This window comes from Arthrobacter sp. N199823 (assembly GCF_002929705.1).
In the GTDB taxonomy this organism is placed as follows: Bacteria; Actinomycetota; Actinomycetes; order Actinomycetales; family Micrococcaceae; genus Specibacter.
The window spans coordinates 55,765-168,749 of the sequence record NZ_PJIN01000003.1 but is presented as its reverse complement, the minus strand read 5'-3'; the positions used below and the strand labels follow the sequence as shown (position 1 = coordinate 168,749).

Annotated in this window: 106 protein-coding genes, 4 tRNA genes and 1 pseudogene (2 of these 111 only partly in view); 43 read left to right on the top strand and 68 right to left on the bottom strand. The window is 61.1% G+C overall.

Going from position 1 to position 112,985, the window contains the following annotated elements:
• The 9 genes and pseudogenes from CXQ93_RS07975 to CXQ93_RS07935 form a co-directional block, all read right to left on the bottom strand.
• Window positions 1-552: the 5' portion of a hypothetical protein gene (locus CXQ93_RS07975; RefSeq protein WP_104109923.1), read on the bottom strand. It extends 69 nt beyond the left edge of the window; 552 of the gene's 621 nt are visible here — the first part of the coding sequence; its start codon is at window positions 550-552; its stop codon lies off the left edge, out of view.
• Entirely contained in the window at window positions 549-1,148 is a 600-nt protein-coding gene (locus CXQ93_RS07970) for a DUF6286 domain-containing protein (protein WP_146073189.1), read from the bottom strand. The genes CXQ93_RS07975 and CXQ93_RS07970 overlap by 4 nt, the downstream gene beginning before the upstream one ends.
• Window positions 1,145-1,519: a hypothetical protein gene (locus CXQ93_RS07965; RefSeq protein ID WP_104109921.1), complete on the bottom strand. Its 375-nt coding sequence runs from the start codon at window positions 1,517-1,519 to the stop codon at window positions 1,145-1,147. Before CXQ93_RS07965 ends, CXQ93_RS07970 begins: the two co-directional genes overlap by 4 nt.
• Window positions 1,516-1,707, bottom strand: a complete 192-nt coding sequence (locus CXQ93_RS07960) for a hypothetical protein (protein ID WP_104109920.1) — start codon at window positions 1,705-1,707, stop codon at window positions 1,516-1,518. Before CXQ93_RS07960 ends, CXQ93_RS07965 begins: the two co-directional genes overlap by 4 nt.
• A 146-nt stretch (window positions 1,708-1,853) precedes the next feature.
• Window positions 1,854-2,243, bottom strand: a pseudogene (locus tag CXQ93_RS07955) (Asp23/Gls24 family envelope stress response protein); the annotation flags it as partial.
• A gap of 108 nt (window positions 2,244-2,351) precedes the next feature.
• Window positions 2,352-2,819: a hypothetical protein gene (locus CXQ93_RS07950; RefSeq protein WP_181036090.1), complete on the bottom strand. Its 468-nt coding sequence runs from the start codon at window positions 2,817-2,819 to the stop codon at window positions 2,352-2,354.
• Between the two features lie 282 nt (window positions 2,820-3,101).
• Window positions 3,102-3,177, bottom strand: a tRNA-Phe gene (locus CXQ93_RS07945).
• Window positions 3,178-3,234: 57 nt separating this feature from the next.
• Window positions 3,235-3,308: transfer RNA gene (locus CXQ93_RS07940), tRNA-Asp, on the bottom strand.
• Between the two features lie 98 nt (window positions 3,309-3,406).
• Window positions 3,407-3,479: transfer RNA gene (locus tag CXQ93_RS07935), tRNA-Glu, on the bottom strand.
• Between the two features lie 208 nt (window positions 3,480-3,687).
• Between CXQ93_RS07935 and CXQ93_RS07930 the strand changes: the two genes are divergently transcribed.
• Window positions 3,688-4,095 carry a metallopeptidase family protein gene (locus CXQ93_RS07930; RefSeq protein ID WP_258068745.1) on the top strand — a complete coding sequence of 136 codons (408 nt, stop codon included), beginning with the start codon at window positions 3,688-3,690 and terminating at the stop codon, window positions 4,093-4,095.
• A gap of 169 nt (window positions 4,096-4,264) precedes the next feature.
• Complete coding sequence (locus CXQ93_RS07925) at window positions 4,265-5,785, top strand: NlpC/P60 family protein (RefSeq protein WP_258068744.1); 1,521 nt, start codon at window positions 4,265-4,267, stop codon at window positions 5,783-5,785.
• 90 nt (window positions 5,786-5,875) lie between these two features.
• Here the strand turns inward: CXQ93_RS07925 and CXQ93_RS07920 are convergent, their stop codons facing one another.
• Complete coding sequence (locus CXQ93_RS07920) at window positions 5,876-6,886, bottom strand: universal stress protein (RefSeq protein WP_104109916.1); 1,011 nt, start codon at window positions 6,884-6,886, stop codon at window positions 5,876-5,878.
• Between the two features lie 211 nt (window positions 6,887-7,097).
• Here CXQ93_RS07920 and CXQ93_RS07915 point away from each other — a divergent pair, with 211 nt between their 5' ends.
• The 3 genes from CXQ93_RS07915 (at window position 7,098) to CXQ93_RS07905 (ending at window position 10,487) form a co-directional block, all read left to right on the top strand.
• Window positions 7,098-8,411, top strand: a complete 1,314-nt coding sequence (locus CXQ93_RS07915; RefSeq protein WP_146073187.1) for an amino acid deaminase/aldolase — start codon at window positions 7,098-7,100, stop codon at window positions 8,409-8,411.
• A complete protein-coding gene (locus tag CXQ93_RS07910; protein WP_104109915.1) occupies window positions 8,408-9,715 on the top strand; it encodes a D-arabinono-1,4-lactone oxidase in 1,308 nt (435 codons plus the stop codon). Before CXQ93_RS07915 ends, CXQ93_RS07910 begins: the two co-directional genes overlap by 4 nt.
• Window positions 9,716-9,815: 100 nt before the next feature.
• Entirely contained in the window at window positions 9,816-10,487 is a 672-nt protein-coding gene (locus CXQ93_RS07905; protein WP_104109914.1) for an FAD/NAD(P)-binding protein, read from the top strand.
• A gap of 80 nt (window positions 10,488-10,567) precedes the next feature.
• Here CXQ93_RS07905 and CXQ93_RS07900 read toward each other — a convergent pair whose 3' ends face one another.
• Window positions 10,568-11,110 carry a copper resistance CopC family protein gene (locus CXQ93_RS07900; protein WP_256939789.1) on the bottom strand — a complete coding sequence of 181 codons (543 nt, stop codon included), beginning with the start codon at window positions 11,108-11,110 and terminating at the stop codon, window positions 10,568-10,570.
• Between the two features lie 317 nt (window positions 11,111-11,427).
• Between CXQ93_RS07900 and CXQ93_RS07895 the strand changes: the two genes are divergently transcribed.
• Complete coding sequence (locus tag CXQ93_RS07895) at window positions 11,428-12,882, top strand: NCS2 family permease (RefSeq protein WP_104109913.1); 1,455 nt, start codon at window positions 11,428-11,430, stop codon at window positions 12,880-12,882.
• A gap of 120 nt (window positions 12,883-13,002) precedes the next feature.
• Here CXQ93_RS07895 and CXQ93_RS07890 read toward each other — a convergent pair whose 3' ends face one another.
• Genes CXQ93_RS07890 through CXQ93_RS07880 form a run of 3 tightly spaced genes read right to left on the bottom strand, consistent with a single transcriptional unit; the run spans window position 13,003 to window position 15,671 of the window.
• The gene (locus CXQ93_RS07890) at window positions 13,003-13,770 is read right to left on the bottom strand and encodes an amino acid ABC transporter ATP-binding protein (protein ID WP_104109912.1); all 768 of its coding nucleotides are present in this window, start codon (window positions 13,768-13,770) and stop codon (window positions 13,003-13,005) included.
• On the bottom strand, window positions 13,767-14,762 hold the full coding sequence (locus tag CXQ93_RS07885) for an amino acid ABC transporter permease (protein ID WP_373418325.1): 996 nt from the start codon (window positions 14,760-14,762) through the stop codon (window positions 13,767-13,769). Before CXQ93_RS07885 ends, CXQ93_RS07890 begins: the two co-directional genes overlap by 4 nt.
• Window positions 14,763-14,765: 3 nt before the next feature.
• Window positions 14,766-15,671: an ABC transporter substrate-binding protein gene (locus CXQ93_RS07880; RefSeq protein ID WP_104109910.1), complete on the bottom strand. Its 906-nt coding sequence runs from the start codon at window positions 15,669-15,671 to the stop codon at window positions 14,766-14,768.
• Between the two features lie 322 nt (window positions 15,672-15,993).
• On the opposite strand from CXQ93_RS07880, the gene hutG reads away from it, so the two are divergent.
• A complete protein-coding gene (gene hutG, locus CXQ93_RS07875; RefSeq protein WP_104110286.1) occupies window positions 15,994-16,947 on the top strand; it encodes a formimidoylglutamase in 954 nt (317 codons plus the stop codon).
• A gap of 214 nt (window positions 16,948-17,161) precedes the next feature.
• Here hutG and CXQ93_RS07870 read toward each other — a convergent pair whose 3' ends face one another.
• From CXQ93_RS07870 to hutH, 3 genes are all read right to left on the bottom strand, one after another.
• Window positions 17,162-19,192, bottom strand: a complete 2,031-nt coding sequence (locus tag CXQ93_RS07870; RefSeq protein ID WP_104109909.1) for an ABC transporter ATP-binding protein — start codon at window positions 19,190-19,192, stop codon at window positions 17,162-17,164.
• Window positions 19,192-20,922 (bottom strand): ABC transporter ATP-binding protein, encoded by a 1,731-nt coding sequence (locus tag CXQ93_RS07865; RefSeq protein ID WP_104109908.1) that lies wholly within the window; start codon window positions 20,920-20,922, stop codon window positions 19,192-19,194. The genes CXQ93_RS07870 and CXQ93_RS07865 overlap by 1 nt, the downstream gene beginning before the upstream one ends.
• A 139-nt stretch (window positions 20,923-21,061) precedes the next feature.
• A complete protein-coding gene (gene hutH / locus CXQ93_RS07860) occupies window positions 21,062-22,630 on the bottom strand; it encodes a histidine ammonia-lyase (protein ID WP_104109907.1) in 1,569 nt (522 codons plus the stop codon).
• Between the two features lie 444 nt (window positions 22,631-23,074).
• Between hutH and CXQ93_RS07855 the strand changes: the two genes are divergently transcribed.
• A complete protein-coding gene (locus CXQ93_RS07855) occupies window positions 23,075-24,034 on the top strand; it encodes a hypothetical protein (protein WP_104109906.1) in 960 nt (319 codons plus the stop codon).
• Between the two features lie 133 nt (window positions 24,035-24,167).
• On the opposite strand, the gene CXQ93_RS07850 is transcribed toward CXQ93_RS07855, so the two are convergent.
• Window positions 24,168-24,962 (bottom strand): IclR family transcriptional regulator, encoded by a 795-nt coding sequence (locus CXQ93_RS07850; RefSeq protein ID WP_104110285.1) that lies wholly within the window; start codon window positions 24,960-24,962, stop codon window positions 24,168-24,170.
• A gap of 191 nt (window positions 24,963-25,153) precedes the next feature.
• Here CXQ93_RS07850 and CXQ93_RS07845 point away from each other — a divergent pair, with 191 nt between their 5' ends.
• Window positions 25,154-26,602: an amino acid permease gene (locus CXQ93_RS07845; protein WP_104109905.1), complete on the top strand. Its 1,449-nt coding sequence runs from the start codon at window positions 25,154-25,156 to the stop codon at window positions 26,600-26,602.
• Between the two features lie 120 nt (window positions 26,603-26,722).
• On the opposite strand, the gene CXQ93_RS07840 is transcribed toward CXQ93_RS07845, so the two are convergent.
• From CXQ93_RS07840 to CXQ93_RS07830, 3 genes are all read right to left on the bottom strand, one after another.
• A complete protein-coding gene (locus CXQ93_RS07840) occupies window positions 26,723-27,592 on the bottom strand; it encodes a spermidine synthase (RefSeq protein WP_181036089.1) in 870 nt (289 codons plus the stop codon).
• A gap of 94 nt (window positions 27,593-27,686) precedes the next feature.
• Window positions 27,687-28,187 (bottom strand): GNAT family N-acetyltransferase, encoded by a 501-nt coding sequence (locus tag CXQ93_RS07835; protein WP_104109904.1) that lies wholly within the window; start codon window positions 28,185-28,187, stop codon window positions 27,687-27,689.
• Between the two features lie 93 nt (window positions 28,188-28,280).
• Window positions 28,281-28,613 (bottom strand): thiamine-binding protein, encoded by a 333-nt coding sequence (locus CXQ93_RS07830; RefSeq protein WP_104109903.1) that lies wholly within the window; start codon window positions 28,611-28,613, stop codon window positions 28,281-28,283.
• Between the two features lie 109 nt (window positions 28,614-28,722).
• On the opposite strand from CXQ93_RS07830, the gene CXQ93_RS07825 reads away from it, so the two are divergent.
• Window positions 28,723-29,481, top strand: a complete 759-nt coding sequence (locus CXQ93_RS07825) for a DUF5684 domain-containing protein (protein ID WP_104109902.1) — start codon at window positions 28,723-28,725, stop codon at window positions 29,479-29,481.
• Here CXQ93_RS07825 and CXQ93_RS07820 read toward each other — a convergent pair.
• From CXQ93_RS07820 to CXQ93_RS07805, 4 genes are all read right to left on the bottom strand, one after another.
• Window positions 29,464-29,775: an AzlD domain-containing protein gene (locus CXQ93_RS07820; protein WP_104109901.1), complete on the bottom strand. Its 312-nt coding sequence runs from the start codon at window positions 29,773-29,775 to the stop codon at window positions 29,464-29,466. The genes CXQ93_RS07825 and CXQ93_RS07820 overlap by 18 nt on opposite strands.
• Window positions 29,772-30,551 (bottom strand): AzlC family ABC transporter permease, encoded by a 780-nt coding sequence (locus CXQ93_RS07815; protein ID WP_104109900.1) that lies wholly within the window; start codon window positions 30,549-30,551, stop codon window positions 29,772-29,774. The genes CXQ93_RS07820 and CXQ93_RS07815 overlap by 4 nt, the downstream gene beginning before the upstream one ends.
• Before the next feature lie 87 nt (window positions 30,552-30,638).
• Entirely contained in the window at window positions 30,639-32,483 is a 1,845-nt protein-coding gene (locus CXQ93_RS07810; RefSeq protein ID WP_104109899.1) for a glycoside hydrolase family 15 protein, read from the bottom strand.
• Between the two features lie 12 nt (window positions 32,484-32,495).
• Window positions 32,496-33,380: a glycerophosphodiester phosphodiesterase family protein gene (locus CXQ93_RS07805; protein ID WP_104109898.1), complete on the bottom strand. Its 885-nt coding sequence runs from the start codon at window positions 33,378-33,380 to the stop codon at window positions 32,496-32,498.
• 22 nt (window positions 33,381-33,402) lie between these two features.
• Here CXQ93_RS07805 and CXQ93_RS07800 point away from each other — a divergent pair, with 22 nt between their 5' ends.
• Window positions 33,403-34,686, top strand: a complete 1,284-nt coding sequence (locus tag CXQ93_RS07800; RefSeq protein WP_256939790.1) for a DUF445 domain-containing protein — start codon at window positions 33,403-33,405, stop codon at window positions 34,684-34,686.
• An 82-nt stretch (window positions 34,687-34,768) separates the two neighbouring features.
• Here CXQ93_RS07800 and CXQ93_RS07795 read toward each other — a convergent pair whose 3' ends face one another.
• From CXQ93_RS07795 to CXQ93_RS07785, 3 genes are all read right to left on the bottom strand, one after another.
• Window positions 34,769-35,671, bottom strand: a complete 903-nt coding sequence (locus CXQ93_RS07795) for a hypothetical protein (protein ID WP_258068738.1) — start codon at window positions 35,669-35,671, stop codon at window positions 34,769-34,771.
• 326 nt (window positions 35,672-35,997) lie between these two features.
• Entirely contained in the window at window positions 35,998-36,231 is a 234-nt protein-coding gene (locus CXQ93_RS07790; protein WP_104109896.1) for a hypothetical protein, read from the bottom strand.
• A gap of 10 nt (window positions 36,232-36,241) precedes the next feature.
• Window positions 36,242-36,883: an alpha/beta hydrolase gene (locus tag CXQ93_RS07785; protein ID WP_104109895.1), complete on the bottom strand. Its 642-nt coding sequence runs from the start codon at window positions 36,881-36,883 to the stop codon at window positions 36,242-36,244.
• Window positions 36,884-37,170: 287 nt separating this feature from the next.
• On the opposite strand from CXQ93_RS07785, the gene CXQ93_RS07780 reads away from it, so the two are divergent.
• The 6 genes from CXQ93_RS07780 (at window position 37,171) to CXQ93_RS07755 (ending at window position 45,194) form a co-directional block, all read left to right on the top strand.
• On the top strand, window positions 37,171-37,959 hold the full coding sequence (locus tag CXQ93_RS07780) for a DeoR/GlpR family DNA-binding transcription regulator (RefSeq protein WP_104109894.1): 789 nt from the start codon (window positions 37,171-37,173) through the stop codon (window positions 37,957-37,959).
• Window positions 37,956-38,918 (top strand): 1-phosphofructokinase family hexose kinase, encoded by a 963-nt coding sequence (locus CXQ93_RS07775; RefSeq protein WP_104109893.1) that lies wholly within the window; start codon window positions 37,956-37,958, stop codon window positions 38,916-38,918. The genes CXQ93_RS07780 and CXQ93_RS07775 overlap by 4 nt, the downstream gene beginning before the upstream one ends.
• Window position 38,919: 1 nt before the next feature.
• Window positions 38,920-41,034 carry a fructose-specific PTS transporter subunit EIIC gene (locus tag CXQ93_RS07770; protein WP_104109892.1) on the top strand — a complete coding sequence of 705 codons (2,115 nt, stop codon included), beginning with the start codon at window positions 38,920-38,922 and terminating at the stop codon, window positions 41,032-41,034.
• A gap of 26 nt (window positions 41,035-41,060) precedes the next feature.
• Complete coding sequence (locus CXQ93_RS07765) at window positions 41,061-42,773, top strand: phosphoenolpyruvate--protein phosphotransferase (RefSeq protein ID WP_104109891.1); 1,713 nt, start codon at window positions 41,061-41,063, stop codon at window positions 42,771-42,773.
• 33 nt (window positions 42,774-42,806) lie between these two features.
• Window positions 42,807-43,082, top strand: coding sequence for an HPr family phosphocarrier protein (locus CXQ93_RS07760; RefSeq protein WP_104109890.1), 276 nt, complete (start codon window positions 42,807-42,809; stop codon window positions 43,080-43,082).
• A gap of 504 nt (window positions 43,083-43,586) precedes the next feature.
• Entirely contained in the window at window positions 43,587-45,194 is a 1,608-nt protein-coding gene (locus CXQ93_RS07755; protein ID WP_104109889.1) for an MFS transporter, read from the top strand.
• 113 nt (window positions 45,195-45,307) lie between these two features.
• Here CXQ93_RS07755 and CXQ93_RS07750 read toward each other — a convergent pair whose 3' ends face one another.
• The 4 genes from CXQ93_RS07750 to CXQ93_RS07735 all read right to left on the bottom strand — a co-directional run bounded on the left by CXQ93_RS07750 (window position 45,308) and on the right by CXQ93_RS07735 (window position 47,540).
• Complete coding sequence (locus tag CXQ93_RS07750; RefSeq protein ID WP_104109888.1) at window positions 45,308-46,069, bottom strand: SDR family oxidoreductase; 762 nt, start codon at window positions 46,067-46,069, stop codon at window positions 45,308-45,310.
• A complete protein-coding gene (locus CXQ93_RS07745; protein ID WP_104109887.1) occupies window positions 46,070-46,405 on the bottom strand; it encodes a GNAT family N-acetyltransferase in 336 nt (111 codons plus the stop codon).
• A gap of 63 nt (window positions 46,406-46,468) precedes the next feature.
• Window positions 46,469-47,302 (bottom strand): hydroxymethylpyrimidine/phosphomethylpyrimidine kinase, encoded by an 834-nt coding sequence (locus CXQ93_RS07740; protein ID WP_104110283.1) that lies wholly within the window; start codon window positions 47,300-47,302, stop codon window positions 46,469-46,471.
• 165 nt (window positions 47,303-47,467) lie between these two features.
• A tRNA-Lys gene (locus tag CXQ93_RS07735) sits at window positions 47,468-47,540 on the bottom strand.
• Between the two features lie 204 nt (window positions 47,541-47,744).
• Here CXQ93_RS07735 and CXQ93_RS07730 point away from each other — a divergent pair.
• The 3 genes from CXQ93_RS07730 (at window position 47,745) to CXQ93_RS07720 (ending at window position 50,228) form a co-directional block, all read left to right on the top strand.
• Complete coding sequence (locus CXQ93_RS07730; RefSeq protein WP_104109886.1) at window positions 47,745-48,392, top strand: hypothetical protein; 648 nt, start codon at window positions 47,745-47,747, stop codon at window positions 48,390-48,392.
• A 203-nt stretch (window positions 48,393-48,595) separates the two neighbouring features.
• Entirely contained in the window at window positions 48,596-49,213 is a 618-nt protein-coding gene (locus tag CXQ93_RS07725; RefSeq protein WP_104109885.1) for a DUF47 domain-containing protein, read from the top strand.
• Window position 49,214: 1 nt separating this feature from the next.
• Window positions 49,215-50,228, top strand: coding sequence for an inorganic phosphate transporter (locus tag CXQ93_RS07720; RefSeq protein WP_104109884.1), 1,014 nt, complete (start codon window positions 49,215-49,217; stop codon window positions 50,226-50,228).
• Window positions 50,229-50,621: 393 nt separating this feature from the next.
• On the opposite strand, the gene pstB is transcribed toward CXQ93_RS07720, so the two are convergent.
• From pstB to pstS, 4 genes are read right to left on the bottom strand one after another with little or no spacing between them, the layout of a single operon-like run.
• Window positions 50,622-51,401, bottom strand: coding sequence for a phosphate ABC transporter ATP-binding protein PstB (pstB, locus tag CXQ93_RS07715; RefSeq protein WP_104109883.1), 780 nt, complete (start codon window positions 51,399-51,401; stop codon window positions 50,622-50,624).
• 25 nt (window positions 51,402-51,426) lie between these two features.
• Window positions 51,427-52,533 (bottom strand): phosphate ABC transporter permease PstA, encoded by a 1,107-nt coding sequence (gene pstA, locus CXQ93_RS07710; protein WP_374953394.1) that lies wholly within the window; start codon window positions 52,531-52,533, stop codon window positions 51,427-51,429.
• Entirely contained in the window at window positions 52,533-53,480 is a 948-nt protein-coding gene (gene pstC / locus CXQ93_RS07705) for a phosphate ABC transporter permease subunit PstC (RefSeq protein WP_104109881.1), read from the bottom strand. The genes pstA and pstC overlap by 1 nt, the downstream gene beginning before the upstream one ends.
• Window positions 53,481-53,511: 31 nt before the next feature.
• Entirely contained in the window at window positions 53,512-54,630 is a 1,119-nt protein-coding gene (pstS, locus tag CXQ93_RS07700; RefSeq protein ID WP_104109880.1) for a phosphate ABC transporter substrate-binding protein PstS, read from the bottom strand.
• Between the two features lie 341 nt (window positions 54,631-54,971).
• Between pstS and CXQ93_RS07695 the strand changes: the two genes are divergently transcribed.
• From CXQ93_RS07695 to disA, 5 genes are all read left to right on the top strand, one after another.
• Complete coding sequence (locus tag CXQ93_RS07695) at window positions 54,972-56,627, top strand: MDR family MFS transporter (protein ID WP_308470616.1); 1,656 nt, start codon at window positions 54,972-54,974, stop codon at window positions 56,625-56,627.
• On the top strand, window positions 56,624-57,157 hold the full coding sequence (locus CXQ93_RS20380) for a MarR family winged helix-turn-helix transcriptional regulator (RefSeq protein WP_146073186.1): 534 nt from the start codon (window positions 56,624-56,626) through the stop codon (window positions 57,155-57,157). The genes CXQ93_RS07695 and CXQ93_RS20380 overlap by 4 nt, the downstream gene beginning before the upstream one ends.
• Window positions 57,158-57,276: 119 nt before the next feature.
• Complete coding sequence (locus CXQ93_RS07685) at window positions 57,277-58,410, top strand: aromatic acid exporter family protein (RefSeq protein ID WP_104109877.1); 1,134 nt, start codon at window positions 57,277-57,279, stop codon at window positions 58,408-58,410.
• Between the two features lie 129 nt (window positions 58,411-58,539).
• Window positions 58,540-59,931 (top strand): DNA repair protein RadA, encoded by a 1,392-nt coding sequence (radA, locus tag CXQ93_RS07680; RefSeq protein ID WP_104109876.1) that lies wholly within the window; start codon window positions 58,540-58,542, stop codon window positions 59,929-59,931.
• A gap of 142 nt (window positions 59,932-60,073) precedes the next feature.
• Window positions 60,074-61,144, top strand: a complete 1,071-nt coding sequence (disA, locus tag CXQ93_RS07675) for a DNA integrity scanning diadenylate cyclase DisA (protein WP_104109875.1) — start codon at window positions 60,074-60,076, stop codon at window positions 61,142-61,144.
• Between the two features lie 37 nt (window positions 61,145-61,181).
• Here the strand turns inward: disA and CXQ93_RS07670 are convergent, their stop codons facing one another.
• Window positions 61,182-61,853 (bottom strand): hypothetical protein, encoded by a 672-nt coding sequence (locus tag CXQ93_RS07670; protein WP_104109874.1) that lies wholly within the window; start codon window positions 61,851-61,853, stop codon window positions 61,182-61,184.
• Between the two features lie 431 nt (window positions 61,854-62,284).
• Between CXQ93_RS07670 and CXQ93_RS07665 the strand changes: the two genes are divergently transcribed.
• Window positions 62,285-63,232 carry an A/G-specific adenine glycosylase gene (locus CXQ93_RS07665; RefSeq protein WP_258068728.1) on the top strand — a complete coding sequence of 316 codons (948 nt, stop codon included), beginning with the start codon at window positions 62,285-62,287 and terminating at the stop codon, window positions 63,230-63,232.
• 197 nt (window positions 63,233-63,429) lie between these two features.
• Here the strand turns inward: CXQ93_RS07665 and dhaM are convergent, their stop codons facing one another.
• The 9 genes from dhaM to CXQ93_RS07625 all read right to left on the bottom strand — a co-directional run bounded on the left by dhaM (window position 63,430) and on the right by CXQ93_RS07625 (window position 72,736).
• Window positions 63,430-64,173, bottom strand: a complete 744-nt coding sequence (dhaM, locus tag CXQ93_RS07660; protein WP_104109872.1) for a dihydroxyacetone kinase phosphoryl donor subunit DhaM — start codon at window positions 64,171-64,173, stop codon at window positions 63,430-63,432.
• Window positions 64,170-64,814: a dihydroxyacetone kinase subunit DhaL gene (dhaL, locus tag CXQ93_RS07655; RefSeq protein WP_104109871.1), complete on the bottom strand. Its 645-nt coding sequence runs from the start codon at window positions 64,812-64,814 to the stop codon at window positions 64,170-64,172. The genes dhaM and dhaL overlap by 4 nt, the downstream gene beginning before the upstream one ends.
• Window positions 64,815-65,816: a dihydroxyacetone kinase subunit DhaK gene (gene dhaK / locus CXQ93_RS07650; protein WP_104109870.1), complete on the bottom strand. Its 1,002-nt coding sequence runs from the start codon at window positions 65,814-65,816 to the stop codon at window positions 64,815-64,817.
• A gap of 157 nt (window positions 65,817-65,973) precedes the next feature.
• Window positions 65,974-66,495, bottom strand: a complete 522-nt coding sequence (locus CXQ93_RS07645; protein ID WP_258068726.1) for an amino-acid N-acetyltransferase — start codon at window positions 66,493-66,495, stop codon at window positions 65,974-65,976.
• A 247-nt stretch (window positions 66,496-66,742) separates the two neighbouring features.
• Entirely contained in the window at window positions 66,743-69,235 is a 2,493-nt protein-coding gene (locus tag CXQ93_RS07640; protein ID WP_104109869.1) for an ATP-dependent Clp protease ATP-binding subunit, read from the bottom strand.
• Between the two features lie 194 nt (window positions 69,236-69,429).
• Window positions 69,430-69,765, bottom strand: coding sequence for an Lsr2 family protein (locus CXQ93_RS07635; protein ID WP_104109868.1), 336 nt, complete (start codon window positions 69,763-69,765; stop codon window positions 69,430-69,432).
• A 96-nt stretch (window positions 69,766-69,861) separates the two neighbouring features.
• Window positions 69,862-70,014, bottom strand: a complete 153-nt coding sequence (locus CXQ93_RS20625) for a hypothetical protein (RefSeq protein WP_181036088.1) — start codon at window positions 70,012-70,014, stop codon at window positions 69,862-69,864.
• Between the two features lie 14 nt (window positions 70,015-70,028).
• Window positions 70,029-71,477, bottom strand: coding sequence for a lysine--tRNA ligase (gene lysS, locus CXQ93_RS07630; RefSeq protein WP_104109867.1), 1,449 nt, complete (start codon window positions 71,475-71,477; stop codon window positions 70,029-70,031).
• A 218-nt stretch (window positions 71,478-71,695) separates the two neighbouring features.
• A complete protein-coding gene (locus CXQ93_RS07625; RefSeq protein WP_104109866.1) occupies window positions 71,696-72,736 on the bottom strand; it encodes a LacI family DNA-binding transcriptional regulator in 1,041 nt (346 codons plus the stop codon).
• Window positions 72,737-72,905: 169 nt separating this feature from the next.
• Here CXQ93_RS07625 and CXQ93_RS07620 point away from each other — a divergent pair, with 169 nt between their 5' ends.
• Genes CXQ93_RS07620 through CXQ93_RS07610 form a run of 3 tightly spaced genes read left to right on the top strand, consistent with a single transcriptional unit; the run spans window position 72,906 to window position 76,254 of the window.
• Window positions 72,906-73,880, top strand: a complete 975-nt coding sequence (locus CXQ93_RS07620) for a nucleoside hydrolase (protein ID WP_104109865.1) — start codon at window positions 72,906-72,908, stop codon at window positions 73,878-73,880.
• Window positions 73,881-73,939: 59 nt separating this feature from the next.
• Window positions 73,940-75,310: an MFS transporter gene (locus CXQ93_RS07615; protein WP_104110281.1), complete on the top strand. Its 1,371-nt coding sequence runs from the start codon at window positions 73,940-73,942 to the stop codon at window positions 75,308-75,310.
• Window positions 75,307-76,254 carry a ribokinase gene (locus CXQ93_RS07610; RefSeq protein WP_104109864.1) on the top strand — a complete coding sequence of 316 codons (948 nt, stop codon included), beginning with the start codon at window positions 75,307-75,309 and terminating at the stop codon, window positions 76,252-76,254. The genes CXQ93_RS07615 and CXQ93_RS07610 overlap by 4 nt, the downstream gene beginning before the upstream one ends.
• 149 nt (window positions 76,255-76,403) lie before the next feature.
• Here CXQ93_RS07610 and CXQ93_RS07605 read toward each other — a convergent pair whose 3' ends face one another.
• From CXQ93_RS07605 to CXQ93_RS07545, 13 genes are all read right to left on the bottom strand, one after another.
• The gene (locus tag CXQ93_RS07605) at window positions 76,404-77,378 is read right to left on the bottom strand and encodes a pantoate--beta-alanine ligase (protein WP_104110280.1); all 975 of its coding nucleotides are present in this window, start codon (window positions 77,376-77,378) and stop codon (window positions 76,404-76,406) included.
• Between the two features lie 67 nt (window positions 77,379-77,445).
• Window positions 77,446-78,372, bottom strand: coding sequence for a Rossmann-like and DUF2520 domain-containing protein (locus tag CXQ93_RS07600; RefSeq protein WP_104109863.1), 927 nt, complete (start codon window positions 78,370-78,372; stop codon window positions 77,446-77,448).
• Window positions 78,362-79,939: a PH domain-containing protein gene (locus CXQ93_RS07595; protein WP_104109862.1), complete on the bottom strand. Its 1,578-nt coding sequence runs from the start codon at window positions 79,937-79,939 to the stop codon at window positions 78,362-78,364. Before CXQ93_RS07595 ends, CXQ93_RS07600 begins: the two co-directional genes overlap by 11 nt.
• Window positions 79,936-80,478, bottom strand: a complete 543-nt coding sequence (locus CXQ93_RS07590) for a PH domain-containing protein (protein ID WP_104109861.1) — start codon at window positions 80,476-80,478, stop codon at window positions 79,936-79,938. The genes CXQ93_RS07595 and CXQ93_RS07590 overlap by 4 nt, the downstream gene beginning before the upstream one ends.
• A complete protein-coding gene (locus CXQ93_RS07585; protein ID WP_256939810.1) occupies window positions 80,450-80,968 on the bottom strand; it encodes a DUF3180 domain-containing protein in 519 nt (172 codons plus the stop codon). Before CXQ93_RS07585 ends, CXQ93_RS07590 begins: the two co-directional genes overlap by 29 nt.
• 94 nt (window positions 80,969-81,062) lie before the next feature.
• Window positions 81,063-81,587, bottom strand: a complete 525-nt coding sequence (gene folK, locus CXQ93_RS07580) for a 2-amino-4-hydroxy-6-hydroxymethyldihydropteridine diphosphokinase (protein ID WP_104109859.1) — start codon at window positions 81,585-81,587, stop codon at window positions 81,063-81,065.
• Window positions 81,584-82,027: a dihydroneopterin aldolase gene (gene folB / locus CXQ93_RS07575; protein WP_104109858.1), complete on the bottom strand. Its 444-nt coding sequence runs from the start codon at window positions 82,025-82,027 to the stop codon at window positions 81,584-81,586. The genes folK and folB overlap by 4 nt, the downstream gene beginning before the upstream one ends.
• Window positions 82,024-82,977, bottom strand: coding sequence for a dihydropteroate synthase (folP, locus tag CXQ93_RS07570; protein ID WP_104109857.1), 954 nt, complete (start codon window positions 82,975-82,977; stop codon window positions 82,024-82,026). The genes folB and folP overlap by 4 nt, the downstream gene beginning before the upstream one ends.
• A gap of 9 nt (window positions 82,978-82,986) precedes the next feature.
• A complete protein-coding gene (folE, locus tag CXQ93_RS07565) occupies window positions 82,987-83,574 on the bottom strand; it encodes a GTP cyclohydrolase I FolE (RefSeq protein WP_237759957.1) in 588 nt (195 codons plus the stop codon).
• 19 nt (window positions 83,575-83,593) lie between these two features.
• Window positions 83,594-85,669, bottom strand: a complete 2,076-nt coding sequence (ftsH, locus tag CXQ93_RS07560) for an ATP-dependent zinc metalloprotease FtsH (protein ID WP_104109855.1) — start codon at window positions 85,667-85,669, stop codon at window positions 83,594-83,596.
• A 240-nt stretch (window positions 85,670-85,909) separates the two neighbouring features.
• Window positions 85,910-86,461 (bottom strand): hypoxanthine phosphoribosyltransferase, encoded by a 552-nt coding sequence (gene hpt / locus CXQ93_RS07555; RefSeq protein ID WP_062286298.1) that lies wholly within the window; start codon window positions 86,459-86,461, stop codon window positions 85,910-85,912.
• 64 nt (window positions 86,462-86,525) lie between these two features.
• Entirely contained in the window at window positions 86,526-87,605 is a 1,080-nt protein-coding gene (gene tilS / locus CXQ93_RS07550) for a tRNA lysidine(34) synthetase TilS (RefSeq protein ID WP_181036087.1), read from the bottom strand.
• Window positions 87,606-88,793 carry a zinc-dependent metalloprotease gene (locus CXQ93_RS07545; RefSeq protein ID WP_104110278.1) on the bottom strand — a complete coding sequence of 396 codons (1,188 nt, stop codon included), beginning with the start codon at window positions 88,791-88,793 and terminating at the stop codon, window positions 87,606-87,608.
• 389 nt (window positions 88,794-89,182) lie between these two features.
• On the opposite strand from CXQ93_RS07545, the gene CXQ93_RS07540 reads away from it, so the two are divergent.
• The 8 genes from CXQ93_RS07540 to CXQ93_RS07505 all read left to right on the top strand — a co-directional run bounded on the left by CXQ93_RS07540 (window position 89,183) and on the right by CXQ93_RS07505 (window position 98,430).
• Window positions 89,183-89,929, top strand: coding sequence for a response regulator transcription factor (locus tag CXQ93_RS07540; protein WP_104109854.1), 747 nt, complete (start codon window positions 89,183-89,185; stop codon window positions 89,927-89,929).
• A gap of 32 nt (window positions 89,930-89,961) precedes the next feature.
• The gene (locus CXQ93_RS07535; RefSeq protein WP_256939809.1) at window positions 89,962-91,422 is read left to right on the top strand and encodes a cell wall metabolism sensor histidine kinase WalK; all 1,461 of its coding nucleotides are present in this window, start codon (window positions 89,962-89,964) and stop codon (window positions 91,420-91,422) included.
• Between the two features lie 65 nt (window positions 91,423-91,487).
• Window positions 91,488-92,513: a phosphodiester glycosidase family protein gene (locus CXQ93_RS07530; RefSeq protein WP_104109853.1), complete on the top strand. Its 1,026-nt coding sequence runs from the start codon at window positions 91,488-91,490 to the stop codon at window positions 92,511-92,513.
• A gap of 7 nt (window positions 92,514-92,520) precedes the next feature.
• Window positions 92,521-93,639, top strand: coding sequence for a bifunctional glycosyltransferase family 2/GtrA family protein (locus CXQ93_RS07525; protein ID WP_104109852.1), 1,119 nt, complete (start codon window positions 92,521-92,523; stop codon window positions 93,637-93,639).
• A 37-nt stretch (window positions 93,640-93,676) separates the two neighbouring features.
• A complete protein-coding gene (locus CXQ93_RS07520; protein WP_104109851.1) occupies window positions 93,677-94,318 on the top strand; it encodes a DUF4956 domain-containing protein in 642 nt (213 codons plus the stop codon).
• A gap of 5 nt (window positions 94,319-94,323) precedes the next feature.
• Window positions 94,324-95,103, top strand: a complete 780-nt coding sequence (locus CXQ93_RS07515) for a polyphosphate polymerase domain-containing protein (RefSeq protein ID WP_104110276.1) — start codon at window positions 94,324-94,326, stop codon at window positions 95,101-95,103.
• Between the two features lie 11 nt (window positions 95,104-95,114).
• A complete protein-coding gene (locus CXQ93_RS07510; protein WP_104109850.1) occupies window positions 95,115-96,779 on the top strand; it encodes a carbohydrate-binding domain-containing protein in 1,665 nt (554 codons plus the stop codon).
• An 82-nt stretch (window positions 96,780-96,861) separates the two neighbouring features.
• On the top strand, window positions 96,862-98,430 hold the full coding sequence (locus CXQ93_RS07505) for a CotH kinase family protein (protein WP_258068720.1): 1,569 nt from the start codon (window positions 96,862-96,864) through the stop codon (window positions 98,428-98,430).
• Here the strand turns inward: CXQ93_RS07505 and dacB are convergent.
• Window positions 98,427-99,824, bottom strand: coding sequence for a D-alanyl-D-alanine carboxypeptidase/D-alanyl-D-alanine-endopeptidase (gene dacB / locus CXQ93_RS07500; RefSeq protein WP_104109849.1), 1,398 nt, complete (start codon window positions 99,822-99,824; stop codon window positions 98,427-98,429). The genes CXQ93_RS07505 and dacB overlap by 4 nt on opposite strands.
• Before the next feature lie 186 nt (window positions 99,825-100,010).
• Between dacB and CXQ93_RS07495 the strand changes: the two genes are divergently transcribed.
• A complete protein-coding gene (locus tag CXQ93_RS07495) occupies window positions 100,011-100,499 on the top strand; it encodes an inorganic diphosphatase (RefSeq protein ID WP_104109848.1) in 489 nt (162 codons plus the stop codon).
• Window positions 100,500-100,620: 121 nt separating this feature from the next.
• On the opposite strand, the gene CXQ93_RS07490 is transcribed toward CXQ93_RS07495, so the two are convergent.
• Together CXQ93_RS07490 and serS are read right to left on the bottom strand one after the other, a co-directional pair.
• Window positions 100,621-101,466, bottom strand: a complete 846-nt coding sequence (locus CXQ93_RS07490) for an HAD family hydrolase (protein WP_104109847.1) — start codon at window positions 101,464-101,466, stop codon at window positions 100,621-100,623.
• A gap of 239 nt (window positions 101,467-101,705) precedes the next feature.
• Entirely contained in the window at window positions 101,706-102,983 is a 1,278-nt protein-coding gene (serS, locus tag CXQ93_RS07485) for a serine--tRNA ligase (RefSeq protein ID WP_104109846.1), read from the bottom strand.
• A 51-nt stretch (window positions 102,984-103,034) separates the two neighbouring features.
• Here serS and CXQ93_RS07480 point away from each other — a divergent pair, with 51 nt between their 5' ends.
• Entirely contained in the window at window positions 103,035-104,102 is a 1,068-nt protein-coding gene (locus tag CXQ93_RS07480) for a diacylglycerol kinase family protein (protein ID WP_104109845.1), read from the top strand.
• 58 nt (window positions 104,103-104,160) lie between these two features.
• On the opposite strand, the gene CXQ93_RS20620 is transcribed toward CXQ93_RS07480, so the two are convergent.
• The 3 genes from CXQ93_RS20620 to CXQ93_RS07470 all read right to left on the bottom strand — a co-directional run bounded on the left by CXQ93_RS20620 (window position 104,161) and on the right by CXQ93_RS07470 (window position 105,762).
• Window positions 104,161-104,334, bottom strand: a complete 174-nt coding sequence (locus CXQ93_RS20620; protein WP_160320792.1) for a hypothetical protein — start codon at window positions 104,332-104,334, stop codon at window positions 104,161-104,163.
• A gap of 116 nt (window positions 104,335-104,450) precedes the next feature.
• Window positions 104,451-105,389, bottom strand: coding sequence for a prephenate dehydratase (pheA, locus tag CXQ93_RS07475; protein WP_104109844.1), 939 nt, complete (start codon window positions 105,387-105,389; stop codon window positions 104,451-104,453).
• A 46-nt stretch (window positions 105,390-105,435) separates the two neighbouring features.
• On the bottom strand, window positions 105,436-105,762 hold the full coding sequence (locus CXQ93_RS07470) for a rhodanese-like domain-containing protein (protein ID WP_104109843.1): 327 nt from the start codon (window positions 105,760-105,762) through the stop codon (window positions 105,436-105,438).
• Window positions 105,763-105,942: 180 nt separating this feature from the next.
• Here CXQ93_RS07470 and CXQ93_RS07465 point away from each other — a divergent pair, with 180 nt between their 5' ends.
• Window positions 105,943-107,421: a peptide MFS transporter gene (locus tag CXQ93_RS07465; protein ID WP_258068715.1), complete on the top strand. Its 1,479-nt coding sequence runs from the start codon at window positions 105,943-105,945 to the stop codon at window positions 107,419-107,421.
• A 121-nt stretch (window positions 107,422-107,542) separates the two neighbouring features.
• Here the strand turns inward: CXQ93_RS07465 and CXQ93_RS07460 are convergent, their stop codons facing one another.
• Entirely contained in the window at window positions 107,543-108,106 is a 564-nt protein-coding gene (locus CXQ93_RS07460) for a DUF4190 domain-containing protein (protein WP_104109842.1), read from the bottom strand.
• Window positions 108,107-108,273: 167 nt separating this feature from the next.
• Here CXQ93_RS07460 and pgm point away from each other — a divergent pair, with 167 nt between their 5' ends.
• Window positions 108,274-109,917, top strand: a complete 1,644-nt coding sequence (gene pgm / locus CXQ93_RS07455) for a phosphoglucomutase (alpha-D-glucose-1,6-bisphosphate-dependent) (protein ID WP_104109841.1) — start codon at window positions 108,274-108,276, stop codon at window positions 109,915-109,917.
• Window positions 109,918-110,059: 142 nt separating this feature from the next.
• Here the strand turns inward: pgm and CXQ93_RS07450 are convergent, their stop codons facing one another.
• A complete protein-coding gene (locus CXQ93_RS07450; RefSeq protein WP_104109840.1) occupies window positions 110,060-110,989 on the bottom strand; it encodes a cation diffusion facilitator family transporter in 930 nt (309 codons plus the stop codon).
• 53 nt (window positions 110,990-111,042) lie between these two features.
• Between CXQ93_RS07450 and CXQ93_RS07445 the strand changes: the two genes are divergently transcribed.
• Both CXQ93_RS07445 and CXQ93_RS07440 read left to right on the top strand, forming a co-directional pair.
• On the top strand, window positions 111,043-111,354 hold the full coding sequence (locus CXQ93_RS07445; protein WP_104109839.1) for a helix-turn-helix transcriptional regulator: 312 nt from the start codon (window positions 111,043-111,045) through the stop codon (window positions 111,352-111,354).
• Window positions 111,355-111,423: 69 nt separating this feature from the next.
• Window positions 111,424-112,743 carry a uracil-xanthine permease family protein gene (locus CXQ93_RS07440; protein ID WP_104109838.1) on the top strand — a complete coding sequence of 440 codons (1,320 nt, stop codon included), beginning with the start codon at window positions 111,424-111,426 and terminating at the stop codon, window positions 112,741-112,743.
• A 184-nt stretch (window positions 112,744-112,927) separates the two neighbouring features.
• On the opposite strand, the gene CXQ93_RS07435 is transcribed toward CXQ93_RS07440, so the two are convergent.
• Window positions 112,928-112,985 carry the end of a glycerate kinase gene (locus CXQ93_RS07435; protein WP_104109837.1) on the bottom strand. Its footprint extends 1,058 nt past the window's final position, so only the last 58 of its 1,116 coding nucleotides appear in the window; the start codon falls outside the window, past its right edge; its stop codon occupies window positions 112,928-112,930.

The following is a 112,985-nucleotide window of genomic DNA, read 5'->3' as shown; positions in this document are numbered from 1 at the left end:
TTCAAAGCCCAGCAGCTCATCCAACGCCGCCACCAGATCCGCGATCTCACCGGCCACCTTGTGGGGTGAGACTCCTTGGCGGGGTAGAACCCGCACCTTAATAGCGGTCTGTCGGCGGAAGTCATAACTTGTCACAGTGACGCCCACAAGGTCGGTGCGCTCCATCAGCGCACTCTTGAGAGCATGCTCGGCCACAGCGCAACTGAGCTTAACCGCTCCGGCGGCTCCGTCGTCGTCCGCGTTTCCTTGATAGTCCAGCAACGTGCTAGCCCGTCCCTTGCCCTGATTGCCGATCCAGGAAATCATCACGATCGCCACCAGCAGGAAGAACACAGCAACGGCCAGCCAAATCCAGCTCTGGGAGGTCAGCAAAAGCCGTGTGCGAGCCTCCACGTCCAGCAACCAGTCCAGCTGCGCCTGCGCGTAACCCTGCCACCAGCGGGCCGCAGCGGGGCTCACGGCCAGAACACCCGCTCCCGCCCCTGCAACGAGCAGGACCAGCCCAATCACTGACAGTAAGAACCTATTGAGGGCTCTCGGTGTGCCGTTCATACGCCAATCACCCCACTGTCAGTTAGTTTTACACTCACGGAAGGCACGGGATTCAATCCCATGTCAGCCACCCGCGCCTCCACAGCCCCTTGGATCTGCGATTCAGACAAAAGAATGCCGGACGTTGGCCGCACATTGACCTGCACCTGGCGGGCCGAAACTACCACCATGACCTGTTCTCGAGTCACCCCGGCGGCCACTCGGGCGGTTTTGGCGAGAGCAGAGGCAATCACTTCATCGTCCACCACAATGGCAACGCGGGGATGACTGATAACGTGCCGAGCCCGCCGACCCGGCAGGATCCCGTGGCATAAAAAGATCAGGCCAAAAAGGGCCAGTAGCATCCCGGCTGCACCCAGAAGTGCCCGCGGGGTATCGCCGGGGAGATCGGCAATCCATTGCAACATCATTCCGGGACTTGCCAGCCACGTGGGCTGACCCAAGGCAGCCAGCATCGATTCCAGCATGAAGTACAGGGCTGTCGCGGCCACCAGACAGGCGGCAATGACGGCGGCACCGGACCGGGGCGAATGGGTCTCCCGGCGCAGAATGTGCCGGTCCAAGTCCCTCTGACGTTCTTGAGACGGGCCGCTCACAAAACCCTCCCCTCTTCGCGCACCAGCAGCCCGGAAATCCGGATGTCAACACGGCTCAGGCGCGAGCCGCTCAGATGTTCAACCTGCGTCAGGATACTGGCTTTGGCCGCCGTTGCACGGGCGAGAATACTGCCCCCGCCCTGTGTGAGCCGATCGGGATCCCGACTCACCGCACTCAAGGGTGGCGCGCCCATGGGCGAGGAGATAGACAAAGCCAAGAGTCCGTCGTCGTCATTCCAGCTGACCCGCACGTGAGCGGGAGGGACAGCCAGCACCTGCCCCGCCGTAGCCTTCGCAAGGGAGCTCAGCGCCTGCGTGCTGATGCGGTTGTGGCCGGCAAGATCGCGCGCTGGCACCAGTTCCTCACTCACGACGACGAGCGGCGGCCCGTGAGCGCATCAAGGGCACCGCGCCAATCAAGTTTTCCGCTGGCAGCCCGGCCTACAAAGGCGCCCACAGCGATGAAGATCGCGCTGATAATAAAGCCCCAGAATCCAAAGGCGAAGGCCATGAATGCCAGGAACGCACCAAATGCTGCACAAACAACGCTGAGATTCACAGTTGTTCCTCTGTTTCTGTTGACGCGATGCCATGAGCCGGCGCAGTGGCAGCTGTTGGGGTTGCCGCAGGTGTTACCGCAGACTTTGCACTACTCAAACGGTCCGAAAGCCGGGACTTGGAGGCAGGCTTTTCCGTGTCAGTGGATGGGATGAACACATCCGTAATTTCAATATTGACCTCAATGACGTCGCGGCCCACCAGTTCCTCCACGGCCCCGTAGACGGCTGCCCGAACCGTGTTGGCCAGCGTTTGGAGCGGGTAACCGTACTCGGCCATCAGCACCAGATCGACGGCCACTTGGGACTCGCCAACTTCAACCCTGACTCCCTGGGTGAGATCGGTAGCGCCCACCACTTCTCGGATGGCTCCGATGGAACGTGAAGCACCCGAACCGAGCGCGTGCACGCCCGGTACGCTGCGAGCTGCAATGCCAACCACCTTGGCCACAGCCGTTTCGGCAATGACTGTTCGCCCAACGCCTGCGGTGAGGGTAGTGGGAGCGGGATTACCTGTTGCTAAGTCGTGCGAGTCCATCAACGCGCCCTTTCTGTTTCCTTTACGGTAAGCCTATTCACCGAAAAGTTGGGGGGCAACGCCGCAGGCCCCCACCGCTGCTAATTGCAGTACAGAAAAACTCTGCCGTTACTGGCCGCCGCAATTATTCTCAACCCATGCACCAATAGGCTCCATGGCCGTTTTGAACTTATTTTCATCGAACGCCTTGCCGTCCACAGCAGTCTCATTGACAACCGTCAAAAGGTTTTCCAGATCTCCCTTGAGCTCAGCTGGGACCTTCTTCATGGACTCTTTCACCTGATCGGCCAGCTTCCGGGTGTTTTCACCGCTCGAGTCGAACTTGGACAGGAGCGCCAAGCTGCTGCCTGCCAAAACCACCGCCGTCACACTCAGACATGCCTCGGCATTAGCTGCCAGTGCGCCCAGATCGGGAACTGAGCCACTAGCGGTTCCTTCGGGCGCAACTGGATCTCGCTGCTGATCCTGCGCGTCACTGGTTTTGTTGGACGCGGAACCCCCTCCTGCGCTGCCAGCGTCCGGGATCAAGGAGCACCCGGTGCTCACCATGGAAACCAGGAGCAAAACTGCCAACAAGCGAAACAATCTCCGCATAGTTCTTGTCATCTGCACGAGGACCCCTAAGTTTCTTCCGCCATTGGCGGAGCGCTTCCGAACTTCTCATGGCCATTGTGACACAGGGCATCACGCTGCTCTGTTGGCACTGACGTTGGTGTTGCTCTGCTGGCGCTGCGACGTTAGTTGCGAAGTTGCGCTGCACCCCGCTAACCCTGGACCGGCGCTGCTAACCCTGGACCGGGGCTGGAATGAGCAGAACGCTTAAAACAAGAAAGACCCCTTATTTCTAAGGGGTCTTGCTGGTGGCTCCGACCGGCGTCGATCCGGTGACCTTTCGATTTTCAGTCGAACGCTCTACCAACTGAGCTACAGAGCCTTGGTGATCTGAAAATATCGTCACCAGATCTTCTTGAGCTAGCCAAGAAAACCATAGCGACCCTGACGGGACTCGAACCCGCGACCTCCGCCGTGACAGGGCGGCGCGCTAACCAACTGCGCTACAGGGCCATACATTTACTGCTTTTGTTTCTCTCACACGTTTGCGTGATTTTCACGAGTAATAGCGTACCAGCATTTTTTCATCCGGTTTACCACTCACTCGCAAGTACCCCCAACGGGATTCGAACCCGTGCCGCCGCCGTGAAAGGGCGGTGTCCTAGGCCGCTAGACGATGGGGGCCTAGTCATCCTTTTTGCCTCGGCGTCGTTTCCAGCGCCTCGGTTCCAAGTGGACTCCAAAAACTATAGGGCCTATTTGCCCAGAACACAAAACGAGGATCCACCAAGCGGCCCGGACTGGCCAAAAACAGCCCTCCTCAACCCCTCAGGACGCCTCCCCGAAACCCAAAAAACCCGTGTTTTAGCGAGATTTCAACTAGGATTGAGTCATGCATCACAACCCCCTGGCTGGCATCCCATCCTTCACCCCATTCAGCATGGGCGAGGCGGAATTCGATGCTGCCGTACACGCGGCACTAACGCAGATTCCTGCACGCGTCCGCGCTGAAATGGATAATATGGCCATCTTTATCGCCGACGATTACGAGCCGGCCCCTGGCGAACATCCGGATACCGTGCTGCTGGGCCTTTATGAGGGGACACCGCTCACCGAGCGTGATTCCTGGTGGGACGCAGGCTCGCTGCCTGACCGCATCACCATTTTTCGCCAGCCTATTCTGGATATCTGCCGCAGCCGCGATGAGGTCATTCATGAGGTCACCGTGACAGTGGTTCACGAGATTGCCCACCACTTCGGCATCAGCGACGAGCGGCTCCACGAGCTCGGCTGGGGCTAAATGACACTGTTGTTGTTTATGTGACTGGTGTTTTTCGTGTTGCCAAAGCATTCTGCGGGGCCGTAGGGTCTGGATAGCTGGGTAAATGCGCCGTGAGTCCCCAGCCTCAGGCTTGCGCTCTTATAAGGAGCTACGGCATTCACCAACCGACCTGCAGTGAGGCTTCTGGATGAGTATGCGCTTTTTGGTTCGTGGCACCGCCACCTTGGCTTGTGTCACTTTGGCTTCTGCCGCCCTACTCTCCCCCGCCGCAGCCTCCCCACAGGTTTTTGGCACAAGTGCATTAAGTTCGACGGCGTTCCAAAAGTTCGCCCCTCTTCCCCACCTTCCTGCCATCCCGAGTGAAGACGAGATCGCTAAGGCCAAGACCTCCGAAGCAGCCACAGCCGCCGCTGCTTCCGAACTTGAAGCCATTCTCAGCTCTGCCAATGACCGCCTGCAGGCCACCAGCATGGCCGCATTGGGCGCCAGCGACGCTTACACAGAAGCTTTGGTGGTCTTGGCTCAGCGCCAAGCCGAAGCGGAAACAACAAGGGCAAAATCGGACGCTGCCCGTACCGCAAATTCAGAGGCCAAGACGGCGCTGGGGCAGTTGGCCGGCGATCTATACAAGTCCGGTGGGATGGGGCTGAGCGTTCAGACACTCGTCACTAGCGACGACAGCGATGATGCCCTGTACAAGGCGTCCACCCTCATGGCTCTGAGTTCCAACCGGGCCAATACATTTGCCTCGGCCGAGGCCGCTGCCTCCACCTCGGCCGCATTAGATGCTCAAGCATTGGCCGCAAGCACCGCCGCCAAGGAAGCTACGGCAACGGCTGAGTCCTCCCGAGCTTTGGCCCAAAGCGCGGCTGACGCCCAGGCCGCCGTCGTGGTTGATAATCAAGCCCAACGCGATGTCTTGCTGCAACGGCTTGCGAGTTTGCACAACACCACCGTGGCCCTAGAAGGCGCCAGGGTTGACGCCCTGGCCCAGAAAGCCCGCGACGAGGCGCTCAAGGAGCAGATTGCAGCGTCCAAGGATGCGCCTGCACCGGTGCGGCCCCCGGTAACCGGCACCACGCCAGCCGTGATTCCTGCGGTTCCTCAGGCTCCAGCAGCACCAGCACCGAAGCCGGTGAGCCCCGCTCCGAAGCCCGCGCCGAAGCCGGCAAACCCCGCACCCCAGCAGCCAAAACCTCCTGTCGCTCAAGCGCCAAAACCGCCTGTCACTCAGACTCCCAAGCCTCCTGTCGCTCCGGCACCAGCACCTGCGCCGAAACCGGTGGCACCTCCCAAGCCGCCAGTGATCAAGCCACCCGTTGCACCGTCGGGCAGCTACACCAAGGTCATGGTCAATTACGCCATGTCCAAGATTGGCAGCCCCTACCAATGGGGCGGCAATGGGCCTAACGCCTTTGACTGTTCCGGGCTGGTTCAGCAGGCCTTCGCGGCAGCCGGCAAGTCCGTACCGCGCCAAGGTTCGGACCAGTTCTGGGCCGCTCCTGTCCGGGTACCGTTGTCACAGATGCAATACGGTGACCTGCTGGTCTTCAACGAAGACGGCAATGGCCGTTTCAGCCACGTCGCCATTTACATTGGAAACGGCCAAGTCGTCCAGGCACTGAACTACAGCGAACCCGTGGCTGTCACCTCATTGGCGTACATGACTCCCTACATGACGCTGTACCCCTACGCGGCCCGGTACTAGCGCACTCAGCCCGGTAACGCCGTGAGCCGTGGTCCTCTCCTGAATCGGAGAGGACCACGGCTCACGGCGTTACCAAGATCTAGCTGCGGCTCAGGCTTGCAGCAACGGGCCAAAGGCAGATCGGTCATCCTGACGAGGATCTTCCCTGTCCCGCACTACCATGATGGGACCCTTGGCATGGTGCCGCACGCCGTCGGTGGTGGAGCCGAGCATCATGCCCGCGAAACCGCCCCGGCCACGAGTTCCCATGACAACGAGCTCAGTGGTTTCGGTAGCCTTCACGAGTTCTTCGACGGCGGACCCTTCCAGTAGCTTCACCTCAATGGGCAGTTTCGGGAAGTGATTGCGCAGCCATTTCTCACCGGCATCAAGCTGGAGCTGGATCTCAGCAAACAACGCCTCGCGATCCACCGGCGCAGGCAACCAGGCCAGCGATCCTGTGTAGGGCTGCACAGCGCAGATGATCCGCAGGGTGCAGCCAGCGCGCTGCGCCTGTTCGGCTGCCACAAGGACTGCATAGCGGGCCTGATCTGAACCATCCACGCCCACAGTGACGACTTTTTCAATGGCAACGCCGGATTTACCAGTGCCCGCCTCCAAGTCAGCCTCCAGCCGTGGAGCGCAGCTCAGTGGCACGGTTACGGTGGGGCATTTCGCGTGGGCTGGCAGTGCTGAGCTGACGCTACCCAAAAGCCTCCCTATGAAGCCACCCCTGCCGCGTGAGCCAAAGACTAGTAGTTCGGCAGTTTCACTCAGTTCCAGAAGGACGCCCGCGGCGTCGCCGTTCTCAACCCGCGCGTCCATCTCAATATCGAGGTGAGCCACGGTGGCGGCAGATTCGCGAAGGACAGCCTCGGCACCTTGTCGGATGACGTCGTCGTCCACGGTTGCGTAACCGCCGTCGAGGCCTGAGGCGGCAAAAATGGGCACGGTGTAAGCGGTGACTAGGTGCAGCGGAACTTTGCGCAATTTGGCTTGCCGAGCCGCCCAAATCAAGGCGCAATTGCTCTGCTTGGATCCATCGATTCCTACCACAATCCCTGTTGGTGCTGGGATGGGTTGCTGCGCTGCGCCTTGGGGTGATTGCTCTTGACTGGACATGATGCGCCTCCTAGTTCATACATACCGGAGAGACTAAAAATCAGCGAATGCCTCACCGTCGCGGCCTGTACTTGTGACTATTGCGGGTTCAGTGATGCACGTCAAGTTACCGTGCGGCGAGCGCCGAACATGACTTCATCTGCCTTCTATTCAGCTACGCCCCCACATGTGACACAGTTGGCATTACTCGCAAGTAGGAAAGTAGGCCTCCATGTTGAAACTCCTTGATACGGCCGTGGCGCGCGGCCTCAGCGGTGAGCTGGCCGCAGCCTCCGGTTCTCAGGATGCCATCTGGGCCGGGGCGGATTCAGCCTGTGCAGAATTGTCCGCTCCGTTGGCCGTTGTGGATGTGCAGGCGCTGTCCACCAATGCCGGATCTTTGCTGCGGCGGGCCGCGGGAAAGCCCATTCGGGTGGCCAGCAAGTCCATCCGAAACAAAGAGGTTCTGCGTGCCGTGCTGGCTCAGCCTGGATTTTCCGGCGTGTTGGGGTTCACCCTCCCGGAGGCGCTGTGGCTTGCCGCGGATCCCTCGGATGCTTTCACTGACATTGTGGTGGGCTACCCCACCGCCGATCCCTTTGCCCTGCGAGCGCTAGCCGCCGATCCTGTGGCCTGCGCCCGTGTGACGCTGATGGTTGACTCCTCGGAACAACTGGATTGGATGGCTGCAACCCTTGCGTCTCTCAGTCCGGCTGCACCTATTCGGCTATGTCTGGATCTGGACGCATCCTGGCGGCCTACCGCCGCCGGGCGCGCTCTGGGACACATTGGCGTGTACCGCTCCCCCGTGCGCACCGGAGCCGATGCCATCGCGCTGGCGCTGGCGATCAACGGCTACCGGCAAGGTAACACTGCTCTTTTCCGACTCACGGGCATCATGGCGTACGAGGCCCAAATCGCTGGCCTGCAGGACACCCCTCACACGGGAAACAAGGTGGCCGATCTAGCCAAATCGCAGCTACTGAAGCAGATCCAGCGCCAGTCCATGGCCGAGATCATGCGCCGTCGCGCCAACGTTGTGGCCGCCGTACGGAATGTGTGCGATCTCGAATTCGTCAACGGCGGCGGCACGGGCAGCTTGGAACTCACCTCTGGCGATCCTGCCGTGACGGAGCTGGCGGCCGGTTCGGGGCTGTTCGGCCCCACACTGTTTGACGGCTATTCGCGCTTCACCCCAGCCCACGCCGTCGGATTTGCCGCTCCCGTGGTGAGACGCCCGGCATCTGACATTGTCACGGTTCTGGGCGGTGGCTGGATTGCCTCCGGCCCCGCAGGAAACGACCGCTCCCCCGTGGCCGTCCACCCGGCCGGGCTGTCCTTCATTGGCACCGAGGGCGCCGGTGAGGTCCAGACACCCCTGCGCGGGACAGCGGCCGCCACTTTGGCCATCGGTGACAAAGTCTGGTTCCGCCATGCCAAGTCCGGAGAAGTCTGTGAGCATGTTGACGCCTTGGAAATGATCGACGGCGGACAATGGGTGGGCAGAGCGCTCACCTATCGAGGGGAAGGTAAAGCGTTCGTATGAGTGAATGGCGGAATTGGGCCGGTGACCAGCACTGCAGGCCCAGCGCCGTGAAGCTGCCCAGCACGGTAGGCGAAGTCTCGGCGCTGGTCGCAGCCGTTGCCGACGGCGGTGGCACCATCAAGGCTGTGGGAGCTGGGCACAGCTTTACCGATATTGCCCTGACCCGTGGCGTGCAGTTACGCCTCGATGGCATCAGCGGGCTACTCAACGTGGACCGAGAAGCAAAACTCGTCACGATCGCTGGCGGCACTCGCTTGTATGAAATTCCCGCGTTGCTGGCACCGTACGGGCTGGCCATGGAAAATTTGGGCGACATTGACCAGCAGTCCATTTCCGGCGCCATCTCCACCGGTACTCATGGCACCGGCTTGAAATTTGGCGGCATTGCCACTCAGGTACGCGCTCTATTGCTCGTCACGGGAACTGGCGAGGTGAAGCGCTGTTCCGCTACCGAGAACCCAGAGGTGTTCGCGGTGGCCCGGGTAGGACTTGGCGCCTTGGGCATCATTGTCGAGGTCACCTTGGCGTGTGTGGATGCCTTCATGCTCCATGCGGTGGAACGGCCGGAGCCGCTGGCAGCAGTGGTGGAGTCGCTCGCCGAACGCAACGCCGCCCACGATCACTTTGAGTTCTACTGGTTTCCACATACCCAGACGGCCCTGACTAAAACCAACACCCGGTATGGGCCGGGCGGGCTGCCGCGGGGCGTGAAGCCCTTGTCTTTGGCCTCTCATCTGGTGGATGACACATTGCTTTCCAACACTCTCTTTTCTGCCCTGTGCAACATTTCTGCCACGGCGCCCTCCGTGATCCCCAAGATCAACACCATGGCCGCGAAGCTCACGGGCAACAGGGAGTTTGGCGATGCCTCCCACAAGGTCTTTGCCACACAGCGGACAGTGCGATTCAGGGAAATGGAGTACGCCGTACCGCTGACCCACATCCCCACAGTGCTGGCCGAGCTGGACACCATGATCACCCGGCGTGGACTACAGATCTCCTTCCCTGTAGAGGTCCGCAGCGCAGCGGCGGATGACATTGCCTTGTCAACGGCAAGCCAGCGCGACACCGGCTATATCGCCATCCATCAGCATGTGAAAACATCGCCGTTGGAGTACTTCCGGGCCGCCGAAGAAATCTTCCAGGCACACGCTGGGCGGCCGCACTGGGGCAAGTGGCACTTCCTCCAATCGAAAGACTTTTCAGAGCTCTACCCAGACCTGGAAAAGTTCTGTAGTGTTCGGGATGTTCTCGATCCCAAAAGAGTGTTTCGCAACGCCTATCTGGATCGGGTGCTGCTCTGATTTCTTGGGCATCCCCACCTGTTTGATCCGCCCTACGGCGCAGTCCTTCCTGGTCTGTGCCGACCGTGAATTCTCCTACCGTTCGAGGAGGCATTTGCCCATGATGGCTGCGACAAAAATTGCCCTACCCCGGGCCAGCACAGTGCCGCTGCATACCCCCAGCGCGCCAGCATTGCAGGGAAAAACCACTGAAAGCACCACCACCATGGTGATTGGCTCCGGATTCTCCGCTCTAGCCATTGCGGCAGAACTCAACCGACAAGGTATCAAGACCATCGTGGTGGATAGTTCTTGTCCTTTGAAGCAGCCCACGGCGCCGCCCACCACGGGCGGCATCAGCCTGGCCGCCTTGAGTGAACGGAGCGAGATTGTCCGGCTGCTGGAGCACTACGCCCGGCGCAATGAGCTGGATATCCGCCCGGCAACCCAGGCCTTGGACTTCACACACCACGACGGCGACCACCACGACGCAGACATGGCCGCCTCGCACCAATGGCGAGTGCTCACAACAACCGGCACCGTTACCGCCCACAGCATTGTCTTTACCCGAGGTGCCCTCAGCCAATTACGCAAGGTGCTCCATAGCGTTGGCGTGTCCACCGCCAGCGACGTACGCACGGGTATGCATGTCCTGGGCCTCTACCTGGTGGGCGTGGGCGATCTAGCCGTTCCCACCACCCAAGAAATCCTGCACCAGGCTAAGCGAGCCAGTCATTCCATTTCCTCCCGCATTGCGGCCATGGAAATGGGCCAGGTCGCAGCGATCGCCTGAGGCCCCGGCAGCACCGCCCTAAACGGCAAAAGCCCGCTGCCTACCCTTGGAGGATAGGCAGCGGGCTTTTGGTGGAAAGACTAATCTTCGCGAGCAAGCCGGCGTCGGGCAACAACCACCATGGCAACCACAATGCCCACCAGGACAACGGCCAAGCCAATGATGCTCCACGGCACCGCTGAATCATCGGCAACAGGCTCTGACTGGGGTTCCGGCTGGGCTTGGACGGAAACTACGGGCCCCGCGGCTGCGCCAGCTGCTGGACTCACAGCAGTGGCCGAACTGGCAGAGCTGGCAGTGAAACTAAATGTGCCTTCAATGGGGTGGGAATCGGAGGACACCAGGCGCCACTGAACCGTGTACTTGCCGGCAGGAGCTCCGGGGCGCAGCTCCTGGGTGGCTGCCTTGTCGAGGACCTGAACTTCACCGGAGGCCCAATTGGTGCCCGCCTCGTCAACTACCAACACCTGCGAGCCGATAACAGCGGGTGTGTTGCTCAACGTGATCTGAATCTGCTCCGGGACGGTGGCCACCGTTGAGCCATCAGCCGGGGAAGTTTCGGTCACCGCATCGTGGGCAAAGGCGGCCGTCGACGGAGCAAAGAACACCAGCAAAAGTGCCATTACACCCACCAAAGATCGGCGCACTAGTGTTTTTGATGTCATGTTCGTCTCACCAGAGTGGCGACTGACGGGAGGAATCACGGCGGAACGTCCTTCGATCGTTGGGGCAATGCCACCTCACGTTACCCCAGCAATATGGGAGTTTACCCAACAGGGGCGGCACATAGGGCAGACCAACCCATGAGCCAAGGGACGCCGTCGTGCTTCACAGTGCAGGTAAATTCCAGCGGCCACCACTATCTCCCGCCCCTGCATTACCAGCTAGTATTTCCTCGAATAACTTAATTTCTTTTCACTTTGCCCGGAGGGCTCTTTACATGGCTACCAAAACGGATGTCAGGCTGTCAGCGGTCGACAAATACTTCAAGATCACCGAACGCGGCTCCAACTACTCGCGGGAAATCCGAGGTGGTTTCGCCACGTTCTTCGCGATGAGCTACATCGTGGTGCTGAACCCGCTGATCCTCGGCGGCGCCGACTCCACCGGTGAAGTGCTGGGCCTGGAGCGCGTTGCGGCTGTGACGGCATTCGTGGCCGGTGTCCTGACGATCCTGATGGGCGCTTGGGCTAAACACCCCTTCGCCCTCGCGGCAGGTTTGGGCGTCAACGCGTTCATCGCCGTCACTGTGGCCACCAACCCTGGCCTGACCTGGCCCGATGTCATGGGCCTAGTGGTCCTGTCCGGTATCACCATGTTCATTCTGGTGCTGACCGGCTTCCGTACAGCGGTTTTCCGGGCTGTTCCTGAGGGCCTAAAGACAGCCATTGTGGTGGGCATTGGTATGTTCATTGCGCTGATCGGCCTGGTCAACGCCGGCTTTGTGCGCCGCATCCCCGACGTCGCCGGCACCACGGTTCCGGTTGGTCTGGGCTTTGACGGCAAGCTCATGGGCTGGCCCACGCTGGTGTTCTTGGTCGGCCTGATCCTGACCATTGGTTTGGTGGTCCGTAAGGTCAAGGGCGCCATCCTGATCGGTATCTTGGTCTCCACCTTGCTCGCGAACATCCTTGAGATGACGCTGCATATTGGCCCGTCCTTCGACGGCACCACAAGCAACCCGCAGGGCTGGTCCTTGGTGTCGCCGCAGCTTTCGGCGTGGTCCTGGCCTGATCTGTCCCTGATTGGTCAGGTCAACCTCTTCGGTGCGTTCTCCAAGCTGGGCGCCCTGGCCGCGATCCTGCTGGCCTTTGTGATCCTGCTGAGCATCTTCTTTGATGCCATGGGCACCATGGTGGGTCTTGCCGCAGAGGCTGGCACCATGGACAAGGATGGCAACATCCCGGACGTTGACAAGGTCCTGCTCGTTGACGCTTTCGGCGCCATCGCCGGTGGTGGCGCGTCAGCATCATCCAACCAAATCTATGTTGAGTCCGGTGCCGGCATTGGCGAAGGTGCCCGCACGGGTCTGGCATCGATTGTCACTGGTCTGCTCCTGCTGGTGGCCATGTTCGCCACCCCGCTGATCAAACTCGTTCCCTTCGAAGCCGTGGCCCCGGCCCTCGTGGTGGTTGGTTTCATGATGGTCTCCCAGGTGGGCAAGATCGACTGGTCCGACTGGGGCATCGGCATCCCGGCCTTCCTGACCTTCACGCTCATGCCGTTCACGTACTCGATCGCCAACGGCCTCGGCGCCGGCTTCATCGCGTTCGTCTTGATTCGCCTGTTCCAGGGCCGCGCGAAGGAAATTCACCCCTTGATGTGGGCCGTGGCCGCAGCGTTCACCCTATTCTTCGGCATCGGCGTCATTGAGGACATGTTCGGGGTCAAGTAACCCGGCTCCTCCGCACCTCCTCTCCCTCGAAAGGTGAGTAGTTGCTAATGTTTCTCGGAAACATTAGCAACTACTCACCTTTCGATTTTTTGTCTCTGCCATGCGAGACGCCGGGAAGTGTCAGAGCACCTTGGAGAGGAACGCCCGGGTCCGTTCGTGCTGCGGGTTGGCAAGCACCTCGCGAGGGTTCCCGGATTCAACGACGACGCCTCCGTCCATGAAGACGAGCGAATCAGCCACCTCCCGGGCGAAACCCATCTCGTGCGTCACCACGATCATGGTCATCCCGGTACTGGCCAGTTCCTTCATGACGTCTAGCACTTCCCCCACCAATTCTGGGTCGAGTGCGCTCGTCGGCTCGTCAAAAAGCATCAGTTTGGGATCCATCGCCAACGCTCGAGCGATAGCCACCCGCTGCTGCTGACCACCGGACAAGTGGGCGGGGTAGTGGTCTGCCTTGTCGCCGAGGCCCACGCGTTCCATCAGCTCGATGGCACGCTTGATCGCCTTCGCCTTTGGAATCCCCTTCACTCTCATGGGCGCCTGGATGATGTTCTCCAAGGCTGTCAGATGGGGAAAGAGATTGAAGCGCTGGAACACCATGCCAATTTCTCGGCGTTGGAAGGACGCTTCCTTTGGCCTGAGTTCATAGAGCTTTTCGCCCTTCTGGCGGTAACCAACAAGCTGCCCGTCGACGGAAAGCCGGCCCGCGTCCACACGTTCCAGGTGGTTGATGCAGCGCAGGAACGTCGACTTGCCCGAACCACTGGGCCCCACAAGGCACAGCACCTCACCGGGCTCGACGCTCAGACTGATGCTTCTGAGGACCTTGTTTGAGCCGAAACTCTTGGACACGCGGTCCGCGAGCACCATGGGTGTGCCGCTCATTGCTTGTCCTCCGATTTATTGTTCACTCTAATGTTCGTGATGTCCCCCGCAGCTGGCAGCGGCCCACGCGGTTGGAGCGACTTTTCCGCCTTCCGCCGGCCGGACCCGCGGGCAAACCGCTTTTCAATGAAGTGCTGACCAACCATCAATATCGAGGTGAACAGCAGGTACCAGAGCGAGGCCACAATCAACAGCGGCACCGGTGTAAACGTCACGGCTGAGATGCCGCGTGACACCCCGTACAAGTCGATGCTCAGCGGGATGGCCGCGACGAGCGATGTGGTCTTGAGCATGGAGATGACCTCGTTGCCGGTGGGCGGAATGATGATGCGCATCGCCTGCGGCACCACCACAACACGCATCGTCTGGCCCCACGACATCGCCAAGGCCCGCGATGCTTCCTCTTGACCCTCATCGACGGAAAGCAGGCCCGCCCGGACAATTTCAGACATGTAGGCGGCCTCGTTGAGCGCGAGGCCGATAACCGCCGTGACGAATAGGTTGGTCAAGATGTCGTTCTGAAAAGAGATCCACGGTGTCATGAACGGCACCCCGATGGTGAGCACCGGATAAATCAGTCCAACGATTCCCCAGAACACCAACTGAACATAGACCGGCGTCCCGCGAAAGATCCATATGTACAGCCACGCAACGCTTTTGACCACAGGGTTCGGTGAAAGCCGCATGATGGCCAGCAACAGGCCCAGAGCGATGGCAATGACCATGGCATAGACCGTCAGTTGCAGCGTGACCAACGCAGCCTGGCTGATCCTCTTGTCAAAAATGTATTTGCTGACATTGGCCCAGCCGAATTCCTCACGCTGGCCAGCATCGATGACAAATACGGCCAGCGTCAAGACTAAGAGCGCAGCAATGAGGACTCTCCACGGGTGGCGCAGCGGGATGGCCTTGATGGCCTCACCCTCCTGATCGGCAGCAAGCGGTTCATTCTCCGCAGGTGTCATGCCACCCTGCCCCTGAGGATTCTTCACGGGCTAACCCTTCGCAGCCACATTGATGGCGGCCGTCTCCACTCCGCCACTTTCCACGCCCCACTTCTCAAGGATCTTGGTGTAGGAACCGTCGTCGATGAGGGACTGTAGGGCCTTCTGCAGGACCGGCGTGAAGGCGGAGTCCTTGGCCACGGGGATGCCGTAAGGGGCAACTTCGAAGGCGTCACCGGCCGTTTGAAGCTTCTTCTCCGTCTTCGAGATCGCGTATAAGGTGACAGGCGAGTCGGCGCTCATGGCGTCAACCTGTCCCACGATTAGGGCATTAGTTGCTTGGTCCTGCGCGTCATACTTGAAGATTTCAATGGCGGGCTTTCCCGCGTCCGTGCACGCCTTGGACTTGGCGGGGACCTCGTGTGTGTCCTCGTAGGTGGTGGCCTGCACCGCTACCTTTAGGCCGCAGGCGTTGTTGGGATCCACGGCCTTGCCGGTCTGCGATGCCCACTGGATGCCGGCCGAGTAGTAGTTGACGAAGTCGACCTGCTTTTCACGCTCGATGGTGTCCGTGAAGGATGACATGCCCATGTCATCCTTGCCGCCGTTGATCGACGGCAGGATGTTGTCAAACGTGCCAATGTCGAAATTGACCTTCAGACCCAATACTTGGCCCAGCGCATTCGTCAAATCCACCGACCACCCTGCGGGTTCCCCGTTGGCGTCCTTGAACTCGTTGGGCGGGTAGTTGTTGGCCATTCCCACATTGAGGACACCGGAGCTCTTGATCTTTTCCGGCAGCTCCGCTGCGATTGCTTCGTTCTTCTTGATCGTGGCACCGTCAGTCGGGGACGATGAGCTACCGCCACCTGACGTGGAATCACTGTTGTCAACGCAGCCGGTCAGCATGAGTGCGGCTACGGCAACGATGGCGGGAAATGCGTAAGTGCGGCGCATGGGTAATCCTTAAGTTGTCATTGTGAGTCACTGAATCAACATTGATGTCAGCGAACTGGCACAACTTGGTTGGATGGCGATATTCAAAACGTCCACAACGGCCTAGGGACTTGCGACACATCAACCGTGACGCTAGTTACCTGGCTCACACCGCGCGACCCGCTGTCCCTAAACATACAGGTACGCCTGACCGACTTGACGGGCCGCCGCGATTGGCACCGGACAAGTCCCCCTCGCTCGGCGGTTTGGGGTGTCTGCCATGCGAGACCTTCCGTTGGCCCTGCGTATGGCTTTCAGCGGGCGGCTGCGGTTTGCTGGAACCATGAACATTTCTTCACTTGCCGTTGATGTACCGCCCACCCAGTGGACTGGAAGGAACGACGGCGACTCCCCCACCCACCGCCGCTGGTGGCAGACGGTGTCCGCAACAGCGGCCCCCGCAGTGGATGCCGCACTCCCCGGGCCGGCTGCGTTGATCGGCTTCCGCTCCGACGCCGGTGTAGCCCGCAACCTGGGTCGTACCGGCGCTGCCGGTGGCCCATCCGCCATCCGAGCCGCACTGGGCTCGTTGGCGTTCCATGGGAGCCGCTCAGTGGCCGATGCCGGGGACATAGTGGTCACCGGAGACGAGCTAGAGGCTGGCCAGGCCCGCTTGGGCACTGCCCTGACGTCCATGCTCGACGACGGATACCTCACCGTGGTCTTGGGCGGGGGCCACGAAACCGCGTTTGCCAGCTACCTGGGTGTGGCAGGAACTGCAGCGGTGGCCAACGGTGCGCGGCTGGGTGTGCTGAACCTGGACGCGCACTTTGACCTGCGTGACGCGCCGGCACCCAGCTCGGGCACGCCGTTTCGTCAGATGGCCCACGCGGAAGCAGCCGCCGACCGCGAACTGAATTACGCCGTCGTCGGCATCAGCGAGCCCAACAACACGGGCGCCCTCTTCGAGACGGCGCACGAGCTGGACGTGAAGTATCTGCTGGACGAGGACTGCTCGGCGGAACGCACACACGCGTTTGTGGACTCGTTCCTGGAGACCGTAGACATCGTGTACCTGACCATTGATCTGGACGTGCTGCCAGCCGAAACGGCGCCCGGTGTCAGCGCCCCCGCGGCCTACGGCGTGCCGCTACCGGTCATTGTGGCCGTGTGCCGCCAAGTGGCCGCGAGTGGGAAGCTCTTCCACTTCGACGTCGCGGAACTGAACCCGGAGTTCGACATCGACAACCGCACAGCCAAAGTAGCGGCCCGCCTCATCGACACCCTGCTGCGGTAAGCCCGCGAGAGGTCGGCGGTGCCTCCCAAACGGCTTGTGGCTTCGGGCGGTTGGGCCTCGGAGCGGGGATGGCGTGATTTCCTTCCCTCGCTTCGCAAGCTCAGCGGGGAACCCTCGGAAATCTCTTAGCAAGGCCGCCCGCGGCCGCAGAAATCTTACTGCCCTCGAGTGGCCCGGCCGTTCTGGGCCGAGCCACCGGTCCGCCGCTCTACCCTCAGTGGACCTCTGCGGCTACCTCGTCTTCTAGGCCGTGGCCGCCTTGGAACTGCGTCATGTAGAGGTCGTAGTACGCGCCGCGGCGCTTGAGCAGTTCCTCATGGTTGCCGTGTTCCACGATGTCGCCGTCTTCCATGACCAAGATGGTGTGGGCGTCGCGGATGGTGGAGAGGCGGTGGGCGATCACGAATGAGGTCCGGTCCGTGCGCAGTGCCGCCATGGCGTGCTGGACCAGAAGTTCGGTGCGGGTGTCCACGGAGGATGTGGCCTCGTCCAGGATCAGCAGCGACGGCTTCGCAATGAACGCGCGGGCAATGGTGAGCAGCTGGCGTTCGCCGGCCGAGACCGTTCCGCCGTCGGCATCAATGACGGTGTCGTAGCCGTCAGGCAGCTGGCGGACGAACCGGTCCACCATGGTGGCCTCGGCGGCGGCAACAATCTCCTCGTCGGTGGCGTCCAGACGCCCGTAGCGAATGTTCTCGCGAATGGTGCCCTCAAAGAGCCAGGCATCCTGGAGCACCATGCCAACTTGGGCACGCACCTGCTCCCGGGACAGCTCACGGGTGTCCACGCCGTCGAGCATGATACGCCCTCCCGTGAGCTCGTAAAAGCGCATCACGAGGTTCACCAAAGTAGTCTTGCCAGCTCCGGTGGGACCAACAATGGCCACGGTCTGACCCGGTTGCACCGTGAAGGAGACATCCCGGATCAGCGGGGTGTCAGGCGAATAGCTGAATGAGACGTTCTCAAACTTCACATGACCGTCGGTCTGGGCCGGCAACAGCGCCGAATCCTGTTCCTCGTCCTGCTCCTCGGCGTCAAGGATCTCGAACGTCCGCTCGGCGGAGGCTACGCCGGACTGGATCATGTTGGCAATGCCGGCCATCTCGCCAATGGGCTGGGAGAACTCACGCGAGTACTGGATGAACGCTGTGGCGTCACCGAGCGTCATGCCGCCTGTTGCCACGCGCAATCCGCCCACGACGGCGACCAGCACGTAAGAGAGGTAGGAGACAAACTGCATAGCCGGCATGATCATGCCGGAGACAAACTGTGCCCCGAAGGCTGCCTTGAAAAGGTGATCGTTGCGCTCGTCGAACTCGGCCAGCATTTCCTCGTCACGGCCATAGGCGCGGACCAGCTCCAGGCCGGAGAAGGTCTCCTCAATATGTCCGTTAAGTGAACCCGTGTGCTTCCACTGGGCGGCGAAAAGCTTCTGCGAGCGCGTGCCAATGACACCGGCAATAATGGCAGACAGCGGCAGGGCAATCAACGCAATCAGGGCCAGCTGCCACGAGACGATGAACATCATGACACCGATGCCGATGACAGTCAGTGCGGATTGCACCAGCTGCGAGAACGCCTGCTGCAGCGCTGCCTGGATATTGTCGACGTCGTTGGTCACCCGGGACATCAGGTCTCCGCGCTGCCTGGTGTCAAAGTAGCCCAGCGGCAGGCGGTTGAGCTTGCGTTCAATGTCCTCGCGCAGGCGGAACACCACACGCATCACGAGGGCATTGAGTAGGTAGCCCTGCAGCCACATGAGCGTTGAGGCCACCATATACAGGGCCAGCACAAAGATGATGTACCGGCTCAGTTGGGAAAAGTCGATCCCGGCACCGGGCACAAGGTTGGTTTTGGCGAGCATGTCCGCCATTTGGTTGTTACCCTCGGCACGCATGCCGGCAATGATCGTCTCGAGCGGGACACCCGCGGGCAGCTGCGAGCCGATGACGCCGTTGAAGATGACGTCCATGGCCTTGCCTAGGATCTTCGGGGCAATGACTGTCAGCACCACGGAGGCTGTGACCAGGGCGATGACCACGGAGAACATGAACCGTTCGGGGCGCAACAACCCCACGAGCCGCTTCACTGACGGCCAGAAGTGCTCGGCTTTTTTGGCGGGCGTGCCACCAAACATGTCCCCGTCAGCCTCGCTGGGCTTGTACTCGGGGATCAGGTCCTCTTCTAGCGCGTCCAGCTCCGGCGCCTGCTCCAAGGACTTCGCGTCCTTTGCTTTGCGCGCCATCAGGACACTCCTTCAATGCTGAGCTGAGATTCAACAATTTCGCGGTATGTTTCATTGCTTTCGAGCAGCTCGTCATGGTTGCCTGCGCCCACTATTTCGCCGCCGTCGAGCACAATGATGTGGTCGGCTTCCCGGATGGTGGAGATGCGCTGAGCCACAATGATCATGGTGGCCCCCGCCGTGGCGCCGTGCAGGGATTCGCGCAGCCGCTGATCGGTGGCTACATCGAGGGCCGAGAAGGAATCGTCGAAGAGATAAATGCGCGGGCGGGCCGCGAGCGCACGGGCGATACATAGCCGCTGCCGTTGCCCCCCGGAGACGTTGGTGCCGCCCTGGGCGATGGGTGTGGCCAGCTGCTTGGGCTTCTCTTCCACAAAGTCCTTGGCCTGGGCCACGCGAAGCGCCTCCCACAGCTCGGAATCGTCCGCGTCGGGGCGGCCAAACTTCAGGTTGCTCGCCACAGATCCGGAGAACAGGTACGGCTTCTGGGGCACCAGGCCCACGAGCTCCGCCAACTGCTTGCGACTGAGCTCGCTGACGTCCACGCCGCCAATGCGCACCGAACCGTCCTGCGGATCGAAAAGGCGGGGTATGAGGTTCAACAGCGTGGACTTGCCGGAACCAGTGGAGCCGACAATCGCCGTCGTTTTTCCCGCCTCAGCGGTAAACGAAATGTTATTCAACACGGGCCGCTCGGCACCGGGATACCCAAAGGACACCGATGAAAATTCGACGGCGTGAGTCACCGGGAGCTCTCGAGCCGACGGTACCTTCAGGCTCGGCTCGGCCGTGAGCACGTCATCGAGGCGTTCGGCGGAGATGGCGGCGCGGGGAATCATCATGACCATGAAGACGCCCATCATGACGGCCACCAGAATCTGCAGAAGGTACTGCAGGAATGCGGTGAGGGACCCAATCTGCATGGATCCGGCGTCGACCCGGTGCCCACCAAACCACAGCACGGCGGCGGTGGCCAGATGCAGGATCATCATGATGACGGGGAACATGAGCACAAACAAGTTGCCCACACGAACCGAAACACGAGTCAGGTCCATGTTGGCTTCGCGGTAGCGCTGCGCCTCAAACTTCTCGCGAACAAAGGCACGGATAACGCGGATGCCGGTGATCTGCTCGCGAAGCACGCCATTGACGGTATCGATCCGGTCTTGCATTTCGCGGAACAGCGGCAGCAGCTTAACCACCAGAAAGCCCACCACAATGAAAAGCAGCGGCACTGAAACCCACAGCAGCCATGACAGGCCCACGTCCTCGCGCAGGGCCATGATGATCCCGCCAATGCACATGATGGGAGTGGAAACCATGAAGTTCAACGCCATGAGCACCAGCATCTGGACCTGCTGGACGTCGTTGGTGTTGCGCGTGATCAGCGTGGCCGTGCCGAAGCGGCTCACATCCAGGGCGCCGAGGGCGTTGACCCGATGGTAGACCTCACGGCGCAGGTCCCGACCTATGGCCATGGCCGTGCGGGCGCCGAAGTAGATGCCACCAATGGCCGAAATTACCTGGACAAAGCACACCACGATCATGGTCACGCCGGTGGACCAAATGAAATCGGTATCACCCTTGGAAATGCCTTGGTCAATGATCTGGGCGTTGAGGCTGGGCAGGTACAGTGCCGCGATGGTGGAAATGAGTTGCAGCACCAGCACGGCCATAACCCAGGCCCAGTACGGTTTTGCGTGATGGACGGCCAGACGGAAGAGTTTCAAGAAAGGATTCCATTCGAATATACGTTTGAATCACAACGTACCAAATATTAAACACCTTTGGGCTTGCACTGTCGAAAGACATTCCAGAGGAATCTTTCAGATGCGCGAGGTGCCGCGCTCCGCCACATCGAGGTGCAGGCTAGTGGAGCGGACCCGTGGCCTGCTCAGCGGCGTCACGGATGGCTCCGGAGCCCACTAGGCGGTCAGCTTCTTCCAGTTCGGGCGAGAGGAAACGGTCGCTGCCCGGTCCGGGAACCGTCGCACGAAGTACCTCAATCACAGCGGCGCCAGCCGGGCCGGGGACCAGTACGCCGTCGGACATGGCGGTACGCATATCAATGGCACGGGTGGCCGTGACCAGCTCAATGGCAAGGACGCGGCGCAGATTCTCCACGGACTTACGCAGTTTGCGGGCAGCATGCCAGCCCATGGAGACGTGATCCTCCTGCATGGCGGAGCTGGGAATGGAGTCCACGGAGGCGGGCACGGCCAGACGCTTGGAGTCAGAGACCAGCCCGGCCTGCGTGTACTGGGCGATCATGAGGCCCGAATCAACGCCGGGATCGCCGGCCAGGAATGCAGGCAATCCGTGCGAGCGTGCCGGATCCAGCATGCGATCGGTGCGGCGCTCGGCAATGGAGGCAACGTCAGCGGACACAATCGCAAGGAAGTCCAGCACGTACGCCACCGGTGCCCCGTGGAAGTTGCCGTTGGAGGAGACCCGGCCATCCGGGAGCACCACGGGGTTGTCAATCGCAGCAGCGAGTTCGCGGGTGGCAACCATGAGGGCGTGGTCCACGGTGTCGCGGGCGGCTCCGGCCACCTGCGGGGCGCACCGCAGCGAGTAGGCATCCTGCACCCGGGAATCGCCCACCCTGTGCGAAGCCACGATCGGCGAGTTGGCCAGAACAGCCAGCATGTTCTCGGCACTCGCCGCCTGACCCGGATGCGGGCGCAGCTCCATGTGCAGCTCGGGCACGAATACCTGATCGGTACCGAGCAGCCCCTCGACGCTCAACGCGGCGGTGATGTCCGCCGTCGTGAGTAAAAGCCGCAGGTCCGCGATGGCCATCAGGAGCATTCCAAGCATGCCGTCAGTGCCGTTGACCAGCGCCAGGCCTTCCTTTTCTGCCAATTCCACCGGCGTAATGCCAGCCTCGGCGAGGAGTTCGGGGACTGGACGGATGACACCGTCCGGGCCAGCCGCCTCACCCTCACCCATGAGGACCAAGGCGCAATGCGAGAGCGGCGCCAGGTCACCGGAACAGCCCAGCGAACCGAATTCGCGGACCACAGGCGTGATCCCGGCGTTGAGGACATCCACCATGGTTTGCAGGACCACCGGGCGCACGCCGGTCCGGCCGCTGGCCAGAGTTTTGGCGCGCAGGAACATCAGCGCCCGCACCACCTCGCGCTCCACAGCCGGACCCATGCCTGCTGAGTGGGAGCGGATGAGCGATTTCTGCAGCTGCGTGCGCATGTCCCCCGGAATGTGGCGGTTGGCCAGCGCTCCGAAACCCGTGGAAATGCCGTAGGCGGGCGTCTCGGAATGCGCCAACTTTTCAATATGTTCCCTGACCCGTTCGACGCCGGCCAGCGCCTCCGCACTGATCATCACCTTGGCATTGTGGCGGGCCACGGCGATGACGTCCTCGGGGGTGACCCCGGCGGAGGAGAGAGTGACTTCGTGGGGCTGGGCGGCAGTCATGGCGGATCCTTTTGTTGTGACAGTCTTGATCCCCACTATTCCGCTTTATCGTGCGGAAATCTGCACCTTTCCGGCCCGACTGTCCGGCATCTCAGACATGCTGTTATGGCTTCGCAGAACGCCCGAACAGCCAGTCAGCCCTCGGGCCGGCGTAGACCCTCGCGGAACGCTCCCCTGCCTCCTTGACGACAGCACGTACGTGCATTCTCCGCGCAGCCAGGGGTAGTTATTGCCATTCACCACCGCCTCGGACATTCCCTGCACGTCCGGGGGTAGTTATTACCAATCGCACATGGCCCAACGGGCGCATTTGGTAACAACTACCCCCGTTGCTCCTACGCAGAAGACCCCTTCGATTACTCCACAGGCCAAGCAAGTACGGGCATATCCACATTTTGCAGCATTGGCCTGTCGCCCCACGAAGCTGAGCCGGAACCTTAGACGATGGCTACCTTCCAGCTCCCACCGTTCATCATTCCTTCAAGCAAGTTCGCGGATGAATACTCGGCCCGCAGACTTGCCAGGCAGGCCGCCTCGGGACAATTGTTTCGAATTCACCGCGGCCTCTACCTGCCAACTGAAGTGTGGGATTCGCTCTTACCGTGGGAAAAATACAGGATGCGCATTCAGGCCGTGCACGAATCGGCTCAGAACGCGCCCGTTTTCGCTAGGGAATCCGCAGCTCAGATCATGGGCTTGCCAGTCATCGGAGTGCCAAGCGAAGTTCAAACTGTTGTTTCTCCTGGACGAAGTGGCGGTCAAAGTAACCGTGGCGTGCGCCGTGTGAACGCCGTAGCTGGCGATCCGCCGCCGTGGGAAATGTTCGGCGTATTTCTCACACCGCCACCGCAAACAGCGAGGGATCTTGCCGTCCGTCTTCCACTGACAGGTTCGTTGCCGGCGATGGACAAACTGCTCCAGCGAATTCCATTGTCAGGATCGCCTGGCAACCCGCAACAATTCTTCAGCGAGGACGACGTCCGGGCCGCCACCGCATTGTTGCCCAATGCAACTCAACGTGGCCGCGTTGAGCGGGTCCTCACCGTGGCAGATCCATTGTCTGAGTCGGCCGGCGAATCGTTAAGCCGAGCCATCATGATTGAACACGGCTTTAAGTTACCTGCGCTTCAAACACTCATTTCTGACAATCGCGGCTTTATTGGGCGGCCAGATTTTGACTGGGAAGAGCAGAAAACATTCGGCGAATTCGATGGCTACGAAAAATACTCCTCCCAGAAATACTTGAGAGGTAGAACTCCTGCCCAAGTGGTGGTCGCGGAGAAGTTGCGGGAAGACCGGCTCCGGGCAAAGGGCTACAACGTCATCCGCTGGATTTGGGCGGACCTGAGAGACCCTCGCCGACTGATTCAGCTGCTACATGAGGCCGGAATACCGCTGAGATGAACCGATCGGGGGCGGGGGTAGTCGATACCATTCGCCACCGCCGCGGACGTTCCCAGCGCGTCCGGGGGTAGTTATTACAATTCGCGCACGGCGCACCGGGCGCATTTGGTAATAACTACCCCCGGGCAGCCAATCAGCCCTCGCGGCGGCCGTAAATCCTCGCAGAAAGCTCCCCCGCCACCTTGGCGACCCGCTCGGCCAACTTGATCCGCTGCTCAGCAGGCACCTTTTCTTCCAGGAATGTCACGGCCACGGCGGCCACGGGCCAGCCAAGATGATCGGTCACAGCAGCCGCAACCGAACCAAAGCCGTCACTCACTTCCCCGCTTTCGGTCGAGTAGCCGCGGATCCGCACCTGATCCAAATGGCCGGACAAGGTTGAGTATTTGATGATGGGGTTGGGCACCTCGGTCAGTGAGCTGAATGCCGCCGCATTGGGATAGAGCGCCCGGACCTGTGATTTCGGCAGCGCCGCCAAAATGGCCCGACCGCTGGCCGTGAGATGGCTGGGCAACCGGACCCCAACATCTGTCACCAGAGACGGCCGGTTCTTGGCCCGCTCCTCCACAATGTACAAAACATCGCGCCCATGCAGGACCGCAAGGTGGGCGCTTTCACCCACTCTGTCCACAAGGGATGCAAGCAGTGGCCGGCCCAACCGGGAGAGCGGTTCCTGCCGGGAATATGCACTGCTGAGCTCAAAGGCGGCAACCCCAAGGCCGTAACGCTGCTCTTCATGCAGGTGCATGACGAATCCGCTTTGCTCCATAACGCCGAGCAGGTGGTAGACGCTGGAGCGGGGCAAATCCAAGGTGGTAGCTATGGTGGAAGCCGCCAAGGGTCCCCGCTTGGCTGAAAGCAGTTTCAAAATGCGCAGGGTGTTCTCTGCGGCAGGCACCTTGGAGGGTTTGTGGTCGGTGATTGTCATGATCCCCTCATCATTGGCGCAGATCGCCATAGCTCTTTGCACAATATAGAATATTGGCGTCTGAAATCCCAGATTTTCAGGAAAAACAAGACACTTTTAGCCCCGAAATCGGCAGTATGGTGACACAGGCCACCCGATTTACATCAACAGTGCCGCAGCCCACTTGCTGAGCTGCGTGAGAAAGCCCACTCATGAAATCCCATGGATCCGTCCTGACCCGCGGCCTGACTGCCCGCCACATTCGCTTCATGGCGTTGGGCTCTGCCATCGGTACCGGCTTGTTCTACGGATCCTCAAGTGCCATCCAAAAGGCAGGCCCCGCAGTTCTGCTGGCCTACATCATCGCCGGCGCAGCCGTCTTCATGGTGATGCGCGCGCTCGGTGAACTCGCAGTCCGGCACCCAGTATCTGGCTCCTTTGGCCAATATGCCAGCCGATACTTGGGCCCGCTGGCTGGATTCATTACCGGCTGGACCTACGTCTTCGAAATGGCCATTGTTGCCATTGCCGACGTTACGGCCTTCAGTATCTACATGGGCTTCTGGTTCCATGACGTGCCGCGGTGGATCTGGATTCTGGCCATCATTTTCTTCTTGGCCGCCATCAATCTGCTCAGCGTCAAGGTCTTTGGTGAGCTGGAATTCTGGTTCTCACTCATCAAGGTTTCCGCCATCATCGCTATGATCGCCGGGGGCGTGGCGATCATCGTTTTCGGCTTCCACATGGAAGGCGCACAGGCCGCTGCTGGCCTCGGCAACCTTGTGAACAATGGCGGCTTCATGCCCAACGGATGGGTGGGGCTCCTAGCCGCGTTCGCCGTCGTCATGTTTGCCTTTGGCGGCATTGAAACCATTGGCGTGACGGCCGGCGAAGCCAAGGATCCCAGCAAGTCCATCCCGGCAGCCGTCAACACGGTTCCGGTACGGATCCTGCTGTTCTATGTGCTGACCTTGGGCGTGCTGATGTCCCTGATCCCGTGGAACGAGATCACCGGCGAAACCAGTCCCTTCGTGCAGATATTCGATTCTCTGGGCATCCCCCTGGCCGCACACATCCTCAACGCAGTGGTCATCACCGCGGCGCTCTCGGCGATCAACTCAGATATTTTTGGTGCCGGCCGTGTCCTCTTTGGCCTCTCTGCCCAGGGTCACGCACCCGCCGTCTTTGGCCGCATCTCCAAGCGCGGCGTGCCATGGATGACAGTGCTGCTCATGACCGCCGTGCTGCTGGCGGGCGTGGTTCTGAACGCGACCATCCCCGAGGACGTCTTCTTGCTCATCGCCTCGATCGCCACCTTCGCCACGGTGTGGGTCTGGATCATGATCCTGGCATCGCATGTGGCCATGAAGCGCGAGATCGCCCGCAACACCCTGGCCCCCTCGGCGTTCCCTGTCCCACTCTGGCCGCTCGCCTCAATCCTGACGGCCCTCTTCATGGCGGGCGTGATCGTGCTCCTGGGCGTTTACGCCGATACCCGCGTGGCACTCTATGTTGGAGCCCTCTGGCTGGTCTTGCTGACGCTCGCCTTCAAGCTCTGGGTTCGCGGAAAAGGCCAGGAACGGGCCGTCCTTGTGGATGAAAGCCCTTCACCGTCTAGCACCTTAAACCCAAGTACGACGGCGGCACCCACCTCGCGCTGATCGGCCCCCACCCCCGCTGAGTGTCCAGATAACGTACGCTTCACACCGTTTCAGCGGTCAAACCGTGCATTATCTGGACACTCGGCGACTCGCCAGCCAGGTCCAGAGTCAGAATTCGACCTACAGGATATCGTCGCTGAGCACCACGGAGCTGCGGCCGAACTGGCGGACCTTGGAATCGTCCCAGAGATGGGCGGGCATGGCTCCGCCAAGCAGAGTGCGCGGCAGACCGGCACCATCTCCTAGGGGGGCATCGCTGCCGGCAATGATGATGTTGCCTGACCTGCGCCCTTTCAACATGGCCGGATCGGCAATGATAACGGTGTGCTCGAACGCGGCGGCAATGGTGGCCGCTTCCCGCCGCGCAGTAGTCAACGATGGCGCGTCACCGCAATTCACAACATATACGCCGCCGGGAATAAGAACCTTGCGGGCTGCCTCTGTGAACTCTGCCGTGGTCAGCGCATAGGGAGTTTTGGAACCGGCAAAGACATCGCGGATGATCAGCTCACGGCTGGCTTCGGTCAGTGATTCGGTCACTTCACGGGCCTCGCCTACGCGAATTTTCAGCAACGGCGCCCGGGGCAGATCGAACCAGTCGCGAACGTAATTGGCCAATGCCCCGTCAATTTCCACCACCACATTGCGGGAGTTGGGGTAGCCGGCGACAAGGTAGCGTGGCATGGAACAAGCGGCACCGCCAAGGCTCAGCGTGCGCAGCTTCTCACTGCTAGCCCACCGGTCTTGCACCAGCGCCATAATCCAGCGCATGTATTCAAAGTCCAGACGCAAGGGGTCGGCCAGGTCGACGTGGGAGCTCTGGACGCCGTTGAGCATGAGCAACCAGCCATGGGGATTGTCGCCGTCGGGGATCAGCTCCGCCGTGCCGGTGTCCGTCTGAAACTTTCCGGCCACGGGGCCTTTCGGCGCCCCCTTGACTGGCAGCTCGGGTTCTTCAGCACCATTTTTGGGTACTCGCTTGCGGCCCATCAGGGCCTCTCGGCGGGCGGACGGGGCACGATGCGGGGCAAGATAGTCACCTTGCCAGCGTAGTCGCAGTCATGCGCACCCAAACTCACTGCGCTCACTCGTCCGCAGCCTCCCGGACCATGCGGACTATAGGGAGCCGATGCCAGGCCTCGTCCATGAAATCGGTGGCACCGTCCAGTGCAAAACCGTTTTTGACATAAAACGCATGAGCGCGCGGGTTGTCCGCCAACACCCAGAGGAAGGCAGCCTTCGAGCCGATGACAGCGTCAAGCAACAGCTGCCCGACGCCGCGTCCATAGACCCGCTCAAGGGTGTAAATCATCCGCAATTCTAGGGGCTTGGGTGCCCGAGGATCCTCGCTATGCCCAGCAGCTGCCACCCCAACCAGCCCCTGTTGATCGCATGCCACTGTAGGTATATGGCCGGCGACGATGGCCTTTTCGAGGTTTTCAATCCGGCCCGGTAGCGTTTGCCGCCGCAGGTCAAAAAATTCCGATGGCAGATGCTGGCCATACGCTTCTTCGTGGCAGCGCATGTGCAGGCGCATGACGGCTTCGGCATCCGCCACGGTGGCCTCGCGCAGAAAAATGGTCATAGCGCAGCCTACTCCACCCGTGTGCGGGCGGAATTAGACCGTCGTGCCGAATTTCGGCCCCCACTGTCTCGTTCTGTTAACGTCCGACGCCGGTCACTCGCCGAAGGCACCCAGCGCACCTTCCAGCCGGTCTACCTTGCCGGTGAGTTCACCAGTATGACCGGGTCGAATGTCGGCCTTGAGTACCAAGGAAACTCGGGTTCCATAGCGACCTACTGCCTCGGTGGCCCGCTTGACGACGTCCATGACCTCGTCCCACTCACCCTCAATCTCGGTGAACATGGAACTGGTGCGGTTGGGCAGGCCGGACTCGCGGACCACCTTGACCGCTGCCGCGACGGCTGTGTGAACGGAAGCGTCGTCGCCCGTTCCTGCCGGAACGTCGGTGGGTGTGCCGCTGGGTGCTACTGAAAAGGCCACAATCATGAGAGTCTCCTGTTTTTGAAGGTTTCCGGGCTTGTCCCCGTTACTTAGCTTCCATTATGGGTAGTTCACCCCATTGGCGCATTCTGCGCTGACCGATAAAGTGGCAGTCATGCTTTCCTCCCTTCTTGCGCTTCCGCTGGCCCCTGCCCCGGACCCCTACAGCTCCGACTATGACTACAACTACGAGAGCACCATAAGCTCCGCCGATGCCGCGGGCCTGGTCGTGCTCATCATGGGTATTTACCTGCTCATTTTTGCAGTCGCCTGGCTGATCAATGGATTCGCCTGGGCCGGAGCATTCAGCAAGGCCGGGCATCCGAAGTGGAAGGCCTTTGTGCCGTTCTACAACTCTTGGATGATGGTGAAGATGGTGGGCCGCCCGGAGTCGCACTTTTGGTTCCTTTTCATCCCTTACTTCAACATCTACATGATGATTGTCATCATGAACGACATGTCCAAGTCATTCGGTAAGGAAACCGGCTTCACCGTTGGATTGATCTTCCTGCCAGTAGTTTTCGCCGCCATCCTCTCCTACGGAGACGCGCAGTACCGCGGTCCCTCCTACCTGACGCCGGAGCAGAAGCAGTACGCCCAGTACTACGCACAGCAGCAGTACGCTCAGGCCCCGGCTCAGCAGTACGGTCAGCCACAGACGCAGCAGTACGGCCAGCAGGACCCTAACGCTGCGTACCCACAGCAGTACGGCCAGGCACAGGCGTCCAACCAGCAGTACGGCCAGGCACAAGCTCAGCCGCAGTACGGTCAGCCACAGGATCCCAACCAGCAGTACGGCCAGGCCCCGTCACAGCCTTACGGTCAGCCGCAGGATCCCAACCAGAACCCGTACGGTTCAGGGCCAACCCAGTAGTCGAAGCCCCGCAGCGGCAGCGGCACCGGCCAGGACCACCACCAAAAATGGGGCCTTGAGCCAGAGTGCCACTGCCGCCGCAAGCAACGCCCCTACCCGGGCGTCCAGAACCACAGATGTGCCGCTGGCAGCCGCATTCACTACTGTGAGCGAGGCGAGCAGTCCAATGGTCAGCGTCCCGGCCACGTGCGACATTCTGGGATTGTCCAGCACTTTCGCCGGGACCAGGTAGCCCAGCAGTTTGGTGGCGTAAGCCAGAGCGGCGGCAAGCAGCAGCCAAAACCACAGGCTCATAGTTCCTTCCCTTTGTGCCCACGCGGGCCAGATTCGCGCACGGGCATGTCGCCGACGTCGTGCTTATAGGGGTCAAGCTCAGGTTCCAGTCCGTCACCGTCGTGGCCCGCATCGGGCGTGGGGCGGAACCACCCAATGAGTCCGGCCACGACGGCCGCCACCAGAATGGGCACTCCGGCAGGCACCAGGGGAACCGCCAACAGGGTTACCAATGCACACACAATGGCTATGGCGGCCGGCTGGAACGACTTGATGCGAGGCCACAGTAGGCCAAGGAACGCAGCCACTGCGGCGCCGTCGAGCCCCCATTGTTTGGGATCTCCCAACGCGGCACCAACCAGGGCGCCCACACAGGTCATGATGTTCCACAGAATAAAAATGCCCAGCCCGGCCACCCAGAATCCGCGCTTTTGTTCGCCCGGATCGCTCTGCCCCGTGGCCGTCGCCGTGGATTCATCAATGGTGACGTGCGCGGCGGCAAAACGACGCCAGCCGGTGGGCCGTAAGAGTGCATTGATCTGCATGCCGTAAACGCCGTTGCGGATACCCAACAGCGCCGAGGCGCTCATGGCAGCCACCGCCGATCCGCCGCCAGCCACCACACCGATGAAGGCAAACTGTGAACCGCCGCTAAAAAGCAGCAGGCTCAGCGCCATGGTCTGCCAGAGTGTCAGCCCGGAGGCCACCGAAAGCGCCCCGAAGGAGATCCCGTACAGTCCCGTGGCAATCGAGATTGAGAGGCCAATTTTGGCTGCCGGTGACTCACTAAGCTTCATGGCCCTATAGTTTCACGCCACACGCCGCGGGCTCACGTCGGTCCGCATGGCAAGAACCACCCCAGGAATCCGTGTCGGAAAACCGCCTCAGGAAGGAACAATGATGGGCATCGTGTGGGTGTCAATCGGTTCATCGGACAGGCTCAGCTGCTCGGTACCGTGGAGGGCATCGGCCGCACGGACCAGGGCCAAGTGCGAGAAGGCCTGAGGGAAGTTGCCAGCCATGCGGCCCTGCTCCATGTCGTATTCCTCGCTGAGTAGGCCAACGTCATTGGCCAAGCCCACCAGCTTGTCCATGAGCGCCACGGCATCCTTGCGCCGGCCTGTGTGCGCGTACTGCTCAACCAGCCAGAACGAGCAGGCCAGGAACGGGTGCTCGCCGGGCTCCAGCCCGTCCAGGCCGGTCTCCGTGCGGTAGCGCAGGATCAGCCCGTGGCGGTCCACAAGTTCCCGCTCCATGGCGTCCACAGTGCCCAGCATCTCGGGGGAGGTGTACGGCACGAACCCAACCTGCGGGATGACCAGCAGCGACGCATCCGTGGCGGTCCCGCCGTAGGTCTGGGTGAAGGAGTTCAGATCCTTGTTGAAGCCGTATTCCATGATTTCGGCGTGCAGCCCGTCGCGAAGTTCCTCCCAGCGTTCCACTGGCCCGGACAAGCCGTGATCGCGCACGGCCCGGACGCCACAATCGAAGGCGGCCCACATCATGACGCGTGAATGGGTGAAGTGGAGCAGGTCCCCGCGCATCTCCCAGATGCCGTGATCCTTGGCGTTCAAGTGTTTTTCCACGAAACCCAGCATTGCCTGCTGCAGTGGCCAGGAGAAGTGGTCCTCGTGCCCGCCGCCCAGACGCAGCTTCTCCAGTGCCACGAGCACCTCGCCCACAACGTCGGCCTGGTACTGGCCCACAGCGCCGTTGCCGATCCGCACCGGCAGCGCGCCTTCGTAGCCGGGCAGGTGCCCCAGCTCCCCTTCGCTGAGATCCCGTTCGCCGGAAAGCCCGTACATGATTTGCAGATCCTCAGGGTCCCCCGCCACGGCGCGCAGCAGCCAGTCGCGCCATTTCAGCGCTTCGTCGGCGTAGCCGTGGGTCAGCATGGCCTCCAGTGTCAGGGCCGCATCCCGCAGCCAGCAGAACCTGTAGTCCCAATTCCGGGCGCCGCCGAAATCCTCGGGCAACGAGGTGGTGGGGGCCGCGACGATGCCGCCGGTGTCCTCGTGGGTCAGCGCACGCAGCACCAACAGTGAGCGTTCAACAATGCTCGAGTACTTGCCGTCTTGGTTATAGCGGGCCGCCCACTTGTTCCAGTAGTTACTGGTCTCTTCAAGTGCTTTTTCAATGTTGATGGGCGTTGGGACGGGACGGTGCGACGGGAACCAAATCAGTTCCTGCTCCACGCGCTGTCCGGCCTCGAGAACAAAACTGCCTGCGTGTTCACGCTCGACGGCGTGAGGTAGCTTATCCCCGCGCAGCACCATTGCGTCTGGTCCAGCGATTGCCACGATTGCTTCGTTTTCATCACCCTCATCGACGCGCCGCACCCATGGCAGGACCTTGCCATAGCCGGGGCGGACGGTAATCCGCTGCGTGAATTCAACGCTGCCACTGAGTCCGTCGATGCGGCGGACAATGGACGCACGGCGGTCACCCACCGGCATGAAATCCGTGATGCGCGCGGTGCCGTCGGGGGTTTCCCACAGCGTCTCCAACACGAAGGTCCGCCCACGGTAGCTGCGCTGCGTGACGGTTGCGTCAGGGTGCGCAGGCGCCATGAGCCAGCGGCCGTGGTCGCTGGTGCCGAGCAGGGCGGCAAAAACCGCCGGTGAGTCAAAGCGTGGAAAGCACAACCAGTCAATACTTCCGTCGCGGCCTATCAGGGCCCCGGTGTGCAGATCGGACAAAAGTGCATAGTCTTCAATTCGCGATGCCATGATTCCATGCAATCACATCGCGTCAAGATCCGCAGGAGATAGCGCGCCCACCAGCTCACGAATTTCCCGTGGCCTATTACTTGTCACTTGCGCAACACCGGCCGCCAGGCACAGTGCCAAGTCCGCTTCGGTGTCCACCGTCCACACGCGCAGCACCCGACCGGCGGCTACCCAGCGCGCACCGATGCCCGGGTGCGCCCGCAGATACTCGACGCCGGGCCCAGCAAGGTGCGCAACGCCGTCGTCAATCAACGCCTCTCCCTCTTTCATGGCCCGGCGCATCAAGAACGACACGGTGTGCCCGGCGATGGGGCCGACGTCCAGTTCTTCGCGGACATCGTTCGCCTGAACGTGTTCTAGCAGCTGGCACAGGTGCTCGGCGGGGATCTGCTCGGCTAGGTGCTTCACGGCATCAGGATGGAAGCTCATGAAGGAGATGTGCAGGTTCCCGGCGGAGGAGTTCTCAGGCTCCCAGCCGTGAGCGCGCAGGGCTTCGAGGGTGGCGTCCACCAGCTGCGGCTTAAACGTGGCCCCGTACTTAAACTCAATGGCTAGGCCAAGAGAGCGCCCGGCAGTGGACAGTATTTCTAGCAATTGCTCCAAGGTGAGGAGCTGGTTGGCAATGGTGCCGTATTCGGGCGGAATGACGGCGCCGTGCCAACTGCTGAAGTCCAGGGCGCGCAACTGGTCCAGCGTCAGCTCTGACACGAGCCCGGTCCCGTTTGAAGTCCGGGCAACGTCAGCGTCGTGCAACAGGATAAGCTCGCCGTCGGCGGTCAAGTGGAGATCGCATTCGACGCCGTCGGCTCCGTCGGCTAGCGCCTTCAAATAGGCGGCTCGAGTGTGCTCGGCAAACGCGGCGCTGGAACCGCGGTGGGCATAGATCTGAACTGTCATGGCTCCACGCTACGCTTACTCCATGGCGCAAACACTAAGGCTCGAGCAGTCAGTTCCACCTCAGCATCCGGATGTTTTGAAGGCCGCGGCGCTCAAACGCATGAAAAACATTGCGCTGGCGCTGCTGATTTTCATGGCAGTGGTGTTCTGTTTTGCCTTCGCCTTGCAGCCCCGATTTCCTTGGCTGGCGTATGTCCGTGCGGCGGCTGAGGGCGGCATGGTGGGCGCACTGGCCGACTGGTTCGCTGTCACGGCTCTGTTCAAGTACCCCATGGGCCTGAAGATTCCACACACTGCCATCATCCCGAACCGCAAGGATGAGATTGGCGCGTCCTTAGGGGACTTTGTGGAAACCAATTTCCTCTCGGAAGAGGTGGTGTCACAAAAGCTGGCCACCACCCATATTGCGCAGAAGGTGGGCGCGTGGCTCACCAAGCCCGGCAGCGCGGATCGTGTGACCACTGAGGGTGCCGCCGCCCTGCGTGGCGCCATTTCGGTCTTGAAGGACGACGACATTCAGGATGTCATCGAGTCATTGGTCCGCAAGCATGTGATGGATCCTCCGTGGGGCCCGCCCGTGGGCAAGCTGGCCGAGCGAATCTTTGCCGACGGCCACCACCATGCTCTAGTTGATCTGCTGGTTGATCGATCCACAACCTGGATCCAGGCCAACCATGCCACCATCTCCGGTTTGGTGACCGACCGCTCCCCCAGCTGGGTTCCGGTCTTTGTCGACGGGTTGGTCGGCGACAAGATCCACACGGAAATCTACAAGTTTGCCAGGGCCGTCCAGGACAATCCACACCACGAAGTCCGACTGCAACTGGACAAGTACTTGAAAGATCTGGCGCAGGAGCTCCAACATGATCCGGCCATGATCGCCAAAGCCGAAGACATAAAGGCTCAGGTTCTGGGTGACCCCGAAGTACGGGAATTGGCTGGCCGCACATGGGAGACCATCAAGACGGCGCTGACGGATGCCGTGGACGATCCCACCTCAGAGCTGCGCCTGAAGTTCACCTCGGCCGTGCATGATTTCGGCTCCCGGCTGGTGTCCGATCTCGAACTGGCGGACAAGGTCAACAAGTGGATCGCCGACGCCGCCGCCTACCTCGTAGGAACCTACAAGCACGAGATCACCTCGCTGATCACAGACACAGTGGAACGCTGGGACGCTGTGGAAACCAGCGAGAAGATCGAACTTCAAGTGGGTAAGGACCTGCAATTTATCCGCATCAACGGCACCGTGGTTGGCTCACTGGCCGGCCTGGCGATCTTCACCGTGGCAACGCTGGTGTTCGGCTAACGCTGCCTTTGCCTGGGCTGACTGTCAGGGTTTTCTAGGGTCTGCTGGGACCGCCGCATTCCGCGAACAGGCCGAGAACAGCTCAGCGCAGGCGCCGGGGCAGCTTCGGCGGCTTGGGCGCCTTGCTCTGCTTGACGGGCTTGGGCAGCTTGGGCGGCTTCGGGAGTTTAGCTGTCGATTCGAGTTCGGCCAGCAGTTCCTGCGGAATCATCATGGGCGCCGGACCAAATGCTCGGTTGGCTGAGCCGATCACGGCCTTGCCCATCATGTAATTGCCCACGCCGCCCACGGCCGCGCCAATACCAAAAGGTAGGGCCTTGCCCACCACCGAGGCGCTGCCCTTAACAGCCATCTTCTTGAGGAACATTTTCTGCATGGGCCCCACGAGCGTTTTGACGGTGCTCAATGGCAGACTCTTGCTGACGGTTTTGCCCCAAGCCTGCATGGGCGTTTTGCCTGTGCCCAAGGCATGACCGGTCAAACCCTGCAGCATGGCTTGGCCTTCTTCACCCAAAATAATGGCCATGACCGTGACTTGAGCGCTTTCCGGATCCGCCAGCCGCACGCCATGAAGTTCGGCAATGGATTGCGCGTAGAGCGCCGTGGCTTCAAGGAAGACCACGGTTGCCGCGGCAGAAATGGACAACGCCGCCACGGTGCCGATGCCCGGGATGATGGCGGTGGCACCAATAGCAGCCCCGCCACCGCTCACTCCGTTGAGGAAGTCGCGTTCCAATCGCTGGCTGAGTTCGTAGGCGGACGCATTGGGATGCCGTTTGCGCAGGCGACGCAGATTTGCCAGCACCAGAGGCCGCTGTACCTCAACGGCCTTCAACAGCATGCCGTGAACAGCGGGAGTGGGCTTGCCGTTGGGATCAAAAGCAGCACCTGCTGCCATTTGAACGGCCGGGTTCACCGGGCCATGTTGTTTGGCGAAGCCCGGTGCCTGCGGCATTCCCCCACGGTTGAGATCCTTGCTGGCCATGTTTTCCCCTGCCTGTTTTTGCCTCCAGCTCTTTGTCTCCAGCGTAGCCGCCCAATCCTGGTCCTGGCCGCCGTTCACTGACAGGAAAACTTGGGTTGCGTCGGCAGGACTAACTCAGAGCACCAAACCCAGCCGGCCCAAACTGAGCCCACCCAGTGCAGAGTCAGCCTGCGAGCGCTAAGGGAGTGCCGTCGTCGTGCGTCAGGGTGGGACCCTTCACGGCAGGGGCCAATACGCGGATGCGAAGTGCCAGGAACAACATCACCATCCCACAGAGAGCAGAATGTGCCCCTAGGCCGGCGATCCCCGGAATGGCGGCGAGCCGGTCAGTCCCGGGAGCGTGCGTTGCGCGGGTGATTCTTGGCCGTGCGCTCATTGCCTCGCCGGTAGTTGCCGGTCACCCTGGCCATGAGGGCTTGGGGCTCGGCGGTAGCCACGTCGGCAAGGAACTTTCGGGCAGCGTCGCCCCGCAGCGTGGTTGCCGGCTGCCCGTGATGGGTGATGGAGACGTTGCCGTCGCGCGCCGTGGTGAATTCGAAACCGTCTGGTTGGTTCGCCATGCTGTCCAGACTAGGCGCGCGGCACGAAGGATCCGGGCACGTTCGCAGTCAGGAACGATGCGACGTCGGCGAGCTCCTCGGCACTGGTGTTGTGGCCTAGTCCGTCGTAACGGGCGTGCTGCAGATCCGTGTTGGCGGCCAGCCATTCGGCCGTGAATTCGGTGGCATCCGGGTTGATAACGAGGTCTTGCGGGTCGCGGGCCCAGATAAACGGCACTTTGCGCGCCAGCGGTTCCATGGTGGCGAGAAGCTCGTTGTGCAGCACGAATCCGGAAAGCCCCACGCCTGCAGTGAACATCTCGGGACGCAGGCGGATCAGAGTGGTCGCCATGGCCATGCCCTGCGAAAAGCCCATCACCGAAACGGAGCTGAAGTGGTGCTTAGCCATCTCGGCGTCCAACCAAGCAAGGACTTTCGTGGCCGCACCCACCACTTCGGCGAAGTCATTGGCGAGGAAATAGTCCAGCAAAAACCAGCCCCAGTCGCCGGAGATGTCCATGGGTGCCCGCGGCGCGGCGCAGGTGAATCCAGCTGGTATGCCGGGAAACAGCGCACTCATGCGGCTTTCATCTGATCCGTACCCGTGCAGCATCAGCAACAGCGGAGTGCCGGCGCGTTCATTCTCGAGGCGGGACCAGATGACTGTTTCCATGGCGCCACACTATCGGTTCGCCGGACATCTCCATCGATCCGTGAGAAATGGCTGTTCTGAGTCCCCAATACAGCCATTTCTCACGGATCGATGAGGCAGGTGCTGGCCGAGCTCGCACAACAGGCTCGAACTTCTGCGTTTATGTGGGAATAGTGTTGACATTCGAAGATAAACACAGATAAAGTCATCTGAAACAACATCCTGTGATTCGCATCACGGGAATCGGTTCCGGCATCAACGCATCAGCACGGCGCTCGGCGCACGGACCGTCATCGGAAGGAAGCACAATGTTCGCGGAGGAACGGCACAGCAGGATCGCCGAACTCGTCAGCGCCCAAGGCAGGGTTGGCGTCAATGACTTGGCCGAGCTCTTTTCCATCACCCAAGAGACGGTGCGCCGCGACTTGGCGGCACTGGAGGAAGCCGGCCAACTCCGTCGGGTCCACGGCGGCGCAGTGAGCGTTGATCGACTGACCCGCTCGGAGCTCAGCCTGAGCGAACGTGCGTCTCAGCATTTGGATGAGAAGCAACGCATCGCCACGGCCGCCTTGGCTCTGATCCCTAACGTTCCGCGGGCTTCGATCCTGCTGGACTCGGGGACCACCACAGCCGCACTGGCCGAACGCCTGGCCAGCTGGACCCCTGTCAATACCGGAGACGAACTACTCGTCATCACCAATTCACTCCCCATGGCCGCCACCTTGAGCACCAACACACACCTGCTGTTGGACATCGTGGGTGGTCGCGTACGGGGCCTGACCAGCGCTGTCGTCGGAGCTCGCGCCACAGAACAGCTCGGCGCCCTCCGCCCCGACATCGCCTTCATCGGCACCAACGGCTTGCACACAGACTTTGGCCTGAGCACCCCCGATCCCGTCGAAGCCGCCACCAAGACCGCCATGGTCAGGGCCGCTCGGCAGGTCATCGTTCTGGCCGACGCCTCCAAGCTCGGCACCGAAACTCTTGTCCGCTTCGCAACCCTCGAGGAGATCGATACCTTGGTCACCACCGCAGAACCATCCGCCGAGCTTGCCGCCGCCTTGGCCGCCGCCGGCGTCGAGGTCGTGATCGCATGATCCTCACCTTGACACCCAACCCCAGCCTGGACCGCACCATTGAGTTGGCAGATCCACTCCAGCGCGGCGAAGTTCAGCGCGCAACGTCCTGCTCCGCGCATCCCGGCGGCAAGGGCGTAAACATTGTCCGCGCCCTCACCGCTTCCGGCATCGAGGCTCTGGCGCTGTTGCCCGGGGACGCAAGTGACGCCGTCGTCCTCGCCTTGGAACTGGAAAAAATCCCGCACCTGGCCATGCCGATTGGCGCACCCCTACGCAGCAATGTGGCCATCACCGAGCCCGACGGCACCACCACCAAGGTCAACGAGCCCGGCCCCGTCCTCACCTCGGCCCACCTGCGTGACCTCCTTGACCTGACCGTAAAGATGTCCGACGGCGCGGGCTGGCTCGTTCTGGCCGGTTCACTCCCCCCGGGCGCGCCGGACGACTTCTACGCCATGGTGATCGAGGCGGTTCGTGCCGCCTATGGCCCGCGAGCGCCGCGGATTGCCGTGGACGCTTCCGGTGCCCCGCTGCGCCAATGCTTGCGCGCGGCCCCTGATTTGCTCAAGCCCAATGGCGAAGAACTGGCCGAACTGACAGGTCTTTCCAACGGCTCCGAGCTTGAGGCGGATCCGGGTGCAGCAGCAGCCGCGTCCGCTACTCTGCTCCAAAGCGGTGTGGGGGCAGTTCTGGCAACGCTCGGTTCCAAGGGCGCTGTTCTGACCACCAACAACGGCACCTGGCACGGCCGTGGACCCGCCATCAAGGCAAAAAGCACTGTCGGCGCGGGCGATTCCGCACTGTCCGGATATCTTCTGGCAAATCTTCGCGGGGACTCCCCCGAAGCATGCCTGCAGCAAGCGGTGGCCCATGGCGCGGCCGCAGCTTCCCTCCCTGGAACCATGGTTCCTTCCCTTGCACAAACGTCTCCCGCAGCCATCACCGTGACGGCGCTGACCCCACCCGAAGAGAACTGACATGACAACCCTCATCAACGATGATTTGGTGCTTCTTGACGCCAATCTCGGCACTGACACCACCTCCGTCATCCGCAACTTGGCGGAGCTCATTGCAAAGACCGGCCGCGCGGCGGAGGTCGAAGGCCTGTTTGCCGACGCCCTCGCCCGTGAGCAAAAGACCGCAACCGGCGTTCCCGGCGGCATTGCCATCCCGCATTGCCGCTCCGAAGCCGTATTGGAACCCACCCTCGCCATGGCCCGCCTGAACCCGGCCGTGGACTTTGGTGCCAAGGACGGTCCGGCAGACATCGTCTTCTTCATCGCTGCCCCCGCCGGCGCCGATAACGAACACCTCAAGCTGCTCTCCAAGCTGGCCCGTTCCCTCATCAAGAAGGACTTCACGGCAGCCCTGCGCGCAGCGGCAACCCCGGCCGACATCGTCGCCCTCGTGGCGGATGCCCTTGCCGACAAGCCAAAGCCGGCCACGGCCCAGACCGACCCCGGCTCCACCGGCGATGGGGGCCCCGCCCGCTCCGCGGTGCCCGACCACACCCGGCCCCCCATCGCCGGTTCCGCCGTTCCCGGTGAAGCCGAGGCAGCAGCACCCCGCCGCAAGCGGATTGTTGCCGTGACGGCGTGCCCCACGGGCATTGCACACACCTACATGGCCGCCGACTCACTCGTCGCCGCCGCTCAGGAAGCCGGTGTTGATCTGCAGGTTGAGACGCAGGGTTCCGGCGCCGTGACGCCGCTGGACCCGGCGGTGATTGCTGCCGCTGACGCCGTAATTTTCGCTGTTGACGTGGATGTCCGTGGCAAGGAGCGTTTTGCTGGCAAGCCGCTGGTGAGCTCACCCGTCAAGCGCGGAATCGACGAGCCCGCCAAGATGATCCAGGAGGCCGTGGCCGCGTCCGACAACCCGAACGCCCACCGCGTGCCGCACTTTGGTGCCGAAGAAGCGGCCGATCAGAAGGCCGCAGCCTCGGGTGAAAGCCTGGGTTCCAAGATCAAGAAGGTCCTGCTGACAGGCGTCAGCTACATGATCCCGTTCGTGGCCGGAGGAGGTCTGCTGATCGCACTGGGCTTCCTGCTGGGCGGTTTCCAGATTCCCGACTTCGCGGACAAGATCCTCACCTCCAACAGCCTGGCCAATCTGCCCACGGACTACCCCGAGCAGGCTTTGGGCCCGTTCGGTGCCTACCTGGGTGCCGTTGCGTTCAAGATCGGAGCCCTCTCCATGGCGTTCCTGATCCCCGCGCTGGCAGGCTACATTGCCTTCGGGATCGCCGACCGCCCCGGCATCGCACCCGGCTTCACCGCCGGTGCCATCGCCGTCTTCATGGGAGCCGGCTTCCTCGGCGGCCTGGTAGGCGGCATCCTGGCCGGCCTGGCCGCGTACTGGATCGGCAGCTGGAAGGTCCCGCGCTGGCTGCGCGGCCTGATGCCCGTGGTCATCATCCCGCTCCTGGGATCCATCATCGCCTCCGGTGCCATGCTCTTGTTCCTTGGCGCCCCCATCGCCGCACTCACTGTTGGACTGAACAACTGGTTGACGGGAATGTCCGGGGCCTCCGCCGTCGTGCTGGGCATCATCCTTGGCCTCATGATGTGCTTCGACCTGGGCGGTCCGGTCAACAAGGTGGCCTACGCCTTCGCCGTGGCCGGTTTGGGTGCCGGCAGCATTGCCAACCAGGCACCATGGGAAATCATGGCCACCGTCATGGCGGCAGGCATGGTTCCACCGCTCGCCATGGCCCTAGCCACTGTGATCGATAAGAAGCGTTTCTCCCTGGCCGAGCGCGAGAATGGCAAAGCAGCCTGGCTGCTGGGGGCATCGTTCATCTCCGAGGGTGCCATCCCGTTCGCCGCGGCCGATCCCCTGCGCGTCATCCCGGCTTCCATGCTGGGCGGCGCCCTCACCGGCGCACTGACCATGGCCTTCCACGTCACCTCGCAGGCACCCCACGGCGGATTCTTCGTCTTCTTCGCCATCGGCAATCTGGGCATGTTCGCCCTGTCCATCGTGCTGGGCACCGTGGTGGCCGCATTCTCGGTGGTTGCGCTGAAGCGCTGGGCTGTCCGCAAGCCCGTTGATACCCTTGCAGCAACGCAGCCTGTAGGCCAGGCTAGCTAGGCGACATGACGTTCGAAGGAGCACCCGTGCAAAGCTTTGTTGGAGTTGGCGTCTTCCGGGGCCGCGTCATTGGCCCCGTCCATCACATGCCGCCTTCCTTGGCAGAGCCTCCCGCGGGTGCATCTTTGGAAAGTTCGACGACGCCCGAGACTGCCGCTGATGCCCTCAAGGCTGCCGGGGCAAGCGTGAAGGCAATGCTTTTGGAGCGCGCTGGCCGGGCTGAAGGCGCTGGTAAGGAGGTCCTTGAGGCCACGGCACTGATGGCCACCGACCCCATGCTGATTAAGGCAGCCATCAAGTTAGTCAAAGCGGGCACATCGCCGGAACGGGCCATCTGGGAAGCCGGCGATTCGGTGGCCCAGATGCTCACTGACTTGGGCGGTTACATGGCCGAACGCTCGCATGATGTGTTGGATGTGCGCTCACGCATTGTGGCCGTGCTGCGCGGGGTCCCCGCCCCGGAAATCCCTGACTCAGCCGAACCGTTCATCCTGGTTGCCGACGATCTTGCCCCTGCCGACACGGCCACCCTTGATCCCGCAAAGGTCATTGCGCTGGTCACGGCGGGCGGCGGACCCCAGTCACACACAGCCATCATTGCCCGCAGTTTGGGGCTTCCGGCTGTTGTTGCAGCGGCCGGTGTCTCCGAGATTGCGGAGGGCGCAATGGTGTTTGTGGACGGTTCCACTGGGGCAGTAAGCACCGAACCAGGCGATTCCGAGCATTCTGCCGTTGCGGTGTGGCAGGAAAAGGCTTCACTGCTCAGCGTCTTTGACGGTGAAGGTCAACTGTCCGACGGCACGCTGATCCCCCTCCTAGCCAATGTTGGCGGAGCCAAGGATGCTCAAGAGGCCGCCGCGGCCAAAGCCCAGGGAGTGGGACTGCTTCGCACCGAATTCTGTTTCTTGGGCAACAGCAGCGAGCCCAGCCATGAGGACCAGGTAGCCGCCTACAAGGGCGTTTTTGAGGCCTTCCCGGGTAAGAAAGTTGTTGTGCGGACACTAGATGCGGGGGCGGATAAGCCACTTCCGTTCCTGACCGACAGCAGCGAGCCGAACCCCGCCTTGGGCGTGCGGGGATACCGCACGGACATCACCAGCCCCGGCGTCCTTGCCCGCCAGCTGGCCGCTATTGCTGATGCAGCATCCCAAACCCGGGCCTTGGTCTGGGTTATGGCACCCATGATTTCAACGCCCGCAGAGGCCGCTGATTTTTCCGCCATGTGTAGCGCCGCCGGGCTCGCAACCTCCGGAGTCATGGTTGAGGTTCCGTCCGCGGCCTTGACCGCTCGGCACATCCTGGACCACGTTGATTTTGCCAGCTTGGGCACCAACGATCTCACCCAGTACGCCATGGCGGCCGACAGGCAGTTGGGGCCGCTTGCCGCCCTGAATGATCCCTGGCAGCCGGCTGTGCTGGCCTTGATCCAGGCAACTGTTGAAGGCGCTATTGCCCAAGCCAAACACAGCCCATCACTGGAAGTCGCCGCTCCCAAACCTGTTGGCGTGTGTGGCGAGTCAGCCGCGGACCCGGCCCTCGCCGTCGTGCTTGCCGGGTTGGGAGTCAGCTCACTATCCATGACGCCACGTGCCCTGCCGGCCGTGGCTGCCGTGCTGCGCACCGTCACCCGCGAGGCGGCCACAGCATTGGCCTACCGGGCGGTGTCGGCGTCCTCTGCCGCCGAGGCTCGCGAGCTGGTCCGGGCAGGGCTGCCAGACCTCGCTGAACTCGGCCTCTGATCCATCTTTTAACCATTATTTTCAGGAGAACCCATGATTGAACGCACCGCAACCATTGCCAGCACCGTTGGACTGCATGCTCGCCCGGCATCGATCTTTGCCGAAGCCGCCGGCGAGCTGGCCGCTGAGGTGACCATTGCGCGTGCGGGTGACCCCATTGAGGACGCGGTTGATGCTGACAGCATGCTGGCACTGATGAGCTTGGGCATGGAGTTCGGCGAAGCGGTTGTGCTGCGCAGCGATGACGACTCAGTGGGTGCTGCTTTGGACTCGCTGGTCAGCATTTTGGAGACCAACCACGACGCCTAGTCCCCATCCGCTCCCCCCACTCGCAAGCTCGCAGCGGGTCCCTCGCAAATGTGGGCCCAGCCACGCACACTGTAGCCTCGTCCCTCGGTTGGGGCCCCTCGGGCGCGTGGGCCCAGCCACGCGTTCCCACCACTCGTAGCGGGTCCCTCGCGAATGTGGGCCCAGCCACGCACACTGTAACCTCGTCCCTCTGTTGGGGCCCCTCGGGCGCGTGGGCCCATCCACGCGTTCCCACCACTCGCAAGCGGGTCCCTCGCGAATGTGGGCCCAGCCACGCATTCCCACCGCTCGCAAGCGGGGGTCCAAGTGACTCGGAGAGTGCGATTCCGCCCTTCCGCTAAACCCCGTATCGCACCCTCTGTGGGCCGTGATAACGGGGTTTTTGGCGCCTTGACAGCACCCCCTGTCATGGCTGAGAATGGGCCATCTGCTAGAATTTAAGGTCTGCCCGTAGCGATGCAGCAGAAAGTCGCAAGCAAATGCACTCCTTAAGGGGATCAACAAATGCCCATAGACCGAAGCATGACTCAACCGGAATCAGGTGTTAAGGACACCGCAGATCATCGGCAAACGAAGCTTAAGAAGCCGCGTTTGCCCAAACTAAAAAAACGTAGACTGGGCGTCGACGATGTAAATGTCGTTGATGGGCCCATGCTCAAGAAAGCCCTTAGCGGCACCGTCGTGGGAAACACCATGGAATGGTACGACGTCGGTGTCTTCGGATACTTGATCGGCACCATGGGCCCGGTGTTCCTGCCTGAGGCAGACCCAGATGTTCGGACCTTGTTCCTGCTGGGAACCTTCGCGGCTACCTTCTTGGCCCGCCCGCTCGGCGGCGTGGTGTTCGGCTGGCTTGGAGACAAAATTGGGCGCCAAAAGGTGCTCGCCACGACCTTGATGGTCATGGCGGCCTCGACGTTCGCCGTCGGGCTCCTTCCCGGATATGCACAAATCGGCATCTGGGCTGCAGTGCTTCTTGTTGTGGTCAAGCTTATTCAGGGCTTCTCCACCGGCGGTGAATACGCAGGTGCCACCACCTTCGTCAGTGAATATGCCCCGGACAAGCGCCGCGGTTACTTTGCCAGCATCCTTGATCTGGGCAGCTACATGGGCTTCGCCATCGGTGCCGCAACGGTCTCCGTGCTCCAGTTGACCCTGGGCCAGGAGGCCATGGAACAGTGGGGTTGGCGTGTGCCGTTCCTCATCGCGGGACCCTTGGGATTGATTGCCATTTACTTCCGCATGAAGATCGAAGAGTCCCCCCAGTTCCAGGCCACTCTGGACGCTAATGAGGAGGCGTCCAAGTCCGCTGCAGACAGCGACGTGAGCACCTCAAACGGCCCGATCCACTTGGTCAAGGTGTACTGGCGCCAAGTCCTGCTCGCCATGGTTCTTGTGGCAGCAGCCAACATCGCGGGCTACGCGCTCACGTCCTACATGCCAACTTATTTGACCGATTCCATGGGCTACGACGAGATACACGGAACCATCCTCACCATCCCCATTCTGGTTGCCATGGCCGTGTGTATCCCCTTGGCAGGCCGCCTCTCCGATAGAATCGGGCGACGTCCCGTACTGTGGGTCGGTGCGATCAGCACAGTAGTGCTGGCTATTCCCGCCTTTATGCTCATTGCCGTGGGTCCCGTCTGGACCACACTGCTGGGGCTGGCCTTGATCGCCTTCCCCGTTACGTTCTACGTATCAAACCTGGCCTCGGCGCTGCCGGCATTGTTCCCAACGTCCAGCCGTTACGGCGGCATGGGCATCTCCTACAACTTTGCCGTTGCGATCTTTGGCGGCACCGCCCCCTTCGTGATGAAGGGCCTGATCACCCTTACCGGCAATCAGATGATGCCTGCCTACTATCTGATGGTGACGTCCGCGATTGGCGCAGTGGGCATCTACTTCCTGCGTGAATCAGCCCAGAAGCCCCTGCCTGGCTCCATGCCAAGCGTGGCCACTGTGGAAGAAGCGCAGGAATTGGTGAAGTCGCAGGACGAGAATCCGTTGCTCGACATGGATTACCTGCCCTTCGACGAATCCTATGAGCCGCCAACCCCAGGCACCGGCATCCCGGTTACCGTGGGCCGGCCGGAATCCGTCGAGGACTAATCCCCAGCCGCTCCCACGGTAGATCCCAGGAGTTCATTGGCGACGGCGTGCCATAGTTGCGAGTGCCCCCGAAATTTCAGGGCCCTCGAGACCATGGCACGCCGTCGATTTAATCAGCGGCCGCGGTTGCCTGCTGCTGCTGACACACGGTCAGGGACCAGCCTGGCCAGCGCCATGAGCGTGGCGTAACGCCGGGACGGGATGGAAACTGCCTTGCCCACTGCGTTGTCGGCCAGTCCCTCGCGCACCACTTGTTCGGCGTTGAGCCACATCCACGGCTTCACGCCTCCCATATCTGCACCCATGCGCTGATGGAATTCGGTGTGCACAAAACCAGGGCACACGGCTGTCACCTTGACGCCACGTGGGCCAAAGCGCAGATTCGCGAATCGGCTGAAGCTGACGCCCCATGCCTTGGCCGCGCCGTACGTGCCGCGCGGGATAAAGGCTGACACGCTTGAGACGTTGATGATGCGCCCGGCACCACGGGCCAGCATTCCGGGCAGCACTGCGTGGGTGAGTTCCATGGGACTCTGAGCCAAGATGCGCAGGTGCGCCGTTTCCTCTTCCACGGAGTTCTTCTCGAATGCCTTCACCAGACTGAACCCGGCGTTGTTGACCAGCACCGCTACGGGGCGCTCCGGGTCGGCCAGCCGGGCGCTGACGGAAGCAACGCCGTCGTCCGTAATTAAGTCAGCGGGCAGGATCTGAACATCAATGCCAAAGTCATTGCGCAGGCGCACTGCCTTGGCCTCGAGGCGGGCGGCGTCACGGGAGACCAGCACCAAATCATGCTGGGCGCGGCCAAGTTGCTGGGCAAATTCAGCACCCAGCCCTGACGTTGCGCCGGTAATCAGCGCTACGGGGCGGGCCATCTAGGCGTCCTGCGGAAAATCGGTGTACTGCAGGTACGGTTCCGGATGTTTGGCCAGGAACCGCGCCACGTAGCTGCAGTGCGGGATGATCCGTTTACCGGAGGCCACCACGTCATCCAAGGCATAGCGCGCCAACACCTTGGCCAAGCCCTGCCCCTCAAATCCGGGCTGGCCAATAGTATGGATGAGGTCGATGTGGCCGGGCAGGTCCGCGAACGTGATGATCACGGCCAATTCATCGGCAACGAACAACTCGTAGCGGTGCCGGGCATCATTGCGGCCCATGCGCACAGCGGCGTCGAAAGGATCGGATTCCAAGGCTTCGTTCACACTCATAAAGTGAGCTTGGCACACCGGGCAGGCCGTGGCAACAGGTGACCGCTGCCCGTTTCAGGCAGCTTAGCCGCGCGCGCCACCCTGCCACAAAGCGGTGAACGGTGCGCCCGATGTCACGCGGTTCTTGATGCCCTCGGTAACAAAAGCCTTCGCCGTGCGCGCAGCTTCCAGAGGGGTCGCGCCCTTGGCCAGCTCGGCTGTCACGGCTGCGGCGAGCGAGCACCCGGCACCTGAGACTGCAACCTCGCCAACCTTTGGTGCGGAGAGCACTTCCAGTGTTTCGCCGTCAAAGAAAACGTCGACGGCGTCATCGCCTTCCAGCCGCACTCCACCCTTGGCGAGGACTGCTGCTCCGGAGATTTCATGGATCTTGCGGGCGGCAGCCTTGAGGTCTTCAACGTTGTTGATGACCATGCCAGAGAGGGACTCCGCCTCGAAGTGGTTGGGGGTGACGAAGGTGGCCAACGGCAGGATCTGGGCCTTCAGCGCCTGATCGGTGTCCAATGCATGGCCCGGTTCCTGGCCCTTGCAAATCAGTACGGGGTCCAGAACCACGTTCTTGAACGCTGCACCCTTGAGCGCCGTTTCAACAGTGGTGATGGTGGCAGGGCTGCCCATCATGCCGATCTTGACCGTGTCCAGCGTGGTGGGTGCGCCGGAAGCGGCACCATAGGCCGCCGTCGTGGCTTCCAACTGGTCGGCAATAACCTGCTGATCTACCGGCACAAAACGGTGGTTCCAGTTGTCCTTGGGATCAAAGGAAACGATGCAAGTGAGGTTCACAATGCCGAAGACGCCCAGTTCCTGGAATGTCTTGAGGTCGGCTTGGGCACCGGCACCGCCTGTCGCTTCGGATCCGGCGATGGTCAGTGCAAGGGCGGGGGCATTGATAGTCATGGAACTATCTTGCCACTTCAGGCGGCTCTGGACCCTGCTGGCGCACTGGAGGACGCTTCCCGGGGGTGCTTGCGGGCCTGAAAACAAAAAAATGCTGTTGTTTGACGGAAATGACATATTTCAAACCATGTCGAATCCGTCAAACAACAGCATTTTTCAAGTCGGTGGGCCCTGCGGGGCTCGAACCCGCGACCCACGGATTAAAAGTCCGATGCTCTACCAACTGAGCTAAAGGCCCGACCTGTGGACAACCTGGACAGCGATGAAACCACCTCTGCAAAAGTTGACGCATATCAGACTACCGCACCCCATGCGTCAGAATGCAATTGCGCCACAGCTTGGGTCCCTCACGTTGAGTGCGGCGATGACCGACAGCCACAGATTCCCCAGTGTCATGGCCTGCTTCTCGACCCGGCCCGGCGGGCAGGAGTAGTGTCGTGTCATGAATGATCGACCAGCCTCCCAAGCCCCTCGTCCGCACAAGCCGGTGCCGTTCTCCCCTGCAGACTTTGAGAACTACGCCGGTGGCATCGACCCAGCTCGCGTCTCCGAGGCCGCCCACCTTGCTGCCCGAGCCTTGGTCCATGGTGGCCGGGAGAGCAACGATCCAGACGTGACTAAACGGCTCGTGAAGCTGGCGGACAAGCAGGGGCTCGAAGCCATCGCGGAACTGTGGGCGGCGAGCCCTGCGCGTTCCCTCCCCGGCGCCCTCTGGCGCCTCTATGCCCTGCGTGCAGCAACGTTGCAGGATCCCGAAGGCATCAGCGTGTTCTTTCGGGCCGGGCAGCAACGGGCACAAGCGGCCAATGCCGTGGCCGGTGTTGCAGAGCCGCCAGGAGCCGAAGAAATCACCATCATGGCCAACGCCATTCTTTCTGGCGCCTTTGACGGCGACTTTGACATGGCGCTGGACCGTTCAGCCGCGTTTTGCCGCGTGGTGGCATTGGGGCAAGCCATCATCGCCACCGAACGTGAGGCTGCCCACGGCGAGCACGCTTCGGTCCTGACTAAAAAAGCCCACCAACTGGTGCGTACAGCAGAGGATCTCGAGGGCGCCGCTAAAGCGTGGCGCAACGGCGAGCTCGATTGAGAGCCCAACCAAATCCGTGTCCAGTTGACAGCCGGGGCCGGACGTAGAAGACTGAAAGCGGTGTCGAACCGTGGAACCCCCGGGCTCCATTTTATAGCCGCCTAGAGCGGCCCAGTGCCGAGAGGCGCTCCCGGTTCGACACCACTTTTCTGCCCTGAATATCCCCGGTTGTTCGAAGGAATCCGCTAAACAAAGGTCTCGCCGTGAAGTTGCGACTTTTCCCCCAAGAGACTGCAGGGCTGCAGGCATTGGCCCGCATGTCAGACCATATTTTGGCTGGCACACAAACATTGGCTGAGCTATTGGGTGCCGGCCGGACCGGGTTCACCCCTTTGACCCAATCGCTGCGCAAGCAAGAAGCGGAATCAACGGCAGACTTCGCCACACTCCTGACCAACATGCGCACCAGCTTCATCAATCCGCTCCCCCGTGAAGACCTGTACACACTGGGCCAGCTGCTGAATGAAACCAGTGAAATCCTCACAGGCGCTGGCGAACTGATTGAGCTCTACGTCCTTGACCGGACCCCCACCCGCATCAGCGATCAGCTGGAAATTCTCGCCCGCCAGGCCGAGCTGACCTCCACAGCCATGAAGTCGCTCAACGATCTAGACGGACTCGAGGACTATTGGCTGGAAGTGCTGCGTCTGGCCAAGCGGGCCCAACACACCCACAGGGTCGTTGTCGCAGAATTGCTGGAGTCCCACAGCGCCACAACGTTTACCAAGTACCGCAGCCTGTCAGACCAATTCGCAGCAGCCAGCCGTCAGATGCGCACGGTGGCCACACAGGTGGGCAGCATCATCGTCAAGGAATCGTGACTTGGTAGCGTTCCTGCTCGGTGCCGTGATCGTGACGGCCGCAGTTTTCGCGTTCCTGAACGGCTTCCGCGATGCCTCCGCCGCCGTCGCACTTTCTGTCCGGACCCGCGCCCTGACACCCAGCATTGCAGTCCTGCTGGCCAGCCTGTTCAACTGCCTCGGCGCGCTAGTGAGCGTGGCGTTTGTGGCGATTTTTGCGGACAAACTCTTCACGAACTTCCCTACCGGCCAGATGGGACTGATCCTGCTGCTGGCCGCCGTTATCTCCGCCTGTTTATGGGGTATTTACATGTGGTGGTGCGGCTTCCCCTCGTCGTCAACACAAGCGCTGATCAGCGGCCTCGTCGGCGCGTCCCTGGGTTCTGCCATCTTGGGCCACCAGACATTGCAAAGCATCAACTTCACCATGTGGTCGCTGGTCCTGCTACCCCTTCTCATCTCCCCGGTGGTGGCATTTGTGCTGGGTTTCCTTGCCGTCTACCCGGCGACGTGGGCAGCACGGAACACTGCCCCACATAGGGTCAATCGCAGGGCCCAGCAGATGCAGTCAGTAGCCGGCGCCGTGGTCGCTTTTGGCCACGGCCTCCAAGATGGTCAGCGCACGACGGCGGTTGTGCTGCTCGCCTTGTTGGCCGCCGGTTCCATTGGTGCTGACGAACTACCCATATGGGTCCCCATCTTCACCGCGGTGCTGCTGGCACTGGGCACCGCATTTGGTGGCTGGCGGATCTCCTACACCCTGGGCCACCGCCTGGTGCGAGTAGATCCCCTCCGCGGCTCCGTCGCCCAGATGCTCGGTGCGGCGCTGCTCTTCATAGGTGCGATTGTCCTACATATGCCGCTGTCCACCACGCACGCCATCACCGCTGCCGTTGTCGGGGCCGGCGCGAACCAACGCTTCGCCGCCATCAATGGCAAGGTGTTGGCCAAGATCGCGGGCACCTGGATCCTTACACCTATTGCCTGCGTGGCTCTGGGGGCGGTATTCTTCCTCGCACTCTCCCCGCTAGCCTAGCCGCCGGCAACCCTCTCCAAGCCGCGTCCCGTATGCGCTCAACTCCTGTTGTATCCAGCGCATAACGCACTCTGCGCCGAACTCATGGCGAGTCCAACGCATAAAAGAACAAGACTTTCAGTATGCGCGGAACCCACATTTGACTCCGGCGCATACGGGCAACTCGGCGGCAGCAGCGGCGACAGCCGCATGATTCTTCCTTAACAAAGTACGACGGCGACCGTCACCACTGAGGTGAGTGTCGCCGTCGTTCGTGGAAGAGCAAGAAATGCTGTCCTGCCAGACGTGGTGGACCCACGTTCGCCAGATTCCAGCAACATCGCCCCGGAGATTGGGTGGGCCCACAGTCTCGAGGGGCCCCAATCGAGGCACGAGAATGGGGAGAGGCTGGGGCTATCCGAAGCGGCCGGAGACGTAATCTTCGGTGGACTTCTGGGACGGGTTGTTGAAGATGGTGGCCGTCTCGGCGAACTCGATGAGCTTGCCGGGCTTGCCGGTTCCGGCAATGTTGAAGAACGCTGTCTTGTCGGAGACGCGGGCCGCCTGCTGCATGTTGTGCGTCACGATCACAACGGTGTATTCGTCCTTGAGCTCATTGATGAGATCCTCAATGGCGAGCGTGGAGATCGGGTCAAGGGCGGAGCAGGGCTCATCCATCAAGATCACCTCGGGTGAGACGGCAATGGCGCGCGCAATGCAAAGGCGCTGCTGCTGGCCACCGGAAAGGCCGGATCCGGGCTTCTCGAGGCGGTCCTTGACCTCGTTCCAGAGGTTGGCGCCGCGGAGCGACTTTTCCACGAGGGCCTCGGCGTCGGACTTGGGCATGCGGCGGCTGTTGAGTTTGACGCCGGCCAGCACATTGTCGCGGATGCTCATGGTGGGGAACGGGTTGGGGCGCTGAAAGACCATGCCGATCTGGCTGCGAACCGTCACTGGGTCCACGCCGTCGGCGTAGAGATTGTCGCCGTCGAGCAGCACCTTGCCCTCAACACGAGCTCCGGGGATGACCTCGTGCATGCGGTTCAGGGTCCGCAGGAAGGTGGACTTGCCACAGCCGGACGGGCCAATGAAGGCCGTGACGGACTTGGCTTCGATGGTGATGTTGACGTCCTCCACGGCACGGAAGTCGCCGTAGTAAACGTTCAGATCACTAACGTCAATGCGTTTTGACATGGTGGGGGTTTCCGTTCAGAAGAATTTAGCGGCCGGTCTTCGGCGCAAAGAGGCTGGCGACCAGGCGGGCACCAAGGTTGAGAAGCATGACGAGGATGATCAGCAGAAGGGCTGCGGCCCAGGCACGCTGAGTCGACGGATCAGCGTTCGACGGCGAGGTGGGCGTCATGATCTGCGTGTAAATGAACGTGGGCAGGGAGGACATCCACCCGGCAAAAACGTTCATGTTGATACTGCTGGCAAACCCTGCTGTAACCAGCAGTGGCGCCGTCTCGCCAATGACGCGGGCAATGGCCAAGGTGACCCCGGATGCAATGCCGGAGATCGCCGTCGGAATTACCACCTTGACGATGGTGCGCCATTTGCGGACACCCAATGCGTAGGCGGCTTCGCGCAGCTCGTTGGGAACAATCTTGAGCATTTCCTCGCTGGAGCGGACCACCACGGGAATCATGAGCACGGACAGCGCCACAGCGGCCACGAACCCGGTCTTGGTTCCTGGGCCCAGGATCATGGCGAAGAAGGCTGCGGCGAAGAGGCCGGCCACAATCGAGGGGATGCCAGTCATGACATCCACCAGGAAGGTGATGACCTTGGAGAATTTGTTGTCGGCGCTGTACTCCACCAGGTAAATGGCGGTAAGCAGACCCACCGGCACCGAGATGATGGTGGCCCAGAGGGTGATCAGAACTGAACCCACCAGTGCGTGGTAGACACCGCCCATGACGGGGGTTCCGTCTTTGACCGATGCATTGTCGACGGCGCCCGTCACACCGTTCATTGAGCTGCTGAGGAAGCCAGGGTTCAGCAGTCCGGGAACGCCGTTGACCAGCACCGTCCAGATGACCGAGACCAGAGGCAACAACGCGATGAGGAAAGCGCCAACAACCAGTGAGGTGGCGAACTTGTCGGTGGCCTTGCGGCGGCCTTCCACGACGGCGGCACTGATGACGTTTCCAGCGGCGAACAGCACTGCCGAGAGCACTGCCCAGCCGAAGACGTTGAAGCCGATCAGGGACATGAGCGCCGCGGCAATGACAATGGCCGCAGCAGCAATCACATAAGGGGTGTAGCGAGGCAAGCGGCCGCGGGTTAAGGCGGAGCGCTTCCGTTCGGTCATGAGCGTGGCCATCAGTTGGCTCCCGAGAATTCTTTGTGGCGGTTGATGATCCAGCGGGCCACCATATTGACCAGCAGCGTGATGAAGAACAGCACGAGGCCGGCAGCGATCAGTTCATGCATGCGCAATCCAAATGCTTCAGGGAAGTCGAGCGCAATTTCGGCGGCAATGGTTTGGTTGCCGGAGCGGATCAATGAAGCGATCAACGGTCCGGACGAGAGGACGAGTGCCACTGCCATGGTCTCACCGAGGGCACGGCCAAGGCCCAGCATGACGGCGCTGATAATGCCGCCACGGGCGAAGGGTAGAACGGCCATGCGGATCATTTCCCACCGGGTGGCGCCCAATGCCAACGCCGCTTCTTGGTGCAGCATGGGTGCCTGCAGGAAAATCTCCCGAGTCAATGAGGCAATGATGGGCAACACCATGACGGCCAGGACAATGCCGGCCGTCAGGATGGTTTTGCCGGTGCCGGATGCGGGTCCGGCAAAAATGGGAATCCAGCCGGCGTTCTCAGCCAGCCAGGCGTAGGGCCCCTTGAGTGAGGAAGCCAGGAAGCTAGCACCCCAGGCACCGTAAACGACTGAGGGGATAGCGGCAAGAAGGTCCACCACATAGCCCAAACCCTTGGCAAGTTTGCGAGGGGCGTAGTGCGAGATGAACAGAGCTACGGCCACACCGATGGGGGTGGCGATGAGCAGGGCGATCGTGGCGGCGATGAGCGTGCCAATCACGATCGGGAAGATGTAGGAGAAGAACCCCTCCCCGCCGGTGATATCTGCAGGTGCTGCGCCGAAGGTGGGCAGCGCCTGAACAATCAAGAACAGGGCCACCGCGAAGAGCACGGCAACAATGAGCGCGCCGGCGGTGAGGGCCGCACCGGAGAAAACTTTATCTCCGATGCGACCCTTCGCGGCCTGCCCAGCTCCCGCTTTAGGTACGAGCTTTGTGGTGGACAATCTAGTACTTTCTATTGACGCTTACGTGCGCTTATTTGGCGACGCTGATGGAGTCGATTGACTTCTTGGCCTTGGCGGCCAGTTCTGCGGACAGCGGCGCGCTCTTGGCTGCGTCTGCTGCCTGCTTCTGTCCGTCGTCGCTGAGCACGAAGGTGCCAAACGCCTTGACCAGATCAGTGGTTGCGGCATCCGGGTAGTGAGCGCAGAATACGCCGTAGGAGACCAACACGGCGGGGTAGGCGCCAGCCACGGTGGTGGTGCGGTCCAGCTTCAAGGAGAGATCGTTTGCCGAGCGGCCTTCAACAACCGTCGCTGCGTCAACAGCCTTAGCGGCAGCTTCTGCGGAGACCGGCACGTAAGCGTCGCCAACCTTCAGCTCTACCTTGCCCAGGGCGTCGGTAACTGCGGAGTCATCGGCGTACGTGATGGCGCCAGCGGTCTCGGTGACAGTCTTGACGACGCCGGAAGTACCCTTGGCGTTTTCGCCCGGCAGTGCTGTGGGCCAGTCGCCGGACTTCTTATCGGTCCAGACAGTGGACGCTGCTGCGGCCAAGTAGTCGGTGAAGTTTTCGGTGGTGCCCGAGTTATCGGAGCGGTGAACGGGCGTGATGGCCAGATCCGGGAGGGTGGCATCCGGGTTGGCTGCCTTGATGGCTGCGTCGTTCCAGTTCTTGATGTCGCCGCGGAAGATCTTGGCGATGGTATCGGCGTCAAGCTTGAGGTCCTTGACACCCTCTACGTTGAACGCCACAGCGATCGGGGAGATGTACCAGGGAATGTTGATGGCGCCGTCGGGGCCGCACTTCTCCTGGGCGGAGGCGAGTTCTTCGTCCTTCAGGTAAGCGTCAGAGCCTGCGAACTGCACGGCGCCGGCGATCAGAGCCTTACGTCCGGCACCCGAGCCTTCGGGTGAGTACTGGATCTTGGCATCGGTGTTGGCAGACTCGAAGCCAGCCTTCCAGGCGTCCATGGCCGCGGAGATGGAGCTGGCGCCCGTACCCGTGAGAGTTCCAGTGACGGATGCTCCCGTGTTTGCAGCGCTGGTGCCGCCATTGCCGGGGGTCACAACATTGTCTGTGCCGCAGGCTGAAAGTGCCAAAACGCCGACGGTGAGAACTGCTGCCACGCGGCCGATGTGAAGTGACTTCACGCTTTTACCTCTTCGATGGGTTGCATTGCCGATTCATTACTACTCAGACATTAGGAGGCCGAGGTGAAGCAGTGGCCCTGCTTAGGTGAACAGAAGGTTAACAGAGCGGGGATTCTTCTGGATCTTGTGCGATGCCGGTCACTTTTTCATCGTTTTTGGGGAATGATCACCTGCCGGACCACGTGGACTTGACGCAGATCACCACAAAAAGTAGTTGCTCTACAGCAACTACTTATATATAGTTGACATCAATCAACCATTTTCCTCACTTTTTTATGGAGCATTTTTTGTCTCAGAAAATATCCACCGCAAAGGCAGCCCCCGCGCTGTCCGAATCGGGGATGACACACCGTCAGGTAATGCAGTCCCTGACGGGCCTGCTCATGGGCATGTTCGTCTCGATCCTCGCCGGAACTGTTGTCTCGACTTCACTGCCAGTAATCCTTTCGGATCTTCATGGCAGCCAGACTGCCTACACCTGGGTAGTCACCGCCACCTTGCTGGCCACCACCATCTCCACCCCCATTTGGGGCAAGCTCGCTGACCTGACCAACCGCAAGTTGCTCCTGCAGCTTTCGTTGCTGATCTTCGTCATCGCATCAGCCATTGCTGGCTTCTCCCAAGACACCTCGATGCTGATCACCATGCGCGTCTTCCAAGGCCTCGGCGCCGGTGGTTTGACGGCCTTGACGCAGATTGTCATGGCCGACATCATCTCGCCGCGTGAGCGTGGCAAGTACATGGGCCTGTTCGGCGCTGTCATGGCACTCGGCACCGTGGGTGGCCCGCTGATCGGCGGTTTCATCACAGACGCCATCAACTGGCGCTGGAACTTCTTCGTAGCGCTGCCGTTCGCCGTCATCGCCATCATCTTGATCCAAAAGACTCTGCGTCTGCCGGTTCAGCCCAAGCGTAAGGTCTCCATTGACTACGCGGGCATCGTCCTCCTCACGGCCGGCGTATCGCTACTGCTGATCTGGGTAACACTGGCGGGAAGCCAGTTCGATTGGCTTAGCACACCCAGTATCTTGATGGTGGGCGGCGCCATCGTAGCCCTGCTCGCCTTCGTCTTCGTGGAGCTCAAGTCCGCCGAGCCGATCCTGCCGCTGACCATGTTCCAGAACCGGACCTTCACCTTGTCCGTCATCGCCTCCATTTCGGTGGGTGTGTCCATGTTCGGCACCTCGGTCTTCCTGGCCCAGTACATGCAGCTTGCCCGTGGCGCCAACGCCACACAGTCGGGCCTGATGACCATCCCCATGATGGCCGGTCTGCTGATCATCTCCACCATTGCCGGCGCCATGATCTCCAAGCGCGGCAAGTGGAAAGCCATCATGGTGACAGGTTCAATCCTGCAGCTCGTGGGCCTGTTTGCCCTGAGCACCATTCATTACGACACCAACTTCGTCCTGGTTTCCGTCTACATGTTTATCCTCGGTGCTGGCTTGGGCATGGTCATGCAGAACCTGGTCTTGATCGTCCAGAACGCCGTCACCCCGAAGGAAATCGGCGTGGCAAGCTCCGGCGTTGCCTTCTTCCGCTCCTTGGGCGGCACCATCGGCGTTTCGGTCCTGGGCGCCCTCATGGGCACCAAGGTTGCGGATCTGTTATCCAGCAAGTCTTCGGAGTTGCAGGCAGCCATCGCCGCGCTCGGCGAAAAGGGCAAGGACATTGGCGCGGCTCTGGCCAGCGGCAATATCCCGGCCGTCCACAGCTTGCCTGATTCAGTACGCGTCATCATTGAATCGGCCTACGGCGATGCTGTGGGCCACGTATTCCTGGTCGCCGCGCCGCTGAGTATTCTCACCATCTTGGCCATTGTCTTCCTGCCAAACCTTGAACTGAGCAACCAGACCCGTGACGAGCGCGCCAAGAGCGACGCCGAAGCGGCCAACTCGGTCTCACTGATTCAAGAAGCCGAACAAGTTCTTGTCGATGTCAGTGAAGCCTCCGTCGCAGTCGTCCCGGGCACCGAGAACCACTCGGTTCGCAAGTGACTAACCCAGTTCAAGCAGCCGGGCTGCCAGCGGCGAGTGCATCTGGTTCGGTGCATTCGACAGTCGTCGAGGGCGCGCCTGCGCTGCCGCCAGCGGAAGGCCTGGCGGAGGCCGTAAGAGACACCCAACAACAAATTGGCACCTTGCTGGTTCGGGCCAGAAAAAGCCTTGCTACCCCGGCAGCCACGATCCACCCGGATCTGAAGCCGATGAGTTTTTCGGTAATGATGCTGCTCGCTCGTTGCGGATCCATGCACCAGCTGGAGCTGGCCCAAAAGCTTGATACTGATAAGGCCGTGGTGAGCCGCTTGCTCAAGCAGTTGGAGAGCCTGGAACTCATCACCCGCACGGCAGACCCCGAAGATGGCAGGGCCATGATTGTGGCGCTGACTCCGCTAGCTCACGCACGGTATGAGTCAACACAGGACACCTCCCGCCAAGCTCTCTTTGACAAGCTCTCCCAGTGGGATGTTGCCGATGTGCGTCAATTCGCGAAGATATTGGCCCGCTTCAACGAGGATTTCAACTAGCCCCTTTTGAAGCGCGTGCTGCGCATTCCCTGGAGCGCCCCTCAATGCATTTGCGTGCGGGGAGGGGCGCTCTTGCGTGCCGGGAGGCTGAACTGCTCTTCGCGCATAGACTGGTTCCCATGCCAGAGCTTGCGCCGGCCGAGCCCACTAGGGTCGCCGCCACATTTTCGTTTTTGAAGAACCGCACCCAAGAAGGTGCACGTCGTAGCGCCAGCTCGGTTTTTCATGCCTTATTGATGTCAGTTTGCGCGGTGGGCGCGTATTACTTTGCCGAGTTGGTACTGGGTCACCAAGGTCCCCTGTTCGCAGCCACCAGCGCCATTGTTGCGTTGGGTTTTACGCGGGAACCACGGGTCCGCCGAGTTCTTGAAGTTGGCATTGGCTGCACCATTGGGATCGCCGTCGGAGACATGCTGTTGCACTGGCTGGGCTCCGGAATCTGGCAGGCAGCCCTGGTGGTTTTCCTGTCTATCCTGCTGGCCCGCTTTCTTGACAGCGGGGTCATCTTCACCACCCAACTGGCGCTTCAGTCCTTGCTCGTGGTGTTGCTGCCTATTCCCACAGGCGGCCCGTTTACACGGAGCCTGGATGCCGTCATTGGTGGTTGCTTCGCACTCGCCGCAATGTTCTTGATTCCCAAGGATCCTCGCCGGCAGCCCAAGGACGATCTCAAAGAGGTCCTGCTCCAGCTGTCCTTGGTATTACGTGAATGCGCCGCTTCCCTGTCCTACAACGATTCCACCACCGCATGGCACGCACTGGCTCGTGCCCGCGGCCAGCAACATCGCATCGATCAAATGCGCCAGGGCCTGCGCGGCTCGGTGGAAATTGCCAAGTTGGCGCCCATGTACCGCCGGCATTTGAATGAGGTTTCAGGCATGGCCCGGCTTATGCTCCGGGTAGATTACGCCATGCGTTCGAGCCGAATTCTGGCCCGCAGGCTCGCCTCGGCCATTAACAACACCGCACTCTCGGACGCTGGCATGGTCAACTTGGCCGAGGTCCTTTCTGGGACTGCTGCAGCTGTCGATGAGCTGGGCGCGGCCGTCACCGGGAGCAAGTCCCACGTCTCCCTCAGCCACGTCCGCGAATCACTGGCCGAGATTGCCGTCCGGCTGCATCCTGCCACGCTGGAAATCACGCGCATGGAGGGCGAAACGCTGGTGCTATTGTTCCGCACCCTCATGGTGGACCTGCTCGAGGCGGCTAATATGGAGCCGTCCGAGGCCCGAGCACTGCTCCCAGATCTGTAGCCCCGCGAAACTGCCGGACGCGTAACCCTTTTTCTCGTTTCCCCCTTTTTTAAGACGCACGACGCCGGACGTCTCACCCAGGCGCCCCGCCCACGCTCCGATGTCGGTACCCGGGGATAGGGTTGAACCATGGCAACAAAGAGCGCAAAGACAAACGCAGGGCAGAATTTCCGCTGCACGGAGTGTGGCTGGAAGGCCGTGAAGTGGGTGGGCCGCTGTGGCGAATGTCAGGCGTGGGGCACCCTTGAGGAAATCGGCACCGTGGTGGTGCGAACAACTGCTGCCACCACCGTGGTGCGCCCTGCCCAGCTAATCTCAGAGGTGGACGCCTCCAAAGCCGCTCATAATCTCACCGGCGTGCCAGAGCTTGACCGCGTTTTGGGTGGCGGCATGGTGCCAGGGGCCGTGATCTTGTTGGCGGGCGAGCCCGGCGTCGGAAAATCCACGCTGCTGCTGGACGTGGCCGCAAAGTTTGCCCGCAATGACCATGGTCAGGCCCCGCAAAAGGTGCTGTACCTGACGGGTGAGGAATCCGCCGCCCAGGTAAAGCTGCGCGCCGAACGCATTGGCGCCGTCGCAGACACCCTCTATCTAGGGGCTGAAACGGATCTCGGCACGGCGTTGGGGCAGGTTGAGGAAGTGCAGCCCGCCTTGCTGATAGTGGACTCGGTTCAGACGTTCAGCAGTGCCATGGTCGATGGAGCTGCCGGTGGCGTGTCGCAGGTTCGTGAGGTGGCAGCGTCGCTCATTGCTGCCGCGAAACGGTTGAACATGACAACACTTCTGGTGGGACACGTGACTAAGGACGGTTCCATTGCCGGGCCCCGCCTGCTGGAACATCTGGTGGATGTGGTCTGCCAGTTCGACGGCGAACGCCACTCCCGTCTGCGCCTGCTGCGAGCCGTGAAGAACAGGTACGGGCAAACCGATGAGGTGGGTTGTTTTGACCTAACGGACAACGGTATTGAAGGGCTGGCCGATCCCAGCGGGCTCTTCACCTCCCGCATCTCCTCCCCCGTCTCCGGCACCTGCATCACCGTCACCATGGAAGGGCGCCGCCCGCTGCTCGCCGAGGTGCAGGCCCTGCTGACCCCCTCCCTCGGTTCACAGCCCCGGCGCACCGTCAGCGGACTGGATTCCACCCGTGTTGGCATGCTGTTGGCTGTTCTGCAGCAGCGGGCCGGGTTGCGGCTGGATGCCGATGACAGCTTTGTGGCTACTGTGGGCGGTGCCAGGTTAAGTGAACCGGCCATGGACTTGGCGGTGGCATTGTCCATTGTGTCGGCCAAGACCAACAAGATTGTCCACAACAAGATGGTGGCCTTTGGCGAGGTGGGGCTGGCTGGTGAGGTGCGTCCAGTACCAGGCATTAACCAGCGCATCCAAGAGGCCAGCCGCTTGGGCTATACCCACGCTCTAGTGCCGGCAAGTGCGGCCGGTCCGGGACCGATTCCACCGGACTTCACGGTAAAGCAGATCGAACACATCGCCGAGGCCACGGAGCTTCTCCTGCACCTCTAGAGGGTATTGCGGGGCCAAAGGACACGGAACGGTCAAGATACACGCAACTAGTCACATGGAAGCGGGATAATGCCTACCGTGCGCACTATTATGGGCATTGTGACTCGTGCGGATTCCCGCGCCTGAAAAGAAGGAACCGCCCATGCTTCGCAGCCCCGAAGAGGCCTTGAAAGCCACTCTTGCCCGTGTCGCGCCGGGAACGCCGCTGCGTGATGGGCTGGAGCGTATTCTTCGTGGCCGCACGGGCGCTCTTATTGTGCTCGGTTCCGATAAAACCATTGAAAGCCTGTGCTCCGGCGGCTTTGAGATCGGCATCGATTTCGCCTCCACGAGCCTGCGGGAACTGGCCAAGATGGACGGTGCAATTGTCTGCGACAAGGACGCCACCAAGATTTTGCGGGCGGCTGTCCAGCTGGTCCCGGATCCCAGTATTGAAACTCAGGAATCGGGCACCCGGCATCGCACCGCTGAACGCGTAGCCATCCAGACTGGCGTACCCGTAGTTTCCGTCAGCCAGTCCATGCAGATCATTGCGCTCTATGTTGGCGGCCTGCGATACGTCCTTGAAGGTTCCGAAAAGGTTTTGGCGCGCGCCAACCAGGCCCTCGCCACCTTGGAACGGTACCGGGCGCGGCTGGACCAGGTAACAAGCTCCTTGTCGGCGCTTGAAATCGAAGCCATGGTTACTGTCCGCGATGTTGCCGTCACCTTGCAGCGTCACGAGATGGTACGCCGCATCTCCGAGGAAATTGCTCAGTACGTTCTGGAACTCGGCGTGGATGGGCGCTTGCTGTCCCTGCAGCTGGAGGAACTTTCAGCCACTCGAGGCTCCGGCGCAGACATGGTGATCCGCGACTACACGAATCCGGAAACCACAGATGTTGACGCGGCAGTGGCTGCACTGCAGGACATTGACCAGGCCGATCTCATTGACTTGAACCTGATTGCCGGTGTTGTAGGCCTGGTCTCGGGCAACGATTCTCTGGACGCCATCATCCAGCCGCGCGGCTACCGTCTGGTTTCGGGCCTCAAAGCAGTCCCGCGCGCCATTGCTGGACGTCTTGTTGACCACTTTGGTGGCTTGCAGAACCTGATGGCTGCCACGATTGATGAGCTCATGATGGTGGATGGAATTGGCGAGCTGCGAGCCCGCAATGTTCGTGAGGGCCTCTCCCGCATCGCCGAGGCCAGCCTGTTGGACCGTTTCCTCTAAAACTGCCGGCAGATACTGCCCACGGGCAGCTATGCCGCTACTGCAGGGTGAAGGAAACCTTCTCGCTGGACCATTTCCCTAACGTTGCCACGAGGGCATATGTGGCCCCGCCACGTCCCGGCACGGATACTACTTTGGCGCAATCCGGCGCCGTGCGGTTCAACTGCCACACCATATTGGCTTTTTCTGATGCACCCGGCGCCAGGTTCTTCACCAGATCCGTGGCGTCTGCTTGGCAGAACTTTGAGTTGAAAATAATGTCCTCACCACTGGTGATCACGAATTCCATTTGGCTTGTGCCTACGTTGATGTCGCAATTAGCCTTGCCGGAATTGGTGACTTGCAGGGTCAGAACAGGCTTTTCGTCTGCGGCGTAGCTTGGTTTATCGACGCTGGCATTGACCTTGATCCCGGCCTCGTCGCACACGGCCGACGGCGGAGTCCCCGCCTTAGCGGCCGACTTCGCCTTTTCGGTGCTGCTTTTAGCCACCGTTCCGCCTTGGGTGGCATCTTGAGATCCGGCTCCGAGCAGGCCTGCTACAAAGATTCCGCCGGCAACTAGGGCTCCAATGACCAGCAGTGCCAGGACTAGTGCCACGAGGCGGCGGCGCCGGTACACCTTGGCTGAGACTTTGGCTGTGCGCCCAGGACTGCCAGCGGGCGCAGCAGAAGAGCCCTTGCCACGACCGGTGTTCCCTGTAGTTCCCACAAACTCAAGCCTATCGAAGCAACTGCCCTGCCCGGACCAACCACGCCGTCAGGCATTGGGTGGCGCAAATTACCCAAATTACCGGGTTCCGGTCCCGGGTGCCACAGCTGAACATATTGCGCGTGGCAACGGTGCCGGACCGGGACCAATGCTAAGTCGCTGGTAGTATCACAGGGCAGCAAGAGCATGGACTAGAACCCACATAAATCGAGGGGCCCACCGTGCATATTCAACCCGCCTCTAGATACCATCGTCCGACTCGCTCACCGTCTGGGCGTCCACCCGGGGAGCTCCTCAATCCGCTACCGAAGGTACCGTTATTAAGCAACGGTGAACCGACAAGCTGAACGCCAGGCATGCCAGCTCCCACTCCATCTCAGCCGTCCAACCCTGCCCCTCATCTCAGCCATCCACCCGTTCCAAGGAAATCCATGCCCGTCACAGCTTCACCCAACGTGCCGCCCGCCGAACTGCACAAGGTCATCAACAGCTGGTTCCAGGAAAATGCCCGGGACCTGCCGTGGCGCCGCAGCTGTTCGGCGTGGGGAATTCTGGTCAGTGAGATCATGCTGCAGCAAACGCCGGTGGTCCGGGTACAACCGGTGTGGGAGCAATGGCTGGCGCGTTGGCCCGCCCCTGCTGACTTCGCTGCCGCCCCAGCCGCCGAGGTACTGCGTGCCTGGGGCAAGCTCGGCTATCCTCGGCGGGCCTTGCGCCTACACGCTGCCGCCGCGGAAATTGTTGAAAAGCACCGCGGTACCGTCCCGGACAACTATCCGGAACTTCTGGCACTTCCCGGCGTGGGGACGTACACGGCCGCCGCGGTTGCCGCCTTTGCTTTTGGCCGGCGCACCACCGTGGTGGACACCAATATTCGCCGCGTCCATGCCCGGCTGGTCATCGGCCAAGCCCTTCCAGCCCCGGCCCTCACGGCGGCCGAAACCACCTTGGCAACGGATTTACTGCCAGAGGATGACGCCGAGTCGGTCCTGTGGAACGCCGCGGTGATGGAACTGGGCGCCGTCATCTGCACCGCCCGCAGCCCTAAGTGCGGGCAATGCCCGGTCCTGGAGCAGTGCGCGTGGATTGCAGCCGGCCAGCCGGAACCCACCTACATCCCTAAGGGCCAGCCCTGGGCTGGCACGGACAGGCAGGTGCGCGGCGCAGTCATGGCAGTGCTGCGGGCGGCCAGTTCACCAATCCACGCCGACCTCTTGTGGGACGCGGAGGCCGCAAAACGTCACGCCGAGGTTGCTCCGGAGCTGGGCAAACTCCACAAGTTGAACACCCACGCACCCCAGCTGGAGCGCGCCCTCGCTGGCCTGGTGGTAGACGGCCTCGCCCAACTCACAGATGCCGGCTACCACCTGCCAAACTGACGGCGAAGGACCAAAAGCGACGGACCAAAGCGAAGGCTCGGGAAAGCGCACGAGCCGAGGCGCACGGGAGTGGCAGAGGACAGTTCCCGGAGCAGGGATGGATTTTCCCCGCACGGTCCGAGGAACGAGGAACGGGCGAGGAAATCTTACTGCCCGCGAGGGAACTGTCCCCTGCCGGATGCCGGATACCGGAGGCGTCAGAGCTCGCCGAAGCCGGCCTCCACTTGGCTCCGCACCAGGTCCACGGCGCGCTGCGCGTCGGGCCCCGTGGCACAAACATTCAGCTCGGTGCCCTGCGCGGCGCCGAGGGTCATCAACATCATGACCGACTGCCCATCCACGCCGTTGACCTCAATCTCCACATCCATGGCCCCGAGCTGACCGGCCAGAGCAGCGGCCGGGCGGGCGTGCAGACCCATGGGGTTGATCAGGGTGAGCAGCGCCGTCACGGCCCCGTCGTCCTGCGACTCGGCTTTCTGAGGCCCGCCGTCCTGTGCTGCGCCGTCCTGAGATTCGTTTCCTTGATGTTCGACGCCGTGCACCTCACCTACCGCTGTGGCCCGCACCGGGGCAAGTGCCGTCTCGGCGGCCTTGCACACACCATCGGCGGAGGCGCCCGACTGTGCTGACACTGCTGCGGCAATGGCACCCTCCACCAGGGGTGCATCGGCCAGCAGTACTGTTTCCGGGCTGCCCAGGAATTCAAGGGCAGACTCGGCCGTCATGACAGCCGAGCCAAGATCGGTCAGCACCACGGCACCCGCACCGGTATCTGCCAGCCCCATCGCGGTCATGACCTTTTCCAGCGAGGTCCCAATGCCGCCGTCGTCCATCCCTCCGGCGGCAACCAGGACCACGTCTGGGGCCATCTGGGCTGCCAGTTCAACCACGCCAGCCGCCAGCTTTTCGCTGTGCGAGACGATGACTAGCCCCACGCTCATGCTTCATCCTCAGCGGCGTGGACGGCGGCACGTAAAATGAGCGCCGACGAGGCGGCGCCGGGATCGCGATGCCCAATGGCCCGCTCCCCCAAATAGCTCGCCCTGCCCTTGCGCGCGATGAGCGGATCGGTGGAGATCGCCCCAGCCTCGGCGGCCGTTGCGGCAGCCTCCAGTGCGGCTGCCGGGTCCGCGCCAGCTGCTGCTGCAGCAGCCGCCGCCTCGACAGCGGGCGTCCACGCGTCAATCATGGTTTTCTCCCCCACCTCGGCCTTGCCGCGGGCAACAACACCGTCGCGCGCCGCTGCCAGTGCCGCCGCGAGCGTGCTGACATCCAACTCAGTGGCATCGCCAACAGCCGTTGCGGCACGCAAAAACGCCGTGCCATACAGTGGCCCCGCAGCCCCTCCCACCTTCGACATCAAGGTCATGGCCGCCAGTTTGAAGGCGGCACCAGGAGTGGCGGGTGGCTCGGCGTCGAGCTTTTCAAGGATGGCACTGAAGCCGCGGTCCATGTTCTCACCGTGATCGCCGTCGCCAATGGCTCGGTCCAGTTCGATCAGGGCCATTCGGTTTTCCGCGATAACCGCGGCGGAGAGTCGCAGCCAGCGTTGCGCCCAGGCAGCATCAAGTGTGTGGCTCATTTACATCCCCCATCGCAGCGCCGGAGTGTTCACCGGAGCGTCCCATAATTCGGTCATTTCATCATCTAGGCGAAGCACCGAGATGGAGCAACCCTGCATCTCCAGCGCCGTGATGTAGTTACCCACCAACGAACGCTCCACCACCAGTCCCGCTGCTTCGAGCACTTTGGCTGCGTGCCTGTAGACAATGTAGAGCTCGCTGGTGGGGGTGCCGCCCATGCCATTGACGAACAAGAGCACCTTTTCGCCAGCGTTGGGCTTGAGGTCAGCGAGGATCGGTTCCAGCAGGTGGTCCGTGATGGAATCGGCGTTTTCCATGGGGATGCGGCGCCGCCCGGGCTCGCCGTGAATGCCAATGCCAATCTCAATCTCGTTCTCGGCAAGGTCAAAACTGGGAACCCCGGCGTGCGGGACGGTGCAGGCGGACAGGGCCACGCCCATGCTGCGCACGTTGTCGTTGACGCGCTGCCCAATGGCTGTGACGGCGTCGAGGTTGTCCCCCCGCTCGGCAGCAGCGCCGGCGATCTTCTCCACCAGGACGGTTCCTGCGACGCCGCGGCGCCCTGCCGTGTACAGCGAATCCTCCACGGCGACGTCGTCGTTCACCAGAATGGTTCGGACACTGACGCCTTCAGCTTCTGCCATCTCGGCTGCCGTCTCAAAGTTCAGGACGTCACCGGTGTAATTCTTCACAATGTGCACCACGCCGGCACCCGCGTTTGCCGCGATGGTGGCCGGAATAATCGCGTCCGGTGTGGGCGAGGTGAACATGGCACCTGGCACCGCCGCATCGAGCATGCCGAAGCCAACGTAGCCTGCATGCAGCGGCTCATGCCCGCTGCCACCGCCGGATACCAGGCCTACTTTTCCTTCTCGGGGCGCATCCTTGCGCGTGACGAACAATGGATCAGGGTGGACGGTTACATGATCGGCATGCGCCTGACCGAACCCTTCCACCGATTCATTGACTACTGTCTTGGGATCATTGATGAGCTTTTTCATGATAGAAACTCTCCGAATCACAGTGATTGGTGGCGGGCCGGCCTCACTGCCGCCCACTGTGAACACTACCCGGGGAAAACGGCAGATGGTAGGGACGTCCGGGGCGATTCGTGGCCCGTTCAGCCCTCGGGCTGACAGGGGCCAGGGCCGGTTTGCATCAGAGTTGGCAGATCATCCTGGTGTTCCCCAACGTGTTGGGTTTTACACGTGCCAGATCCAGGAATTCTGCGATGCCTTCATCGGCGGAACGCAGCAGCTCCGAGTAGACTTCCGGGTCCACGGGGCTCTGATCGGCCATGACGGTGAACCCGTTGCGGGTAAAGAAGTCCACCTCAAAGGTCAGGCAGAAGACACGGTTGACGCCCAAGGTCCTGCCATTGGCCAACAGCTTCTCGACGATGGCGCGGCCTACTCCCTTGCCTCGCCAGGAATCTGCGGTGGCCAGTGTCCGGATCTCGGCCAAGTCTTCCCACATGACATGGAGTGCACCACAACCAACAATCTCGCCGTCCACCTCAGCCATCCAAAACTCCTGGATGGTTTCAAAGTACGTCACAGACTCTTTTGAGATCAAAATTCGGCGCTCGGCCAAAGGCGCTACGAGACTTTTGATCGCCAGGACATCTGAGGTGCGGGCGGGCCGGAGGACAATGACGGGGGCAGTAGATTCAGAACTCACCTTTTTAGTCTATGACTCCCGACCGGCGCCGGGTGACGCGACGCTTGCGGACGAGCCCCTGACCGTCGAGGTAGCCGGTTAACGCCGAGAATCGTGTTCCCTCTCCGTATTCTCGACGTTTACCGGCTACCTCGACGCGGAGGGCGAGTAGGCGAAGGGAAATCGGGTGAGACGGGTGAGGAAACACAAAACGGCACCCTCCCCGTGTGGGGAGGGTGCCGCCGTCGTGCTTTAGTGCGAAGGAACCTTAGGCTGAAGCCGTGATGGCTTCGGGGATGTTCGGCTTGGCCGTGCCCACAAACGTGAACTTGGCGTCGTCGCCCTCGCCTTCAACACCAACGGTGACAATGTCGCCGTCCTTGAGCTCACCGAACAGGATCTTCTCAGAGAGGTGATCCTCGATCTCGCGCTGGATGGTGCGGCGCAGCGGCCGGGCACCCATGGCGGGATCGTAGCCCTTGGTGGCGAGCAGGATCTTGGCTGCAGGCGTGAGCTCGATGCCCATGCCCTTATCAGCCAAGCGGCCTTCCAAGCGAGCAACCATCAGGTCGACGATCTCGATGATCTCGTCCTGGGTGAGCTGCGGGAACACCACAACGTCATCCACACGGTTCAAGAACTCGGGGCGGAAGTGCTGCTTGAGCTCTTGGGTGACCCGTGCCTTCATCCGGTTGTAACCGGTCTGAGTGTCGGGACCGGACTGGAAACCCGTGGCAATCGCCTTGGAGATGTCGCGCGTTCCCAGGTTCGTGGTCATGATGATGATGGTGTTCTTGAAGTCCACCACGCGGCCCTGGCTGTCGGTCAGACGACCGTCTTCCAAAATCTGCAGCAGTGAGTTGAACAGATCGGCGTGAGCCTTCTCGACCTCATCGAAAAGCACCACGGAGAACGGACGACGGCGGACCTTCTCGGTCAGCTGCCCACCCTCTTCGTAGCCCACGTATCCGGGAGGTGCACCGAAGAGACGCGAAACAGTGTGCTTCTCGGAGTACTCGGACATGTCCAAGGTGATGAGGGCGTCTTCGTCACCGAAGAGGAACTCGGCCAGTGCCTTGGCCAGCTCGGTCTTACCAACACCTGTGGGCCCGGCAAAGATGAACGAGCCACCGGGACGCTTGGGATCCTTCAGACCCGAACGGGTCCGGCGGATGGCCTGCGAGATGGACTTGATGGCCTCATTCTGACCAACCACACGCTTATGCAGCTCGTCTTCCATCTTCAGCAGACGCGTGGACTCGGCCTCGGTCAGCTTGAAGACCGGGATACCGGTGGAGTTCGCCAGAACTTCTGCAATGAGTTCCTCGTCAACCTCGGAGATCTCATCGAGGCCTCCGGACTTCCACAGGCGTTCCTTGTCGGCACGGGCGGTGATGAGCTTCTGCTCGTCATCGCGCAACGACGCGGCACCCTCAAAGTCCTGGGCGTCAATGGCGTCTTCCTTGCGCTTCTTGACGGCAGCAATTTCACCATCCATGGCCTTGAGCTCCGGCGGAGCAGTCATGCGACGGATGCGCAAACGCGCACCAGCCTCATCGATCAAGTCAATGGCCTTATCCGGCAGGAACCTGTCACTGATGTAACGGTCAGCCAAGGTGGCAGCCGCCGTCAGGGCGCCGTCGGTGATTGAGACACGGTGATGTGCCTCGTAGCGATCGCGCAGGCCCTTGAGGATCTCAATGGTCAGCGGAACCGTGGGTTCGGGCACCTGGATAGGCTGGAAACGGCGCTCAAGAGCGGCGTCCTTCTCAATGTGCTTGCGGTACTCATCCAGTGTGGTGGCACCGATGGTCTGCAGTTCTCCACGAGCCAGCATGGGCTTGAGGATCGAGGCAGCATCAATGGCACCCTCAGCGGCACCGGCACCCACAAGGGTGTGGATCTCGTCGATGAAGAGGATGATGTCGCCACGGGTGCGAATCTCCTTCAGGACCTTCTTCAGGCGCTCTTCGAAGTCACCGCGGTAGCGTGAACCAGCCACGAGCGAGCCGAGGTCAAGGGTGTAAAGCTGCTTGTCCTTGATGGTCTCGGGCACGTCACCGCGCACAATGGCCTGAGCCAGACCTTCAACAACGGCAGTCTTACCAACACCGGGCTCACCAATCAGCACGGGGTTGTTCTTGGTGCGGCGAGAGAGGATTTGCATGACGCGTTCCATCTCATGCTCGCGCCCAATGACTGGGTCTAGCTTGTTTTCCCGGGCAGCCTGCGTCAGATTCCGGCCAAACTGGTCCAGAACAACTGAGCCGGCAGGCTGGCCCTCAGGCTGCTGGCCACCGCCACTGGCGGCAGGTTCCTTGCCCTGGTAGCCGGACAACAGCTGGTTGACCTGCTGGCGCACACGGCCCAGATCAGCACCAAGCTTCACCAGTACCTGCGCGGCAACGCCTTCACCTTCACGGATCAGGCCGAGCAGAATATGCTCGGTGCCAATGTAGTTATGGCCGAGCTGCAGGGCCTCACGCAGCGAAAGTTCCAGAACCTTCTTGGCGCGCGGGGTGAACGGGATGTGCCCGCTGGGTGCCTGCTGACCCTGACCAATGATTTCCTGAACCTGTTCACGGACACCGTCCAGCGAAATGTTCAGGGACTCCAAGGCCTTGGCGGCAACACCCTCACCCTCATGGATGAGGCCGAGCAGAATGTGCTCGGTGCCAATGTAATTGTGGTTGAGCATGCGGGCCTCTTCTTGGGCCAGCACAACAACACGTCGGGCTCGATCAGTAAATCGCTCAAACATTTCGCCACACTCCTTTTACTGCGTACTTTGATGCTACGCAGTACCCGGGCCCTATGGGGGCATGTTCGCCACAGGGGAAATAGCAAATTGATCCATGCGCGGCCATTGTGCCTTTTAAAGTACGACGGCGGCACCACCTCGGGTGAGGTGAAGCCGCCGTCGCGCTGCCCTGATCTAGGGCGAAAACTCTGCTGCTAGTTACCCTGAGCGGCGTAGTAAGCGTCGCGGATCTCAGCCTGGATGCGTCCTCGCTCGTGCACTGTGTAGCCATTGTCACGGGCCCAGGCGCGGATCGCGGCTACGTCACTGCCAGCCTTAGGAGCGGCTGCGGGACCGCGGCCACGTACTGCCCGGCCACCAACGCGGCGTCCGGCAGAAATGTACGTTGCCAGTGCTGCGCGCAATGCTTGCGCATTATCGGCGGAGAGGTCAATTTCGTAATTGATACCGTCCAGCCCAAACGTGACATTCTCGTCGGCTGCGCTCTGGTCAATATCGTCCACAAGTGTGATGTGAATTTTCTGTGCCATGGGGAGTTGTCGCCTCACATAGTTTCAATGAATACTTCTCAACAAATTATGGTGTGAAAATTCATTCACGTCAAAGTTTAATTATTGACGCTTAAACTAAGCGCCGGTTTCATCCTTGATATCCGCTTCATGTTCGGCCCGTGCCAGCGCGTCTCGCTCTAATCGGTCAGCGTTGAATATCGCCTTCATGGCGAAGTAAAAAAGCGCACCGACACCCAATGACGGAAGGATAACTGCAACGTATTCCATATTCTTTGTTACTCCTACTCTGGCTTCATCAAGGGGAAGAGAATGGCTTCACGAATTCCCACGCCGGTGAAGAGCATTACCAAACGGTCCACACCAAGTCCCAGGCCACCCATGGGCGGGGCGCCGTATTCCAAGGCCCGAAGGAAGTCTTCATCCAGCGCCATGGCTTCAGGATCTCCGGCTGCTGCTGCCAGCGACTGCCGGGTGAGGCGTTCGCGCTGGATGACCGGGTCAACCAGCTCGGAGAAGGCTGTGCCAGTCTCCGTGCCGCCAATAATCAAATCCCACGCCTCGATGAGATTGGGCTTATCCCGGTGCTGACGGGCCAAAGGCTGCGCCGACGGCGGGTAATCACAAACAAAGGTGGGCTGAATTAGCGTGGGCTCCACAATTTCGCCAAAGAGTTCGGTGACCAGCTTCTCGGCATCCCAGGCCGAATCAATCTTTATGGCCCGCTCCTGCGCAATGGCACGCAATTCATCAGCCGTGGTCTCCGGGGTAATTTCCTTGCCAACAGCAGTGGAAAGGCCTTCGTAGACGGGCAGCCAGGGCCATTCGCCGTCAAGGTTAATTTGACCGTGATCGGTTTCAATGACGCGGGACCCGACGGCGTCTGCGGCGGCAAGAATAATGCGCTGCATGGTTTTTGCCATGGTGAATTGGTCGCCATAAGCCTCATAGGCTTCCAACATGGTGAATTCCGGGCTGTGGGTGGAATCGACGCCTTCGTTGCGGAAGATTCGGCCTACTTCAAATACCTTGTCCATGCCGCCAACCACTGCACGCTTCAAGAAAAGCTCAATGGCGATACGCAATGTCATGGGCTGATCAAAAGCGTTCAGGTGCGTGCGGAACGGGCGGGCTGCAGCACCACCGTGGACCAGCTGCAGAATGGGGGTTTCAAGCTCAATGTATTCTTCGCCGTGAAGCGTATCGCGGATGGCTTTAACAATCGCGGAGCGCTTCCTGACCTGTTCGCGAGCAGTGTCACGGACAATCAAGTCAACGTAACGCTGGCGGACGCGCATTTCCTCGGAGAGTTCTGCGTGCAAGACGGGCAACGGGCGCAACGCTTTGGAGGCCATGGCCCATTCGGCAGCCATGATGGACAGCTCACCGGTGCGGGAGCTGATGATCTCGCCCTTGATGAAGACGTGGTCACCTAGGTCAACCAGTGACTTCCAGTTGGCCAGCGCTTCCTCGCCCACATTGGCGAAGGACAGCATAATCTGCAGGCGCACACCTGATCCGGATTGCAGTGTGGCAAAGCACAGCTTTCCCTTGTTGCGTACGTACACAACACGGCCCGTAATGCCGGCAATCTCACCGGTTGCGGTATCCGCCTCCAGTTCGGGGTATTTGGCCCGAATTTCTTCGAGAGTGTGGGTGCGTGCCACCCCAACCGGGTAGGCCTGCTCGCCTCGTTCAAGCAATTTGGCTCGCTTGTCCAACCGGACGAGCATTTGCTCAGAGACGTCACTGGGTTCAGGGGAAAGGGTATTTTCTGGGCTCACGATTCACAAGTTTAGTTGGTGAATCTGGGTGTACGCTCCGTGGCACCTTTAAGCCTCCTGCCGAGTCGCCCACACACGGGCTCTGCGCCGGGAAGCAACGCCCCCCCTTTAGCAGTGGCTGCCAGGCCAGAGAGTTACCCTAGGCCGTTGACCCTAGACAGCTAGCCCTAGGCCGTTGCCACTGTGGAGCCGCGAACCACCAGAGTCGCTTCAAGGACCACTGGCGTTGCCGCCACATCTTCTCCGCCAATTACTTGCAGTAGCGCCTTTCCTGCCAGACGCCCCATTTCCATGGCCGGCAAGTGCACCGTGGTGAGCCCCGGGCTGGACGTCTGTGAATACGGCAGGTCATCAAAACCTGTGACGGCAAGGCTATGCGGCACGGCCAGGCCTACAACGCGGGCTTCTTGCAGGACACCGTATGCCTGAGTATCCGTGGCACAGACAATGGCCGTCACCCCAGCGGCTGACCACTGTGGCCACGCTTCGGCAAACATCAGCGCCGCCGCTCCCACATCGATGGTTGTTTGCGCCACAGCCACCACCTCGCAGCCCAAGGCGCCGGCTTCCGCGCAGAAGGCTGCACGGCGGAGCCGAAACGTTTCCGTCCCGGTGGAGCTATCAAGGTAGGCAACGTTGCGGTGCCCCTGCCCCGCTAAATGCTGGGCCAGTAAACGGGCCCCGCATGCCACGTCGAAGTTCACAGATGGCAAGTCTTCGCTAATGCCGGCCGTATCCAACAACACCATGGGTTCCGTTGCTTGGAGTTCTGCCAGAAACCGTGCACTGGGCGCATCAATGAGCAGTCCGGCGGGGCGCAGGGCCAGCAGCCGCCGCACGTCTTCGGGATCCGGCGTTTGTCCAGCATCAGTCACGGATAGCAGGAGGGCATACTTCTGGCCGATAACTTCCCTCAGGCCCGCAATGACCTTGGCATAAAACGGGTTTGACACGTCCGGAGCAACCAAAATCACAATATTGCTGTGCCCCTTGGCCAGGGAGCTGCCCAGTCCATCAACCACATAACCGAGCTCCCGCACCGCCTGCTCAACCTTGGCAATGTTCTCTTCGGATACCCGGCCGGCGGTCTTGCCATTGGTCACTAGGGATACCGTTGCCGCCGAAACGCCTGCCCTGGCGGCCACCGTGGCGGCCGTGACGCGGCGATTGCCGTTGTTGCGGGCGGTGGCTGATGATGGCGGCTGCATGGATCGATCGTACCGGCGCCGAGGAAGATCACCGCAACCACAACGGATCAAGCGCTTGACGAAAATCACGTTAAGCGCTTGACGTTGACATGGTGTGGTGCCACACTTGGTTACCGTGCCTCGCCGGGAAACTCCGGAGCCGCCCCAACGACGTGGAGAAGAAAAAAATATGGAACAGCACAACGCCCCCGCCACCGCGCCCCGCAAGATCATTCTTGACTGCGATCCCGGGCATGACGATGCGGTGGCCTTGCTCTTGGCCCACGGCAATCCCAACATCGAATTGCTTGCCGTGACCACAGTGGTGGGTAACCAGACACTTGAAAAGGTCACCCGCAACGCCCTCAGCGTTGGAACCATTGCCGGCATCACCGGCGTCCCCTTTGCCGCAGGCTGCGACCGCCCCTTGGTGCGCGAGATTGTCACCGCGCCGGACATCCATGGTGAAAGCGGCATGGATGGCCCGGAACAGCCCGAGTCCACGATCGAACTCGACCCCCGCCACGCCGTCGACCTCATCATTGAGCTCGTGATGTCCCATGAACCCGGCACCATCACCTTGGTGCCCACGGCCGGACTGACCAACATCGCCATGGCCGCCCGCAAGGAACCGCGCATTGTTGAACGCGTGAAGGAAGTCGTGCTCATGGGCGGCGGCTACCACGTGGGCAATTGGAGCCCCGTGGCCGAATTCAATATCAAGATCGATCCCGAAGCCGCGCACATTGTGTTCAACGCAGGTTGGGACGTTGTCATGGTGGGCCTCGACCTGACTCACCAGGCGCTGGCCACCGATGAGGTTGTTGCCGCCATTGAGGCCGTAGGCACCAAGCCGGCCAAGTTCGTCATGGAGCTCATGGACTTCTTCGCCAAGACGTACAAGGATGCCCAGGGCTTTGACTTCCCGCCGGTTCATGACCCGTGCGCAGTCGCCTATGTCATTGACCCCACCGTCATGACCACCCAGAAGGTTCCGGTAGACATTGAGCTCACCGGGACGCTGACCCTTGGCATGACCGTGGCCGATTTCCGCGCCCCCGCCCCCGCCGACTGCAAGACCTCCGTAGCCGTGACGCTGGATCATGCGAAGTTCTGGAACATGGTCACCGACGCACTCGTTCGCATTGGTGAGGTCGACGCGTGAGCACCTCCGCAACCTCGCAGTCCGGGCTGCTGCGCAAACCCGGCAACATCACCGCCTTGATGGTGGCGCTACTGACGGCCTGCGTGGCCTTCCAGCTCAACGCCTCCATGCTCAGCCCCGCGCTTGTCACGATGGGCGAGGAACTCAACGCCAGTCAGGCCTCCATTGGCCTGTCGCAGACCTGGTTCTTCACCGCTGCCGCTGTCTTCTCCCTGTTCCTGCCGCGCCTGAGCGACATCATTGGCCGCAAGAAGGTGCTCATCGGCATGATGGTCATGATGGGCCTCGGCTCCATCATTTCCGCCATGGCACCTGACATCACCTGGCTCTTTGTGGGACGCATCATCCAGGGAGTCAGCGGCCCCACGGTTCCGCTCTGCCTGATCATGCTTCACTCCGCTGTGAAGGATCCCAAGAAGTACGGCGCCCTCATGGGCCTGGTCACCGCCGTCAACGGAGGCATTGCCGGCATTGACTCCTTTGTGGGCGGCTACTTTGCCGAGCACTTTGGCTTCCGCAGCATCTTCTGGCTCATGGTGGTCATTGCCGCAATCGCCACTGTGCTGATCGTGTTCCTCGCCGGGGAATCCAAGCCCGGCGAGGGCACCAAGATGGACTGGCTGGGTGTGTTCTTTATTGTCATTGCCGTGGGCGCCCTGCTCACTGCCCTCAATGAAGCCACCAAGTTGGTGGGCGGCATCACCACTGTTCCGCTTGTTTCCTCCTTGGCTTTGGCTCTGGTGGCCGTGCTCGCTTTCATGGCTTTCTGGCGCGTGGAAAAAGTCTCCTCACATCCCATGGTTGAGATTGTGCACCTGCGCCAGCGCTCCACCTGGGCTCCGTTACTGACCACCACCTTGACCATGACAGGCATTTTCGCCGTCATCAACGGCATAGTTCCCGCGTTTGTGCAGGCCACTGACCCCGGTTTTGGTATTGGCGCCACGCAGATGAGCTTGCTGATCCTGACGCCCTACGCGCTGCTGGGCTGGCTCTTTGGCCCCTTCACAGGTCGGCTGGCGCCTGTCATTGGCTACACCATGATGTTGCGGGTGGGGCTGCTGGGCAGTATGGCGGCACTGGCCGTCATCGGCTTCCTGGGGCTCCACAGCCTGGGCTGGATGATCGCCGGCACCGTGTTGTTGGGCATCATGTACGCCGGTACTGTGAACATCATGCTCAACGGCCTTGGTGTGGTCCTGTCTCCGGCTGGAAATCCTGGATTCCTGCCGGGCATGAACGCCGGCGCCTTCAACCTCGGTGCCGGACTCAGCTTCTTGGTCCTGCCGGCCATTCTGGTGGCCACGGCCCCGCTGGGCGGCCACGGCTCCTACTTGACTGTTGTAATCGTGGCTTTGGCTCTCACCGGCGCAGCTCTTGCGGCCTCGCTGTTGGTGCCCAAACCTATTGACGCGGAGGTTGCGCCATGAGTGCCAAAATTGTTGTTGCCGGCTCCCTCAATGCCGATCTGACCATCTACTCCGACAGGTTGCCCAACCCCGGCGAAACGCTGCACGGCAATGGTTTTTCGGTCAATCCGGGCGGCAAGAGCGCCAACCAGGCTGTTGCGGCGGCCCGGCTGGGCGGTCAGGTTACCCTCCTCGGCGCGGTGGGCGAGGATGCCAACGGCGAGATGCTGCTGGCTTCCGCTGCCAGTTCGGGTGTCAATACCGAACACGTCCGGCGCGTCACCGAGCCCACCGGCGTCGCCGTCATTTCTGTCGATGCCCAGGGCGAGAACACCATCATCATTTCAGCTGGTGCCAACGCCACGCTCCTGCCCACCCACATGGATCCGGCAGTGTTTGCCGGCGCCGCTGTTCTCTGCCTGTGTTTGGAGGTAGCCCCGGAGACTGTGCTGGCCGCTGCACAAACAGGGCACGACGCCGGAGCTACAGTCTTGTTGAACCTCTCCCCTTACGCTCCCATCGCCGAGGAGTTGGCGCAGCTGGTGGATGTGTTGCTGGTCAACGCCCACGAGGCCTCGGCATTCCTTGACGGTTTTGCCATGCCGGTCTCCGGTGCACCGGCGGACGCTTGGCACGGCGCCATTGCACGTTTCGCTGCGCGCGGCCTGAGCAAGGTGCTGGTGACGCTCGGTGCCGACGGTTCAGTGGTGCTGGATTCCACCAACATGGCCCACCCAGCCGTACTGATTGCCCCAACAAAGGTCCACGCCGTGGACACCACAGGCGCCGGCGACGCCTTCACAGGGGCCGTGGCGGCCCGCTTGGCTGCGGGCGATTCGCTCGTGGACGCTGCTCGGCAGGCGTCTGTGGCAGCCGCACTGGCCACCACTAAGCGCGGCACGCAGGCTGCTTACCCGCTTTTGGAGGATGTGACGGCGCTGCTTTCCGCCGCGCAATCCAGCTGAGGTAGCGGAGCAGCTTTGCTCCTGCACCCCGTTAGGCCAGAACCGTGCGCAGCTCTTGGAGCAGCGCACGGTTCTGGCTTGACCAAGCGCAGCTTCAACGTCATCTGTGGGAGAGCACGGGCACGCTACCTGTTGATAGCAGGCGTGGCTCAGCCCAGCGGGATGTTGTCGATGAGCCGCACCGGACCCACCTTGGCGGCCACCAGGACCAGCGCTTCCCCTGTGAACGGGGTGTCTTGACAATTTTCCGCACGAACCTGGAGCGTCAGCGGATCAACCACTTCCAGGTAGTCCAGTTCCACTCCCGGGGCACTGTCCACGAGTGCCTGAGCCGAGGCAATGTCGAGTGGTTCGTGGGCGTCGGCCCGGCTTTTCAGGAGTCGCAGGGCACGCGAGAGAACCAGTGCTGATTCCCGCTCTTGCGCTGACAGGAAACGGTTCCTGCTGGAGAGAGCCAACCCGTCCTCGTCGCGGACCGTGGGGACAGCCACAATGTCTACCGGGAAGTTCAGGTCAGCCACCATCTTGCGGACCAAAGTCAGCTGTTGAGCGTCCTTCTGGCCGAAATAGGCCCGGTAGGCAGGGCGAAAAACAACATCCCCGAGCAAATCTTCGGAGGCAGCAGCCTGGTACGCCAGCCCGCCGTCGGGCATGGCTGTGTGCAGCAACTTCGCCACCACGGTGAGGGCACCGTCAAAGTGCCCTGGGCGCGAGGCACCCTCATACAAGTTGCCCATCGCTCCCGCCGTGACCCGCACCATGGGTTCACCGTCCGGGTACATCTCCTGAACCCTCGGGGCAAACATGAAGTCCACCCCAGCCTCGCTGAGCAAGGCCAGATCCTCATCCGTGGTGCGGGGGTAGCGTGCCAGATCCGAGGCGTCACCGAACTGCAGCGGGTTGACGAACACGCTGGCCACCACCACCGAGTTTTCCGCTACAGCAGTGCGTGCCAAGGTTGCATGGCCGTGGTGCAAGGCGCCCATGGTGGGCACCAAGCCCAGGGTGCCGGGCTGGCGGCCTGCATCCTGACTGTCCTGGCCATGCTGCGCTGCTCGCAGGCGTAACAGGGCCCCTGACTTTTCCCGTAGTTCGGCAATCGTCGTCACCAGTAGGGTGCTCATGTTCTTCACTCTCTTCACTGCTAAAAAATGTATTCTGTGCGAAATTTGTTCTGCGCGCCAAGCCCGTCTACGTGACGGGAGCGCCAGGGCTGGGATCGCCGTCGTCGTTGAGCAAAGCCGCTTGAATACCAAGATACGCCTCCGCGGAAAGCATCCGCCGCTTGGCAGCCCGAGCTGCGGTGCTGGCAGACATGGCCAAGTAGGCGTCCAGCACATCCGAGGAGGAGGTGTCCAGTGTGTACTCTCGCAGGGCGGCGGCATGAGCTGCCACAGTGCCGGCATCACCGCGCGCCACCGGACCAGTCAGGGCAGACTCCCCCGACATCAGCGCATTGTCCAGGGCAGCACGCAACAGCGGCCCCAGCATCTGGCTGGTGGATTCCACGCCAATGTCAGTCAGAATCTGCGCTGCCTGAGCCACCAGGGTGACCATATGGTTCGCCGAATGCGCCAGTGAGGCGTGGTACAGAACACGGTCGGCCTCGGCAATGACCACCGGCTCAGCACCCATTTCAACCACCAACGCCTGGGCGATGGGCAACATGGCCGGATCCGCCGTGACGCCAAAGCAGCAGTCGGACAAGCGGGCCAGGTCCAGACTCATACCGGTGAACGTCATGGCCGGATGCAGTGCCAAAGGAATGCCGCCAGCTGCCTTGACCGGGGCTAGAACCCCCGTGCCGAATCGTCCCGAGGTGTGCGCCACCAGCTGACCGGCCTGCCAAGCACCCATAGCACCAAGGCCGCTCACGAGATCGGCCAGGGCATCATCGGGGACGGCCAACAGGACCAGTTCCGAACGCTCCACAATGTCCGCCACGTCAAGGATCGGAACACCTGGCAGCAACAGTTCTGCCCTGTCCAGGGAGGCCTCGGACACCGCAGAAACGCCCACCACGGCATGCCCAGCCCCGCGCAACGCAGCACCCAGGACGGCACCAACCTTGCCCGCCCCAATGATTCCAATGCCAAGGCGGCCCGGCTTAATCGCCATGATGTGGTTCCTCCGGAAGTGTTTGTTTCGCTTGCAGCCATTTTTCGCTGCGCTGGATGCGGCGTGCCGTTGCGGCGCGGGCTGATTGCTCATCGAAGAGTTCTAGCCCGTTGGCCGTTGATAGATGATGCACCCCTGGACGGATTGGGCCCACGGTGGAATGCAGTTCAAAGTTCACAAGACCCAAGCGGGCCATGAGCGGTCCCTGACGCAATCCCAACGATTGGGTGCGTTCGTGCGGCACCACCTGCAAACTGCGGAAGAACCGGCCGCGGCGGCACAGCAGCGCTGTTGCCGTTGCCCGGAAGGCGTTGTGACGCCAGGAGATGGGGTCAACCCAACGCGCCGCCCGTGGCGAGTGGACAAATCCTTCATCGGCACCCACCCCGCGCAGGCCGGCCGCGAACACGTCAAAGGGCCGTTCCACCCCTGGGTCCGGGAACACCAGGCCCAAAACGGCCATCACTTCAGCCTCCGTGCCCACGGGCAGGACAACACTGCGGGAACTGCCCGAGCTGTCATCGCCATAGCCAGCCACGTTGACCTGCACGCGATACCAGCCGAAGGGCCGCCACACTGGCCCCTGCGAAATACTCACAGCTTGGACGCGACCCGGTGGAATGGTCTGAGACCGGGTTTCCAACAGACCGTAATGCAGCCGGACGCCGTCGGGCGATGAGGCGACGCGGAAGTTCAGATCGTTCGTGATCGTCTTCCAGTAGGAAGCAAAGACACCGATGAACAGCGGAAAAAAGCCGAGGAAAATGGCGAACTCGCCAGTTCGCGTCACGGCCACAACTGCTCCTGCAATGAAAACCACAGCCACTACTGTGGTGCTGCTAAAAAATGCGGCACCAATGATTCGCCGAGGTGGCAGAGCCAGCAGCTGAGTTTCCGGCGCCTCTTGCACGTTCATGGGCTGATCCGGATCCATGGTTACGCCTGCGGCACGCGCCAGAATCGCCGCACGCAGCCGCTTGGCCTCCGCGAGCTTGAGGAAGGAGAGCTTGATGGCCGATTTCCCACCGTCTGCCACGTCAAACTTCAGCTCGGCGAGCCCGAAGGCGCGAGCCAGGAGCGGCTGGATCACGTCAATGGCCTGCACCCGGTCAATGCGGGCACGGCGCTGCTGGCGGAAAATGATACCCGAGTTGATGTGCACATTCTCATCGGTGACCTGATAGCGCGTAAAACGCCAGGACAAGAAAAATGCCACACCGAAAATGACGACGGCGGAGCCCACCACGATCAGAATGAACAGCACCGGTGTCCCGCCGGTCACGGCTTCGCCGTCCTGCCAGCCACCAGAGAAGAGCGAGTCTAGGGAGTTTCTGCCAAAGATGAAGATGACGGCGGCCACGGCGATCCAGCCCCGAACCAAGGGTGATACCGGGTGGACGCGGTGCCAGGTATCGGCGCTATCTGTGGTGAAACCCTCCGGCGCAGCGGGCGCCGGAACGGAAGGTGCAGCGGGAGCCGGGGCAGTCTCAGCGTGCTCCGGTAGGGCAGCCTCAGCCGCACTTGCTGCCTGCTGCGCTCCGGGATCCTGCGGTAATCGCTCGCTCACAAGCCGGCCAATTTTGCCTCACCGCGGGCGGTGAGCTGTTCACGCAGGCGGGCTGCCTCCGCTGCGGGGAGGCCATTGAGCAGCGCGTTGGTCCCCGGGGAAGCTGTGTGCAGGTGGATGGTACTCAGGCCCAGCATCCGCTCAATCGGGCCCATGGTGACGTCCACGTATTGCATGCGGCCGTAGGGCACCACCATGACCCTGTGGAACAGAATGCCACCACGGATCAGCAAGTCTTCGTCCCGTTCGGCGTAGCCAATGGCGCGCACCTGCCGTGGAATCAGAAGCATCTCCCACCCGACAATCACCACCACAACGGCCGGGGCAGCCCATGCCAGCCAGGCCGGGTAGCCGGCCCACACCCCGATTAAATGCAGGATCAAGGGCACCATGGTGATGGCCAAGAAGATGAACGCACCAATTCCGGCAGAGATGAACCGGGCGGTGATGAGTTTCTTCGAGACGGGCAGAAAATTCACTCCGACAGGATCAATGAGGCTGCTGTGTGACTTAGGCAAATTCTTCCTCCCCGCGCCCATCACGCTTGGGCCGGCTGTTGGATGTGCCGGGATCGTTGTCCTCCGGCGGTACCTTGCAAAAACGTTCAACAATGACACCAATGGCCACCATCACCAAGCCGCCGGCCATATGCGCAACCATGACCCAGAAGATGGAAAGATCGCTGCGCATGGACACCGTGGGAATCTGGTTAATGAGAATTCCGGCATGCCAACCGAAAAGCACTGCACCGGCATAGGCGCAGGCTTGGGCCAGAACCACCGTGCGGGCAGCTAGGAGCGGATCAAAGGCCTTGTCACGGTTGCCATCGCGCCAGCGCCGCACCCGCAGACCCAGAACCAGACACACCACAGCTATCAAGGCCATGGTGATGAGGGAGCTCAGCGGCAGCACCGGCAGGGCCAAACTGGCCCGGGAGGTGAGCAAGGTGGCCACCCATCCGACGGCCGCAAGGACAATGCCCACGGCTGCTAACCACGCGGGCCTGATGGTCCGCATTGTGCTTCTCATTGTTGCCTCATCGCTTCCTTGGAGGACTACTCATTCAACCGTACTGGTTTTCTAGCCGTTTGGAATTGTGGGCACACAAGTTCCGAAGATCCTGCTACGGAACTACTGCTGGCGGCACGTCCAGGACGTGGACAATACCTGCCATGTCCGGGGCCTGCGCAGCCAAGGCCGCCACAGATTCCCCTGCCAGGGTAGCGTTGGGATCCATCAACGACCACGGGTACAGCACAAAGGCACGCACTGCGGCACGCGGGTGCGGCAGCGTCAAGACTGGATCGTCGCTGCGCTCATCCCCATAGCTGACGATGTCGACGTCCAAAGTACGGGCACCCCAGCGCACCTCGCGCGTGCGATGGTGAGCCAATTCGACCGCTTGGCAATGGGCCAACAGTTCACGGGGGCTCAACGTGGTGTCCACGGCAATGACCATGTTCAAGAAATCCGGCTGACCCTCCGGCCCGCCAACAGCCTTGGTGGTCACCACGGGGGAAACGTTTTGGAGGCGTACCTCCGGGCGGTCAACGAGATCGGCGACGGCGCTGGCCAGTGTGCCTTCCCGTTCACCCAAGTTACTGCCCAGTGCCAGAATGGCCCGAGTTAGTGCGCTGGGGACAGTCATGACGTACCTGCGGCGGCGGAGGTTACGGCTGATCCGGCGCTTGCCGGCTCGGCTGCGCAGACATCTGCGGATTCGCGCTCTCGGTACACCGTGATGCTCACATCGCCAAAGGGAACTTGGATGGGCGCCTTTGGCTTATGGATGGTGACTTCGACGGCCTGCACCACAGGGAAATCCGCCAAGATCTTCTCGGCCAGGCGAACACTGAGCGTCTCAATCAGATCGAAGGACGGTCCCGTCACCATGGCCACGATTGCTTCGGCCACCGCACCGTAGTCCGCTGTCTTGCTCAGATCATCAGTCACGGCTGCTGCGCCTACATCCAGGTGCAGCACGACGTCGGTGATAAACGGCTGACCATCGCGCTTCTCATGGTCAAAAACACCGTGATACCCAATGGCTGTAACTCTGGTCAGGCGGATGGTGTCAAGCTGCGTCACTGGGCAGCCTGGCGCTCGGCAAGACGCTCTTCACGGTTCTTCTTGCCTTGCACAAGGCGTGCGGCGACCTTTGCAGCGTCAAGGCTGGCATCGACGTCGTGCACGCGAACACCCCAAATACCCTGAGCAGCGGCAATGGCAGTGGTGGCGGAGGTGGCGTCGTCGCGTTCCTTGGGGGCAGCAGCCTTACCGGCGCTGGTCAGCAGGGAGCCGAGGAAGCGCTTACGTGAGGTGCCCACCAGGATCTTGTTGCCCATTGCGGCCACCCGGTCCAGGTTTGCCAGCAGTTCCCAGTTCTGTTCGGCGTTCTTGGAGAAGCCAATTCCCGGATCCAGGATCAGGTTTTCTTCCAAGACGCCCGCTGCGTAGAACTTCTCGCGAACCGCTGCCAGTTCGGCAACTACTTCATCAACCACGTCCGTGTACTCGGTCAGTGAGTCCATGGAGCGTGAATCGCCACGACTGTGCATCAGCACGTACGGGGCTTGGCGTTCAGCTATCAAGGCGATCATATCCGGGTGCACATTGGCACCGGAAACATCGTTGATCAGCCCGGCCCCGGCATCCAATGCCAGCGCGGCTGTGGAGGCGTGGCGGGTATCAACGCTAACCAGCGCTCCGGCCTTGGCCAGAGTGGAAATGACTGGCAGAATGCGGGCCTGCTCTTCGGCTTCGTCAACATAAGCGGCACCCGGGCGGGTGGATTCACCGCCGACGTCGATGATGTCGGCGCCGCCGTAGAACATGCGCAGGCCGTGGGCAATGGCAGTCTCGGTGGAATCGTACTCGCCACCGTCACTGAAGGAATCCGGGGTGCAGTTCAAGATCCCCATGACCACCGTGCGGTCTTTGGGCAGTTTGGCAAAAGTGGCAATCGACTTGCGGGCTCGCAGAACGGGCAAGGGAGAAGTGGCCGGGCCCGTTCCGGGCGCGGCTGCGAGGGAATCCATGGTGTTTAGTTACCTTCCGAGAATCAGGCTCATGGCTTCAGCCCGGGTTGCGGGTTCGTGAAGCAGACCGCGGACAGCGCTGGTGACTGTCTTGGCCCCTGGTTTACGCACGCCACGCATGGACATGCACATGTGTTCACACTCCACGACGACGATGGCGCCGCGGGGTTTGAGATGTTCAATCAAAGCATCAGCAATCTGGGTGGTGAGGCGTTCTTGCACCTGCGGACGCTTGGCGAAAATATCCACCAGGCGCGCCAGCTTGCTCAGCCCCGTCACCCTTCCGTCCGACGACGGGATGTAGCCTACGTGGGCGCTGCCGTGGAACGGCACCAGATGGTGTTCGCAGGTCGAGTAGAACGGAATGTCCTTGACCAGCACCATCTCTTCGTGGGCAATGTCGAAGGTGGTACCCAGAACATCCGCGGGGTCCTGATGTAGGCCGGCAAAAACTTCACCGTAGGCCTTGGCCACACGCTTAGGCGTGTCCAGCAGGCCGCTGCGTTCCGGATCCTCTCCTATTGCGAGGAGGATCTCCCGGACGGCCGCTTCAATGCGCGGCAGGTCTACCTTTTGTTCGTCGTCGTATTCAGTCACGGATGTGATCCTACCGGTGTTAGGGCTGGCCAGGCAGTTTCGGGGCCTCGCCCTTACCCAAATCGATGCCCGGCTGGTTACCGGGAGCGTCCAGTTGACCGGTCAGGTGCGCGTTGGCAATTTGGTCCTCAGGAGTGACGGACTCGGGCGTTGGCGCTCCGGCTTCAAGAGCCTCGCGGCGCTCCTTGTCGGTAATGACAGGGGGCAGCGCGGAGACGGGGCGAGAGTCCTTGGACAGCCACACCTTGCGCTGGGCAGGCTTGCGCAGACCGATGAAGATCTCTGCAATTTCGGCCTGGTTCAGGGTCTCGCGCTCCAACAGTTCCAGGGCCAGACGGTCCAGGATGTCGCGGTTGGCGATCAAGGCCTCGTAGGCGTCATCGTGAGCCTGATCGATGAGCTTGCGAACTTCCTCATCCACCATGGAGGCCACAGCTTCGGAGTAATCCTTACCCTGCCCACCGCCGCCACCCAGGAACGGCTCACTGCTGCCAGCACCCAGCTTCACGGCGCCAATGCGCTCGCTCATACCGTACTGAGTGACCATGGCACGGGCGGTGCCGGTGGCCTTTTCAATGTCATTGGAGGCACCAGTTGAGGGATCGTGGAACACGATTTCCTCGGCAACACGGCCACCCATGGCGTAGGCCATCTGGTCCAGCAATTCGTTGCGGGTGATCGAGTACTTGTCGTCCTCGGGAACCACCATGGTGTAACCCAGGGCGCGGCCTCGGGGCAGGATGGTGATCTTGGTGACCGGCGCCGTGTTGTGCATGGCTGCGGCAACTAGAGCGTGTCCACCTTCGTGGTACGCGGTGATCTTACGTTCCAGTTCCTTCATGACGCGGGTGCGCTTCTGCGGTCCGGCCATGACGCGGTCAATGGACTCATCCAGTGCGCGGTCATCAATGAGCTGGGCGTTGGAGCGGGCCGTGAGCAGTGCGGCCTCGTTGAGCACGTTGGCCAAATCAGCACCGGTGTAACCTGGCGTCTTCTTGGCAACAGCATTCAAGTCAACGCCGGGTGCCATGGGCTTGCCCTTGGAGTGGACCCGCAGGATCTGCTCACGGCCCAAACGGTCGGGAGCCTCCACGGGGATCTGGCGGTCAAAGCGGCCCGGACGCAGCAGTGCCGGGTCCAAAACGTCGGGACGGTTGGTGGCCGCAATCAAGATGACGTTGGTCTTGACGTCAAAACCATCCATCTCCACGAGCAGCTGGTTGAGGGTCTGTTCGCGCTCGTCGTTACCGCCGCCAATGCCGGCACCACGGTGACGGCCAACGGCGTCGATCTCGTCAACAAAAATGATGGCAGGTGAATTAGCCTTGGCCTGCTCGAAGAGGTCGCGGACACGGGAGGCACCCACACCGACGAACATCTCCACAAAGTCAGAACCGGAGATGGAGTAGAACGGCACGCCTGCCTCGCCAGCCACAGCACGGGCCAGCAGAGTCTTACCGGTGCCGGGAGGGCCGTAGAGCAACACGCCCTTAGGAATCTTGGCGCCCACGGCGGTGAACTTGTCGGGGTTCTGCAGGAAATCCTTGATTTCGTGCAGCTCCTCAACGGCTTCATCCGCGCCGGCAACATCGTTGAAGGTGACCTGAGGGTGGTCCTTGGTGAGCAGTTTGGCCTTGGACTTGCCGAACTGCATGACCTTGGAGCCGCCACCTTGCATGCGGGAGAACAGGAACCAGAAGATCAGACCGATCAGGACGAACGGGATCAGGAGGGAGAAGATGCTGGACCAGAAGTTATTGGAGGCCGGCTGGTCGTCGAACTTCGCCATTTTGGCGTCGTCAATGAGCGCGGCCATGGTGGTTGCGCGGTAGCCACCAAAGAAGAACTGCACGTTCTTGCCCTGGTCCTTGCCGTCGGTATTGACGAAGTTGTCCTTGAGGACCATGTCCACACGGCCTTCGGCACCAAAGACCTTGGCCGAGGCGACCTTGTCATTTTTGAGCAGGTCAAGACCGTCTGAGGTTCCAATGCGGCTCTGGCTTGTGCCTGTCAGTGTAAACAGACCGGCTCCAATGAGCACCACAACCACAACAATCCAGATAAATGGACCCTTGAAGAGTTTTTTGACTTTCATGTGTTCGAGGCTAGGCCTCGTCCCTCCCGCTCAACCAATTCATACCGTACTGGACGCGTCCGAAACGTTCCCAAGTAATAGCTTTACACCGTTCGCATTGCTACACGCACGGGAATGCCCTTTAGTTCCCTGAGGGCATAACGAAATTTACGACAAATGCCGCCGTCTGCGCATTCTGCCATGACTGAACGTCAGGCGATTTGCGCAAAACGGCGGCATTGTTAGTGCCCGAACGCGAACTTATTCGTAAATGTGCGGTGCCAGCGTCCCGATGAAGTCCAAGTTGCGGTACTTCTCGGCGAAGTCCAGGCCGTATCCAACAACAAATTCGTTGGGGATCTCGTAGCCCACGTACTTGACATCGATTTCTACCTTGGCGGCGTCAGGCTTGCGCAACAGCGTGCAGATCTCAACCGAGGCCGGGCCGCGGGACATCAGGTTGGCGCGCAACCATGACAGGGTCAGGCCGGAGTCAATGATGTCTTCAACGATCAGCACATGCTTGCCCATGAGGTCGGTTTCGAGGTCCTTCAGGATCCGGACAACGCCGGAAGACTGGGTACCGGAACCGTAGGAGGACACTGCCATCCAGTCCATGGTGACGTGGCTGTGCAGGGCGCGGGACAGATCAGCCATGACCATCACAGCGCCCTTGAGGACACCGACCAGCAGCACGTCGCGGCCCTGGTAGTCTGCATCAATCTGCGCCGCCAGCTCGGCAACGCGTGTTTGGATTTCTTCCTTGGTGTAAAGAACGTGCTTAAGATCGGCTTGGACGTCTTGTGAATCCACCCATGGCTCCTGTTTGTGAAGGATTTGTACTGGTTTTTATGCTTTTATGTGGTGCAGTTTGCGCCTACGTGCTGCGCTTAAGAACAAGCTTCCCATAGCTGCGGCCTTCGTGGGGAACACTCTGGTTTCGAGAAATCCGCCAAGCACTGACTTTTCCGGCTAGTTGAACCGGGCCAGCGGACCCTTTCCGGGCCAGCAAATTTTCCGCCGAACCTAGCCGTTCCAGGCTTGGCTGCACTCCCCCAAGTTCGACGACGGCCAGCGCCAACACTCTCATCCTCAGGGCCGGAGCCAGTCCCCTCAGTTCCTTCTCGGGCAGGGTGATCTGGGCCTGTTGATCCCCGTCTTCACCGCGTTGCGCCAGCTTCTCAAACTCGGCACCGGCTAGTTGGTCCAGATAGTCGGCATCATGGCCCAAGATGGTGGCAGAACGGGCCAGCGACTCCGCCATGCCCGGGCCCAGCTCGGCACTCAGGAACGGAATCACCGTGTTGCGTACGCGAACGCGCAGATAGGCCGGATCTTGATTGGCGGGGTCGTGCCACGGGGTCAGAGCCAAAGCGTCGCATATGGCTAATGTCTCACTGCGGCGCAGCCCCAAGAAGGGCCGCAAATACTTGCCGCGGCGTTCCCGCATCCCGGCCAGTGAGCGGGTCCCCGAACCGCGGGCCAGCCCCAGCAGCACGGATTCAGCCTGATCATCCATGGTGTGTCCCAACAGGACAGTCTGCGCACCCAGCTGCTGTGCCGTCTCTTCCAGGGCCCCAAAGCGGGCTGCGCGAGCTGCGGCTTCCGGGCCGGCGCCGTCGTGCTCCAGATCAACTGTCCGGACCACCACGGGCTCCAAGCCAAGGTCCTGCAGCTGCGCCGCGGTGGCCTGAGCCACCGCGGCGCTGCCCTCTTGCATCTGGTGGTCAACCACTACGGCACCCACTCGCACCTCGCCGCGCGAAGCAAAAAACGCGCAGACGGCGGCTAAGGCCAGGGAATCGGGGCCGCCGCTGCAGCCAACCAAGATCAGCGGCGGGTTCGCAACAGGGAGGTTCTTGCCAGTGGTTTTAATGCCGAGCAGTGCACCCACCATTGCCCGAGCCTTGCCGACGGTGGGGTCCAGGCGGCCGCGGGTGCTGTGTTGCTGTGTCATTTACAGTCCCATCCGCTCAACCCAGAGGCGTGCATTGTGAATTTCCGCCTCGGTGGGCAAGTTTTCCGCTTGATTCCAGACGTTGTTGAACCCGTCCATGCCCACCACCGCAACGGTGTCGCGAACAAACTTGGCGCCGTCGCTGTATTGCTTCATTTTGGCGTCCAGGCCCATGAGATTGCGGATGAACTTCTCAATGATCCCGCGGTCCTTGCCCCGGCCGTTGAAGCGCTGGCGGATGGTGCGGACTGTGGGGACGATGCGCTGGTCCACGCCGTCCATGACCACGTTGGCGTGCCCCTCCAACAAACTCATGACGGCCGTCAAATGGGACAGCGCCGCCTTCTGCTCGGGGTCTTGGAGCAAGTCCAAGAGTGTTCCGCGGGAGGATTCCGGGGTGCCGCTGGCCGCTACTCCGCTGCCTGAATTCGCTGGAGAATTGTTTTTGCGGCCCAGTGATTTGGCCGATTCCAGGAGTCGTTCGCCGAAGTTTTCGGAGTCCCCCACCAGCAGTTCACCGAGCTTTTCAATTTCACCAAGCATGTGGTGTCGCAGCCACGGCGCGGCAGCAAATTGCACGCGGTGTGTTTGTTCGTGCAGGCACACCCAGAGCCGAAAATCGGCTGGATCCACCTTCAGATCGCGTTCCACGGTGATGATATTTGGCGCCACCAGCAGCAACCGGCCACCGGAATGCGCCGTGTTCGGCTCGCTCTGCCCAAGAGCGGAGAAGGGGTCGTACTGGCCCAGGACCTTGCTGGATAAAAAGGCCAAAGCGCCACCCAATTGTGCCCCCGTGACAGAGGCACTAATTGCCGCCCCCGGACTCCCCGGCGCCGGGCTGTTGCTCTTTGACGATGTGGCAGCCTTGGCTGCGAGCGCCCGCAGTACGGGGTCCATCATGACGGCAAAGCTCTGCGTGTTGGCCTTGGCCCAGGAGGCCCGGTCCACTACCAGGACCTCGGAATCGTGCAGATCTTTTGCTGCCTCGAGCCGGCTAATCTCGTGGACGTGCGGCACTGACTTCTCCGCCATGAGGCGCAGATTCTCGACGGCAGCAGAGATCTCCGAGCCGCTCAAATCCGGTCCGGCAGGGGCTAAGTTGGCTGCGGTTTTGGCGGCAAGCTCCCAATTGATCATGTTCGGGGGCGCTGGCGTTCCGGCTGTTGTGCGGCTCTTCTGGCTCATGATTACCATCAGATCACATGTGCCTGTACATCTGCTGGCGGGAAGGCCATCTCGACTTCCTCCTAACGTGCCGCCGTCAAGAGTTTGCCCGGATTCACAGCTCCGGCACAGGAACGAGTTGGATGGCGCATGGAAACCTCGGGCAGACTCAGTCATAGTGAGTTCACTATGAGCCTGATTCAGGTCACTGAGAACTAGGGTGGCCAGACTAAGTCATGGTGAGTTCGCTATGGGCCTGGTTCAGGTCACTGAGAACTAGGGTAGCCAGACTAAGTCGTAGTGAGTTCACTATGGGCCTGATTCAGGTCACTGAGAACTAGGGTGGAACCCAATCACAGCACGCCACTGTTTAGCTCCCTGATAAGAAATTTGATAAGAAAGCCGAGTTCATGACCGACACCCCGCGGAATTCCTTCACAGACCTTCCGCAGTTATCCCATCCTGACGGCAGCCCCATCCGCGCGCTTGTGGTGGATGACGAGGCCAGTTTGACGGAATTGATTAGCATGGGTCTGCGCATGGCCAGCTGGGATGTTGCCACAGCGAGCAATGGAGCAGATGCGCTACGCACGGCACGCACCTTCCGCCCTGACGTGGTGGTGCTCGATGTCATGATGCCCGGCATGGACGGGATTGAATTACTGGGGAAGATCAGGGAATTTGCACCCAAGATCCCGGCCCTGTTCCTCACCGCACGCGATGGCGTCCATGACCGGATTGCCGGGCTGGCCGCCGGTGGCGACGATTACGTCACCAAACCTTTCAGCATGGAAGAGCTCATGCTGCGCCTGCACAGGCTGGTGCAACGTTCCGGCATCGCGTCCTCTGACAACGCCGAAATTGTGGTGGGCGATCTGGTCCTGAACTTTGACACTCGCGAGGTGACGCGCGGTGGGATCGACATCGACCTGACAGCCACCCAGTGGGAGCTGCTGCGCTATCTGATGGAAAACGCTCGGCGCGTGGTGAGCAAGCCGCAAATCCTCGATCAGGTGTGGCATTACGATTTTGGTGGCCAAGCCAACATCGTTGAGCTCTATATTTCCTATCTGCGCAAGAAGATCGACGCCGGCCGCTCACCCATGATTCACACGGTCCGCGGCGTGGGCTACGTCCTGAAGCCGGCCATAGCGTGACGGCGGCCGGGCGCCAACGTAAGAGTCACCGCTTGCGCACCAAGTTGGTGGTTGCCGTGCTGGTGCTGTTGGCCGCCATTTGCGCCACGGTGGGGATAGTTGGCCATCTGGCCATGAATAACTATCTAACCGCCCAGTTGGATCGCAACCTCCACGAGGTTGCCTCGCGTGCCTTTGGTCCCAATGGGCCTCCACCCAAACTAGCTACCGGGACCATTGTTGTCCCCCCACTTTCTATCACTGAGCCCAACCCGCTGGACACCCGGGGCCAGCGGCCAGGAACGCTGCGTGCACTCTTCATTCCAGGTTCTCCCAGCTCGTCGTCGGTGGTTCAGGACGACGGCTCCGCCGTGGCCTTGAGCGCATCCGATCTGCAAAAGGTCCATGGCGTGGTCCCTTCAGGCCAGACCACGGAATTGACCCTTTCCACCGGTACTTACCGGCTCCTGTCAACGCCGGCTTCCAGCTCCTCCGGGGGTGAGCTTGTGACGGGGTTTCCAACTTCCGAGCGGGACTCAATTCTGAATTCGCTGGCCTGGACCACTGCCAGCGTCTCACTGGCAGGCTTGGCCTTGATCGGCCTCGTTGGCACCATCATTGTGCGACGGTCGCTGCGCCCGCTCGATGAACTTTCCGCCGTGGCCACCACTGTGGCTACGCTTCCCTTGGATTCTGGTGAGGCCGCCATCAAGGTACGCATCCCACCCATGGCATCAGCACCAGGCACCGAGATTGGGGACGTCGGGGTGGCTTTCAACAACATGCTGGACCACCTAACCCGCTCATTTGCCGCCCGTCATGCCAGCGAGATCAAGGTGCGCCAATTTGTCGCTGACGCCAGCCACGAACTCCGCACACCGCTGACATCCATCCGCGGATACACCGAGCTTGTACTCCTGAGTGAAAAGCTGACCCCGTCAGGGACGTCGGCGCTGCGCCGCGTTGATAGCGAATCCCGGCGCATGTCAGCACTCGTGGAGGACCTGCTCCTTCTGGCCCGGCTCGATGAAGGCCAGCGCGGCGACCCCGACTCAGTAGATCTGACGGATCTGCTCATGGAGACCACGCAAGACAGCAAAGTTGCCGCCCCTGATCATTCGTTCTCGCTCCAACTCCCCGAAGAACCTGTGCTGGTCTTCGCCGTGGAATCTGAAGTGCGGCAAATACTCATCAACGTCCTCTCCAACGCGAGCAAACACACCACAGCCGGAACGCGCATCAATGTCAGCCTCACTGCCCAGAAGGGCTTCGCCGAGCTGATCATTGAAGACAACGGCCAAGGCATTCCACAAGAGTTCCTAGGGAATCTCTTTACACGCTTTAGCCGGGCAGATCCGGCACGTACCAGCGGCAACGGTGACAACAGCTCAGGGTTGGGCCTGGCCATCGTTGAAGCCCTGACACACGCAAACCAGGGAACCATCACGGCAGAAAGCACTGCAGGTGAAACCCGTTTCACCATCACACTGCCCATCCACATGCCCACTCTCTAAGGCTCACAGCTGCGGCACAAGAAAGACCACGTTGGGGGCACAGAGTAGCCCTCTAAAAAAGTAGTATGACTACTTCTCCTCCCCCAACGGACCACCCCTTAGCTGCGGCGCCGGCCGGTAGCGGCACCAAGAAAACCCCCACTCGACGCGCGGTGATTGGCGGCGCCCTGGGCCTGCTGGTATCTGCCGGCGGGGCCACGGCGTGGGCCTTAGACCGGTTCGTGGTGGAACACACCGAAATCAACGACGTCGACGCCTTTGAGGCCAGCCAGGCGGCAGCTCAAACCGGCAGCACGGCGAGCGCCGCCAACAGCTCCGCAGGTACGGGCACAGCCCCTCTGCTCACTAGCAACGGGTTTACCTCCGACAACGCCGCAATGACCATTGAGAAGGTCACCAATGGCAGCGGCGATTCAACACTGACCTACTTCACGGCCACCCTGACGCTGAAGGATGCCACGGAGTTGAAATCGGCCTTCGCGGAGAATAAATTCGGCGCGAACATCGTTGAGAAAACCTCTGTCATTGCCGAGGGCAAGGACGCGATTTTCGCCGTGAACGGTGACTACTACGGCTTCCGCGACACGGGCATCGTAATTCGGAATGGCGTCACTTTCCGGGACAAGGGCGCCCGCGAAGGGCTCGCCCTCTACCGCGACGGCACCGTCCAGGTCTACGACGAAACTGCTACGGACGCCGCCGCGCTCATTGCTGCCGGCGTCTGGAACACACTCTCCTTTGGCCCATCCCTAATTGAAAACGGCGGCGTCAAGGCAGGCATTGACGCCATGGAGGTTGACACGAACTTCGGCAACCACTCCATTCAGGGGTTGCAACCACGGACAGCCATTGGCGTCATTGGACCCAATGAACTGGTTTTCGTGGTGGTGGACGGACGATCCACCGGCTACAGCACGGGTGTCACCATGACTGAGCTGGCCCAGATCATGCTCGATGTGGGGGCTACTACGGCCTACAACATTGACGGCGGCGGCTCCTCCACCATGTATTTCAACGGTTCGCTCGTGAACAATCCGCTAGGCAAAAACCAGGAACGCGGAACCTCTGACATTCTCTACGTGGCAAGGTAGGCGCACCATGATCATCTTGATCCCGTCCTTTGAACCAGATGCACAACTCCCCTCATTGGTCCGGGAACTGAAGCAGGCCAATGCGGAGCTGCAGATCCTGATTGTCAATGACGGCAGCGGCCCCGCCTTCGAGCCGATCTTTGCCCAGGCTCAGGCTGCAGGCGCCGCCGTGATTGGCTACTCCAATAACCATGGCAAGGGACAAGCTCTCAAGACTGGATTTGGGTACATTGTCGCCAACTACCCGGGGCAGCATGTGGTGTGCGCCGACGGCGACGGCCAACATGCCCTCGCCGACATTCTCAAGGTGGCGCAGCGGGTGCGGGCGCAGGACATCATTGTGCTGGGCGAACGGCTCTTTAGTGGTCAGGTGCCGCTACGCAGCAGCTTCGGCAACAGCACCACCCGGCTTTTTTTCGCACTTGCCACAGGAACCTGGTTGCGCGACACCCAGACCGGGCTGCGCGGCTACCCGGCCCAATTGCTGCCGTGGCTGCAATCCATCCGCGGGAACCGCTACGAGTATGAGCTCAACATTCTCCTCGAGGCCCGGGCCCGGGGGTTCCGCCTGGACAGCGTGCCCATCGCCACCATTTATCTGGATAGAAATGATTCCTCGCATTTTCGTCCGCTACGGGATTCGATGCGTATTTACGCGCCGTTGTTGAAGTTTTCCGGCTCGTCATTTTTGGGATTTCTGGTTGACACGGTAGCGTTCCTCACCCTCATGGCGGCCACGGGATCTCTGTGGCTGTCCGTGGCAGGTGCCCGGGCCATGAGTGCCGGCGTCAATTTCTCTATCAACCGCAGCATGGCATTCCCCGAGGGCAGATCTCTGCCGCTACGCAAATCTGCCGGCCGCTACTTTGCCTTGGTGGTGCTCCTGCTCGGCGCCAACTATGGACTGCTACTCAGCTTTACCGAGGCCGGTCTGCCCACCTTCCCCGCCAAAATACTGACCGAACTGGTGCTGTTCCTCCTGAGTTTCGCCGTACAAAAGCGGTTTCTGTTCCGTACTCGCGACGCCGTACCCTCCGGCCCGCAACTGAAGCGGCAAAGATCTTCGCATTCACAAGCGCAGCTGCCCACCAGCACAGATTCAGCACAGGTTAGCGCGGAAATGTAGACAGTAGAACCCCTTGAACATGAATATGGAGTGAACAATGAGCGCTTGGATTTTTATAGCAGCCGATCTTGTGGCGATTACGGTGATGACCTTTGGCATGTACCTGCGCCGCCACCGACGCAGGGATCTGGTGGTTTCCTATCTCGCTATCAACGTTGGCGTGCTGGCAGTTGCCACCGCGCTCTCAAGCTCGGGAGCCGGCGTCGGTCTGGGCCTTGGCTTGTTCGGGGTCCTGTCCATCATCCGTCTGCGTTCCACGGAACTCTCCCAGCATGAGGTGGCCTACTATTTCTCAGCGTTGGCCCTTGGCCTCATTGCCGGTCTGGGCGTTGAACCGGTATGGATCTCACTGTCCCTGATGGCCCTGATTCTTCTTGTCCTATTCATTGGTGACAGCGCCATGGTCCTTCCCACCTACCGGCAGCAAACTGTCATCCTTGACCAGGCCATCAGCGACTCGGATGTTCTCACAGCCAGGCTCGAAGAGGTCCTCGGCGGCACCGTGCACACCGTCATTGTCCAGTGTCTTGATCTCGTCAACGACAAGACCCAAGTAGATGTGCGTTTTTCAGTTGATCCCGCCCGCAAGCTACACACCCTGACCACCGCACCGCGAGGCCCGCTCCAAGAGCAGCTTTCATCGGCAGAGGGCCGGAGTTTTGACCAGGTCGGTGCCTAGTGACGGTGAGCTACCAAACTCCCCTGAGTAAGCGGCTCAGAGAGCTGCCCACCATTGATCTTGAAGAACTGAACCTCAAGGCTGCGTTGCAACAACGCATCGATCGGAAATACCTGGTCCCCACGGAGAAGTTCACCAATATTTTCGAGCAGTTCGATGCCCAGATGCAGGTCCTGGACACCAACGACCGGCACATCTTCCCCTACGATTCGGTGTACTTCGACACCCCTGATCTTGCGAGCTACCACTTGGCTGCCTATGGCCGGCGGCGGCGCTACAAGATCCGTACCCGCAGCTATCTAGACAGCGGCGTCAGCTTCTTGGAAGTCAAAACGGAGGGGTCGCGCAACATCACCGTCAAGGAACGCATCCCCTACAACCTCGCGGATCGCTCCACCATCACCGATGAGGGCGCCGCGTACATCGCCGAAACACTGGGCGGCACCGGCCAGCCACTACCGGAAAACTTGGCCCCGGTCCTGGAAACCGTCTACGGCCGGATCACCTTGTACCTGCCGGACTCCAACAGCCGGGCCACGATCGATGTGGACGTCGCATGGTCGCTGCCCGGAGCCCATCCTCTGGTCATGACGGACAAACTCGTGGTGGAAACCAAATCGGGATCCGCCCCTGGACAGCTCGACAAATACCTGTGGATGAACGGCATCCGCCCCTCCCGAATCTCAAAATTCGCCACCGGCTTGGCAACCCTCAAGCCGGAACTGCCCGCCAACCGCTGGCACCGCACGCTGCGGCACAACATGCCGCATCCCCCGAACACGTAAGGAATCGAGCAATGACCTTCTTCTCCCGAGCACACCGCGCCACCTCTGTGGCCGCACTCGCCCTCGCCTTGGCCCTGGCCGGCTGTTCAACCCCATCAACAATTTCGACGGCGGATGCTTCCTCCAGTTCCGCGGCGTCAGCTCCCAGCGTGGCCACCTCGGGAACGGCAGCAGAACTGGCTAGCAGCATCGCCGAGAGTACCCACTTCGACGCTGACGATCTGACGTGGGATGCGGCAAAGGAAACCACCATCAGCTTGGCTGATGGCGCCAGCACCGCCGGCGGAAATGACGCCGCCGCAGTAGCGCTCGACGGAGACAAGATCACCATCAGCGCTGGCGGCACCTACCGAATTTCGGGAAAGCTCAGCGATGGTGAACTGGTGGTTGCCGCAGGAGATGAGGTGGTTCGGATCGTTTTAGACAATGCCACGGTGACAAGTTCAACCGGATCTGCCGTTGACATTCAAAGCGCCAACGAGGTGCTCCTCTTCCTTGCAGACGGCACCACCAACACACTTAGCGATGCCGCTAGCTATGCAGATACCGGAACGGATGCCGCCAACGCGGCCGTGTACTCACTAGCGGACCTGACCATTGCCGGCAGCGGCAAACTGAGCGTCAATGGCAACTACAACGATGGCATTGTCACCAAGGACGGCCTGGTGCTGGCCGCAGGCAATGTCACCGTCAAGGCTGTTGACGACGGCATCATGGGTAAGGACTACACAGTTCTGCTCGACGGCAGCTACGACGTGACGGCAGGCGGGGATGGCTTTAAGGCCAGCAATGACAGCGATGCAAATCGTGGCTGGCTGCTGGTAGCCGGCGGAAAACTTACTGTGGCCGCCGGTGACGACGGCGTCAAGGCCGCCACCTCGCTGACCATCAGCGATGGCACCGTCACCGTTTCCAAATCCAATGAAGGTTTGGAGGCAGCCCACATCGCTATCTCCGGCGGCACAGTCAATGTGACGTCCACCGACGACGGGCTCAATGCTGCTGGCGGCTCCAGCACCACCACCGATACCGCCGCAGGTGAGGCCGAAGCCGGCACACAAGGCGCTCCGCAAGGTGCCCCTGCGGGCGGCATGGGTGGTGGAGGCGGAGGCGGCGGCATGGATACTGTGGGCGATTTCACCCTGGACATCTCCGGCGGTGAGGTGACCATCAACGCCGAAGGTGACGGACTTGATTCCAATGGCACCGCCTCAATCAGCGGCGGAACCGTGGTTGTCAACGGACCCACCAATGACGGCAACGGCGCCCTGGATGTCAACGGGGACTTGACCGTTTCCGGCGGCACCATTGTTGCCGCTGGCAGCTCTGGAATGGCGGTCACACCCAGCGAAACCTCAACTCAATCGGGTGTTCAGATCACGTTTGACGCTGCCGTGAGTGCTGGCACGATTGTCCACATTGCCGATGCAACAGGGGCCGTGGTGGCAACGTTCGTCACGAGCAAGCAGGCGTCCTCGATTGTCTTCTCCAGCACCACCGTCACAGCCGGGGAAACGTACACCGTCCTGACCGGCGGCACTGCCGATGTCAAGACAGGCCTAAGTACCGGATCCACCACAGGAGCCACGGAAGTCATGGCGGTGGTTGCCGGCGAATACACCTCCGGTGGCGGCATGGGAGGTGGCGGTATGGGTGGCCCCGGCGACCGGTCCTAGCTCGCCCCCGGCCTAGCCGCACCCTAACACCACTGCGCATCCCCCTGATTTTCAACCACTTCAAGACAACAAGGACTCAACCATGGCTAAAAAGCCACTTCTGAAAATATTCCGAAGGAAAGCACAATTCCTCTCCGCGACGGCAGCCATTCTGGCACTGTCACTGGCTGGTTGCTCCGGTTCCGGCGAAACGGCAATCACCGGCAAAGGCGGAACCTCCCTCACCGGCTCCGTGGAGCTTTTTGATGCCACGGCTACTCATACCGTCAGCCTCTCCTGGGACGATGACGACTATGACGCCATGATCGCAGCCTATGAAACGGACTCCGATAAGGCGTGGATGAGCGCTGACATCACCATCGACGGCACCCTGATTGAAAATGTTGGCGTAAGGCTCAAGGGCAACTCAACGCTGCGAGGTCTGGGCGGCACACAAGGCGGTCAGAATGGTGGCGCTCCCGGCGCAGGCGGTGCTCCGGGCGACGGGATGCGCCCGGGAGGGGACGGCACCATGCCCACGGACATGCCAACTGATATGCCCACCGACATGGTCGGCGGTCAGGGTGGAGGCATGGGTCCCGGAGGGGACGGCGCCATGCCCACCGACATGCCAACGGAAATGGCCGGCGGCGGCGCTCCAGGGGGCGGGATGGGTGCTTCATCGGACATTTCGGCAGATGATCCGGCCTCGTTGCCGTTGCTGATCCGCTTTGATAAGTATGTTGATGGCACCCAATATGACGGCCTGACCGAACTGGCATTGCGCCCCGGCACCCCTGTTATCAATGAAGCGCTGGCCCTGTCCGTCACAGCGGCAACGGGGCAGCCCACCCAGCGCTATTCCTACACCACTTACTCGGTCAACGGCTCCGCAACGCAGACTCGCCTCTTGCTGGAGAACCCCGATGAGCAATATGGGGAAAGCATCGACGACGGCAACAGCGTGGTCTTCAAGGCCGACGCCGAATCCAGCTTTACCTACCAAGGCGACGATCTGGCAACGTACAAGGACCAGTTCAAGCAGTTGAACAAGGAAGACTCCCAGGATGCAACGCCCATTGTCAGCTTCTTGCAGTGGCTCGATGAGGCCGATGACGCCACCTTTGACACCGAACTAGCCAATTGGGTTGATGTTGCTTCCTTTGCCAAGTACGCGGCAACCCAAAATCTGCTGGCCAACTCCGATGACATGGCAGGGCCTGGCCAAAACTACTATCTCAGCTACAACCTGAGCACCAAGAAAATCTCCGTCATCTCCTGGGACCTGAATCTGGCTCTGAGCGGCAATGCCACGGCCAGCCCGGATGAATCCTTGTCCATGGGGGGCGGCGGTAAGGGCGGTGCTAATGCGGGGGGCGCTAATAAGGCCGGCACCGGTAACGGCGGTGTCGGTGGCGGAATGGGCGGCAATGCACTCAAGACCCGTTTCCTGGCCTCCACCAAATTCCAGGCGCTCTACAAGTCCGCCTACCAGGAGCTCTATCAGCAAGTATTCAATGACGGAACTGCACAATCGCTGCTGACCAGTATCACAGCGTCCATCCCCGCCAGTGATGGTCTGAGCCAGAAGGACATCACGGACAAGTCCGCCATCATCGCCACCTTCTTAAAGCAGCGTGGCGAAACTCTGGAGAAGGCTCTCGCAGGCTAGCTCTGCGCTAAGACCGCTGCGGCGCCGTCCAGTACGGGGCGTGCCGCAGCGGCACCGCCTGTCAGGTCATTGCCCAGGATGGAGAAGGCCAACAGCCTGCCGTGGGAGTTAATGACGTATCCGGACAGCGCGGTCACCTCATTGAGCGAGCCGGTCTTGGCCCGAACCACCCCTGCCCCGCTCAGTTGGGGTTCCGCGGTAAAACGTTGGGCCAGGGATCCGCTCAGTCCGGCAATCGGCAGGCCGGGCAAGGCCGCTCCAATGTTGGAGCTGGGGTCGGCCAGGAGCAGGGTCACCATCTTCACCAAGCGTTCGGCGCTGATCAGATTACCTTCGGCCAGGCCGCTGTTATCAGTAGTGACAACTCCGTCTAAGGGCAGGCCAAGTTCTTCCACCACGTGGCGCACGGCGGCCACGGCTGAGGTGTTGCTGGCCTCGCGATCCAACGTCACCGCCACCATCCGGCCCATAACCTCTGCCACATAGTTATCGGATTCATCCAGCATGTACTGGGTCTGTTGCGCGATCGTTGCCGAATCCACCGAGGCCAGGGTCGCACCCGTGCCACTAGCGCGAGAAATGGTTGCCGTGGTGGTTACCCCGGCCTCTGCGAGCGCCTCGGCAAACGCTTGCGCCGCGACCACGGCCGAATCCTGGGGTCGGGGGCCGCTGAGCACCCCGGGCTCAAAGCGGCCGGCATTCAGAGCGAGCGGGAAAATGGGCGCAATCTCACCGGCGTCCACATCACCCTTGGCCCATTTGGGGTTCAGGGCGGGCCCCGTGAACAAGGTGTCGTCAACACTGAGGGTGATGGGCCCTTTGACCTTGGCCTTGGTTAATGCCGCGGCCGTTTGTTTCGCCAAGGTAGCCAGACCTGCGTATCCCATGACGGATGCGGGATCGCTGTCCCCTGCTGCAAGCATGGAGTCCCCGCCACCCCGAAGGACAATCTCTTGAGGACTGTCCCCGGCGCGCACTTCTGTGCGCAACCGTGTGTCCGGGCCCAGAGTTTTCAGCGCTGCCGCCGCTGTCAGCAATTTCAAGTTCGACGCCGGTATCCGCGCCACTTTCCCATCCTGGGAAAACAGCTCGGTGCCGGAAGACACATCGGTGACATACATGCTGAAGGTGCCCTCGCCGTCGTACGCCAAGGCCTTTTTCAGCTCCTTTGAGAGTTGGGCCGCGTCCGGAAGAGGCCCTTGCTCCGACAGCGGGTTAACGCCACTGACGGTGCTGATGGTGGTGGGTGCCAGCTGGGCGGCAGGTACAACGGCCACGGCGGCAGGGTCCTGCGGAAGGAACGCCGGGGCCAGGTACAGCCCGGCCGGAACGGATACGGCGGCCAGTGCGCAGATGAGCAAGCCGCTCGTCACAGCTTTTGACGTGCGTCCCATGAAGCAGGCGGTTCCTTTGAGGCAGGCGGCCCGTGGGCAAAGCGCCGGGCCGAAAAGGGCATTGTGATGCCCGAAAAGTCCGGGCGGGTTTTTAGCGCGACAAAAGCGCCTATATCCTCATACTAGACGGATTTTTTGCGTGAGGCCGTCTCTGGCCGCGCACACCACCTCATGAGGAGCATAACGATGAAGCACGACGTCACCATCGAGATCCCCCGCGGATCACGCGTCAAGTACGAAGTTGACCACGAGACCGGCCGTGTCCGCCTGGACCGCGTGCTGTTCACCTCGATGCAGTACCCCACCCACTACGGCTTCTTCGACAACACCCTTGGCGAAGACGGCGATCCTCTGGACGCCCTCGTCATGCTGCAGGACTTTGACCTGCACCCGGGCGTGGTTGTTGACGCCCGCCCCATCGCCGTGTTCAACATGACCGATGACGGCGGCGGAGACGCCAAGGTTCTGTGTGTTGTTGACGACAAGCGTTACGACCATATCCAGGAACTTTCCGACGTTGACGAATTCCTGGTCAAGGAAATCGAGCACTTCTTCATGCGTTACAAGGATCTGGAGCCCGGCAAGTGGGTCAAGGCTGAAGGCTGGGCGGACCGCGCCGCCGCCGAGGCTGAGCTCGAAGCCTCCATCAAGCGCTTCGAAGCGCAGGGCCACTAGTCCCCTGAGCTGTTGCGGTTAGTGCCGTAACAGCTCGAAAGATGGCGCTTGCGGATTCGGATGGCATTAACCCGCCGTCCTTATCCGCAAGCGCTTTCTTTTAACTATCAGGTCATTGGAACTAGACCAGGCTGCGCAAGATGGCGGCAGCACCGTCGTCGTACACGGACGTTGTCACCTCATTGGCGGCCGCCTTCACTTCTGCCTCAGCCTGGCCCATGGCCACACCGCGACCGGCCCAGCGAAGCATTTCAATGTCATTGGAACCGTCGCCCATGGCCACTGTCAGCGACTGAGCAATGCCCAGTGACGATCGCACTACCTCGAGCGCGGATGCCTTGGTAACGCCCGCGGCGGCAATGTCGAGCCAGGCGCTCCAGCCGATCGCGTAGGTGACACCGCTGAGCCCTGCTTCGGCAATGGCCTCGGAGAACTCGTGGGTGCTGGCCTCGGCGCTGTTGACCACAACGCGCACAGCCTCAGCGTTCAACAAGTGCTCGAAGTCCACGCCGCGGGCTTCAATGCCAAAGCTGTCGTCCTGAAAGCGGGAGGTGGCCAGGAAGTTGCCCTCTGCATCTTCCACCGCGAAACGGGCCCCGGGGATTTTGTCACGTAGAGCGTTCAAGGCAGGAGCCGGATCGAAGGTAACTCGCTCAATGACCTCATAGCCATTTTCCAGAGACGGGTCCAGCCGGATGGTCACGCCGCCGTTAGAACACACGCCGTAACCGGTGCGCATGCCGATCATTTCCACGATGGGCAGGAGGGCTCCGAGTGAGCGCCCTGTAGCGATGATGACGTGGTGGCCGGCATCAACCACGGCGCGTGCCGCGGCGCGGACGCCGTCGCTCATGACGCCATCATGGTCAACCAAAGTGCCGTCAACGTCAAGGGCTACAAGGTACTTTGTGCTTGTGGTGGGCCGGTCATCGATGCCGGTGATTGCAGTATTTACTGTCATTGTCATAGTTCTAGTGAAGCAGATAGACCTTAAAATGCCACATACCAGGGCTGTTAATGCGGTGAACTTCTCGAGTCAGACGGAGCGCCGTCGAGTCAGACGATGTGCTTCGTCTGACTCGACGGCGCTCCGTCTGACTCGACGCTAGAGTTCCCATTTGACGACTTAAACATGAACGCTGGGTTACTACTCACAGCTGTTTGCACAGTGTGAGTAGTAACCCAGCGTTCATAAAAGGCAAAGCCTTACAGCACCGGGAACACTTCCATGCCGCCCAAGTACTTGCGCAGAGCCACGGGAACGTTGACGGAGCCGTCAGCGTTCTGGTGGTGCTCTAGGATCGCCACAATCCAGCGAGTGGTAGCCAGCGTGCCGTTAAGGGTGGCCACCGCACGGGTGCCGCCCTTGCCGCCGTCGTCAGCCACGAGACGTTCGCGGGTGTTCAGGCGCCGGGCCTGGAACGTGGTGCAGTTCGAGGTGGAGGTCAGCTCGCGGTACGCATCCTGTGTGGGGACCCAGGCTTCGCAGTCGAACTTGCGGGATGCGGACATACCCAAGTCTCCGGCTGCGGTGTCAATCACGCGGTAGGGCAGCTCAACCTTGGCGAGCATTTCCTCTTCCCACGCGAGCAGCCGCTGGTGCTCCTCGGCAGCCTTTTCAACTGTGGTGTAAACGAACATTTCCACCTTGTTGAACTGGTGCACGCGGATGATTCCGCGAGTGTCCTTACCGTGCGAACCTGCCTCGCGGCGGTAGCAAGAGGACCAGCCGGCAAAGCGGATGGGTTCTTGGACGTTGATGATTTCATTGCCGTGGTAGCCGGCCAGGGCCACCTCGGAGGTGCCCACCAGGTACAGATCGTCCTCGGCGAGGCGGTAGATCTCGGCGTCATGGGCCACATCAAAGCCGGTGCCGGCCATGGTCTCAGGCAGCACCAGTGTGGGGGTGATCATGGGTGTGAATCCGGCTTCAATGGCCTGATCCATGGCCATTTGCAACAGCGCCATTTCCAGGCGGGCACCTACGCCCTTGAGGAAGTAAAAACGTGAACCGGACACCTTGGCGCCGCGTTCCATGTCGATGGCGCCAATGAGCTCACCAATTTCCAGGTGGTCCTTGGGCTTAAAGTCGGGGAATTCGCGCGGGGTACCCACGGTTTTGACGACGATAAAATCGTCCTCGCCACCTTCGGGGACACCCTCGGAAATTAGGTTGGGGATGCTGCGCACCAAGACGTCTTGCTCGGCTGCTGCGGCATCAGAAGCTGCCGCAGCGGCCTTGACGGCAACGGCCAGCTCCTTCACCTCAGCCAAGAGGGCGGCTTTTTCTTCGCCCTTAGCCTTGGCAACCTTCTTACCAAAGGCGTTTTGCTCGGCCCGCAGCGCCTCAAAAGAGGTGATCGCCGACTTCCGGGAGCTATCCGCGGCGATGATGGCGTCCACCACAGACGGTTCGGCACCACGCGCACGTTGGCTGGCACGGTAAATTTCGGGATTTTCGCAGAGGTCTCGTACATCGATCACGCCCTAAGCCTATCCAATCAATGCAAGTTCAGCCGCTAAGGTTAGAGAATCATGGAAACTGAACTCCTTGTCATCCTCATTGTGGTCATTATTGTGCTTGTTGCCGCCGCCAGTTGGCTTGGTGTGCGCAAGCTTGCACAAAAGCACACCCGCAGTGCCGTGGCCGATTCTCCGCACAAGATCAACATCGCCAAACAACAAGTGGCATTCATTTATAACCCCACCAAGAATGGCGCCGAGGCAGCCAAGGCCTTCATCCGCCGTTCCGTTTCCAAAGCCGGCTGGCCGGAGCCGCTGTTCCTGGAGACCACCGCCGAGGACCCCGGTTTCTCCATGGCGCAGGCAGCGCTGGATGCAAAGTCCGACGTCGTAATTGTGGGCGGCGGAGACGGCACAGTACGCGCTGTGGGCCAGACCCTGCGACGGACGGAAATCCCTTTGGGCATTGTGCCGTTGGGCACAGGCAATCTCTTGGCCCGCAACCTTAGCCTCGACGTCACCGACGTGGCTGGCTGCGTGCAAATTGCGCTCTTTGGCCACCAGCGCCACATTGACGCCGGACTCATGGAGCTTGAGGACGCCGTGACAGGCGCCGCGTCAAAGCATTCCTTCATGGTTATTGCGGGCCTGGGCATGGATGCGGACGTCATGAATGACACCAATTCAAAGCTCAAGGAGCACGTGGGCTGGCTGGCCTACAGTGAGGCCGGCCTGCGCCATATGGCGGGGCGGCGCAAGAAGGTCAGCATCACCCTCGATAACGAACCGGCTCAGCAACGCAAGGTCCGCTCCGTGCTATTCGCCAACTGTGGCCTGCTGCCCGGCGGCATTGACTTTGTGCCCGGCGCGCTCATTGACGACGGCGTCCTAGACGTTGTGGTGATCAGTCCCCGGAGCGCCCTGGGGTGGATCGCGATGGCCGGCAAAGTGGTGTTCCAGCACAAGAACCATCTGCCGGTCATTGATTTTTACCGGTCCAAGAACCTGACTATTCGTACTGTTATGCCCGTAGAAACCCAGATTGATGGCGACCCCTCCGGCCCGGCAACCTGCGTGAAGGTCAGCGTGGAGCCCAAAGCGGTGCTGGTGCGGGTGGCCGCACCCAACAACCCGGCCTAAGGATCCTGAGGGGCAACCACCTTAAACTCAACCCGGCTTGGCTCTGAGCACATAGCCTTCAGTCAGTTTCTGGGCGTTGCGACTGTTCTCGGATGAGGCGTTCCTCTTCGTTAAAGCGCAACTCGTTCGCGTCGTCGCCCTCGTCACCGACCGAGGTATCCGGCCCGGTCTTACGACCCGGGTTCACGATGGTGCCGTCCTGGCCGCTATCCGTGCCTGCATGCGGATCCATAATTGACTCGCCTCTTCCCTGCTGGGAGCAACTTCGTTACCGTCTCCGGTAAGTAATCTTGTTGAGATAGGCCAAGCATAGGCTTGCCCGTGCTTGCGCGAAAGTACTCGTCCCTTCTAGCCGAGGGAATCTACCCAACGTGCAGCATCAGCAAAGGCGACATCGGCGTTGTAGGAACGGACCTTCGGCGACTGCTGATCCGCCCTCGGGTAGGAACCTAGGAAGCGGATGCCAGGGCTGACTCGGTGCAGGCCGCGCAAAGCGTCAGCCACACGAGCGTCGTGGATGTGTCCGTCAACGTCAACGCTAAACGTGTAGTGGCCCAGGAACTGCCCGGTTGGCCTGGACTCGATGCGACTCAGGTTCACGCCGCGGCTAGCGAACTGCTCCAGCAGCGCCATCAACGCACCAGGGCGATCCTTCGGCAGCGGGATGGACAGAGTTGTTTTGTCGGCACCGGTGGGCGCGGGCATTGCACCGGGCTGACCCACCAACACAAAGCGTGTGACAGCCCCCAGGTTGTCTTCGATGGCTGCGGCCAGAATGTTCAGGCCGGTTTGCGCAGCCACCAGCGGTGCGCAGACTGCGGCTTGGAAAGCGTCGGTGCCGGTCACGAGCATGTGTGCGGCAGCCGCCGTCGAATTTGCCGGGACATGGGTGGCGGCCGGGAGGTTCTCGTTAAACCAGTCGCGCGTCTGTGCCCAAGCGTGCGGATGGGTACCTACACCTTTTACGTCCTCGAGCGTCACACCGGCCGGCGCCACCAGGACGAAACTGACTGGCACTACAACTTCGTGCAAGATGCGCAGTTCCATGCCCTTGGAGATGGCGTCCAGCGTGGCCGGCACGCCACCTTCAATAGAGTTCTCAATGGGCAGCATGGCGGCGAAGGCTTGGCCATTGCGCACCATAGTCAAGGCGGCGGCGGCGTTGCCAGACGGAACTCGCACCATGTCACTTGCGCCCGGAACCTGCAGCAAGGCAGTTTCGGTAAAGGTCCCCTCTGGCCCAAGGAATGTCAGGGGCAGGGTGGTATCAAAGGGCGCAGATGTCATGGAGAGCCGCTCTCGTTGGGGGTGGAATCTGGTTGGTAGGAAGAAATTAGAGAACGCGGGGCGTTTCGCCGTTTGCAGCGACCATGGGCTTGTCGGCTTCGAACCAGGCTCCCATACCGCCGACCACGTTGAAGGCGCTGTAGCCGTTTTGGTTCAGCCAGGTGGTGGCACGGAATGAACGGCCACCGGTACGGCAGATGACATTGACATCCACGTCAGGATCAAGCTCTTCGAGGCGAGCCGGTAGCTGCTCGAGTGGAATGTGCAGCGCACCCTCCACATGTCCGGCCTCCCATTCATAGTCTTCGCGGACGTCCAGGATGGCGGCATCCTCGGCCAAGTCGGTTACCGTGACGTTCATGATGTCAGACATCTGTTCTCTCCCTGCAAGTAAAGGCAAATTATGGTCTAAGCGTAGCTCCGAAAGGGACCCGGGGTGAGCGAAGCGCACGCCGGGCCGAGCAGGGATTTGGCGTCCCTAGGGCTTATACCCGCTTGAAGATTCAGGCACCCAAATGTGACGATCCATGACATTAGTGCAAAAATTGGTCACGTGAGTTCACAAAAAAGCCCCGCCGATCCGGCAACGGCTCCCCAAAAACATCCCGACACCGCCTTTTTCGGTCAGCCAAAGATGCTGCTGAACCTCTTCAGCGTCGAGCTGTGGGAAAGGTTCTCCTTCTATGGCATGCAGGGAATCCTTGCGTACTACATGTACTACTCCGTCACGCAGGGTGGCCTCGGCATTGACCAGGGAACTGCCCTCGCCATTGTTGGTGCCTACGGTGGTGGCGTGTACCTCTCCACGATTCTGGGTGCCTGGGTGGCGGACCGGCTCATGGGTTCGGAACGGGTGCTGTTCTTCAGCGCCATCCTGATCATGGCCGGCCACTTGTCGCTGGCTCTGCTCCCCGGCGCCGTTGGTTTGACTATCGGCCTGATCATGATCGGCATCGGCTCCGGCGGCCTAAAGGCTAACGCCACCGCCTTGGTGGGAACGCTGTACGCCAAGAATGACACCCGCCGCGACGCAGGATTCTCCATTTTCTACATGGGCATCAACATCGGTGGGCTCATCGGTCCGCTGGTCACCGGCTGGCTGCAGGTTTCGTGGGGCTTCCACATTGGCTTCGCGGCCGCCGCCGTTGGTATGGCCTTCGGCCTGCTGCAGTACGGCTTGACGCGCAAGAACCTTCCGGCGTCCGCCCACGATGTCCCGAACCCGCTCCCCCGGGCGCAGTATGGCAAGTTCGGTGGACTGGCCATTGCCGGCATCGTCATTATTGTTGCGGCAGTTGCCCTGAAGCTCATTACGGCCGAGAACCTCATCTGGGTCATTGTCGCCGTCGTCATCGTCGCCTCGGTCGCCTACTTCGCCGTGATCCTGGCCAACAAAACAGTGAAAGGCGAGGATCGCAGCCGCGTGTACTCGTTCATTCCGCTGTTCCTTGCCAGCGCCGTATTCTGGTCACTGTTCCAGCAGCAGTTCACCGTGATCGCTCTGTACTCCGATAAGCGCCTGGACCGCAGCATCCTGGGCTGGGAGGTTCCCGCCAGCTGGGTCACCTCTATCAACCCGGTGTTCATCATTGTCCTGGCCGGCGTATTTGCCGCACTCTGGACCAAGTGGGGCGCACGTCAGCCCGGCACCCCCGCAAAGTTCTCCGTGGCACTGATTGTTATGGGCGTGGCCTACCTCTGCTTCATCCCGTTCGCGGGCATGGCGGCGGTCCCTATGCTGGCAATCGTCTTCATCCTGCTGCTCTTCACAGTTGCCGAGCTCATGCTTTCCCCCGTGGGACTGTCCCTGGCAACCAAGCTGGCCCCGGCCGCATTCCAGACCCAGATGGTGGCCCTGTTCTTCCTGTCGGTCTCCCTCGGCACGGCCATGTCGGGCGTTTTGGCCGGCTGGTACGACCCCGCCAATGAGACCCCTTACTTCCTGGCAGTGGGCCTGGTGTCCATTGCCTTTGGTGTGGTCTTGTTCGTGGGCCGCAAGCCCATCAAGAAGCTAATGGCCGGAATCATGTAGTCCAGACATTAAGCTCCAAGACTTAAAGTTCGACGGCGGCACCTTTCCTTTTCGTTCATTCGAAAGGAAAGGTGCCGCCGTCGTTTGTGACAGTGGGCAAGTTGCCAGCAACCGGTCAGGGTTAAGAGTAAGAAGAGGAGGACGAGGACGTTCCCAGCGTCAACAGCAAGGCAATCCAGATTCCCACGATCGTGCCGTAAATAACTAGGGCCAAGTAGTTCATCACCAGACCCGAAATGGCGAAACTACGGCCTTGGGGATTTTCCCGTTTGAGGCCCATGTGCCCCAAGATGATGCCGACAATTTGCGGGACAATGAAGAATCCAAACAGGACCAGTGAGACTATGCCGACAACCATGCTGGCCATGCTCAGACCCTTGGGGCCCACAGCACCGGGGTACCCGGGACCACCCTGATAGTAGGTGGGAGCGGTGAACTGCGGCGGTTGCTGATACTGCTGTTGAGCGTTTTGCTTCTGTTGATATTGCGCCTGTTGGTACTGCGCCTCGCCGTACTGTTCCTGCTGAACAGGTTGAGCGTACGGCTCCTGTGTGTATTGCGGTTGGCTGTATTGTTCCTGCGCAGGTGCGGCAGCAGGCGCTACGGGCTCCACGTAGGGCGGAACGGGCGGTGAGTTATAGCCTGGCGGCACGTATGGCTGAGGTTTGTCCGGCTGATTAGACATGCTTGACTCCTACTGGTGCTGTGCCCGCGTAGGCACAAATGATGACTGTCGTTGTCATCCATGCTAGTCCAGCAGTGGCGCTACGGAAGGGGCCGGGCGCATCCGGCACTAGTTCACACTTTGGGCAACACGTGCCATTCGCGGGTGGTCTCTGTCATGCTGTGATTATGGCTAGCCGCGCGGGCACTGTTGCCCTTCCCCAAGACCTTGTTGATCTCTCCGCCCTCATGGACGCCTACTACGATCTGAACCCGGACCTCAGCGATCCGGCCCAGCGCGTGGCTTTTGGCACGTCCGGACACCGTGGATCCTCCTTGAAGTCGTCCTTCAATGAGGGCCACATCGCCGCCATTACGCAGGCAATTATTGAGTACCGCAATGGCCAAGGCATCACCGGGCCCTTGTTCATGGGCAAGGACACGCATGCATTGAGCGAACCAGCCCAAAACACTGCCCTTGAGGTGCTGGCCGGCAACGGGGTGCAGGTATTGATCGACGCCCGGCACGGTTACACGCCCACTCCTGCCGTTTCGCATGCCATTCTCAGCTACAACAAGAACCGCACGGACGCCTTGGCTGATGGGATTGTGGTCACCCCGTCCCACAATCCGCCCGGCGACGGCGGCTTTAAGTACAACCCCCCGCACGGTGGCCCGGCTGATTCTGACGCCACCGGCTGGATCGCAAACCGCGCCAACGAACTCCTCGAGGACGGGCTGCGCGGCGTGCGCCGCGTGCAGCTCCAGGATGCAATGGCCGCCTCCACCACCGGCAAGTTTGATTTCCTTTCCGGCTACGTCGATGACCTGCCCTCCGTCCTGGATCTGGATGCGATCCGCGCGGCCGGAGTGCGCATTGGTGCGGACCCCATGGGCGGGGCCTCCGTTGACTACTGGGGCGAAATTGGCGAGCGCCACCATCTGGACCTGACGGTTGTCAACCCCACCGTGGATCCGCAGTGGGCCTTCATGACCTTGGACTGGGATGAGAAAATCCGCATGGATTGCTCATCCCCGTCGGCCATGGCCTCGCTGATTAATAAGCTCAAGGCCGGTGCGCCCTTTGACATTGCTACCGGAAACGACGCCGACGCCGACAGGCATGGCATCGTCACCCCGGACGCGGGGCTGATGAACCCGAACCACTACCTGGCGGTGGCCATCCAATACCTCTACACGCACCGTACCCTGTGGCCCGCCACTGCCGGCGTGGGCAAGACGCTGGTTTCCTCTTCCATCATTGACCGTGTGGCAGCGGATCTTGGCCGCCAGCTGGTGGAAGTACCCGTGGGCTTCAAGTGGTTTGTGCCCGGTCTGCTCTCCGGCGAGGGTGTCTTTGGCGGCGAGGAATCAGCTGGCGCCTCCTTCGTGAAGAAGGACGGCTCCGTCTGGACCACCGACAAGGACGGCATCCTCCTGGCCCTGCTCGCCTCGGAAATCACCGCCGTCACCGGCAAGTCACCCTCGGTGCACTATGACGAGCTGACGGATCGCTTTGGGGCGCCGTCGTACGCGCGCATCGACGCGGCCGCCACCCGGGAGCAGAAGGCGGCGCTGGGCAAGCTCTCCGCCGCAGACGTTTCCGCCACCACCTTGGCCGGCGAGACCATCACTGCCAAGCTGACCGAGGCTCCCGGCAACGGTGCAGCCATTGGAGGCCTGAAGGTCACCACCGAGAACGCCTGGTTCGCGGCCCGCCCCTCAGGCACCGAGGACGTGTACAAGATCTATGCCGAGTCCTTCAAGGGCGACGAGCATCTGGCCCAGGTACAGGCCGAGGCCAAGGCGCTCGTGGACGGCGTCATCTCCTAACGTTTCGGCCCCACATGGGGGAGCCGGAGTCGGCATTTTTTGTAGGCGACGTAAAGGAGACGCCCAAGGCCGCCCGCGGCCGACGCGTCGGATAGTCGCCGGAAAAATGCCGATCCGGCTTCCCCGGTGGAAGCCGCACAAGTTAGTGGTGGGCACCGTGTTCGTGTTCGGCATGACCCACGGGCTCCAGTTGGAACGTGGAGTGTTCAACGCTGACGTCGAAATGTCCGGCCACGCAGTGCTGGAGGGCGTCGAGCATTTTCGCGGCGTGGCCGTCGTGGAAGCAGCCCTCGTCAACCACCACGTGCGCCGAAAGTATGGGCAGCCCTGTCGCGATCTGGCTGGCGTGGAGGTCATGCACCCCGCGCACATGCTCCAGTTCCATGATGTGTTTGCGAACCTCGTCCAGGTCCAGGCCCGACGGCGTGGATTCCAGCAAGACGTGAATGGTCTCGAGCAGCAACTTCACGGTGCGGGGCAGGATCAGGGCGCCGATCAGCATGGCGACGAGGGCATCGGCCTGCATCCACCCGGTGGTGGAAATGATGATCGCGGCGACGATGACGGCTACCGAGCCCAGCGCGTCGTTCACAACCTCCAAGAACGCGGCGCGCATGTTGAAGTTCTTGTTGCGCCCGCCCATGAGCACAAACATGGAAACGATGTTGCCCAGCAGGCCGATCGCGCCGAACACAATCATTTCCTGGGAGGCGATTTCGGTGGGGTGGAAGAGCCGCTGAACACCCTCCACCAAAACCACAAGTCCGACGGCGAGAAGCACCGCGGCTTGCGCTGTGGCCGCCAGAACTTCCGCCCGGGCAAAGCCCCACGTGCGTTTGCTGTTGGCCGGGCGCACCATGAGCCGGGCTGCAAGTAAAGCCATGGCTAGCCCGCCGGCGTCTGTGAGCACGTGGGCGGAATCAAAGAGTAGGGCCAGCGAACCGGTGAGAATTGAGCCAATGACCTGGACAATAAAGACCATCAAAGTGATCCCCAAGGCGACGGCAATGCGTCCATGATGGCTCTCGCCGGGGGCGCCTGCGTGGGAGTGGGAATGATTGTGACCAGTCATATGTCAATAGTACAGTGAACGCTGAATTCAACAAGTGCTGTATCATATTGAGAATGAAGCCCATTAGCAACGCAGCGGTGCTGGCCCGTTTTGGCTATGCACTCTCCGATCCCACCCGGGCCGAGATTTTGATGAATCTGGCCAGGGCACCGCAGTATCCAGCGGAATTGGCGGCTCAATTGGGCGTAACTCGTCAGAACATGTCCAACCACCTCTCCTGTCTGCGCGACTGCGGACTGGCCGTTGCCATCGCAGAAGGGCGCCGTTCCCGGTATGAGCTAGCCCATCCGGACCTGGCGCACGCACTCAACGATCTCCTCGGCGTCGTGCTTCTAGCCAATGAGGGGCACCTGCCGCACCCGTAAGTGGCCCCGCGTCCGATATTCTTATCTGCGGACCGGGCACAGGCGCGGCCTGGAACGGGAGATAAGCGGATGAATTTGCTGGGCACTAAGTGGAGCGTTCATGGAGATGGCAAGACCATCGCCCCGGGACAGGTGGTTACGCCCAATGAGCGGCTGAGCTGGCCTCTGACCATTGGTATCGGATTGCAGCACGTGGTGGCTATGTTCGGCGCAACGTTCCTGGTTCCGCTACTGACCGGGATGCCCCCGGCCACCACCTTGTTCTTTTCCGGCATTGGAACCATCTTCTTCTTGATCCTGACCCGCGGCCGCGTCCCCAGCTACCTGGGATCCAGCTTTGCGTTCATCGCCCCCATCATGGCCTCACAACAGGAATTTGGCGTGGCCGGAGCCCTCGGCGGCGTGGTCATTGCTGGTGTCACGCTGGCAATTCTGGGCATGATTGTGCAGAAGTTCGGCTCCGCATGGATCAACCGCCTCATGCCAGCCCCTGTCACCGGCACCATTGTGGCGCTGATCGGCCTGAACTTGGCACCCTCCGCATGGAATAACTTCAAGCTCGCCCCGATCACGGCCGTCATCACCTTGGCCGTCATCATCTTGGTGAGCGTCCTGTTCCGCGGCATCTTGGGCCGCTTGGCCATTTTGATTGGTGTGGTGGCGGGCTACCTGGTCGCCATCATGCGCGGTGAAGTGGACTTCTCCAAGATGAACGACGCCGGCCTGATCGGTCTGCCGCATTTCCAGACTCCCACGTTCCACTTCGCCATTCTTGGCCTGTTCATTCCCGTGGTCCTGGTACTGGTTGCCGAGAACATTGGCCATGTGAAGTCCGTTGCCCTCATGACGGGTGAGAACCTTGACCCGTACGCGGGACGGGCCCTGATTGCCGACGGCGTGGCCACCACCTTGGCAGGCTTCGGCGGCGGTTCCGGCACCACCACCTATGCGGAAAACATTGGCGTCATGGCCGCTACCAAGGTGTACTCCACCGCCGCCTACTATGTTGCCGGCATTGCCGCCCTCATCCTGAGCTTCTCCCCCAAGTTCGGCGAGCTGATCGCTACGGTCCCTGTGGGTGTCTTGGGCGGCGCGGCAACGTTGCTGTACGGCATGATTGGCATTTTGGGTGTGCGCATCTGGGTGCAGAACAAGGTGGACTTCTCCAACAACATCAACCTCACAACAGCCGCCGTGGCATTGATTGTGGGAATCGCCGACTTCACGTGGAGCATCGGAAACCTGCAGTTCGCCGGCATCGCACTCGGCACGGCGTCAGCGTTGGTCATCTTCCACGGCATGAGCGCCCTGGCGAAGTGGCGCGGAACCGCCACCGACCCGCTGGCGCCGGAACCCGAATCACCGGTCCTGCCAGGCGCCACGAAGTAAAAACCCGCCGAGGAGCGGCTACTCCTCTACTGCGCGAACACTATGCGCTGAACCTAGGCTCGAGTTCAGCGCATACTGCTCCGCCCAGTGACACTATGCGCGGAACCCGGCTTGGGTTCCGCGCATAGGTGTCCATGCGCCAAACTCATCACGAGTTTGGCGCATGTTCCTTTAAATTCAGGCTTTAGATCCCGTTGAGCGCCTCAGAAGTGGCACGCGTGGTGTAGCGCGCAGCGTCCGCC

Bases quoted from the DNA above. Each gene is read 5' to 3' on its own strand.
- CXQ93_RS07505 (WP_258068720.1), top strand. From the start codon at position 96,862: ATGGCTAAAAAGCCACTTCTGAAAATATTCCGAAGGAAAGCACAATTC.
- radA (WP_104109876.1), top strand. From the start codon at position 58,540: ATGGCAACAAAGAGCGCAAAGACAAACGCAGGGCAGAATTTCCGCTGC.
- CXQ93_RS07840 (WP_181036089.1), bottom strand. From the start codon at position 27,592: ATGGGCCGCAAGCGAGTACCCAAAAATGGTGCTGAAGAACCCGAGCTG.
- tilS (WP_181036087.1), bottom strand. From the start codon at position 87,605: ATGACACAGCAACACAGCACCCGCGGCCGCCTGGACCCCACCGTCGGC.
- CXQ93_RS07920 (WP_104109916.1), bottom strand. From the start codon at position 6,886: ATGTCCAGTCAAGAGCAATCACCCCAAGGCGCAGCGCAGCAACCCATC.
- CXQ93_RS07900 (WP_256939789.1), bottom strand. From the start codon at position 11,110: ATGGCACTTTTGCTGGTGTTCTTTGCTCCGTCGACGGCCGCCTTTGCC.
- CXQ93_RS07870 (WP_104109909.1), bottom strand. From the start codon at position 19,192: ATGGCGCGCAAAGCAAAGGACGCGAAGTCCTTGGAGCAGGCGCCGGAG.
- CXQ93_RS07880 (WP_104109910.1), bottom strand. From the start codon at position 15,671: ATGCGCCGCACTTACGCATTTCCCGCCATCGTTGCCGTAGCCGCACTC.
- CXQ93_RS07795 (WP_258068738.1), bottom strand. From the start codon at position 35,671: ATGGCCAGCAAGGATCTCAACCGTGGGGGAATGCCGCAGGCACCGGGC.
- CXQ93_RS07785 (WP_104109895.1), bottom strand. From the start codon at position 36,883: ATGGAAACAGTCATCTGGTCCCGCCTCGAGAATGAACGCGCCGGCACT.
- CXQ93_RS07820 (WP_104109901.1), bottom strand. From the start codon at position 29,775: ATGAGCCTGTGGTTTTGGCTGCTGCTTGCCGCCGCTCTGGCTTACGCC.
- CXQ93_RS07805 (WP_104109898.1), bottom strand. From the start codon at position 33,380: ATGACAGTTCAGATCTATGCCCACCGCGGTTCCAGCGCCGCGTTTGCC.
- CXQ93_RS07890 (WP_104109912.1), bottom strand. From the start codon at position 13,770: ATGAGCGGCACACCCATGGTGCTCGCGGACCGCGTGTCCAAGAGTTTC.
- CXQ93_RS07605 (WP_104110280.1), bottom strand. From the start codon at position 77,378: ATGAGCACCCTACTGGTGACGACGATTGCCGAACTACGGGAAAAGTCA.
- CXQ93_RS07755 (WP_104109889.1), top strand. From the start codon at position 43,587: ATGCCCATAGACCGAAGCATGACTCAACCGGAATCAGGTGTTAAGGAC.
- CXQ93_RS07845 (WP_104109905.1), top strand. From the start codon at position 25,154: ATGAAATCCCATGGATCCGTCCTGACCCGCGGCCTGACTGCCCGCCAC.
- CXQ93_RS07695 (WP_308470616.1), top strand. From the start codon at position 54,972: ATGACACACCGTCAGGTAATGCAGTCCCTGACGGGCCTGCTCATGGGC.
- CXQ93_RS07665 (WP_258068728.1), top strand. From the start codon at position 62,285: ATGCCCGTCACAGCTTCACCCAACGTGCCGCCCGCCGAACTGCACAAG.
- pstB (WP_104109883.1), bottom strand. From the start codon at position 51,401: ATGTCAAAACGCATTGACGTTAGTGATCTGAACGTTTACTACGGCGAC.
- CXQ93_RS07625 (WP_104109866.1), bottom strand. From the start codon at position 72,736: ATGCAGCCGCCATCATCAGCCACCGCCCGCAACAACGGCAATCGCCGC.
- CXQ93_RS07815 (WP_104109900.1), bottom strand. From the start codon at position 30,551: ATGAAGCTTAGTGAGTCACCGGCAGCCAAAATTGGCCTCTCAATCTCG.
- pheA (WP_104109844.1), bottom strand. From the start codon at position 105,389: ATGACATCTGCGCCCTTTGATACCACCCTGCCCCTGACATTCCTTGGG.
- ftsH (WP_104109855.1), bottom strand. From the start codon at position 85,669: ATGAAAGTCAAAAAACTCTTCAAGGGTCCATTTATCTGGATTGTTGTG.
- CXQ93_RS07830 (WP_104109903.1), bottom strand. From the start codon at position 28,613: ATGATTGTGGCCTTTTCAGTAGCACCCAGCGGCACACCCACCGACGTT.
- CXQ93_RS07510 (WP_104109850.1), top strand. From the start codon at position 95,115: ATGACCTTCTTCTCCCGAGCACACCGCGCCACCTCTGTGGCCGCACTC.
- pstA (WP_374953394.1), bottom strand. From the start codon at position 52,533: ATGGCCACGCTCATGACCGAACGGAAGCGCTCCGCCTTAACCCGCGGC.
- CXQ93_RS07525 (WP_104109852.1), top strand. From the start codon at position 92,521: ATGATCATCTTGATCCCGTCCTTTGAACCAGATGCACAACTCCCCTCA.
- CXQ93_RS07440 (WP_104109838.1), top strand. From the start codon at position 111,424: ATGAATTTGCTGGGCACTAAGTGGAGCGTTCATGGAGATGGCAAGACC.
- CXQ93_RS07895 (WP_104109913.1), top strand. From the start codon at position 11,428: ATGGCTACCAAAACGGATGTCAGGCTGTCAGCGGTCGACAAATACTTC.
- CXQ93_RS07905 (WP_104109914.1), top strand. From the start codon at position 9,816: ATGATGGCTGCGACAAAAATTGCCCTACCCCGGGCCAGCACAGTGCCG.
- CXQ93_RS07600 (WP_104109863.1), bottom strand. From the start codon at position 78,372: ATGGCGATTAAGCCGGGCCGCCTTGGCATTGGAATCATTGGGGCGGGC.
- dhaM (WP_104109872.1), bottom strand. From the start codon at position 64,173: ATGAGCGTGGGGCTAGTCATCGTCTCGCACAGCGAAAAGCTGGCGGCT.
- CXQ93_RS20625 (WP_181036088.1), bottom strand. From the start codon at position 70,014: ATGGAATACGTTGCAGTTATCCTTCCGTCATTGGGTGTCGGTGCGCTT.
- CXQ93_RS07790 (WP_104109896.1), bottom strand. From the start codon at position 36,231: ATGGCGAACCAACCAGACGGTTTCGAATTCACCACGGCGCGCGACGGC.
- CXQ93_RS07760 (WP_104109890.1), top strand. From the start codon at position 42,807: ATGATTGAACGCACCGCAACCATTGCCAGCACCGTTGGACTGCATGCT.
- CXQ93_RS07615 (WP_104110281.1), top strand. From the start codon at position 73,940: ATGGTGGCGCTACTGACGGCCTGCGTGGCCTTCCAGCTCAACGCCTCC.
- CXQ93_RS07585 (WP_256939810.1), bottom strand. From the start codon at position 80,968: ATGAGAAGCACAATGCGGACCATCAGGCCCGCGTGGTTAGCAGCCGTG.
- hutH (WP_104109907.1), bottom strand. From the start codon at position 22,630: ATGACTGCCGCCCAGCCCCACGAAGTCACTCTCTCCTCCGCCGGGGTC.
- CXQ93_RS07915 (WP_146073187.1), top strand. From the start codon at position 7,098: ATGTTGAAACTCCTTGATACGGCCGTGGCGCGCGGCCTCAGCGGTGAG.
- CXQ93_RS07780 (WP_104109894.1), top strand. From the start codon at position 37,171: ATGTTCGCGGAGGAACGGCACAGCAGGATCGCCGAACTCGTCAGCGCC.
- CXQ93_RS07540 (WP_104109854.1), top strand. From the start codon at position 89,183: ATGACCGACACCCCGCGGAATTCCTTCACAGACCTTCCGCAGTTATCC.
- CXQ93_RS07855 (WP_104109906.1), top strand. From the start codon at position 23,075: ATGGCTACCTTCCAGCTCCCACCGTTCATCATTCCTTCAAGCAAGTTC.
- CXQ93_RS07635 (WP_104109868.1), bottom strand. From the start codon at position 69,765: ATGGCACAGAAAATTCACATCACACTTGTGGACGATATTGACCAGAGC.
- disA (WP_104109875.1), top strand. From the start codon at position 60,074: ATGCTTCGCAGCCCCGAAGAGGCCTTGAAAGCCACTCTTGCCCGTGTC.
- lysS (WP_104109867.1), bottom strand. From the start codon at position 71,477: ATGCTCGTCCGGTTGGACAAGCGAGCCAAATTGCTTGAACGAGGCGAG.
- CXQ93_RS07530 (WP_104109853.1), top strand. From the start codon at position 91,488: ATGACTACTTCTCCTCCCCCAACGGACCACCCCTTAGCTGCGGCGCCG.
- CXQ93_RS07850 (WP_104110285.1), bottom strand. From the start codon at position 24,962: ATGACAATCACCGACCACAAACCCTCCAAGGTGCCTGCCGCAGAGAAC.
- CXQ93_RS07800 (WP_256939790.1), top strand. From the start codon at position 33,403: ATGGCGCAAACACTAAGGCTCGAGCAGTCAGTTCCACCTCAGCATCCG.
- CXQ93_RS07740 (WP_104110283.1), bottom strand. From the start codon at position 47,302: ATGACTATCAATGCCCCCGCCCTTGCACTGACCATCGCCGGATCCGAA.
- CXQ93_RS07490 (WP_104109847.1), bottom strand. From the start codon at position 101,466: ATGACAATGACAGTAAATACTGCAATCACCGGCATCGATGACCGGCCC.
- folP (WP_104109857.1), bottom strand. From the start codon at position 82,977: ATGGATTCCCTCGCAGCCGCGCCCGGAACGGGCCCGGCCACTTCTCCC.
- CXQ93_RS07480 (WP_104109845.1), top strand. From the start codon at position 103,035: ATGGAAACTGAACTCCTTGTCATCCTCATTGTGGTCATTATTGTGCTT.
- CXQ93_RS07770 (WP_104109892.1), top strand. From the start codon at position 38,920: ATGACAACCCTCATCAACGATGATTTGGTGCTTCTTGACGCCAATCTC.
- CXQ93_RS20620 (WP_160320792.1), bottom strand. From the start codon at position 104,334: ATGGATCCGCATGCAGGCACGGATAGCGGCCAGGACGGCACCATCGTG.
- CXQ93_RS07520 (WP_104109851.1), top strand. From the start codon at position 93,677: ATGAGCGCTTGGATTTTTATAGCAGCCGATCTTGTGGCGATTACGGTG.
- CXQ93_RS07460 (WP_104109842.1), bottom strand. From the start codon at position 108,106: ATGTCTAATCAGCCGGACAAACCTCAGCCATACGTGCCGCCAGGCTAT.
- CXQ93_RS07835 (WP_104109904.1), bottom strand. From the start codon at position 28,187: ATGACCATTTTTCTGCGCGAGGCCACCGTGGCGGATGCCGAAGCCGTC.
- CXQ93_RS07925 (WP_258068744.1), top strand. From the start codon at position 4,265: ATGAGTATGCGCTTTTTGGTTCGTGGCACCGCCACCTTGGCTTGTGTC.
- pgm (WP_104109841.1), top strand. From the start codon at position 108,274: ATGGCTAGCCGCGCGGGCACTGTTGCCCTTCCCCAAGACCTTGTTGAT.
- CXQ93_RS07745 (WP_104109887.1), bottom strand. From the start codon at position 46,405: ATGAGTGTGAACGAAGCCTTGGAATCCGATCCTTTCGACGCCGCTGTG.
- CXQ93_RS07450 (WP_104109840.1), bottom strand. From the start codon at position 110,989: ATGACTGGTCACAATCATTCCCACTCCCACGCAGGCGCCCCCGGCGAG.
- CXQ93_RS07685 (WP_104109877.1), top strand. From the start codon at position 57,277: ATGCCAGAGCTTGCGCCGGCCGAGCCCACTAGGGTCGCCGCCACATTT.
- CXQ93_RS07620 (WP_104109865.1), top strand. From the start codon at position 72,906: ATGGAACAGCACAACGCCCCCGCCACCGCGCCCCGCAAGATCATTCTT.
- CXQ93_RS07545 (WP_104110278.1), bottom strand. From the start codon at position 88,793: ATGAGCCAGAAGAGCCGCACAACAGCCGGAACGCCAGCGCCCCCGAAC.
- CXQ93_RS07730 (WP_104109886.1), top strand. From the start codon at position 47,745: ATGAATGATCGACCAGCCTCCCAAGCCCCTCGTCCGCACAAGCCGGTG.
- CXQ93_RS07495 (WP_104109848.1), top strand. From the start codon at position 100,011: ATGAAGCACGACGTCACCATCGAGATCCCCCGCGGATCACGCGTCAAG.
- CXQ93_RS07590 (WP_104109861.1), bottom strand. From the start codon at position 80,478: ATGGGCGCGGGGAGGAAGAATTTGCCTAAGTCACACAGCAGCCTCATT.
- dhaL (WP_104109871.1), bottom strand. From the start codon at position 64,814: ATGAGCCACACACTTGATGCTGCCTGGGCGCAACGCTGGCTGCGACTC.
- hutG (WP_104110286.1), top strand. From the start codon at position 15,994: ATGAACATTTCTTCACTTGCCGTTGATGTACCGCCCACCCAGTGGACT.
- CXQ93_RS07825 (WP_104109902.1), top strand. From the start codon at position 28,723: ATGCTTTCCTCCCTTCTTGCGCTTCCGCTGGCCCCTGCCCCGGACCCC.
- CXQ93_RS07750 (WP_104109888.1), bottom strand. From the start codon at position 46,069: ATGGCCCGCCCCGTAGCGCTGATTACCGGCGCAACGTCAGGGCTGGGT.
- CXQ93_RS07445 (WP_104109839.1), top strand. From the start codon at position 111,043: ATGAAGCCCATTAGCAACGCAGCGGTGCTGGCCCGTTTTGGCTATGCA.
- folK (WP_104109859.1), bottom strand. From the start codon at position 81,587: ATGACTGTCCCCAGCGCACTAACTCGGGCCATTCTGGCACTGGGCAGT.
- CXQ93_RS07910 (WP_104109915.1), top strand. From the start codon at position 8,408: ATGAGTGAATGGCGGAATTGGGCCGGTGACCAGCACTGCAGGCCCAGC.
- CXQ93_RS07775 (WP_104109893.1), top strand. From the start codon at position 37,956: ATGATCCTCACCTTGACACCCAACCCCAGCCTGGACCGCACCATTGAG.
- CXQ93_RS07640 (WP_104109869.1), bottom strand. From the start codon at position 69,235: ATGTTTGAGCGATTTACTGATCGAGCCCGACGTGTTGTTGTGCTGGCC.
- dhaK (WP_104109870.1), bottom strand. From the start codon at position 65,816: ATGAAAAAGCTCATCAATGATCCCAAGACAGTAGTCAATGAATCGGTG.
- dacB (WP_104109849.1), bottom strand. From the start codon at position 99,824: ATGGGACGCACGTCAAAAGCTGTGACGAGCGGCTTGCTCATCTGCGCA.
- CXQ93_RS07470 (WP_104109843.1), bottom strand. From the start codon at position 105,762: ATGTCTGACATCATGAACGTCACGGTAACCGACTTGGCCGAGGATGCC.
- CXQ93_RS07810 (WP_104109899.1), bottom strand. From the start codon at position 32,483: ATGGCATCGCGAATTGAAGACTATGCACTTTTGTCCGATCTGCACACC.
- CXQ93_RS07930 (WP_258068745.1), top strand. From the start codon at position 3,688: ATGCATCACAACCCCCTGGCTGGCATCCCATCCTTCACCCCATTCAGC.
- CXQ93_RS07610 (WP_104109864.1), top strand. From the start codon at position 75,307: ATGAGTGCCAAAATTGTTGTTGCCGGCTCCCTCAATGCCGATCTGACC.